103 protein-coding genes, 1 pseudogene and 1 riboswitch (2 of these 105 cut by a window edge) are annotated in these 115,343 nt (G+C 66.8%); of the genes and pseudogenes, 48 read left to right on the top strand and 56 right to left on the bottom strand.

Annotation, left to right across the window (positions count from 1 at the left end; all coding sequences use genetic code 11):
• Positions 1–311, top strand: the 3' portion of a protein-coding gene (locus C0J29_RS02135) for an alpha/beta hydrolase (RefSeq protein ID WP_120791399.1). Its footprint begins 586 nt before the window's first position; the window shows 311 of its 897 coding nt (coding positions 587–897); its start codon lies beyond the left edge, outside the window; the stop codon is at positions 309–311.
• A gap of 122 nt (positions 312–433) precedes the next feature.
• Positions 434–1,873 (top strand): PE family protein, encoded by a 1,440-nt coding sequence (locus tag C0J29_RS02130; RefSeq protein WP_120791398.1) that lies wholly within the window; start codon positions 434–436, stop codon positions 1,871–1,873.
• Between the two features lie 3 nt (positions 1,874–1,876).
• Here C0J29_RS02130 and C0J29_RS02125 read toward each other — a convergent pair whose 3' ends face one another.
• The gene (locus C0J29_RS02125; protein ID WP_065136705.1) at positions 1,877–2,500 is read right to left on the bottom strand and encodes a TetR/AcrR family transcriptional regulator; all 624 of its coding nucleotides are present in this window, start codon (positions 2,498–2,500) and stop codon (positions 1,877–1,879) included.
• A gap of 173 nt (positions 2,501–2,673) precedes the next feature.
• Between C0J29_RS02125 and C0J29_RS02120 the strand changes: the two genes are divergently transcribed.
• Entirely contained in the window at positions 2,674–2,802 is a 129-nt protein-coding gene (locus C0J29_RS02120; RefSeq protein ID WP_172834767.1) for a hypothetical protein, read from the top strand.
• A gap of 7 nt (positions 2,803–2,809) precedes the next feature.
• Here C0J29_RS02120 and C0J29_RS02115 read toward each other — a convergent pair whose 3' ends face one another.
• A complete protein-coding gene (locus tag C0J29_RS02115) occupies positions 2,810–3,271 on the bottom strand; it encodes a nuclear transport factor 2 family protein (protein WP_065163458.1) in 462 nt (153 codons plus the stop codon).
• 36 nt (positions 3,272–3,307) lie between these two features.
• Here C0J29_RS02115 and C0J29_RS02110 point away from each other — a divergent pair, with 36 nt between their 5' ends.
• The 8 genes from C0J29_RS02110 (at position 3,308) to C0J29_RS02075 (ending at position 16,056) form a co-directional block, all read left to right on the top strand.
• Positions 3,308–4,528 carry an acyl-CoA dehydrogenase family protein gene (locus tag C0J29_RS02110; RefSeq protein WP_120794497.1) on the top strand — a complete coding sequence of 407 codons (1,221 nt, stop codon included), beginning with the start codon at positions 3,308–3,310 and terminating at the stop codon, positions 4,526–4,528.
• Positions 4,521–5,387 (top strand): tyrosine-protein phosphatase, encoded by an 867-nt coding sequence (locus tag C0J29_RS02105; RefSeq protein WP_120791396.1) that lies wholly within the window; start codon positions 4,521–4,523, stop codon positions 5,385–5,387. The genes C0J29_RS02110 and C0J29_RS02105 overlap by 8 nt, the downstream gene beginning before the upstream one ends.
• Before the next feature lie 69 nt (positions 5,388–5,456).
• The gene (locus C0J29_RS02100; protein WP_197748243.1) at positions 5,457–7,115 is read left to right on the top strand and encodes a PE family protein; all 1,659 of its coding nucleotides are present in this window, start codon (positions 5,457–5,459) and stop codon (positions 7,113–7,115) included.
• Between the two features lie 12 nt (positions 7,116–7,127).
• Positions 7,128–8,780, top strand: a complete 1,653-nt coding sequence (locus C0J29_RS02095) for a PE family protein (RefSeq protein ID WP_120791394.1) — start codon at positions 7,128–7,130, stop codon at positions 8,778–8,780.
• A gap of 137 nt (positions 8,781–8,917) precedes the next feature.
• Positions 8,918–10,594 (top strand): PE family protein, encoded by a 1,677-nt coding sequence (locus tag C0J29_RS02090; protein ID WP_120791393.1) that lies wholly within the window; start codon positions 8,918–8,920, stop codon positions 10,592–10,594.
• A 115-nt stretch (positions 10,595–10,709) separates the two neighbouring features.
• Positions 10,710–12,311, top strand: a complete 1,602-nt coding sequence (locus C0J29_RS02085) for a PE family protein (protein WP_120791392.1) — start codon at positions 10,710–10,712, stop codon at positions 12,309–12,311.
• A gap of 97 nt (positions 12,312–12,408) precedes the next feature.
• Positions 12,409–14,058, top strand: coding sequence for a PE family protein (locus C0J29_RS02080; RefSeq protein WP_120791391.1), 1,650 nt, complete (start codon positions 12,409–12,411; stop codon positions 14,056–14,058).
• Between the two features lie 132 nt (positions 14,059–14,190).
• Positions 14,191–16,056 (top strand): PE-PPE domain-containing protein, encoded by a 1,866-nt coding sequence (locus C0J29_RS02075; protein ID WP_120791390.1) that lies wholly within the window; start codon positions 14,191–14,193, stop codon positions 16,054–16,056.
• Between the two features lie 6 nt (positions 16,057–16,062).
• Here C0J29_RS02075 and C0J29_RS02070 read toward each other — a convergent pair whose 3' ends face one another.
• The 11 genes and pseudogenes from C0J29_RS02070 to C0J29_RS02020 all read right to left on the bottom strand — a co-directional run bounded on the left by C0J29_RS02070 (position 16,063) and on the right by C0J29_RS02020 (position 25,239).
• On the bottom strand, positions 16,063–16,356 hold the full coding sequence (locus tag C0J29_RS02070; RefSeq protein ID WP_065048276.1) for a DUF427 domain-containing protein: 294 nt from the start codon (positions 16,354–16,356) through the stop codon (positions 16,063–16,065).
• A 16-nt stretch (positions 16,357–16,372) separates the two neighbouring features.
• Positions 16,373–16,870, bottom strand: a complete 498-nt coding sequence (locus C0J29_RS02065; protein WP_308494766.1) for a PPOX class F420-dependent oxidoreductase — start codon at positions 16,868–16,870, stop codon at positions 16,373–16,375.
• A complete protein-coding gene (locus C0J29_RS02060; RefSeq protein ID WP_197748242.1) occupies positions 16,831–17,247 on the bottom strand; it encodes a (R)-mandelonitrile lyase in 417 nt (138 codons plus the stop codon). The genes C0J29_RS02065 and C0J29_RS02060 overlap by 40 nt, the downstream gene beginning before the upstream one ends.
• Before the next feature lie 53 nt (positions 17,248–17,300).
• Positions 17,301–18,269 (bottom strand): NADPH:quinone oxidoreductase family protein, encoded by a 969-nt coding sequence (locus C0J29_RS02055; RefSeq protein ID WP_065048272.1) that lies wholly within the window; start codon positions 18,267–18,269, stop codon positions 17,301–17,303.
• A gap of 5 nt (positions 18,270–18,274) precedes the next feature.
• Positions 18,275–19,135, bottom strand: a complete 861-nt coding sequence (locus C0J29_RS02050; protein ID WP_065048270.1) for an SDR family NAD(P)-dependent oxidoreductase — start codon at positions 19,133–19,135, stop codon at positions 18,275–18,277.
• Positions 19,136–19,209: 74 nt separating this feature from the next.
• Complete coding sequence (locus C0J29_RS02045) at positions 19,210–20,652, bottom strand: aldehyde dehydrogenase family protein (RefSeq protein ID WP_120791389.1); 1,443 nt, start codon at positions 20,650–20,652, stop codon at positions 19,210–19,212.
• A gap of 119 nt (positions 20,653–20,771) precedes the next feature.
• Positions 20,772–21,707, bottom strand: coding sequence for an SAM-dependent methyltransferase (locus tag C0J29_RS02040; protein ID WP_120791388.1), 936 nt, complete (start codon positions 21,705–21,707; stop codon positions 20,772–20,774).
• A pseudogene (locus tag C0J29_RS02035) lies at positions 21,707–22,640 on the bottom strand (class I SAM-dependent methyltransferase). Before C0J29_RS02035 ends, C0J29_RS02040 begins: the two are co-directional and overlap by 1 nt.
• Positions 22,641–22,645: 5 nt before the next feature.
• Positions 22,646–23,566 carry a class I SAM-dependent methyltransferase gene (locus C0J29_RS02030; RefSeq protein ID WP_120791387.1) on the bottom strand — a complete coding sequence of 307 codons (921 nt, stop codon included), beginning with the start codon at positions 23,564–23,566 and terminating at the stop codon, positions 22,646–22,648.
• A 63-nt stretch (positions 23,567–23,629) separates the two neighbouring features.
• Positions 23,630–24,265 (bottom strand): TetR/AcrR family transcriptional regulator, encoded by a 636-nt coding sequence (locus C0J29_RS02025; protein ID WP_082978281.1) that lies wholly within the window; start codon positions 24,263–24,265, stop codon positions 23,630–23,632.
• A 2-nt stretch (positions 24,266–24,267) separates the two neighbouring features.
• Positions 24,268–25,239: a pirin family protein gene (locus tag C0J29_RS02020; RefSeq protein ID WP_120791386.1), complete on the bottom strand. Its 972-nt coding sequence runs from the start codon at positions 25,237–25,239 to the stop codon at positions 24,268–24,270.
• An 84-nt stretch (positions 25,240–25,323) separates the two neighbouring features.
• Between C0J29_RS02020 and C0J29_RS02015 the strand changes: the two genes are divergently transcribed.
• A complete protein-coding gene (locus C0J29_RS02015; RefSeq protein WP_120791385.1) occupies positions 25,324–26,751 on the top strand; it encodes a chloride channel protein in 1,428 nt (475 codons plus the stop codon).
• Between the two features lie 57 nt (positions 26,752–26,808).
• Here the strand turns inward: C0J29_RS02015 and dps are convergent, their stop codons facing one another.
• The gene (dps, locus tag C0J29_RS02010) at positions 26,809–27,351 is read right to left on the bottom strand and encodes a DNA starvation/stationary phase protection protein Dps (RefSeq protein WP_065048257.1); all 543 of its coding nucleotides are present in this window, start codon (positions 27,349–27,351) and stop codon (positions 26,809–26,811) included.
• 67 nt (positions 27,352–27,418) lie between these two features.
• Positions 27,419–28,339: a DNA-3-methyladenine glycosylase family protein gene (locus C0J29_RS02005; RefSeq protein WP_371872513.1), complete on the bottom strand. Its 921-nt coding sequence runs from the start codon at positions 28,337–28,339 to the stop codon at positions 27,419–27,421.
• Between the two features lie 88 nt (positions 28,340–28,427).
• Between C0J29_RS02005 and C0J29_RS02000 the strand changes: the two genes are divergently transcribed.
• On the top strand, positions 28,428–28,811 hold the full coding sequence (locus C0J29_RS02000) for a nuclear transport factor 2 family protein (RefSeq protein WP_065048253.1): 384 nt from the start codon (positions 28,428–28,430) through the stop codon (positions 28,809–28,811).
• Between the two features lie 173 nt (positions 28,812–28,984).
• On the opposite strand, the gene C0J29_RS01995 is transcribed toward C0J29_RS02000, so the two are convergent.
• From C0J29_RS01995 to C0J29_RS33275, 4 genes are read right to left on the bottom strand one after another with little or no spacing between them, the layout of a single operon-like run.
• A complete protein-coding gene (locus C0J29_RS01995; protein ID WP_120791383.1) occupies positions 28,985–29,359 on the bottom strand; it encodes a DUF427 domain-containing protein in 375 nt (124 codons plus the stop codon).
• 38 nt (positions 29,360–29,397) lie between these two features.
• A complete protein-coding gene (locus C0J29_RS01990; protein WP_120791382.1) occupies positions 29,398–30,213 on the bottom strand; it encodes a class I SAM-dependent methyltransferase in 816 nt (271 codons plus the stop codon).
• Between the two features lie 10 nt (positions 30,214–30,223).
• Positions 30,224–31,246 (bottom strand): NAD-dependent epimerase/dehydratase family protein, encoded by a 1,023-nt coding sequence (locus C0J29_RS01985; protein ID WP_120791381.1) that lies wholly within the window; start codon positions 31,244–31,246, stop codon positions 30,224–30,226.
• On the bottom strand, positions 31,243–31,749 hold the full coding sequence (locus tag C0J29_RS33275; RefSeq protein WP_120791380.1) for a nuclear transport factor 2 family protein: 507 nt from the start codon (positions 31,747–31,749) through the stop codon (positions 31,243–31,245). Before C0J29_RS33275 ends, C0J29_RS01985 begins: the two co-directional genes overlap by 4 nt.
• A gap of 82 nt (positions 31,750–31,831) precedes the next feature.
• On the opposite strand from C0J29_RS33275, the gene msrA reads away from it, so the two are divergent.
• The gene (gene msrA / locus C0J29_RS01975) at positions 31,832–32,344 is read left to right on the top strand and encodes a peptide-methionine (S)-S-oxide reductase MsrA (protein ID WP_120791379.1); all 513 of its coding nucleotides are present in this window, start codon (positions 31,832–31,834) and stop codon (positions 32,342–32,344) included.
• Here msrA and C0J29_RS01970 read toward each other — a convergent pair.
• A complete protein-coding gene (locus C0J29_RS01970; protein WP_120791378.1) occupies positions 32,334–33,677 on the bottom strand; it encodes a cytochrome P450 in 1,344 nt (447 codons plus the stop codon). The genes msrA and C0J29_RS01970 overlap by 11 nt on opposite strands.
• A gap of 117 nt (positions 33,678–33,794) precedes the next feature.
• Here C0J29_RS01970 and C0J29_RS01965 point away from each other — a divergent pair, with 117 nt between their 5' ends.
• The 3 genes from C0J29_RS01965 to C0J29_RS01955 all read left to right on the top strand — a co-directional run bounded on the left by C0J29_RS01965 (position 33,795) and on the right by C0J29_RS01955 (position 35,778).
• Positions 33,795–34,400, top strand: coding sequence for a TetR/AcrR family transcriptional regulator (locus C0J29_RS01965; RefSeq protein ID WP_120791377.1), 606 nt, complete (start codon positions 33,795–33,797; stop codon positions 34,398–34,400).
• A 125-nt stretch (positions 34,401–34,525) separates the two neighbouring features.
• Positions 34,526–34,738: a TOBE domain-containing protein gene (locus C0J29_RS01960; protein WP_065048458.1), complete on the top strand. Its 213-nt coding sequence runs from the start codon at positions 34,526–34,528 to the stop codon at positions 34,736–34,738.
• Positions 34,735–35,778 carry a zinc-binding dehydrogenase gene (locus C0J29_RS01955; protein WP_120791376.1) on the top strand — a complete coding sequence of 348 codons (1,044 nt, stop codon included), beginning with the start codon at positions 34,735–34,737 and terminating at the stop codon, positions 35,776–35,778. The genes C0J29_RS01960 and C0J29_RS01955 overlap by 4 nt, the downstream gene beginning before the upstream one ends.
• On the opposite strand, the gene C0J29_RS01950 is transcribed toward C0J29_RS01955, so the two are convergent.
• Together C0J29_RS01950 and C0J29_RS01945 are read right to left on the bottom strand one after the other, a co-directional pair.
• Complete coding sequence (locus C0J29_RS01950; protein ID WP_065048235.1) at positions 35,768–36,655, bottom strand: alpha/beta fold hydrolase; 888 nt, start codon at positions 36,653–36,655, stop codon at positions 35,768–35,770. The genes C0J29_RS01955 and C0J29_RS01950 overlap by 11 nt on opposite strands.
• A gap of 11 nt (positions 36,656–36,666) precedes the next feature.
• Positions 36,667–37,830, bottom strand: coding sequence for a sulfotransferase family protein (locus C0J29_RS01945; protein ID WP_371872512.1), 1,164 nt, complete (start codon positions 37,828–37,830; stop codon positions 36,667–36,669).
• A gap of 100 nt (positions 37,831–37,930) precedes the next feature.
• Between C0J29_RS01945 and C0J29_RS01940 the strand changes: the two genes are divergently transcribed.
• On the top strand, positions 37,931–38,518 hold the full coding sequence (locus C0J29_RS01940; protein ID WP_120791374.1) for a TetR/AcrR family transcriptional regulator: 588 nt from the start codon (positions 37,931–37,933) through the stop codon (positions 38,516–38,518).
• A complete protein-coding gene (locus C0J29_RS01935; RefSeq protein ID WP_120791373.1) occupies positions 38,515–39,621 on the top strand; it encodes a DUF1214 domain-containing protein in 1,107 nt (368 codons plus the stop codon). The genes C0J29_RS01940 and C0J29_RS01935 overlap by 4 nt, the downstream gene beginning before the upstream one ends.
• A 66-nt stretch (positions 39,622–39,687) precedes the next feature.
• Here C0J29_RS01935 and C0J29_RS01930 read toward each other — a convergent pair whose 3' ends face one another.
• From C0J29_RS01930 to C0J29_RS01915, 4 genes are all read right to left on the bottom strand, one after another.
• The gene (locus C0J29_RS01930; protein ID WP_120791372.1) at positions 39,688–40,740 is read right to left on the bottom strand and encodes an LLM class flavin-dependent oxidoreductase; all 1,053 of its coding nucleotides are present in this window, start codon (positions 40,738–40,740) and stop codon (positions 39,688–39,690) included.
• Positions 40,740–41,255 (bottom strand): SRPBCC family protein, encoded by a 516-nt coding sequence (locus C0J29_RS01925; protein ID WP_120791371.1) that lies wholly within the window; start codon positions 41,253–41,255, stop codon positions 40,740–40,742. The genes C0J29_RS01930 and C0J29_RS01925 overlap by 1 nt, the downstream gene beginning before the upstream one ends.
• 72 nt (positions 41,256–41,327) lie before the next feature.
• The gene (locus C0J29_RS01920; protein WP_065048229.1) at positions 41,328–42,437 is read right to left on the bottom strand and encodes a fatty acid desaturase family protein; all 1,110 of its coding nucleotides are present in this window, start codon (positions 42,435–42,437) and stop codon (positions 41,328–41,330) included.
• Between the two features lie 38 nt (positions 42,438–42,475).
• Entirely contained in the window at positions 42,476–43,561 is a 1,086-nt protein-coding gene (locus C0J29_RS01915; protein WP_120791370.1) for a ferredoxin reductase, read from the bottom strand.
• 70 nt (positions 43,562–43,631) lie between these two features.
• Here C0J29_RS01915 and C0J29_RS01910 point away from each other — a divergent pair, with 70 nt between their 5' ends.
• Positions 43,632–44,318 (top strand): TetR family transcriptional regulator, encoded by a 687-nt coding sequence (locus tag C0J29_RS01910; RefSeq protein ID WP_065048227.1) that lies wholly within the window; start codon positions 43,632–43,634, stop codon positions 44,316–44,318.
• On the opposite strand, the gene C0J29_RS01905 is transcribed toward C0J29_RS01910, so the two are convergent.
• From C0J29_RS01905 to C0J29_RS01895, 3 genes are read right to left on the bottom strand one after another with little or no spacing between them, the layout of a single operon-like run.
• Positions 44,319–44,621 carry a hypothetical protein gene (locus C0J29_RS01905; protein ID WP_065048226.1) on the bottom strand — a complete coding sequence of 101 codons (303 nt, stop codon included), beginning with the start codon at positions 44,619–44,621 and terminating at the stop codon, positions 44,319–44,321.
• A 39-nt stretch (positions 44,622–44,660) separates the two neighbouring features.
• The gene (locus C0J29_RS01900; RefSeq protein ID WP_120794495.1) at positions 44,661–45,437 is read right to left on the bottom strand and encodes an SDR family NAD(P)-dependent oxidoreductase; all 777 of its coding nucleotides are present in this window, start codon (positions 45,435–45,437) and stop codon (positions 44,661–44,663) included.
• Complete coding sequence (locus tag C0J29_RS01895) at positions 45,419–46,024, bottom strand: GNAT family N-acetyltransferase (RefSeq protein WP_065048454.1); 606 nt, start codon at positions 46,022–46,024, stop codon at positions 45,419–45,421. The genes C0J29_RS01900 and C0J29_RS01895 overlap by 19 nt, the downstream gene beginning before the upstream one ends.
• Before the next feature lie 85 nt (positions 46,025–46,109).
• Here C0J29_RS01895 and C0J29_RS01890 point away from each other — a divergent pair, with 85 nt between their 5' ends.
• Both C0J29_RS01890 and C0J29_RS01885 read left to right on the top strand, forming a co-directional pair.
• The gene (locus C0J29_RS01890; RefSeq protein ID WP_120791369.1) at positions 46,110–47,183 is read left to right on the top strand and encodes a F420-dependent hydroxymycolic acid dehydrogenase; all 1,074 of its coding nucleotides are present in this window, start codon (positions 46,110–46,112) and stop codon (positions 47,181–47,183) included.
• A 66-nt stretch (positions 47,184–47,249) separates the two neighbouring features.
• A complete protein-coding gene (locus tag C0J29_RS01885) occupies positions 47,250–48,545 on the top strand; it encodes an acyl-CoA dehydrogenase family protein (RefSeq protein ID WP_197519209.1) in 1,296 nt (431 codons plus the stop codon).
• Between the two features lie 16 nt (positions 48,546–48,561).
• Here the strand turns inward: C0J29_RS01885 and C0J29_RS01880 are convergent, their stop codons facing one another.
• Positions 48,562–49,017: a MaoC family dehydratase gene (locus tag C0J29_RS01880; protein ID WP_120791368.1), complete on the bottom strand. Its 456-nt coding sequence runs from the start codon at positions 49,015–49,017 to the stop codon at positions 48,562–48,564.
• A 34-nt stretch (positions 49,018–49,051) separates the two neighbouring features.
• Here C0J29_RS01880 and C0J29_RS01875 point away from each other — a divergent pair, with 34 nt between their 5' ends.
• The gene (locus C0J29_RS01875) at positions 49,052–49,552 is read left to right on the top strand and encodes a metallophosphoesterase family protein (protein WP_120791367.1); all 501 of its coding nucleotides are present in this window, start codon (positions 49,052–49,054) and stop codon (positions 49,550–49,552) included.
• Here the strand turns inward: C0J29_RS01875 and C0J29_RS01870 are convergent.
• Positions 49,543–50,652 (bottom strand): lipocalin-like domain-containing protein, encoded by a 1,110-nt coding sequence (locus C0J29_RS01870; protein WP_120791366.1) that lies wholly within the window; start codon positions 50,650–50,652, stop codon positions 49,543–49,545. The genes C0J29_RS01875 and C0J29_RS01870 overlap by 10 nt on opposite strands.
• Before the next feature lie 60 nt (positions 50,653–50,712).
• On the opposite strand from C0J29_RS01870, the gene C0J29_RS01865 reads away from it, so the two are divergent.
• The 5 genes from C0J29_RS01865 to ag85C all read left to right on the top strand — a co-directional run bounded on the left by C0J29_RS01865 (position 50,713) and on the right by ag85C (position 55,013).
• Positions 50,713–51,651: a GlxA family transcriptional regulator gene (locus C0J29_RS01865; protein ID WP_120791365.1), complete on the top strand. Its 939-nt coding sequence runs from the start codon at positions 50,713–50,715 to the stop codon at positions 51,649–51,651.
• A gap of 32 nt (positions 51,652–51,683) precedes the next feature.
• The gene (locus tag C0J29_RS01860; protein ID WP_120791364.1) at positions 51,684–52,136 is read left to right on the top strand and encodes a MarR family winged helix-turn-helix transcriptional regulator; all 453 of its coding nucleotides are present in this window, start codon (positions 51,684–51,686) and stop codon (positions 52,134–52,136) included.
• On the top strand, positions 52,133–52,933 hold the full coding sequence (locus C0J29_RS01855) for an ATP-binding cassette domain-containing protein (RefSeq protein ID WP_065048216.1): 801 nt from the start codon (positions 52,133–52,135) through the stop codon (positions 52,931–52,933). The genes C0J29_RS01860 and C0J29_RS01855 overlap by 4 nt, the downstream gene beginning before the upstream one ends.
• Positions 52,923–53,747, top strand: a complete 825-nt coding sequence (locus tag C0J29_RS01850) for an ABC transporter permease (RefSeq protein WP_120791363.1) — start codon at positions 52,923–52,925, stop codon at positions 53,745–53,747. Before C0J29_RS01855 ends, C0J29_RS01850 begins: the two co-directional genes overlap by 11 nt.
• A gap of 225 nt (positions 53,748–53,972) precedes the next feature.
• Positions 53,973–55,013: a diacylglycerol acyltransferase/mycolyltransferase Ag85C gene (gene ag85C / locus C0J29_RS01845; RefSeq protein ID WP_120791362.1), complete on the top strand. Its 1,041-nt coding sequence runs from the start codon at positions 53,973–53,975 to the stop codon at positions 55,011–55,013.
• 138 nt (positions 55,014–55,151) lie between these two features.
• Here the strand turns inward: ag85C and C0J29_RS01840 are convergent, their stop codons facing one another.
• The 4 genes from C0J29_RS01840 to C0J29_RS01825 all read right to left on the bottom strand — a co-directional run bounded on the left by C0J29_RS01840 (position 55,152) and on the right by C0J29_RS01825 (position 60,207).
• Positions 55,152–55,832 carry a YoaK family protein gene (locus C0J29_RS01840; RefSeq protein ID WP_120791361.1) on the bottom strand — a complete coding sequence of 227 codons (681 nt, stop codon included), beginning with the start codon at positions 55,830–55,832 and terminating at the stop codon, positions 55,152–55,154.
• A 48-nt stretch (positions 55,833–55,880) separates the two neighbouring features.
• On the bottom strand, positions 55,881–57,242 hold the full coding sequence (locus C0J29_RS01835; protein WP_065048208.1) for a maltokinase N-terminal cap-like domain-containing protein: 1,362 nt from the start codon (positions 57,240–57,242) through the stop codon (positions 55,881–55,883).
• The gene (treS, locus tag C0J29_RS01830) at positions 57,239–59,032 is read right to left on the bottom strand and encodes a maltose alpha-D-glucosyltransferase (protein WP_065048207.1); all 1,794 of its coding nucleotides are present in this window, start codon (positions 59,030–59,032) and stop codon (positions 57,239–57,241) included. The genes C0J29_RS01835 and treS overlap by 4 nt, the downstream gene beginning before the upstream one ends.
• A 110-nt stretch (positions 59,033–59,142) precedes the next feature.
• Positions 59,143–60,207 (bottom strand): S1C family serine protease, encoded by a 1,065-nt coding sequence (locus tag C0J29_RS01825; RefSeq protein ID WP_065048449.1) that lies wholly within the window; start codon positions 60,205–60,207, stop codon positions 59,143–59,145.
• Positions 60,208–60,491: 284 nt separating this feature from the next.
• Between C0J29_RS01825 and C0J29_RS01820 the strand changes: the two genes are divergently transcribed.
• On the top strand, positions 60,492–60,890 hold the full coding sequence (locus C0J29_RS01820; protein ID WP_120791360.1) for a TIGR03668 family PPOX class F420-dependent oxidoreductase: 399 nt from the start codon (positions 60,492–60,494) through the stop codon (positions 60,888–60,890).
• 124 nt (positions 60,891–61,014) lie between these two features.
• Positions 61,015–63,165, top strand: coding sequence for an elongation factor G-like protein EF-G2 (locus tag C0J29_RS01815; protein WP_120791359.1), 2,151 nt, complete (start codon positions 61,015–61,017; stop codon positions 63,163–63,165).
• A gap of 13 nt (positions 63,166–63,178) precedes the next feature.
• Here the strand turns inward: C0J29_RS01815 and C0J29_RS01810 are convergent, their stop codons facing one another.
• Entirely contained in the window at positions 63,179–64,708 is a 1,530-nt protein-coding gene (locus C0J29_RS01810) for a FadD7 family fatty acid--CoA ligase (RefSeq protein WP_120791358.1), read from the bottom strand.
• Positions 64,709–64,890: 182 nt separating this feature from the next.
• Between C0J29_RS01810 and oxc the strand changes: the two genes are divergently transcribed.
• Complete coding sequence (gene oxc / locus C0J29_RS01805) at positions 64,891–66,576, top strand: oxalyl-CoA decarboxylase (protein WP_120791357.1); 1,686 nt, start codon at positions 64,891–64,893, stop codon at positions 66,574–66,576.
• Here oxc and C0J29_RS01800 read toward each other — a convergent pair.
• The gene (locus C0J29_RS01800) at positions 66,573–67,502 is read right to left on the bottom strand and encodes a LysR family transcriptional regulator (protein ID WP_120794494.1); all 930 of its coding nucleotides are present in this window, start codon (positions 67,500–67,502) and stop codon (positions 66,573–66,575) included. The two genes, oxc and C0J29_RS01800, sit on opposite strands and share 4 nt — an antisense overlap.
• A 192-nt stretch (positions 67,503–67,694) precedes the next feature.
• Here C0J29_RS01800 and C0J29_RS01795 point away from each other — a divergent pair, with 192 nt between their 5' ends.
• Together C0J29_RS01795 and car are read left to right on the top strand one after the other, a co-directional pair.
• The gene (locus C0J29_RS01795; protein WP_120794493.1) at positions 67,695–68,540 is read left to right on the top strand and encodes a L,D-transpeptidase; all 846 of its coding nucleotides are present in this window, start codon (positions 67,695–67,697) and stop codon (positions 68,538–68,540) included.
• A gap of 130 nt (positions 68,541–68,670) precedes the next feature.
• Positions 68,671–72,201 (top strand): carboxylic acid reductase, encoded by a 3,531-nt coding sequence (gene car, locus C0J29_RS01790; RefSeq protein ID WP_162951372.1) that lies wholly within the window; start codon positions 68,671–68,673, stop codon positions 72,199–72,201.
• Here the strand turns inward: car and C0J29_RS01785 are convergent.
• Entirely contained in the window at positions 72,173–73,813 is a 1,641-nt protein-coding gene (locus C0J29_RS01785; protein WP_120791356.1) for an NRAMP family divalent metal transporter, read from the bottom strand. The genes car and C0J29_RS01785 overlap by 29 nt on opposite strands.
• The gene (locus C0J29_RS34305) at positions 73,810–73,932 is read right to left on the bottom strand and encodes a hypothetical protein (RefSeq protein ID WP_277950733.1); all 123 of its coding nucleotides are present in this window, start codon (positions 73,930–73,932) and stop codon (positions 73,810–73,812) included. Before C0J29_RS34305 ends, C0J29_RS01785 begins: the two co-directional genes overlap by 4 nt.
• A gap of 235 nt (positions 73,933–74,167) precedes the next feature.
• A riboswitch (M-box (ykoK) riboswitch) is annotated at positions 74,168–74,341 on the bottom strand.
• Between the two features lie 72 nt (positions 74,342–74,413).
• Between C0J29_RS34305 and C0J29_RS01780 the strand changes: the two genes are divergently transcribed.
• Complete coding sequence (locus C0J29_RS01780) at positions 74,414–75,070, top strand: O-methyltransferase (RefSeq protein WP_120791355.1); 657 nt, start codon at positions 74,414–74,416, stop codon at positions 75,068–75,070.
• Here the strand turns inward: C0J29_RS01780 and C0J29_RS01775 are convergent.
• The 7 genes from C0J29_RS01775 to C0J29_RS01745 form a co-directional block, all read right to left on the bottom strand.
• Complete coding sequence (locus tag C0J29_RS01775; protein WP_120791354.1) at positions 75,067–77,142, bottom strand: acyltransferase family protein; 2,076 nt, start codon at positions 77,140–77,142, stop codon at positions 75,067–75,069. The two genes, C0J29_RS01780 and C0J29_RS01775, sit on opposite strands and share 4 nt — an antisense overlap.
• 196 nt (positions 77,143–77,338) lie before the next feature.
• Positions 77,339–78,529 (bottom strand): CaiB/BaiF CoA transferase family protein, encoded by a 1,191-nt coding sequence (locus C0J29_RS01770; protein WP_120794491.1) that lies wholly within the window; start codon positions 78,527–78,529, stop codon positions 77,339–77,341.
• Positions 78,522–79,457, bottom strand: coding sequence for an SDR family NAD(P)-dependent oxidoreductase (locus tag C0J29_RS01765; protein WP_120791353.1), 936 nt, complete (start codon positions 79,455–79,457; stop codon positions 78,522–78,524). The genes C0J29_RS01770 and C0J29_RS01765 overlap by 8 nt, the downstream gene beginning before the upstream one ends.
• The gene (locus C0J29_RS01760) at positions 79,454–81,292 is read right to left on the bottom strand and encodes a flavin-containing monooxygenase (RefSeq protein ID WP_065048190.1); all 1,839 of its coding nucleotides are present in this window, start codon (positions 81,290–81,292) and stop codon (positions 79,454–79,456) included. The genes C0J29_RS01765 and C0J29_RS01760 overlap by 4 nt, the downstream gene beginning before the upstream one ends.
• Complete coding sequence (locus C0J29_RS01755) at positions 81,289–82,467, bottom strand: LLM class flavin-dependent oxidoreductase (protein ID WP_120791352.1); 1,179 nt, start codon at positions 82,465–82,467, stop codon at positions 81,289–81,291. Before C0J29_RS01755 ends, C0J29_RS01760 begins: the two co-directional genes overlap by 4 nt.
• Complete coding sequence (locus C0J29_RS01750; RefSeq protein WP_120791351.1) at positions 82,464–83,837, bottom strand: aromatic ring-hydroxylating oxygenase subunit alpha; 1,374 nt, start codon at positions 83,835–83,837, stop codon at positions 82,464–82,466. Before C0J29_RS01750 ends, C0J29_RS01755 begins: the two co-directional genes overlap by 4 nt.
• A gap of 12 nt (positions 83,838–83,849) precedes the next feature.
• The gene (locus tag C0J29_RS01745) at positions 83,850–84,713 is read right to left on the bottom strand and encodes an SDR family NAD(P)-dependent oxidoreductase (RefSeq protein ID WP_242460603.1); all 864 of its coding nucleotides are present in this window, start codon (positions 84,711–84,713) and stop codon (positions 83,850–83,852) included.
• Between the two features lie 118 nt (positions 84,714–84,831).
• On the opposite strand from C0J29_RS01745, the gene C0J29_RS01740 reads away from it, so the two are divergent.
• From C0J29_RS01740 to C0J29_RS01725, 4 genes are read left to right on the top strand one after another with little or no spacing between them, the layout of a single operon-like run.
• Positions 84,832–86,445: a Vgb family protein gene (locus C0J29_RS01740; protein ID WP_120794490.1), complete on the top strand. Its 1,614-nt coding sequence runs from the start codon at positions 84,832–84,834 to the stop codon at positions 86,443–86,445.
• On the top strand, positions 86,442–87,182 hold the full coding sequence (locus C0J29_RS01735; RefSeq protein ID WP_065048184.1) for a GntR family transcriptional regulator: 741 nt from the start codon (positions 86,442–86,444) through the stop codon (positions 87,180–87,182). Before C0J29_RS01740 ends, C0J29_RS01735 begins: the two co-directional genes overlap by 4 nt.
• Positions 87,183–87,194: 12 nt before the next feature.
• A complete protein-coding gene (locus C0J29_RS01730; protein WP_120791349.1) occupies positions 87,195–88,778 on the top strand; it encodes an AMP-binding protein in 1,584 nt (527 codons plus the stop codon).
• 1 nt (position 88,779) lies between these two features.
• A complete protein-coding gene (locus C0J29_RS01725; RefSeq protein ID WP_120791348.1) occupies positions 88,780–89,550 on the top strand; it encodes an SDR family NAD(P)-dependent oxidoreductase in 771 nt (256 codons plus the stop codon).
• A gap of 6 nt (positions 89,551–89,556) precedes the next feature.
• Here the strand turns inward: C0J29_RS01725 and C0J29_RS01720 are convergent, their stop codons facing one another.
• On the bottom strand, positions 89,557–90,018 hold the full coding sequence (locus tag C0J29_RS01720) for an SRPBCC family protein (RefSeq protein WP_120791347.1): 462 nt from the start codon (positions 90,016–90,018) through the stop codon (positions 89,557–89,559).
• A gap of 41 nt (positions 90,019–90,059) precedes the next feature.
• Positions 90,060–90,923, bottom strand: coding sequence for a rhomboid family intramembrane serine protease (locus C0J29_RS01715; protein ID WP_162951371.1), 864 nt, complete (start codon positions 90,921–90,923; stop codon positions 90,060–90,062).
• A gap of 64 nt (positions 90,924–90,987) precedes the next feature.
• Here C0J29_RS01715 and C0J29_RS01710 point away from each other — a divergent pair, with 64 nt between their 5' ends.
• A complete protein-coding gene (locus tag C0J29_RS01710; RefSeq protein WP_120791345.1) occupies positions 90,988–91,380 on the top strand; it encodes a nuclear transport factor 2 family protein in 393 nt (130 codons plus the stop codon).
• A 72-nt stretch (positions 91,381–91,452) separates the two neighbouring features.
• Complete coding sequence (locus C0J29_RS01705) at positions 91,453–91,677, top strand: hypothetical protein (RefSeq protein ID WP_055576021.1); 225 nt, start codon at positions 91,453–91,455, stop codon at positions 91,675–91,677.
• A gap of 72 nt (positions 91,678–91,749) precedes the next feature.
• Here C0J29_RS01705 and C0J29_RS01700 read toward each other — a convergent pair whose 3' ends face one another.
• Positions 91,750–92,484 carry a DUF899 domain-containing protein gene (locus tag C0J29_RS01700; protein ID WP_120794488.1) on the bottom strand — a complete coding sequence of 245 codons (735 nt, stop codon included), beginning with the start codon at positions 92,482–92,484 and terminating at the stop codon, positions 91,750–91,752.
• A 26-nt stretch (positions 92,485–92,510) separates the two neighbouring features.
• The gene (locus C0J29_RS01695) at positions 92,511–93,254 is read right to left on the bottom strand and encodes an SDR family oxidoreductase (protein ID WP_120791344.1); all 744 of its coding nucleotides are present in this window, start codon (positions 93,252–93,254) and stop codon (positions 92,511–92,513) included.
• Positions 93,255–93,379: 125 nt separating this feature from the next.
• Between C0J29_RS01695 and C0J29_RS01690 the strand changes: the two genes are divergently transcribed.
• The 3 genes from C0J29_RS01690 (at position 93,380) to C0J29_RS01680 (ending at position 100,639) form a co-directional block, all read left to right on the top strand.
• Positions 93,380–94,309, top strand: a complete 930-nt coding sequence (locus C0J29_RS01690; protein WP_120794487.1) for a sigma-70 family RNA polymerase sigma factor — start codon at positions 93,380–93,382, stop codon at positions 94,307–94,309.
• 85 nt (positions 94,310–94,394) lie between these two features.
• Positions 94,395–99,221 (top strand): cation-translocating P-type ATPase, encoded by a 4,827-nt coding sequence (locus C0J29_RS01685; RefSeq protein ID WP_120791343.1) that lies wholly within the window; start codon positions 94,395–94,397, stop codon positions 99,219–99,221.
• Positions 99,222–99,262: 41 nt separating this feature from the next.
• Positions 99,263–100,639: an HNH endonuclease signature motif containing protein gene (locus C0J29_RS01680; protein WP_120791342.1), complete on the top strand. Its 1,377-nt coding sequence runs from the start codon at positions 99,263–99,265 to the stop codon at positions 100,637–100,639.
• A 14-nt stretch (positions 100,640–100,653) separates the two neighbouring features.
• Here C0J29_RS01680 and C0J29_RS01675 read toward each other — a convergent pair whose 3' ends face one another.
• From C0J29_RS01675 to C0J29_RS01665, 3 genes are all read right to left on the bottom strand, one after another.
• On the bottom strand, positions 100,654–102,216 hold the full coding sequence (locus C0J29_RS01675; RefSeq protein ID WP_242460602.1) for an AMP-binding protein: 1,563 nt from the start codon (positions 102,214–102,216) through the stop codon (positions 100,654–100,656).
• Positions 102,213–103,115 (bottom strand): SDR family NAD(P)-dependent oxidoreductase, encoded by a 903-nt coding sequence (locus C0J29_RS01670; RefSeq protein WP_120791341.1) that lies wholly within the window; start codon positions 103,113–103,115, stop codon positions 102,213–102,215. The genes C0J29_RS01675 and C0J29_RS01670 overlap by 4 nt, the downstream gene beginning before the upstream one ends.
• 105 nt (positions 103,116–103,220) lie before the next feature.
• The gene (locus C0J29_RS01665) at positions 103,221–104,129 is read right to left on the bottom strand and encodes an oxygenase MpaB family protein (RefSeq protein ID WP_065048435.1); all 909 of its coding nucleotides are present in this window, start codon (positions 104,127–104,129) and stop codon (positions 103,221–103,223) included.
• A 126-nt stretch (positions 104,130–104,255) separates the two neighbouring features.
• Here C0J29_RS01665 and C0J29_RS01660 point away from each other — a divergent pair, with 126 nt between their 5' ends.
• The 4 genes from C0J29_RS01660 (at position 104,256) to C0J29_RS01645 (ending at position 108,871) form a co-directional block, all read left to right on the top strand.
• Positions 104,256–104,840: a TetR/AcrR family transcriptional regulator gene (locus C0J29_RS01660; RefSeq protein WP_065048433.1), complete on the top strand. Its 585-nt coding sequence runs from the start codon at positions 104,256–104,258 to the stop codon at positions 104,838–104,840.
• A 65-nt stretch (positions 104,841–104,905) separates the two neighbouring features.
• Complete coding sequence (locus C0J29_RS01655) at positions 104,906–106,282, top strand: adenylate/guanylate cyclase domain-containing protein (protein ID WP_120791340.1); 1,377 nt, start codon at positions 104,906–104,908, stop codon at positions 106,280–106,282.
• 43 nt (positions 106,283–106,325) lie between these two features.
• Positions 106,326–108,572 carry a heavy metal translocating P-type ATPase gene (locus tag C0J29_RS01650; protein ID WP_120791339.1) on the top strand — a complete coding sequence of 749 codons (2,247 nt, stop codon included), beginning with the start codon at positions 106,326–106,328 and terminating at the stop codon, positions 108,570–108,572.
• An 80-nt stretch (positions 108,573–108,652) separates the two neighbouring features.
• On the top strand, positions 108,653–108,871 hold the full coding sequence (locus C0J29_RS01645) for a heavy-metal-associated domain-containing protein (RefSeq protein ID WP_120794485.1): 219 nt from the start codon (positions 108,653–108,655) through the stop codon (positions 108,869–108,871).
• 42 nt (positions 108,872–108,913) lie between these two features.
• Here the strand turns inward: C0J29_RS01645 and C0J29_RS01640 are convergent, their stop codons facing one another.
• Both C0J29_RS01640 and C0J29_RS01635 read right to left on the bottom strand, forming a co-directional pair.
• Positions 108,914–110,764, bottom strand: coding sequence for a PE family protein (locus C0J29_RS01640; protein WP_120791338.1), 1,851 nt, complete (start codon positions 110,762–110,764; stop codon positions 108,914–108,916).
• Between the two features lie 197 nt (positions 110,765–110,961).
• Positions 110,962–112,911, bottom strand: a complete 1,950-nt coding sequence (locus C0J29_RS01635; protein WP_197748241.1) for a cytochrome c oxidase assembly protein — start codon at positions 112,909–112,911, stop codon at positions 110,962–110,964.
• 92 nt (positions 112,912–113,003) lie between these two features.
• On the opposite strand from C0J29_RS01635, the gene C0J29_RS01630 reads away from it, so the two are divergent.
• Entirely contained in the window at positions 113,004–113,636 is a 633-nt protein-coding gene (locus C0J29_RS01630) for a DUF5134 domain-containing protein (RefSeq protein ID WP_120791337.1), read from the top strand.
• Between the two features lie 5 nt (positions 113,637–113,641).
• Here C0J29_RS01630 and C0J29_RS01625 read toward each other — a convergent pair whose 3' ends face one another.
• Positions 113,642–115,343 carry the final stretch of an AMP-binding protein gene (locus C0J29_RS01625; RefSeq protein WP_120791336.1) on the bottom strand. Its footprint extends 2,456 nt past the window's final position, so 1,702 of the gene's 4,158 nt are visible here — the last part of the coding sequence; the start codon falls outside the window, past its right edge; it ends in the stop codon at positions 113,642–113,644.

Raw genomic sequence — 115,343 nt, 5'->3', positions numbered from 1 at the left:
ATTTGAGATTGGTGCCCGAGGGTGTGGATTTGCGCAACGAGGTGGCCGCCCGCATCGGGTTGAAGGTGCTTATCTACCGGCCGGGCCGTAGCGCCGCGAAAATCTCGTGCCCGATTCTGTTCTGTGTGTGCGAAACCGATTCGGTGGCACCGGCGGGACCGACGCTGCGGTATGCCGGCAAGGCGCCCCGCGGCGAAATCAAAACGTACCCCGAAGGCCATTTCGCCATCTATGTCGACGACGCGTTCGAGCGCGTGGTCACCGACCAGATCGCCTTTCTGGACAAGCACCTGCGGCCCGCCGGCAATTAACTGCCGAAACGCCGGAATTCCCGCCCGCACAGTTCTACTCTCTGGTTCATACCTAATACCCGCGGTTGCGGGTAGTTCGTGCCGGACCGGGATGGGGACCGGTCAACGGGAAGGACGGGGAGATGTCGTACCTGCTCACTGCCCCTGAGACGCTCGCGGCGGCGGCGACCGACGTGAACGGAATCGCCGCGGCGATCCATGCCGCCAATGCGGCCGCGGCGGGCCGGACGTCAGGATTGCTCGCCGCCGCCGGCGACGAAGTCTCCGCTGCGGTCGCGAACCTGTTCAGCGCGTACGGCGACGAATACCAGGCCGTCGTCAAGCAGGCGTCGCTGTTCCAGAGCCAATTCACCGGGACTCTGTCGAATGCCGCGAGCGCCTATACCCAGGCGGAAGCCCTCAACGGCGCACTGCTCAACGGGGTTCAATCGCTGCTGACACAGCCACCGACCGCCGCGGGCCCCGCTGCGACGCTGGCGAACCCGATCACTGCGTTGATCATGGGCGGCACCAACAATCCGCTGCCGGTCGCTGAGTACGTGACCGATATCAACAAGAACTACATTCAGAAGATCTTCCCGGGCGCCGGCCCGCTGGGGCTGTTCACCCCGGAACAGTTCTGGCCGGTGACTCCCGTCCTCGGCAACATGACGTATGCCCAGTCGGTCGCCAAGGGCGTGTCACTGCTCAATACGGCGATCAACACCCAACTGGCCGATGCCACCAAGCACGTTGCCGTCTTCGGTTACTCGGAGAGCGCCTCGATCATCAACAACGAGATCCTCAACTTGATGGCTGCCGGCTCGCCAAATACCGATCGTCTGGCGTTCATCCTGGCCGCGGCGGGCAACAACCCGAACGGCGGTCTGCTGTCCCGCTTCCCCGGCTTCTATATCCCGATTCTCGATGCGCCGTTCAACGGCGCGCTGCCTGCCAACAACCCCTACGAGACCTACGTCTACACCGCACAGTACGACGGCATCGCGCACGTACCGCAGTACCCGCTCAACGTGCTCGCCGACGTCAACGCGCTGATGGGCTATTTCTATGTGCACCACGACTACCCGATCTGGTCGGCCAGCAACGCCGTGCAGTTGCCGACCTCCCCGGGATACGCCGGCCACACCCAGTACTTCATGTTCCCGACCCAGAACCTGCCGTTGTTGCAGCCGATCCGGGACATCCCCTACGCCGGTCCGGTGATCGCCGATCTACTGCAGCCGCCGCTGCGGGTGATGGTCGACCTCGGCTACAACTACGGCTACGCCGACCTGCCCACCCCGGCCGGGCTGATCAACATTCCCAACCCGTTCAACGTCGCGTACTACCTGGGACAGGGACTTCTGCAGGCGCCCTACGGCGCCGCGGTCGAGATCGGGGTGCAGGCCGGCCTGTGGGGGCCGGAATACTTCCCGAACGCCTATCCGTGGGTGCCCTCGACCAACCCCGGTCTGAACTTCTACTTCGGCCCGCAACTCAGCCAGCCGCCGGTGACCGCGCTGTCCATGCTCAGCGGCGTGCTGGGCGATGTGCTGGACATCATCCCGCCGATCTTCAACTGACCGTCAGGGCCCCAGCGGAGCGGTGGTGCGGATCGCCTCGTCGCGGATCAGTCCACGCAGCAGCGCGGTGCTGAACTCCGCGGCGATCTCCTTGGCCGAGCGCCGGCCGCTGGGCCGCAGCCACCGGTAACTGCCCAGGGTCATGCCGATGTAGCCCAGCGCCACCACGTGCGAGTCGCACTCATAGAACTCGCCGCTGGCGATGCCGCGGTCGATCAGGCCGTGCACGTGCTCGTAGACCTGAGCTTCCTTCTCCCGCACCTCGGCCACCTGCTCGGAAGTGAACCACTCGGTGATGTAGGGCTGCTCCTGGAAGTAGACGGCCGCGCGCTCGGGATTGCCGGCGATGCCGGTCAACAGCCGGACGGTGTACTGGTACAGCGCTTCTCGCGCCGTCCAAGAGGGGTCGTCATGCACGGCGGCCAGCGTTCCCTCGGCGGCCTGCCGGTAGATGTCGAACAGGATCAGCGCTTTGCTCGCGTAGTAGTGGTAGACCGTGGCCTTGTTCAGCCCGATCACGTCGGCGACGTCGTCCATCCGGGTGCCGTGATAACCGCGCGCGGCGAACAGCTTGGTGGCGACGGCCAGCAACTCCTCACGCCGGGTCAGGCCACTTCCGGATGCCATCTCTACTCACCCTCATCACTGCCGGTGGGGGCACGGACGACCCCCCACCCGACTGATTATCAATCAACTAGTTGGACAGTTTAGGCAGCACCGCGCCTGTCGCGGCGACGCGGATAGGACTAGACTCGCGAAACAGACCCAGTGGGGGAGTCGATCAGCAGTCGAGAGGTGGAGTGATGGACCCGAGTCCGGACTACGACGGCAGCGACGAGATCGAGTATTTCTTCAGCTATCTCACGTGGGGCCTGCGCGGCGTCGAGTCCGGAAACGGATATCCGCCGCCCGGTTACCCGCCGGTCTAAGCGCCGGTCACCACAGCGGAAAGTCCACGCCGTGCTCCGACGCGGGGCGTGGCCCGAACAGCCGGCGATCGGATTCCTCGATCGCGACATCATTGATGCTCGCTTCGCGACGCGCCATCAGCCCGTCCGCGGTGAACTCCCACAACTCGTTGCCGTAGCTGCGGAACCATTGGCCGCTCGGGTCGTGGCACTCGTATTGAAAGCGCACGGCGATGCGGTTGTCGTGAAAGCTCCACAGACCTTTACGTAGGGAATAGTCGAGTTCGCGTTGCCACTTGCGCGTGAGGAAGGCAACGATCTCCGACCGTCCGGCGACGTGCTCGTCGCGGTTGCGCCATTGTGAGTCGACCGTGTAGGCCAGGCTCACCCGCTCGGGATCGCAGGTGTTCCAGGCGTCTTCGGCGGCCTGAACTTTCCGCATCGCTGTTTCGAGCGTGAAGGGCGGAAACGGGGGGCGGGCTTGCGTCATTCCGGGTGTCCTATCGTGGCGGTCATGGACTTCGCAATGTCGGCTAAAGCCAGTGACTATCACAAACGACTGTCCGACTTCATGACCGAGCACGTCTTTCCGGCCGAGGCCGACTACGACAAGTATCGCCACGAGGCCGGGCCGGACAACTTCACGGTGCCGCCGGTGATCGAGGACCTGAAGGTCAAGGCCAAAGAGCGCGGCCTGTGGAACCTGTTCCTGCCGGCCGAGTCGGGGCTGACCAACCTGGAATATTCGCCGTTGGCCGAACTGACCGGCTGGAGTCTCGAGATCGCGCCGGAGGCGCTCAACTGCGCGGCGCCGGACACCGGCAACATGGAGACCCTGCACCTGTTCGCGACCGAACCGCAGCGCAAGCAGTGGCTGGAACCCCTGCTGAACGGAGAGATCCGCAGCGCGTTCTCGATGACCGAGCCCGCGGTCGCCAGCAGCGACGCGCGCAACATCCAGACCTCGATCGTGCGCGACGGCGCCGACTACGTGATCAACGGCCGCAAGTGGTGGACGTCGGGCGCGGCGGATCCGCGCTGCAAGATCCTCATCGTGATGGGTCGCACCAATCCCGACGCGGCCAGCCACCAGCAGCAGTCCATGATCCTGGTGCCGATGGACACCCCGGGCGTGACGGTCGTGCGTTCCACGCCGGTGTTCGGTTGGCAGGACCAGCACGGCCACTGCGAAATCGTCTACGACAACGTGCGGGTGCCGGCCACCAACCTGCTCGGCGAGGAGGGGGCCGGCTTCGCCATCGCGCAGGCGCGGCTCGGCCCGGGGCGCATCCACCACTGCATGCGCGCACTCGGCGGAGCCGAACGCGCGCTCGCGCTGATGGTCGCCCGTGCCAACAACCGGATCGCGTTCGGCCGCCCACTGGCCGATCAAGGACTGGTGCAGCATGCGGTTGCCAAGTCCCGCAACGAGATTGACCAGGCCAGGTTGCTGTGCGAGAAGGCGGCGTGGACCATCGACAAGCACGGCAACAAGGCCGCGCATCTGCTCGTCTCGCAGATCAAGGCGGTGGCGCCGCAGGTGGCGTGTGACGTCATCGACCGCGCCATGCAGGTGCACGGCGCCGCCGGCGTCAGCGACGACACGGTGCTGGCCCGCCTCTACGGCTGGCACCGCGCGATGCGCATCTTCGACGGCCCCGACGAGGTGCACATGCGCACCATCGCGCGCACCGAGCTGGGCCGCGAGCAGTCCGCTCTCGCCGCGGCGGTCACCACTCATGGCTGAGGTATCCCGGGAACTGTCCGGGGCGTGGAACTTTCGTGATGTCGCCGATCAGACGGCGGACCTTCGGCCCGGGCGACTGTTCCGGTCCAGCGAGCTGAGCGGCCTGGACGACGAGGGCCGGGCGGTGCTGCGCCAGTTGGGGATCACCGACGTCGCCGACCTGCGCTCGACCCGCGAGGTCAGCCGGCGCGGCCCGGGACGAGTGCCCGACGGCGTCGACGTCCACCTGTTGCCGTTCCCCGACCTCGCCGACGACGACCAATCCGGGACCGACGGGGCCGATGACTCAGAAGACAATTCAGAGGATAAGGAAGCCCCGCACGAAAGCGCGTTCCGGCGGTTGATGACCGAAGGCAACGCCGACGAGTCTGACGAAGCGATCGAAGCCAACGCCGTCCGCTACATGACCGAGGAATACCGCGAATTCCCTACGCGCAACGGGGCCCAACGCGCGGTGCGGCAGGTGTTCACGTTGCTGGCCGCCGGACGCCCGGTGCTCACCCACTGTTTCGCCGGCAAGGACCGCACCGGCTTCGTGGTCGCGACGGTGCTGGAAGCGGCCGGGCTGGACCGCGACGTCATCGTCGCCGACTACCTGCGCAGTAACGAAGCCGTACCGCAGCTGCGCCACCAGATCACCGAGATGATCGCGCAGCGCTCCGACGTCGAGCTGACCCCCGAGGTGGTCACCTTCACCAAGGCGCGGCTGTCCGACGGCGTGCTCGGCGTCCGTGCCGAATACCTGTGGGCGGCATGGCAAACGATCGAGGAGTCGTTCGGGTCACTGGACGCCTACCTGCGCGACGCGGGCATCAGCGGGACCGATGTGACACGACTGCGAGCGGCTCTGTTGGGCTGATTCAGCCAAGGTTCTATGAGTCGGGCCAAAGGCCGGACACCGTGGCGCAATCGCTCTACCCTTTCGGGGGTGTCTTACGTATTCGCGCAGCCGCCGGCGTTGGCAGCCGCAGCGACGGAGTTGGCCGGGCTCGGTACGGCGATCGGTGAGGCCGCCGCGGTCGCCGCCGCTCCCACGACCGCATTGATGACCGCCGCCGCCGACGAGGTGTCGACGGCGATCGCCGCGTTCTTCGGTGGGTTCGGCCAGGAATTCCAGACGGTCAGCGCGCAGCTCGGGACGCTGTACCAGGGTCTGGTCCAGAACCTGAACTCCACGATCGACTACTACGTCAACGCCGAGGCGATCAACACGGCTCAGCTCCGGCAGAGCGTGCTGCGCGCGATACCGCTGCCGGACGTTCCGCCGGTGTTCCCGCCGTTCACCGGAGACACTTTCTCAATTGCCATGGGCGGCACCGGAACTCCGATTCCCGGTCCTACCTACCTGGACAATGTCAACAAACTCTTCATCATTCCCAACTCGCCGGCCGGCACCGTTCTGACGTCGCTGTTCACCCCCGAGCAGCTGTACCCGATCACCGGCGTGCGGTCCTTGATCTTCGCCTCCTCAGTGCAGCAGGGGCTGCAGATTCTCAACACCGCGGTCATGAATGAGGTCACGGCCGGAAACCATGCCGTCGTCTTCGGCTACTCGCAGAGCGCCGTCATCTCATCACTGTTGATGCAGTACTACAGCGGTCTCGCACCAGGGTATGCGCCTCCTTTCGACTCGCTCAGCTTCGTGCTGATCGGCAACGAGATGAACCCCAACGGGGGCATCCTGGCCCGCATCCCCGGCCTGGATATCTCCACCGTCGGACTGCCGTTCTACGGCGCGATGCCGAATACCCTCTACCCCACAACGACTTACACGCTCCAATACGACGGCTTCGCCGACTTCCCCCGGTACCCGCTCAACATCGTGTCGGACATCAACGCCATCTTCGGCATTATCACGGTCCACACGACTTACGCCGACCTCACGCCCGCTCAAGTCCAGTCGGCCACGCTGTTGCCGACCACGGGCGCCACCACCAACAGGTGGTTCATGATCGACCACCCGAACCTGCCGCTGCTGGACCCGGTGCGGGCCATCCCCGTCATCGGCGAACCCATTGCGGCACTGGTACAACCGAATCTGAAGGTCATCGTCAATCTCGGCTACGGCGACCCGAACTTCGGCTACTCCACCAGCTACGCCGATGTGCCCACACCGTTCGGCCTTTTCCCGGAGGTCCCGCCGGGTGTCATCGCGGACGCTCTGGTCAAGGGTACCCAGCAGGGCATCAACGATTTCATGGCCGTCACCCCGCACGCGTTGACCACGGCGCCGGTGATCCAGCCGCCCGCGTTCCCGCCGCTGATTCAGGCCTACATGACACCCCCACCGCAGGTGCTGCCACCGACACCGGTGAACATCGCCAACACGGTGGCCTCGGTGGTTTCCACCGGCTACTCGGTGCTGCTACCGACGGCAGACCTGCTCACCGCCTTCGCGACCACCATGCCCGCCTACGACCTGACGCTGTTCCTGAGCCAGCTCGCCCAGGGCAACCTCAGGGCCGCAATCGAACTGCCACTCGCGGCCACGGCCGGCCTGGCGGCGCTGGGCGGCATGATCGAGTTCATCGCTGTGGTGGAGGCCGCCGCGGACATCGCTCAGGACCTGCAGAGCATCGGTTTATAGCCGGACAGTCCTATGACACATGTGAGCGCGCAGCCGCAATTCATCGCAGCCGCCGCGGCCGAGCTCGCGGAAATCGGTTCGGCGATCAACACGGCCGGCGGGGCCGCGGCGGCACCGACATCGAACCTGTTGGCGGCCGCCTCCGACGAGGTGTCCGCTGCCGTCGCGCGGTTCTTCAGCGCCTACGGCGCGCAGGGCCAGACCGCCGTCGCACAACTCGCGGCACTCAACGAAGAGTTCAGCCGGGTATTGGCCGCTGCCGGATTCGCTTACACCGGAGCCGAAGTCGCGAACGTCGCCACTATCGCCGCGACGCCCCTGACCGGTCCCACCGTGAGCCTGGTGATGGGTGGCAGTGGAACACCGCTACCCCCAGCCAAATTCGTCGACGGCATACTGAATTACATCAGCCCCCAGTTCGGCGCCACGGCCCCACAGGTCCTATTCACACCCGAACAGCTGTATCCATTGACCGGCGCGAAGAGCCTGCCGCTGAACACCTCGGTGAGCCAGGGCGTCGCGATGCTGCACCAAGCGATCATGGACGAAATCGGTCGGGGTAACAGCGTTGTCGCCCTGGGCTATTCGCAAAGCGCCATCATCTCCTCCATCGAGATGCGCTACCTCGCCACCATGTCCGGCGCACCCACTGCCGATCAACTCGGCTTCGTGTTGCTGGCCAATCCGATGAACCCCAACGGCGGCCTGCTGTCCCGCTTTGCCGGATTGACCCTCCCGAGCATCGGGCTGAACTTCTTCGGCGCAACACCGTCCGACACGATCTATCCCACCAGCATCTACACCTACGAATACGACGGCTTCGCCGACTTCCCGCGCTATCCGCTCAACGTCGTCTCCGACCTGAACGCCATTGCGGGCATCGCCCTGGTGCACACCAAGACCCCCTACATCAACATCGACTCGCTGCCGCCCGGAGACCTGGTACAGCTGCCGACATCCCCGGGCTACACCGGCAACACGACGTATTACATGATCCGGAACCACAATCTGCCGCTGTTGACCCCGGTGCGGGCGATACCCGTCATAGGCAACCCGCTGGCGGATCTGGTCGAGCCCAACCTGCGAACGATCGTCAACCTCGGCTACGGCGACCCCAACTACGGTTACTCGACCACCGCCGCGGATGTGCCCACACCGTTCGGGCTGTTCCCGCCAGTGGATCCGGTCCGCCTCTCCGGGACCCTGACCGTCGGTACCCAACACGGCTTAACCACTGCTGCAAACACTCTCATGACGCCGCCACCGCCGGCCGAACTCGACGTCTCGGCGCTGGGCCTGTTTCGCACGTACAGCGCAGTGCCGGCGCCGCCGGCTGAACTCTTCACCGTCCCGACCTCGGCACCCGGATTCATCGGCAACCTTCAAGCGGCGAACAGCTACATCACCGACACCTTGGCCACGGTCACCTCGCAGACGTACGCGGTCCTGCTTCCCACCGCCGACCTGCTCAACGCGGGAGCCACCTCGTTGCCGTCATACAGTCTCAACCTGTTCTTCGATGGCATCGAGCAGGCCGTCAATGGCGACCCGATGGGATTGGTCAACGCCGTCGGAAAACCCATCGCGGCAAGTACGGCATTGCTGAGCGCCGGACTCGGTTTAGAGGCACTGGTCGTCATGGGAGCATTGGTCAAAGACTTCTAATAATTCTCAAATGTATTGCCGCGAGCGCTATTAGGCGATTGTCAAAGAGTCAGAATTCGTGACAGGCGTCGCTTCGGCGTCATACCCTTACTTCGGGAACTGACCGTTTTTCGGTCACAGGGGGATGGTGTGGGCAAATGACGTCTTTATTGGCGCAACCAGAAATCATCACGTCGGTCGTTGCGGACATCTCGGGCATTGGTTCGACCGTGAGCGCCGCGGGCGCGGCCGCAGCCGCCCCGACCTCCGGATTGTTGGCCGCTGCGGCCGACGAGGTATCCGAGGCCGTCGCGAATTTCTTCGGCTCGTACGGACAGGAGTTCCAGGCTGTCATCGGCCAGGTAGAGGCTTATCACGCTCAATTCCAGCAGAGCCTGGCGGCGGCGGCGAACGCCTACGTGCACACCGAGACCGGGGCCGCTGCCGCATTGCAAGGCGTCCTGGGCCTGCCCGCCGCCGCTGCGGCGTTCACGCCACCGCCGCCCGCATTCCCGGTTACCAATCCGCCCTTCAGCACATTTCCGACCGCGGTGTTCATCGGCCCCACCGGCGTGCCGATACCCCCGCCGGAATACGCCACTTTGGCGAATCTCCTTTATGTGCATGCCAACAACCCGAACCAAGCCCTGCCGATCCTGTACACGCCCGAAGAGTTGTACCCGATCACCGGCGTCAAGAGCTTGACGCTGAACCAGTCGGTGTCCGAAGGCCTGACCATCCTCGGAAACTATGTTCAGAATCAGATAACAAACGGTCCCGTTACCGTTTTCGGCTACTCGCAGAGCGCGATCATCTCCTCGCTGTATATGCAACAGCTCGCGGCTCAAGGCTTCCCGATCTCGCCCGCGGATCTGAACTTCGTGCTGGTCGGCAATGAGATGAACCCCAACGGCGGCATGCTGGCCCGCTTCCCGAACCTGACCCTGCCGACTCTGGGTCTCGACTTCTACGGCGCGACACCGTCGAACACTCCCTACGATGTGGCGATCTACACGCAGGAGTACGACGGCTTCGCCGACTTCCCCCGGTATCCACTGAATTTCATCTCTGATCTCAATGCGGTGGTAGGCATCGCCACCGTGCACACGAAATACCTGAGTCTTACTGCCGCTCAAGTGAATAGCGCCGTTCAACTGCCCACTTCTCCCGGCTATTACGAGAACGGCGGCAAGTCGTACTACTACATGATTCCCACCGAGGAACTACCGCTGCTCATGCCGCTACGTGCGCTACCGGTCATCGGGAATCCGCTCGCCGCCCTGATCGAACCCAACCTGGAAGTGATCGTCAACCTGGGTTACGGCGACCCCAACTACGGCTATTCGACGAGCTACGCCGACGTGCAGACCCCGTTCGGCCTCTTCCCGGACGTCAGTCCGAGCACCCTCATCGACGCTTTCGCCAACGGAACCCGCCAGGGGATCCAGGACTTCCACACCGAACTGCAAGCCCTGGCCGCGCAGCCGATCGAGTTCCCGACATTCACTCCCCCGCAACCGGCCGATCTGATTGCGACGTTGGCGAACCTGCCCTCACCCGAGAAAGTGGTGAACACCGCCGCCACCGTCATCTCGACCGACTACGCCGTGCTGCTTCCGGCCGCCGATACGGCGCTCGCCTTCGCGACTTCGCTGCCCCTGTACGACTCCCAACTCTTCCTGGAACAACTGGTGCAGGGCAACATCGTCAACGCGATCGGATATCCCATCGCCGCCGATGTCGGTCTCGTGACAATTGCCGGCATCGTCCAGTTCCTGGTCATCTCGAAGGCGATCTCGCAGAACATCAGCGATATTCGGGCCCTCATTCCCTGACGGCGTTTCCGGCGCTTGCCGATGGCGTGAAAACCCGGACAGATTCAGCGGCCTCGTCATACGCTGACGGCCAATCTGACCGAGACCACCGCGTTTGCCGGGGGAAGAGACGCCAATGACGAATCTGCTTGTCGCGCCGGAAATCATCACGACGGCGGCCGCGGACATCGGGAACATCGGTTCGACGATCACTGCGGCAAGCGCAGCCGCGGCGGCGCCGACCACCGGCTTACTCGCCGCCGCCGCCGACGAGGTGTCGGCCGCCATCGCGAATTTGTTCGGCGCGCACGGGCAGGAATTTCAGGCACTCGCCGGGCAGGTTGAGGCTTTTCAGACCACGTTCCAGCAGACCCTGGCGGCGGCCGCGAACGCCTATGTGCAGACCGAGACCGCAAGCGCGGCTGCCATTCCGCCCTTCGCCGCCAACCTGACCACGTTGTTCCTGGGACCTACCGGCGTCCCCTTCCCGTCGCAGGGTTATGTGGATGCGGCGAACAAGTTGTACGTCCGCTCCTTTCCCTCGCCACCGCAAATCCTGCAGACTCTCTACACCCCCGAAAATCTCTATCCGATCACCGGCGTGAAGACCATGACGCTGAACCAATCGGTGGCCGAGGGCCTGATGGCTATGGACAGCGCGATTCAAGCGCAACTGGCCATTCCCGGAAACACCCTGACTATCTTCGGCTACTCGCAGAGCGCGATCATCTCCTCGCTGGAGATGCAGAAGTTGGCATTAAATGGTTCGCCCTATCAGGGCAAGCTCAACTTCGTGCTCGTCGGCAACGAGATGAACCCCAACGGCGGGATGCTCGCGCGTTTCCCGGGATTGACGTTGCCGACTATGGGTCTGACGTTCTACGGCGGCACACCGTCGGACACCCTCTACCCCACCGCCATCTACACCCAGGTGTACGACGGGTTCGCCGACTTTCCGCGGTATCCGATCAACTTCATCTCCGACCTCAATGCGGTGATGGGGATCGCGACCGTGCACGTCAAGTATCTGGATCTCACGGTGCCGCAGGTGGATGGCGCCATCAAGCTGGCGACCTCGCCGGGCTACGCCGGCGTCACCGACTACTACATGATCCCCACCGAGCACCTGCCCCTGCTGGCGCCGCTGCGCCTGACTTCCGTCATCGGCAACCCGCTGGCCGCTCTGATCGAGCCCGACCTGAAAGTGATCGTCAATCTGGGCTACGGCGACCCGTACCACGGCTACTCGACAAGCCCGGCGGACATCCGCACCCCGTTCGGGCTGTTCCCGGACGTCAGCCCGGGCACCGTCGTCGACGCCCTGGCCGCCGGCACGCAACAGGGCATCCACGACTTCACCGTCGAACTGCAGAAGCTGGCCGCACAGCCGATCACGCTCCCGTCGTTTACGCCGCCGCAGCCCGCCGACCTGATGGCGACGCTGGCCGCGCTGCCGTCGCCGGAGAAGATCGTGAACACGGCTGCCACGGTCATCTCGACCGATTATGCGGTCCTGCTCCCCACCGCCGACACCTTGCTTTCTTTCGCCACCACGATGCCGTTGTACGACTCTCAGCTCTTCCTGAGCGAGCTGCTGCAGGGCAACCTGATCAACGCCATCGGGTATCCGCTCGCCGCCGACGTCGGCCTGGCCACCATCGCGGGCATCGTCGAATTCCTGGTGATCGCCAAGGCCATCTCCGAGAACATCAAGGACATCAGCGCGCTCATTCCCTGACTTTTCAGCCGAATGGCGTAAACGCCAGACAGTTTCGGAACGCCCCTCTACGCTTGCGCGAAAGCGTTGCGGGGTTGTGGGGAGAGGAACTGCGCTGATGTCGTTCTTGCTGGCGGAGCCACAGGCGATGGTGGCTGCTGCCACCGACATCGAAGGGATCGGGGCGACACTGAGCGCGGCCAGCGCGGCCGCCGCGGTGCCGACGTCGAACGTGCTGGCCGCGGCCGGCGACGAGGTGTCGGCGGCCATCGCCAACCTGTTCGGCACCTTCGGGCTCGAATACCAGGACGTCGTAACGCAATTCGAGGCATTCCACAACGAATTCCAGCGCACCCTGGCCGCCGCGGGTTCGGCCTACGTACAAGCCGAGGCAGCCGCCGCTACAGCCCTCGGCGCAGCGTTCGCGCCGCCCGCCCAGGCGGCGACCGCGGCGGCCATCCCCTGGGTGCCCAACGACATCTCACTGGTCATGAGCGGCACCGGCGTTCCGATCGTCACGAATGATTTCCTGCAAAAGGCGAACAACTACATCGGCTCAACCCTTGCGCAACTGAAAGGGCTGAACACCCCCGAAGAGCTCTACCCGCTGACCGGCGTCCGCAGCATGTACTTCAACCGGTCGGTCCAAATCGGGCTCAGCACCCTGGACACGGCGGTCTACCAACAGATCACGGCGGGGAACTCGGTCACCGTGTTCGGCGTCTCGCAGAGCGCCGTCATCTCCTCGCTGTACATGCGCAATCTCGCGGCGGGTCTGTCGAGTTTCGGCGCCACCGCACCCCCGGCGAACATGCTGAACTTCGTCCTGACCGGTAACGAGATGAACCCCAACGGCGGCCTGCTGTCGCGGTTCCCGGGTCTGGTCATGTCGAGCCTGGGTCTGGAGTTCTACGGATCCACGCCCTCGGACACCATCTATCCGGTCCGCAACTACACACTGGAATACGACGGTTTCGCCGACTTCCCCAAGTACCCGCTCAACCTCATCTCCGACCTGAACGCGGTAGCCGGCATCGTCTTCGTCCACCCGCAGTATCTGAGCCTGACCCAGGCTCAGATCAATGCCGCCATTCCGCTGCAGACATCCCCGGGCTACGCGGGCAACACCAGCTACTACATCCTGCCGACCGAGCATCTGCCGCTGCTGCAACCGCTGCGCGCAGTTCCCGTCATCGGAAACCCGCTCGCCAACCTGATCGAGCCGGACATGCGAGTGCTGGTCAACCTCGGCTACGGCGATCCGAACTACGGGTACTCCACCAGTCCCGCGGACCTTCCCACTCCGTTCGGCCTGTTCCCCGACGTCGCACCAGGCACCGTGTTCAACGCCCTGAGCGCCGGAACCCAGCAGGGCATCACCCAATTCAGCGCCGACCTGCAGGCCATGGCCAGCCAGCCGGTCACCGCCCCGACATTCGCGCTACCCTCGCCGACCGAGATCGGCGCCAAAATAGCCGCGCTGCCGACACCGCAACAGGTCGCGAACACGGTGGGATCGATCGCTTCGACCAACTACGCCGTCCTGTTGCCCACCGCGGATATCGCCACGTCGATGGTGACCTCGCTGCCCGCGTACAACGCGGCGCTTTTCACCCAGCAACTGGCGCAGGGCAACCTGGTCAACGCGATCGGACTACCCATCGCCGCCGACGTAGGTTTGGCCACGGTGGCCGGGGCGGTGGAATTCCTGGTGCTCACCGAAGCGGTCGTGAACACCCTGAAAGATATCCAGTCGCTGATCCCCTGAGACTGACCGTCTGAAAAATATTTAGCTCAGAAAAGCACTATGCGGTCGGCCGGACCGGCCTACTCTGACACCAGCCGTGTCTCGCGATTACCGGCTGTGCTGGAAAACCCTGGCCGTGAAGGGAATTAGCTGATGTCGTATTTGACGACGCAACCGCAACTGATGAGCGCCGCTGCCGAGAACCTCGCCGGCATCCGTACCGCCCTCGCCGAGGCCAGCGCGGCCGCCGCGGGTCCGACCACCGGCCTGGCCGCCGCTGCGGCCGATGAGATCTCGGCGGCCGCCGCGCAGTTGTTCGGCACGTTCGGTCAGGAATATCAGCAGGTCATCGGCCAGGCGGCGGCGTTCCACGCCGAGTTCAACCGCGCCCTGACGGCAGCCGGCCTCACCTATGCCGAAGCAGAGATCGCGAATGCGGCCCAGGTCCTCGGCGGGGGCGGCGCGCTCAGTGCGGCCGCTTCGCCGATCGAGGCACTGCTCGCTCCGGTGCTCGCTCCCCTGCAGCCGTTGCTCGCGCCGGTCCAGCCCCTGCTGGCGCCGCTCCAGTCGCTGTTCGGGGTGTCCGGCACCGGCGCACCGCTGGTCAACGCAACGATCACACCGCAGGGCGCCTACAACTCAGCGCTCATCATGAGCGGCAGCGGTACGGCGATACCGACGCAGGCGTACATGAACGCCGTCCGTCCCTGGATCAACGCGGGCTTCAATGTCGGTGCGTTGAACATTCCGCTGAACACCCCCGAGGGCCTGTACCCGCTCACCCAGATCAAGGATCTGCCGCTCAACCAGTCCGTGGCGACCGGCGTTCAGATCCTGGACAACGCACTCTTCGGTCCGGGGACCGGATTGATCACCCCGCTGGGGCAGAAGGTCTCCGTCCTCGGCCTCTCGCAGAGCGCCATCATCTCCTCGCTCGAACTGCGCAACCTCATCGCCCTGGGCAGCCCGCACACCGCCGACCTCAGCTTCACCCTGCTGGGTAGCCAGATGGTGCCCAATGGTGGTCTGCTGGCCCGATTCCCGGGCCTGTCCCTGCCGGCTCTGGGACTGGACTTCTATGGGGCCACTCCGGCGAACTCGGGCTACCCGGTCAACACGTTCACCCTGCAGTACGACGGATACGCCGACTTCCCCAGGTATCCACTGAACATCCTCTCGGACCTCAACGCGTTCCTGGGCATTCAGTCGGTGCACGGCAACTACGACAATTTGAACATCAACGCGCTGCCGCCGGGCTACAACCTCGTCGAACTGTCGGTTTCCCCCACCACGGCCGCCAACGGCCTCGACCACTACTACATGATCACCCACCCGGATCTGCCGCTGCTGTCGCCGATCAAGTCGATCCCGGTGATCGGAGCGCCATTGGCTGCCCTGCTCAAGCCCAACCTGACCTACCTGGTCAACTGGGGCTACGGCGACCCGCACTTCGGGTACAGCACCGGATACGCCGATGTGCCCACCCCGTTCGAAGTGCTCCCGCCGATCCCGCCCAACTTCATCGGCGACCAAATCGCGCTCGCCGGACAGGGATTCAACGACTTCAGGGCGGCGATCGGGACCCCGGCACTGCCGTCGGCCGCCAGCCTCACCGACCTGCTGCCGGTCGGCGGCGGTACTGGTGGCTTGTCGCTGCCGTTCGGTCTGCCCGGTGCGACCACTTCGCCGGTCAACAGCTTCTTCGACGCTCTGAAGGCCGCGAACACCAACTTCACCACCGCCATCACCAGCGCGGCGGCCGACACCTATGCCGTCGCACTGCCCACGGCGGACATCTTCAACACGTTGGTGACCACCGTCCCGTCCTACGACGTGAACCTATTCCTCGACGGAATCCAGCAGACCCTCAACGGTGATCCGACTGGTGGGTTGATCAACGCGTTCGGCAAGCCGCTCGCCGCCAACGTCGCAATCGGTTCGCTCGCAGGCGGTTTCGAGTTGATCCTGGTCGCCGGCGCGATCAGCGACGTGATCGGCGACTTCACCGGCGCGGCGTAGCCCCGCCTATTCCTGCTCACCTTCAATCGTGACGCCGCGCCAGAACGCGACATGATTCTTGATCTTGCGCGCCAGGGGACTGGGCTTCGGGTAGTACCAACCCGCGTCGGCGTTGACCTGTCCGTCGACGCTCACGTCGTAGTAGTGCGCCACTCCCTTCCAGGGGCACAGGGACGAGGTCTTGCTCTCGGTGAAGTACTCGCGCCGCAACGACTCCGGCGGGAAGTAATGGTTGCCCTCCACCCGGACGGTACGGGGCGCCTCGGCCAGTACCGCGCCATTCCACACGGCCCGAATCATGTTGTCAGCGAGCCGATCACATGTTGCGGGCTTGCAGCTTCGGAGACTCCGGATCGAGGCCCCACGTCAACACCCGCCGCGGATGGATGCGGATCATCGCACCGCCGTCGGTAGACAACGCTTCGCCCTCTCCACGAATCTCGAGGCCGCGCGGCCGCCACGGATCGATGCTGGCGAGGTCGTCGAGAACCAACGACACCCGGGGATTGTTCTCCACGTTGCGGAGTTTGCGGCTTCCCGCCATCGCCTTCCCGCCGATATCGACGGTGCCCAGATCGGCGTTGTAGGTGAACCGAACCGGGCGGACTTGGGGGGATCCTTTGGGGTCACCGTCCCAAGCCTGCCGAGCCGCTGACTGGACAGATACTCGAGTTCGACGTCGGTGAATGCCGCCATTGCCTTGCTCCTTTTGGCTAAAGAACGAAGCGGAGTGGCGACAGTGTAGGAGCGAACAGCGTTGCCCGTCAATGATGCTCAGCCCAGGTACTGCTCGTCGCTCACCTGCTCCAGCCAATCGACGAAACGCCCGTCGACTTCGTCCTGAATGGCGATATGGGTCATCGCCGTGGTCGCCGTGGCGCCGTGCCAGTGCTTGATGCCGGCCGGGGTCCAGATCACGTCACCGGGATTGATCTGCTGCCGGTCGCCACCCCATTGCTGCACCCAGCCGGTGCCGTCGACGACGATCAGCCGCTGTCCCGCCGGGTGCGTGTGCCAGACACTGCGGGCCCCGGCAGCGAAAGTCAGTTGTCCCGCATGGGCTTTGGAGGAACCGGCCGCTTCGAAGAGCTGCTTCATGGTCACGTCGCCGGTGAAGAACTGCGCCGGCCCGTGCATGGCGGGGCGATCCCCCTCGTGAGTGATCTGCATTTCCGGCTGCTGTTCTGACATGACCTGTCCTCCTCCGGCGAGAGATACCGGTACAGAGGATAGGGACGCTTGGCCTAAGGCTCCAGCACTACTTTGCCGAGCACCCCGCCGTCGTCCAGGCATTGCAGCGCGGCGCGGGCCTCCGACAGCGGATAACGCTGCGGCGGAGGCGGTTTGAGCCCAAGCGAAACCAGCTGGTTGAGGCCCGAGGAGAACAGCACGGCCGAACCGGGGACCTTGTTCAGGTATTCCCCCCACGCGACGCCCAGGACGCCGATGTTGCGCAGCAACAGACGGTTGACCGTCAGGGTGGGGACGCTGCCCGCCGCGAAGCCGATCACCAGCAACTTGCCGTCGATCGCCAGCGCCCGGATCGCGTCGTCGAAGGTGCGGCCGCCGATGGGATCCACCACGATGTCGACCCCTTGGCCGTTGGTGTACTCGTGCACCTGCTCCACCCAGCCCTCGGCCAGGTGCAGCACCCGGTCGGCGCCGAGCGCGGCCACGTAGTCCATCGCGGTTTCGCGGTGCACCACCCCGATCACCTGGCTGGCCCCCATCGCCTTGGCGATCTGGACCGCGGCCGTGCCCACCCCGCCGGCGGCGCCGAGCACCAGCACCGTCTGGCCCGGGCGCATCACCGCGCGCCGGGACAGCGCGAAATACATCGTGTTGTAGTTGACCAGCAGCGACACCGCTTCGGCGTCGTCGAGTTCGGTGGGACTGCGGATCACGTGAGAAGCCGGGACGGCCACCTGTTCGGCGTAGCAACCGAGTACGCCGAAGGCCGAAACACGTTCGCCCACACGGAAACCCGAGTCGGCGGGCGCCGACCGGACCACCCCGGCACACTCCATGCCGGGGACGAACGGCGGCGGCAGCTTCAGTTGGTACTTGCCCTTGGTCAACAGCAGGTCCGGGAAGCACACGCCGGCGGCGCGTACCTCGATGACGATGTTGCCACCGCCATCGGATACGTCGTCGATGTCCGTATAGACTAAGCCGGCTGGCCCGGAAAGCTCTTGAACAACAGCGGCTTTCATTAAAGTTAGAGTTTGAATCCAGCTTTGGTGGCGGCCGACAGATCGGTGATCTCGCCCCAGTGGTCGGCCACGTCCTGAACCGTCGGCGGCTTGTCGAAGTTGGCGCCCTCGTTACCGAACAGAGCCACGCGCTGCACCTTGCCGCCGCCGACCACGAACACCGAACCGTTGTCGGCGTTCTCCTCGGTGCACAGGTAGGCCACCACCGGCGCGACGAACTCCGGCGTCAGCTTCTCCAGCACCTCCTTGGGCATGATGTCCTCGGTCATCCGGGTGGCCGCGATCGGGGCGACGGCGTTGGCGTGGATGTTGTACTTGGCCCCCTCCAGCGCCAGCGTGTTGATCATCCCCACCAGACCGAGTTTGGCTGCGCCGTAGTTGGTTTGGCCGAAGTTGCCGAACAGCCCGCTGGTGGAGGTGGCGACCACGACCCGGCCGTAGCTCTGCTCGCGGAAGTGCGGCCAGGCAGCGCGGACGACGTTGTACCCGCCGTAGAGGTGCACCTTGAGGACAGCGTCCCAGTTCTCGGACGTCATCTTGTGGAAGGTGCCGTCGCGCAGAATCCCGGCGTTGCTCACCACACCGTGTACCGCGCCGAATTCGTCGAGCGCGGTCTTGATGATGTTGGCGGCACCGTCGGCCTCTGCGACGCTGTCGTAGTTGGCGACCGCGCGACCTCCGCCGTCCCGGATCTCGGCGACCACCTGGTCGGCCATCGCCGATCCGGCGCCGGTGCCGTCACGGGCACCGCCGAGGTCGTTGACGACGACGCTGGCGCCCTCCCGGGCGAGGGTGAGGGCGTACTCACGGCCCAATCCCCCACCGGCTCCGGTCACTACGACGACGCGATCCTGCACTCCGGGCATCAGGTTCCTCTCTGCTGGCTATCAGGGTTGTGCGCCGGCACCAGGGACCTGGTGCCGGCACGGGGAAAGTCGGGCTAGAAGAGCTTGCGCGCCAACTTGAAGGCCCGCTCGGTGTAGGGCGGGTAGATCATGGCGGAGAAGTCGGGGCGGGTCGGCTTGGTCAGCACCGACTTGCGGTGGCTGAACTCGTCGAAGCCCCACTTCCCGTGGTAGGCGCCCATGCCGGAGGACCCGACACCGCCGAAGGGCAGCTTGGCCGTCGACACCTGGAAGGCGAGGTGGTTGATCAGCATGCCACCCGCGGGCACCTCTCTGATGAATCGCTCGCGGGTCGCCTTCGACTTGGTGAACAGGTAGGCCGACAACGGCTTGGGCCGGGCGTTGATGAAGGAGATCGCCTCGTCCAGGTCCTTCACGGTGAGCACCGGCAGGATCGGTCCGAAGATCTCGTTCTGCATCAGCGGCCCGTCCTGAGCGGGGTCGACGACCACGGTTGGCTGGATCCGCAGGCTGGACTCATCGCATTTGCCGCCGACGGCCACCTTCGACGTCCCGTCGGCCTGAGCCTCCGAGATGTAGCCTTTCAACCTGTTGAACTGGCGCTCGTTGACGATGCGCATGCCGTCCTGGTTGTCCTGGGAACGGAACTTGGTGATGGAAGCGGCGATCTTGTCGACGAGTTCGTCCCGGATCGAGGCGTCGGCCAGCACGTAGTCGGGCGCGACGCAGGTCTGTCCGGCGTTGAGGATCTTCAACCAGGCGATGCGCTTGGCCGCGACGTCCACGTCACCGTCGGCCGCCACCACCACCGGGCTCTTGCCGCCGAGTTCCAGCGTCACCGGAGTCAGATGCGGTGCCGCACCCTCGTACACCTTGCGTCCGATCTCGGTGCCGCCGGTGAACATCACCCGGTCCAGGCCCTGCGCGATCAACTCCTGGCTGACCATGCCGTCGCCCTCGATCACCGCAACCGCATCCTTGTCCAGGTACTTGGGCACCAGTTCGGCCATCAGGTGCGACGACGCCGGGGCCAGCTCCGACGGCTTCAAAATGACGGCGTTGCCCGCGGCCAGCGCGCCCACGGCGGGACCTAGCGTCAGATAGAACGGGTAGTTCCAGGCGCCGATGATCAGCACGGTGCCGTACGGCTCGTACTCCACCCAGCCGCGGCCGGGCAACTGGGGAGCTTCCAGCAGCAGGTACTTACGCCGCATCCACTTCTTGAGCTTCTTGGCCGCAAACTTCGCCTCGCCAGCCGTGGTGGCGATGTCGGCGATGAACGCCTCGACATGGTTGCGGTCCAGGTCCTCGGCCAGCGCTGCGGCGATCGCGGGTTCGTTCTCCTCCACCAGCTTCGTCAACTGCTCCAGTTGACGCTTGCGCCACTCGTAACTGCGGGTGCGCCCGGTGGCGAAGGTCTTGCGGAGCCGGGCAACGGTATCGGCGACGCTCGGTTGAGCGGCCGCTTGCCCGTTGACGGGCCCGGTTGCAGCCTTCGGCAGGGAATCGGTGGTCATCGTTGTCCTTCCTTCCCCGAGGTGCCCGCAGCCTGTCGCGCGCGGTCGCTCATCGGTGATAACCGCGATCCTAGTCATCCGGCCCGGACAGCAATAGGACGGCGACCGGAAAGATCCGGTCAGGACTTGACGGCGACCACGAATCCGTTCTGGAAAGGCCCGGACTCGCCGTGTGGCGGCCGGCCCAGCCGGACCGCTTCCTCGCGGGCACTGACCGACTCGGTCACCCCGTCGTGTGCGGCGAACCAGTCACCCGGGTCGGGCCGTCCCTCGTCGTCGAACCACAGGTCGAACGGGTCGAAAGAGGTGTCTTCACCGCGCGCTGCACGCCTGGCGCGCAACTGCTCCCACCGCTCCTGTGCCTCAGCGCGGCGCTGCGGGTCGACTCCGAAGATCTCCACCGCGATCCGGCTGCCCGGGCCGCTCAGCGCGTCGATCGAGGCGAACATGGACTCCTGCGCCTCGGCCGGCAGGAACGGCAACAGCCCCTCGGCCAGCCAGGCCGTCGGGCGGGCGGCGTCGAACCCGGCATCGCGCAACGCTTGCGGCCAGTCGTGACGCAGATCGATGGCCACCGCCCGGCGGTCGGCGCGCGGGGCGGCGCCGAGGGAGGCCAGCGTCTCGGCCTTGTAGTCCAGCACCTTGGGCAGGTCGATCTCGTACACCGCGGTACCGGCCGGCCAGTCCAGCCGGTAAGCCCGGGAGTCCAGACCGGCTGCCAGGATCACCACCTGTCGGATACCGGACGCGGCGGCCTCGGCGAAGTATGCGTCGAAGAAGTGGGTGCGGACGGCCTGGTAGTTGATCATCTGCTGGGAGTCCACGCTGTACGCGCCGTCCCCGTCCGGTCCGTCCTCCGGCTCGGGCGTCCACCAGGCGGATACCTGCTCCCGAACGCCCGACAGCTCCGGTGTCGAGACCAGGAGCTCAGCGAACTCGTCCCGGATCAGCGGGGCGTCGCTCGCGGTTTCCGCGGCCCGGGCCAGGGCGACCATCACCGCGGTGGCGCCGACGCTGGTTGCGATGTCCCAGGAGTCGTCCGCGGTGCGCGGCATTACCGGCGCTCCGCCGTCACGAACTCAGAGAATGCGTCTTTGTCGTCGGCCATCGGCACTTCGGCGACCCAGCGGCCCAGTCGTTGCATCTCGTCACCGGAGCTGACGGCCGCCGCCAGCCAACCGTGGTCGTTGAGCCAGTCCGCGACGGGTGCCCGGTGCTCGTCGCGGTACATCAGCTCACCGACGTCGATGGTCTCCTCCAGACCGATCTGCTCGGCGATCTTCTTGAACCGCGCCCGCATCTGCTCGCGCCGTTCGTCGGCGTGCGACGCCGCGGTTTCGGCGGCAATCCGGCTGCCCGCCGGGCTCAACTCCCCGATCAGGGTGAACAACCTGTCCTGCGCCTCCGCGGGCAGGTACATCAGCAGCCCCTCGGCCAGCCACGCGGTGCGGGCGTTCGGGTCGAAGCCCGCTTCGCGCAATGCGGCGGGCCAGTCCTGCCGAAGGTCGATGGCCACCGCGCGACGGTCCGCCGACGGTGTCACAACCGTTGTCGGCAAGCGTCGTGGACTTGTATTCGAGCACCTGCGGCTGGTCGATTTCGTAGACGGTGGTACCCGCTGGCCAGTCCAGTCGGTAGCCGCGCGAGTCCAGACCCGACGCCAGGATCACCACCTGGCGGATACCCGCGGCGACCGCGTCGGCGAAGAAGGTGTCGAAGAAGTTGGTGCGCACCGCCTGATAGCCGCGCATGTGCCGGACCATGGCGGCGGCTTCGGCGTCCAGCGTCTCCACCTTGGCCGCGACGGCCGGATCCAGCATGGCTTCCCACAGCACACCAGCGTTGGCGTTGGTGACCAGGAGCTTGGCGTACGGGTCGCGGATCAGCGCGTCGGGCTGTTCGGTCTCGACGGCGCGGGCGGCGGCCACCATCACCGCCGTGGTTCCGACGCTGGTCCTGATGTCCCAGGTGTCGTCGTGGCTGCGCAGCGTGCTCATTCGCGTACTCCTCGCATCAATCTGCTGGTGATGGCTTCGTCGATCAGGTCCTGCGGTACCGGCCGGCCCCGCCGGGCCATCTCCTGGTGGTTGTCGACGCTCTGTACCTGCCAGCCGTGCTCGGCCAGCCATTGGGCGGGGTCGGAGCGGTCTGGCTCGTGATAGGTGAGCGCCTCGACGTCGACGTCCAGACCCAGCCGGTCGCGCATCCGGTTCCAGCGCTGCTTGTTGCCGGTCAACTTCATGTTGAACGCCTCGACGGCGAGCTGACTGCCCGGCGCGCTCAGCGCGGTGCACATCTCGAAGAGGCGGTCCTGCGCGTCGCTGGGCAGATACGACAACAGACCCTCGGCCAGCCACGCGGTGGGACAGCCCGGGTCGAAGCCCGCGTCGATGAGCGCGGCGGGCCAGTCATCGCGCAGGTCGACCGCGACAGCGTGCCGGGCGGCCGCCGGGCGCGCGCCGTGCGAACCCAGGATCTGGGCCTTGTACTCCAGCACCTTGGGCTGATCGATCTCGTAAACCGCGGTGCCGGAAGGCCACTGCAGTCGGTAGGCCCGCGAGTCCAGTCCCGCGGCGAGAATCACCGCTTGCCGGATGCCTGCGCCGGCGGCGGAGCCGAAGTATTCGTCGAAGTACTGGGTGCGGACCGCCTGGTAGTCGCAACCGACGCGATGTATCCGCCGGCCGTGCTCATCGCCGTCCAGCCAGGCCATGTCGGCGTCGGCCAACCGGGCCCACGCCGGGCCGGCCGCGGACACCAGCACGGCGGCGAACTCGTCGCGAATCAGAGGGTCGGATCCAGCGGTTTCCACCGCACGGGAAGCGGCGACCGCCAACGCGGTGGCGCCGACACTTTCGGTGATGTGCCAGCTGTCGCCGGCCGTCCGCAACGAGGGCGAGTCGAGATCAGTCATGTCCCGAACATGCTACCTAATAAGTTAGGCAACCTATACGCTTTGTGCCTCAGGTCACCGGGGTCAGACCTGAGCCCGCCACAGGCTGCCCGCGATCAGCTGCTGCAGCGTGCCCAGGATGTTCTCCACTTCCGAGTAGCTGCCCACGAAGCCGGCATAGAACCCAACCCCGCACAACATCATCACCAAAGCCTCGGCCAGCACGGCGGCGTCGGTGTCGGACGCGATCTCGCCGCCCGCGATGGCGTCGTTGACCGCCGAGACCAGGAACTCCCGGGTTGTCGATATCGCGTCGTTGTCGTCCCGCTTCAATTCCGGGTGCCGTTGCGACTCCAGCACCGCGGTGCTCAAAAATGCTGCGGTGCAAGGGTTTTGAGCGTCAGCCTCTAGTGCGACGGTAATGAAGGCGGCGAGCCGGCCGGCCAGCGTCGACTCACAGCGGGCCCGTTCGATACCCGCGGTGACGACGAGTTCGTTGGTCCGGTCGGCCACTTCGGTGTACAGCATCCGCTTGCTGGGGAAGTAGTGGTTGATCGCCGGCCGGGTCAGGTCGGCCCGAACGGCGATCGCCTGGAACGTCGCTCCGTCATACCCACGTTCGCTGAACACTTGACGTGCAGCCCTGACGATGCGCTTTCGTGTGTCATCAGCTTTTGCGGCGGGGGGACGCCCGGGTCCCCGACTTGCCAGTTGAGGCATTACTAGAGTGTGCCACCGCCACCGTGCGGCATCAGAGCGTTCGGCGGGATGCTACGGAACTTGCCAGCTTGATAGTCCTCCAGTGCCTCGATCACCTCGGCGCGGGTGTTCATCACGAACGGCCCGTAGTGGAAGACCGGCTCCCGGATCGGCCGCCCGCCCAGCAGCAACACGTCCAGTGGCTGTGCCCGGTTCGGTTCTGCGCTGACTGTGATCCGGTCACCCGGTCCGAGAACGGCCAGCTGACCTTGCTTGACGGGGTGGCCGGCCGGTCCCACGGACCCTTGCCCGGACAACACGTAGACGAGGGCGTTGAAGTCGCGGCTCCACGGAATGTTAAGTTGCGCAGCGCTTTCGATCGTCGCGTGCGCCATGGTGATCGGCGTGTGGGTGACTCCCGGTCCACCGTGCCCGTCGATGTCACCGGCGATCAGACGGATCAGCGCCCCGCCGTCGCCGGACGACAACAGCGTCGCGTCGGTCCCCTCGATGGCCTGGTACCGGGGTGCGGCGAATTTGTCGCGCTTGGGCAGATTCACCCACAGCTGGATGCCGTGGAAAAGGCCGCCGCTGGTGACCATCTCCGCGGGCGGCGTCTCGATGTGCAGGATCCCCGATCCGGCCGTCATCCACTGCGTCGCGCCGTCGCCGATCAAGCCGCCGCCGCCGTGCGAGTCCTGATGGGCGAATTTCCCGTCGATCATGTACGTGACGGTCTCGAAGCCGCGGTGCGGATGCCAGTCGGTGCCGCGCGGTTCGCCAGGTTCGTAATCCACCTCGCCCATCTGGTCCATGTGGATGAACGGGTCCAGCTCGGCGGTGCTGACCCCGGCGAACGCGCGGACCACGGGGAATCCCAATCCCTCGTAGCCGCGGGGCCCGGTGGTGATCGATCGGACCTGCCGCTCGCTGTCTGCGGGTCCGGCCGGAGTCACCCTGGGCAGGGTGAGCGTGTCTGCGGTGATAGCGGGCATTTGAGCCTCCTCCGATTGAGTTACCCCTATTAACCGGACTGCGGTCCGTTTATTCCGCCCCGCCAAGCTGCTAACCTCCGGAACATGCCGGAGGAGCCGCACGAGGCACCCCCCGAGTCCGCCGGCGGTCGGTTCGGCGCCTCCATCCGCAATGCGGACTACCTGCCGAAGTGGTTTCTGCTGGGCACCACGATCGGCGTCATCTCCGGTCTCGGGGCCGTCGTCTTCTACCTGGCCCTGAAGTACACCGGCGAGTTCCTGCTCGGCTATCTCGCGGACTATCACGTCCCCACCCCGCTGGGCGAAGGGGGCAGCCGCGGTTCCACCGGATTCACCCGGGCGTGGGCCATCCCACTGGTGACGACGGCCGGTGCGCTGCTCTCAGCCATCGTCGTGACCAAGTTCGCCCCCGAGGCCACCGGCCACGGCACCGATGAGGCCATCGAGGCGGTTCACACCGATCCGCGGGCGATCCGCGCCCGGGTTGTCCTGGTGAAGCTGGTGGCCAGCGCGTTGACGATCGGCTCCGGTGGCTCGGCGGGACGGGAAGGCCCGACGGCGCAGATCTCCGCGGGCTTCTCCTCGCTGCTCACCCGGCGACTCGGGCTGTCCGACGAGGACGGCCGGGTCGCCGTCGCACTCGGTATCGGGGCGGGCATCGGGGCCATCTTCGCCGCGCCGTTGGGCGGGGCGGTGCTGGCCGCGTCAATCGCCTATCGCGACGACTTCGACTACCGCTGCCTGCTGCCGGGCTTCATCACCTCGGGTACGGCCTACGCGGTATTGGGAGCGTTCCTCGGGTTCGACCCGCTGTTCGGCTACATCGACGCCGAGTACCGCTTCGAGCGGGCCTGGCCGCTGTTGTGGTTTGTGGTGATCGGCGTGGTGGCGGCGGCAGTCGGTTACCTCTACGCGCGCTTCTTCCACTCGACGGTCGCGCTCGTGCGCCGGTTGCCCGGTGGCCCGATCCTCAAGCCCGCGGCCGGCGGGCTGCTGGTGGGGCTGTTGGGCTTGGCGATCCCGCAGATCTTGAGCAGCGGCTACGGCTGGGCCCAACTGGCCGCCGACCGAGACTCTCTGATGTCCATCCCGCTGTGGATCATCCTGCTGCTGCCGGTCGCCAAGATCGTCGCGACCTGCCTGTCGATCGGCTCGGGCGGATCGGGCGGCCTGTTCGGACCGGGCATCGTGATCGGCGCCTTCGTCGGGGCCGCCATCTGGCGCCTCGGCGACCTGGCCGGGCTGCCCGGGGTGCCGGAACGGCCGGGCGTCTTCGTCGTCGTCGGCATGATGACCTGCTTCGGCAGTGTGGCGCGCGCGCCGCTGGCGATCATGATCATGGTCGCGGAAATGACCGGATCATTCTCAGTCGTGCCGGGCGCGATCCTGGCGGTCGGCATCGCGTCGCTGTTGATGTCGCGGACCAACGTCACCATCTACGAGGCGCAACGACTGGACCGAGCGGCCGCAGAGGCCGAGCGCACCCGGGGTGATTCGCCGAACGTGAACTGACAGCGCAATTTTCGCGGCGATCTCAGCGCCGTGAGTTCACGCTCGGCGCAGAGACAATCAGCCCCGCGCCGCGTCCGCGGCACTCTTCTCGCTGCTGGCACCTTCGTGCGCGAGGGTGCCGCCCGCGCTCTCCAGGTGCGCCCGCACGAACCACTGGAACTTCTCCAGCTGCCCGGCCTGCCCGATCAGCAGATCCTGCGTGACCTGGTCGAGTTCGTCGGTCTCGTCGATGGCCTTGCGAATGTCCTCGATCACACCGGTGTAGACCAGGTCCAGCGCGGCCAGGTGGGCCTGGACCGTGTCGCGGCCTACCGAGTAGTCGTCCCAGTCCCGGTCGTTGATGATCGCGTTGGGCGTGCCCTTGGGCGAGGCGCCCAGTGCCGCGATGCGCTCGGCGACGTCGTCCGCATAACCGCGCACCGCCTCGACCTGTGGATCGATCATCTCGTGCACGCCAATGAAGTTGGGGCCCACAACATTCCAGTGAATGTGCTTCAACGTCAGGTGCAGGTCGTTGTAGGTGCTGAGCTGCCGCTGCAGGATTTCGGCGAGCCGCGCGCCCTGCTTGTCGCTGAGCCCCGGAATTGTGAACTGCGTCATCGATTTCCCCTCAAAAATTCGCTTGATGTCCTGCCGATCGTGTACCCGATGAGGCAGGCACTAACCCTTAGAGCGGGTGGATCTGCTGCACCGGAAGGCGGGGACCGCGCCGCGGTTCGTAGGCCAGCCCGCTGGCTTCGAGCACCCTGACCACGCGGTGCCGGTGCGGGCGCATCGGTTCGAGCAATTCGAGCATGCCGGCGTCGTCGACCGGACGCCCGATCAATGTCCAGCCGATCATCTTGCAGACGTGGTAGTCGCCCACCGACAGCGCGTCGGCGTCTCCGAACGCGCGCTGCGCGGTCTCGGCCGCGGTCCACACCCCGACCCCGGGCAGCGACATCAGCGCCTCTCGCGCCTGGGCCGGCGGCAGCGTCACCAGCCGTTCCAGCGACGACGCCCGTCGCGCACACCCCACCACCGTCTGCGCGCGTCCGGGGTCGACGTTGGCGCGGTGGAACTCCCACGACGGGATGTACCGCCACGCCTCCGCTGACGGCAACACCCGCATGCCGTCCGGCGCCGGTCCCGGCGCCGGCGTGCCGTACTTTCTCACCAGCACCCGCCACGATCGGAACGCGTCGGCGCCTGGCACCCGCTGCTCGATCACGGCCGGGATCAGCGCCTCCAGCACCTGCCCGGTGCGGCCCAGCCGCAGGTGGGGCACCTTGCGATGGGCCGCGGCCACGGTGGGCTCCTGCGGCTGGAAACCCGAGGCGTCGTCATCGGAGCCGAGCATCGCCGGGAACATCTCGGCGAATTCCGCAGCCCCGGCTCCCCAGGCCTGGCAGCGGGCCGTGTCCCGGTCGACGCGGCTGATGCGTGCCGTGACCGGGCCGCTGGGCAGCAGGCTGGTCCGCCAGATGGTGCCGTCGCCGCCGGCCCGGAAACACGGGTCACCGCGCCCCCGCCGCAACGGCGCCAGCGTATGCCCGAAGCCGCCGGCTCCGGAGAACGTGACGTCTCGTGCGGTCTCCACCTCGATGATTCTTCCTACCGCAGCGCACCGACCGGCGGCCGTGTCAATTGACCGTCAACTGTCGCGCGGGACAGGATGGCCTTGTGATGACGCCGTGATGACGCCTTTCGACGACCCGCAGGCCGAACTGGCGTGGATGTTCCTGCAGAGCATGTGCGAGGGCGGAGACCTCGACGAAGGTTTCCAACTGCTCAGCGATGACTTCACCTACTGGACCATCATCACGCGCGAAGAGTGGAACAAAGAGACCATGCGGCGCGTCGTCGAGCGGCGCAAACAAGTCTTCGAGATCAACATCGATCTGCGGCGCTGCGTCAACGAGGGCGAAACCGTGGTGGTGGAAGGCCAGGTCTACGGCGCGACCGCCGATGGCACCGAGTACGACAGCCCGTTCGTCTGCATCTTCGACACCCGTGACGGGATGATCGTGTCGCTTCGCGAGTACACCGACACCCAGGCCTTCGCGCGCGTGTTTCCCTGAGCGGACGATCGCAAGCGCGGCGCGCCCGGGCGCTGCGGGTCGCCGCCATCAGAGCCAGCGGCGATCGCAAGCGCGGCGCAGTCGGGCGCTGCGGGTCGCCGCCATCAGAGCCAGCGGCGATCGCAAGCGCGGCGCAGCCGGGCGCTGCGGGTCGCCGCCATAAGAACCAGCCGCTAGCTGACGGTTATCTCAGCTTTGTTCGGATAGAACGCCACGTGCCCGGCGATCGCGGCGACCGCGGGGTACGGCTGCTCGTAAGTCCAGATGACGTCCTTGACAATCTCACCGGCCGAGGTCGTCACGCTGTAGTAGCTGGCCTCACCCTTGAACGGACAGTAGCTGCTGGTGTCCGTCCGCGCGAGTCGCTCCTGCACCACATCTGTCATTGGAATGTATTGCACCAGAGGCAAAGTGGCCTCTTGTAACCCCAGTGCCGCGGTGGTGTCGGCGACCAGTTCTCCGTTGACACGGACCTGGACCCGCCCCTGCGTCGGCTCGATCGTGATCGGGTGACCCGCATTGGGTTCCTTGATTTCCGGATGGCTCATGAAATCTTCAACGCAATCGAGGCCGGGGCATTCCCGTTTCAGAACGCGTAACGGTGGTACTGCGCCATGGTCCGCAGCGCCGGCACCCGCGCCATCATCCGGCCCATCCACCGGAAAACGGGCGGCACCAGTTCGAACGTCTCGCTGTCGAACACCGACTCCCACGCCACCAACCGGACTCCCGGCACCGCGTCGAGAATGTCGGACGGCCCGTCGATGCCCCAGTGCAGCGTCGAACCGGAGCGGCGGACCACCGAGTTGATCACCTGGGTGCGAATTCCGAACGTGTTGAAGGCGTCGAATTGCAGTTCGCCGGAAGGGAATCGGTCGACCACCCGGCGCAGCAGGGCCAGGCCGGCGTCTTTGGTCAGGTACATGGTCAGCCCCTCACCGAGGAACAGGGTGGGGCGGTCGGCCGGGATGTCCGACAGCCAGTGCGGGTCGGTCACCGAGGCCGCGACGGTCCGGCAGTGCTCGCGAGGCGGATAGAGCCGCTCGCAGAGCGAGATCACCGCCGGGTAGTCGATGTCGTACCACCGCACACCCGGACCGGGATCGAGTCGGTGGACCCTGGCATCCAGGCCACAACCGACGTGCAGCACCGTCGCCTCGGGGTTGGCGGTCAGGAACTCGCGGGCCCAGTTGTCGAAATGCGCGCTGCGCACCGCCACCGACGGGGCCCGTCGCGCGGTGATAGTCGTTGCGGCCCAGTCGTAATCGATGCGCGCCACCGCGGCCTTGGCGAACTCGTCGTGCAGGATCGACTTGGGCGCGTCGGCGTCGAGCGCCTTGGCGTACAGCGTCGCGAGCATGGTCTGGGGTGGCCCGTGGAGGTCAACGTGAACACGTTCCATTGCCGCGAGCTTATTCCGGCGCGGCCGTCTTGCTACTCGTGCCGGCCTGGCGCATCGCTGCCCAGAAGCGGGCCGCCTCGCGGATCGATTCCTCCACCGGCCGCGGTTTCCAGCCCAGCTCGCGGACCGCCTTGCTGTGGTCGACCGGGGCTTCGGCGCGCATCATCCGCACCGAGTCGAGGCTGAGTTCGGCGTCCTTGCCGGTGAGCCGGGCCCGCAGGCTGCCGAAGGCACCCAAGGCGTAGAGCACCGGCACCGGGATCGACCGCTGCGGCGGCCGGACCCCGGCCTCGTCGGCCGCGATGCGCACCACGTCGTTAAGCGGGATCATGCGTTCGGAGATCAGGTACTTCTCGCCGTTGCGACCGCGCTCGGCAGCCAGGATCATGGCGCGGGCGGCGTCGTCGACACCCACCACCTCGAGCTGGATACCGCTCATCAGGAACGGCAGCTTGCCGAAGACCGCTCCCGCGATGAACGCGCCGTGCGGGGTGCGGCCCCAGTCGCCGGCGCCGTAGGTGGTGGACACGCACATCGCGACCGCCGGCAACCCGTAGTCGGCGACGTAGCGCATGACCAGGTCCTCGGCCTGCACCCGGGACTGCACGTAGGGAGTGACCTTACGCGAGCCGATCCGGTCGGCCTCCGTCGCGACGTGTCCGTGCCGGCGGTCCACCGAGGCGTAGGTGCTGGTGAACACAAACCGGTGCAGTTCAAGATCTTTCGCCACGTCCAGAACGTTGCGCAGGCCCTCGACGTTGGTGCGGAACAGGGGCGCCGGGTCGCGCAGCCAGGCGCGGGTGTCCACGACGCAGTAGTAGATGTCGTCGCAGCCGTCCATGGCTTCGCGCACGGTGGCGGTGTCGAAGATGTCGCCGTGAAAACGGGTCACCTGCAGGTCATCGATCGAGCGGGTGTTGGCCGTGGAGCGCACCATCACCCGCACGTCGTGGCCGTCCTCGACCAGTAACCGGGTGACGTGCGAACCGAGAAAACCGTTGGCGCCGATGACCAGTTTCGGCCGGCCGCTCACTGCGCGCCCCCGTACTGCTTCAGGAAGGCGGCGGCCTCGTCGTCCAGGTTGCCGAATTTCTGCGCCTTGCGACACCACTTCAACGCGGACTGCACGAAGCGCAGCGGGTTGTAGATGTCTTCCTGGCGGCGCCATAGGCCGTCGCCGGCATAGGTGATGATCGAGATGTTCGTCGCGGTGATGACGCTGCCGTCTCCCGGGTCGCGCATCGGGTTGTCGAGTTCCATGATGACGCGGCCGGTGGGCTCGTCGATGACCGACCACAGCGACGGGAACTCCACCATATGGCTGCCCGGGAAGCTGGTCATCGTGCGCCGGATCCAGGTGCGCACTTCGTCGCGGCCGTGCATGGTGCCCGCCGCGTGCTCGATGTATTCGACGTCGGGTGTGTAGTGCTGCACCCACGCGTCCCAGTCGTGCGTTTCGGCCGCTCTGGCAACAGTTTGTTCGAACTGCGCGAAGGCCGCCGCCAGTTCACTTTTGGGGAATTCCGGGCCGCTCACGAGCCGTTACACCTCACGGGCGGAGTGTAGCCTGGGTGCCTGAGCTTGAGCTGCCGGCCCCGGGCCGGTTAGGAGGACAGCAATGAGCACGCAAAAAGCCATTCTCGCGGGTGGCTGCTTCTGGGGCATGCAGGACCTGATCCGCAAGCAGCCCGGAGTCATCAGCACGCGGGTCGGCTACAGCGGCGGCGACGTGCCCAACGCCACCTACCGCAATCACGGCACACACGCCGAGGCGGTGGAGATCGTCTTCGACCCGTCGGCCACCGACTACCGCACCCTGCTGGAGTTCTTCTTCCAGATTCACGACCCCACCACGAAGAACCGGCAGGGCAACGACCGCGGCATGAGTTACCGGTCAGCCATCTTCTATCTCGACGACGAGCAGAAGCGGGTGGCGCTGGACACCATCGCCGACGTCGAGGCCTCCGGCCTGTGGCCGGGCAAGGTGGTGACCGAGGTCAGCCCGGCGGGCGACTTCTGGGAGGCCGAGCCCGAACACCAGGACTACCTGCTGCGCTACCCCAACGGGTACACCTGCCACTTCGTGCGGCCGGGCTGGAAGCTGCCGCGACGGGCCGGCGCTACCCAGTAGGAGCTTCGGCAGGACGGCGCCTCACCACAATTCGGCCGCCGTCCTTGGGCACGAACGCCACGCCCCGGCCGTGCCACCGCTCGTCCGGGGCTGTGGTGGTCTCAACGGTGAACTGGCGCAACACCGTTCGCAGCACCACGTCCATCTCCATGTTGGCGAACGCGGCTCCGACGCAGCGACGGGTCCCGCCGCCGAATGGTATCCAGGCAAACGCAGACGGCTTGCCGCCGATATAGCGCTGCGGGTCGAAGCGCTCGGGGTGCGGGAAGACGTCGGCGTTTTCGTGTATCCGACCGATGTTGACGATGATCGAGTACCCGCGGGGTATCACCCACTCACCGAGGCGGTACGTCTCCGGATAGACGTGCCGGCCCGCGAGGTCGATCACGGTCCGCGCCCGCTGCACTTCCAGAATCGTGGCCTGCCGCAACTCGCTACCGCCGTTATCAGCCTCTTCGACCAGCTCGGCAAGCAGCGCGGGGTGGCGGGTGATCCGCTCGAAGGCCCAGGCCAACGTGGAGGCGGTGGTTTCGTGTCCGGCGGCCAGCAGCGCGAGCAGTTCGTCGCCAATGTCCTTGCGCGACATGACCGAACCGTCGTCGTACGTGCTGCGCAACATCAACGCGAGGACGTCGTTGCGGTCGGCGAAGTTAGGGTCCGACCGCTCCCGGTCGATGAGCTTGTCGATGACCAGGTCGTACTGGCGCCGGAATTCGGACAGCCTGCCCCACGGGCTGAACCGGCCGTAATCACGCTTGGGTTTGGGCACCGCCGCCAGCCGGGAGCCCAGCGTGACCCACGGCGGAATGATCCGGCGCAGCTCGTCGAGTTCGGCCCCCTCGGCGCCGAAGACCGCGCGCAGGATGGCATTCAGGGTGATGTGCATCATCGAGGGCAACGTCGCGAACGACTGGCCCTCGGGCCACGTGGCGGCCTCGCGCAGCGTCTCCTCTTCGATGATCGTCTCGTAGTTCTTCATGCTCTTGCCGTGAAACGGCGGCGCCAGCAGCCGGCGCCGGCGGCGATGGTCGTCGCCTTCCAGCCCGAAGACCGATCCGGATCCGAACATCCGGCTCAGATTGGGCTGGATGTTGCCGAGTTCGTCCGGGCTGGTGGTGAAGACCTGCTTGGCCAGCTGCGGATCCGACACCATCACCATGTGGCCGTACATGGGGATGTGCATGGTGACGGCGGAGCCGTAGCGACCGGTCAGGCGTCGCATCATCCCCTTGCGCGAGAACGCGAAGATGAGGCCTTGGAACAGCTTTGGGATGTGCGTGGCCGGCGGCAGCTTGATTTCGGGCACGGCGGGCGCGTCGATTGCTTGGCTCACGGAGGTGTGACTCCCTACGTTCTGCCCCCATCGCTCAGGGGTGGTACTGCGGTGTACCAAAGGCTTTCCCTGTACGGTACTCTGTGGTACCAGACCTGACAAGCGAAGGGCCCGATTGTGACGGCAGTGGCTGATGACACGGTTGCGGCGCAACCCGATCCGTTTCGGCTGCGACTTCTCGACGGCCTGGCCGCGTCGATCGGCGTGCGCGGATACCGGGCCACGACGGTCGCTGACATCGTCCGCCACGCTCGCACCTCCAAGCGCACGTTCTACGACCACTTCGCCAGCAAGGAACAGTGTTTCCTGGACCTGTTGCGCGCTGAGATCGAGATCATGGCCGAAGACATCCGGGTGGCCGTCGACCCCGAGGCCGACTGGCACCAGCAGATCCGGCAAGCCGTCGAGGGCTACGTCGGCAACATCGAATCCCGGCCGGCCATCACGCTGAGCTGGATCCGCGAGCTGCCCTCGCTGGGCGACTACGCCCGCCCCGTTCAGCGCCAGGGCCTGGAGTTACTCACCGGCCTGCTGGTGAATCTCAGTGGCAGCCCGGGTTTCCGGCGCGCCGATCTGCCGCCGCTGACCGTGCCGTTGGCGGTGATCCTGGTGGGCGGCCTGCGGGAACTCGTGGCGCTGGCGGTCGAGGACGGCCGGCCGGTGCGCAGCATCGTCGAACCGGCCGTCGATGCCTCGGTCGCGCTGCTCGGGCCGCGGCACTGAAACGCTTGACTGCCAATGTATTTGAGTGCGCGCTCACAAAGCCGGAACCGCCGAGATCCCGCGGTGGCCGCACGCTCGAAGCCGTGCCCGCACACTCGATCGCCAGCCGGGTCTAGGCTCCGATGATGCGCCTATCAACCCGCAACCAACTCAAGGGCACCATCACCGAGGTCGACATCGGCAGTGTGATGGCGATCGTGAAGATCCGGCTCGACGGCGGCGATCAGGTCGTCACGTCGTCGATCACGAAAGACGCCGCGCTCGACCTCGGCCTCGAAGAGGGGCAGCCGGCGACGGTGTTCATCAAGTCCACCGAAGTGACGATCGGCGTCGAGTGACAGCCACCATGCTCGCGGAGCGCTTCTATGCGGACGCCAGAACGGTTGCGCTGGAAGAGGTTCCGATTCCCGAGCCCGGCCCCGGCGAGGTCCTGGTCAAGGTGGCGTTCTGCGGGATCTGCCACTCGGACCTGAGTCTGATCAACGGCACCTTCCCGGCCCAGGCGCCGGTGGTGACCCAGGGCCACGAAGCGTCGGGCACCATCGCCAAGCTCGGGCCCGGAGTGACTGGCTGGGCCGAAGGGGACCGGGTGGTGGTCGCCGCCGGACGGCCCTGTCAGACGTGCCCCAACTGCCGGCGCGGTGACCTGTCGAACTGCCTGCGAATCCAGTTGATGGCGTTCGCCTACGACGGCGCGTGGGCCGAGTACACGGTGGCGCAGGCGGTGGGCCTGACCCGGGTACCCGACAACGTTCCACTCGAGCAGGCCGCGATCCTGGCCGACGCGGTTTCCACGCCGTTCGGCGCCGTGGTGCGCACCGGGAAGGTCGCCATCGGAGAATCGGTCGGGGTGTGGGGTGTCGGCGGGGTCGGCACCCACATCGTCCAACTGGCCAAACTGGTCGGCGCGGTGCCGGTGATCGCCCTCGACATCAACCCGGCGGTGCTGGACCGCGCGCTGGAAATCGGCGCCGATTACGCCTTCGACACCCGCGACGACCAGTTGCAGGACAAGATCGCCGAGGTCACCGGCGGCCGGAAGCTTGACGTCGCGTTCGACGCCGTCGGACTCAAGGTGACGTTCGAGCAGGCGCTGGAATCGTTGACCGCCGGTGGCCGGATGGTGGGCGTGGGCATGAGCGCTGAGTCACCGACCGTCGGGCCCACCGCGATGTTCGGCCTGAGCCGCAAGCAGGCGCTGGGACATCTCGGCTATCAGAACGTCGACATCGAAACCCTGGCCAAGTTGGTTTCCTATGGGCGCCTTGACCTTTCACGGTCCATCAGCCAGGTCATCCCGCTGCGGGACATCCACGCCGGCATCGACATGCTGGAGCGCCAGGAGGGCAACCCGATCCGGATCGTCGTCAAACCCTGAGAAACGCGCGCAGCCTGTCGAGCACCAGATCGGGACGCTGACTGACGATCCAGTGACCTACCCCCTCGACCAGTTCGACCTCGAAATCGGTGATGTGGTCGCCGTATCCGTCGATCAGGTCGGGCGTGATCACCGGGTCTTCGACACCGGAGAGCCAGCGCACCGGTACCTCCACCCGGGCGTCGTTGAATTCGCCCCGCATCCAGCGCAGCATCTCGCCCGTCTGGAATGAGCGGTACCAACGGGATCCGGCCTCGGCATGCCCGGGCTGGCGCATGCAGTCGATGTAGAGGCGGACGTCGTCGTCGGGGATGTTGAACCCGCCGCCCACCCACTTTCCCAGAGCACGGGCGAAGCGGGCCTTGGGGTCGCTGAGCAACCGCGGCCCGATGACCGGCAGCGAGATCGGAATCTGGTACCAGAGTCGCCAGATATTGCGGACCGAGGACAGATCGCGCTTCACCCAGGGCGCGACGGTGTTCATCCCGAAGAAGCCGGTCACCCGGTCCGGGTGGCGCAACATCAGGATGAAGGCGACCGGGCCGCCCCAGTCGTGCGCGGCGAGCTTGACCGTGGCGATGCCCAGCTTGTCCAGCACCGTCAACAGGTCGCCGGCCATCTCGTCCTTGGTGTACGTCGACGGCGGTGCCGAACTCCAGCCCGCCCCGCGCAGGTCGGGGCACAGCACCCGGTAGCCGTCAGCGGCCAGCGGTCCGATCAGCGCGTGCCATTCCCACCAGTTCTCCGGGAAGCCGTGCACCAGCATGATCGCCGGTCCGTCGGCCGGGCCGGCGTCGGCGACGTGAATCGTGACTCCCCCGCCCACATCGATGAACCGGTGTTCGACGCCTTCGAGAACGGGCAAGGAGATGGTCATGGTGAAAGAACCTACTTCAGGAAGCGGTCGACGTAGGGCGCGAACCGGGCCCGCAGATCTTCCTCGGCGAGTCCGAACATCTCGAATGACGTGGCCACAGTCCCCAGCCGGCCGCGTTGATGGCCGCCCAGGTAACCGGTGATCGCCGCACGCGCCGCGTCGGTGAACGGTTCGCCGGCCAGCGCGTAGAGCCGCTCGGCCACGCCGAGTTCGTCGGCCATGAAGTCGTCGAAACGGACGTCGACGGAACGGTCCGGGCCGATCACATCGCGGTCGCGGACCAGGGCGTTGAGCATCTGCTCGAGGCGGTCGATCCAGTAACCGGCGATCTGCTCGACCGGCACCGGTGAGCGGTGCATCCGCGCGGAGTAGGTGATCATCGCGACCATCGACAGCGCCACCGGCACCGGGTCGCGGTGCGTGAAGACGACGATGCTGTCCGGAAACACTCCGTTCAGCACCGGCACCTGCTCGAGATGCTGAGGAGACTTGAGCAGCCAGCGCTCGCCACCGCGCAGAAACTGCATCGCCTTGAGCTGCGTGGCGAGGTATCGGTAGTGCGGCGACTGATCGTGGGCCTGGTAGTAGTCGCGCCAGGCGGGCACGTGGGCGAGCGTCTCGAACAGCATCGTCGAAAAGTCGTTGGCCAGCAGTTGAATCTCTTCGTGGACGTGGTCGGTGGTCATCTCGTGCATGAGAGGGAAATGCGGCATCACCAGGTTGATCACACTGACTGCGACGTCCATGCGCGCGCGCCGCGGATCCGGCTCGATGCCGGCTTCCGACGCCAGCGGAAACGGCTCGTTGCTCTCCCAGTACGGCATGGTGCGGAAGGTGGGCGCTGAGGCCAGCAGATTGTGCAGGTGGGTGGTGCCGGTGCGGGGCAGCCCGGCGATCACCACCGGGGAGCGCAGTTCGATGTCGTTGATCTCGGGGTGGCGACGCAGCAGATCGGCCAACAACAGTCTGTTCTTCAGCAACTGCAACAACTGTCCATAGAAGTTGACCACCCCGGCCGGGTGCAGGCCGTCGATGTCGCGCAGCGCCGACAGGTAAACTTCGAGCCGTTCCCGGTAGTCCGCGGGACCGAAATCCTGCAGGCCGGTATCGGCACTTGCCCTGGCGCACAATGCATCTGCATCCAGTCGGCACTCCGGGGCCATGGTGGCCATCATGTCCAGGATCGGCTGCGCCTCGGCGCTGAAACGGGGTTCGGCCAGATCATCGAGCACTACGGATTCGGTCACGGCGAATTATGTTACTCTGAGTTTCGTAATGGTAGAAGAGCTCGGTCGGCCTCGTGATCCGCGCATCGACGCGGCGGTGCTGGACGCCACGGTCGAGCTGCTGGCCGAAACGGGTTACCCAGGCCTGCTGGTGTCCGCCATTGCCAGGCGCGCCGGCACCAGCAAGCCCGCGATCTACCGGCGCTGGCCGAGCAAGGCGCACCTCGTGCACGAGGCGGTGTTTCCCATCAGCGCCGCGACCGACATCCCCGACACCGGCTCGCTGCGCCGCGATCTGCGCGAAATGATCTGTCGTACAAAGGATGTCCTGAGCACCCCGGCAGCCAAGGCGGCACTGCCCGGCCTGATCGGCGAGATGGCGGCGGACCCCAGCCTGCATTCGGCGCTACTGGAGCGCTTCGGCGGCCTCATCGGCGGCGGACTGAACGACCTACTCGCGAAAGCGTCGGCGCGGGGCGAAATCCGGCCGGATGTGTCCGCTCCCGAACTCGCCGAAGCGGTGGCGGGGGTGACGCTGCTGGGCCTGCTGACCCGTCCCGCCGCACTCGATGACACCTGGATCGACCGCACTACGACGTTGCTCCTGACCGGGATCGTGAAAGGAACCACAGCATGACGACGCACGAATCGACGGCAGCCTGGCGTCAATTGCTCAGTGCCCTGGGCGAACTCGACCGTTCATTTCTCGAAGGCGATCGCGCGGTGACCGACGACCGGCACGTCGGCGATGGCTACCGCATGCTCGGCGCCACCCTCGGCGTGGCACTCGACAGCTACCTGTTCACCGAGCCCGGTCGTCCCCAGTTCGTCGCGGTGAACACGCCGTTCCGGCGCGATCGCCGGTGGGGCGGCGACAACACCGACGCCTACTACTACATGTGCCCGGTTGACCCGAGTCGCCGCTACCGCATCAGCGGCAATAAGGGTGACAGCGTGTACTTTTCGGTGACGGCGTACAACGAACCCTCACCAGGAGCCTGGTCGGACCGGGTGGTCGCGATCGTCCGCGACACCGACCTCGAGATCGACGCCGACGGCAACTTCTCCTTCGAGTTCCCGCCGACGCCGGACGCTGCCGCACTGATGACGCGCGACTACCAGGCGGACCCGCTGACCGGCCGCCCCGTCGTCTGGAATATCGAGGCACTCGATGAGCCGGACCCGATCCGGCACGGCGACTCCGAGACCGCGGCCAGGCTGCGCGCGGCGACCGCCTGGTTGCGCACCATGTTCGCCATCGTGCCGCTGCCGGTCGGGACCCGCGCCGACGACGCTCATGCACTCGGGCACGAAGTCGCCCATGCCGCAAACGAATTCGCGGAGCCCTACCAGGTCCCCGACGCCAACTTCGGCTGGTCGGCCCGCGACGCATGCTACGCCTACGGCAGCTTCGTGCTGGACGAAGACGAGGCGCTGGTCATCACGCACCGACCGCCGTCGTGCCGGTTCTGGAACATGGTGGTGTGGAACCAGTTCATGGCCACCTACGGACCGGTCGATGCACGTTGTTCGGTCAACGGGCACAGCGCGGTTCCGAACAGTGACGGGTCGGTGACGATCGTGTTGTCCGCTGCCGCGACGCCGCACCCGAATTCGCTGACGACACTGGGCTACCCGCGTGGGAATCTCGCGTTCCGCTGGTTCCTCGCCGACTCGGTGCCCGCGCGTCCGGAGGTTCAGTTGGTCAAGGTGGCGGAGGCGCCGACCGCGCCCGCTTAACCCTCGCCGAGCGTGACATGGTGGCGGGAAAATCGCGAAAACCGCGCCCTCAGTTCACGTTCGACGCTACGTGGCGCGTACCAACTCGATCGCCCGGCCCAGCGTCTCGAGCTTTTCGCCCAGCGTCTCGCCGGCCGGGTACAGCCGCACGGTGTTCACACCGGCATTGCGCCACACCGCAAGCCGGTCGCGCACCATCTCCTCGGTGCCGATCAGCGTGGTGGCCAACACCATCTCGTCGGTGATCAGCGCCGCAGCCCCCGGCCGGTCGCCGGTCTGCCAGCGTTCCCGCACCGCGGCGGCCACCTCGCTCCAGCCCTGCCGGGCATAAGCCCGGTTGTAGAAGTTGGTGCTGGCCGAACCCATGCCGCCGAGGCTGAACGCCAGTTCCGTTTTGCGTCCGGCCACCATCTCGCGCAACGCGTCTTCGTCCGGGGCGAACGCGACCTCGGCGCCCTGACAGATGTCGAGGTCGGCACGGGCGCGACCGGATGCGGCCAGGCCCTCGTCCAGGTGGGCGAAGTAGGCCTGGTCCGCGCCCTCGGGGACGAAGCTGGTGCCCAACCAGCCGTCGGCGAGTTGACCGGTGAGTCGCAGCATGGCCGGCGACAGGGTGGCCAGGTAGATCGGGATCGGATGCTCGGGCCGGGTCGACAACCGCATCGGTCTCGACTCGCCGCCCGGTCGCGGGATCTGGAATTCCCTGCCGGAATAGGAGATTTTGCCGCCCTCGAAGACCTGCCGCACGATCTCGACGGTCTCGCGGATGCGGGACAACGGACGGTCGAATGCGATGCCGTGCAGGCCCTCCATGACCTGGGGTCCCGAGGCGCCCAGGCCGAGCAGGAAGCGGCCCCCGGACAGGTTGGACAAGGTGATCGCCGTCTGCGCGACCAACACCGGCGACCGGGTACCGACCTGGATGATGCCGGAACCGAGGAGCATCTCGTCGGTGCGTGCGGCGAGATAGCCCAGCGCCGACGGGGCGTCGGCTCCCCACGCCTCGGCGACCCAGCACATGTCCAGGCCGAGCCGCTCGGCCTCGACCACGAACTCGACGGTTTCGGCCGCGTGCGCGGTTTGGGAAGCGGACAATTCGACCGTGGTCGCGGTGCGCATCACCGCACCCCGTGCTCGGCCAGCCTCTTGATCGCGGCCAGGGTCTTGTCGATCGCGGCCTCGAACTCCCGCATCCGGACGAAGACGATCTTCTGTTCCTTGTCCGGCATCGCATCGATGGCGTTGGACAGTCCGGAGCGGCCCGGGCCCATCTGCGTCCAGAACGAGAGCACGGTGCCGCCGTCGCGCGGTGTCAGCCGAAACCGCCAGGTCGCCGCGGGATATTCGGGTTCACCGACGGCCCAGGCGAATTCGCGGGGGCGGTCAAAAGCAACGATGTGCGAAGTGGTGGTCCAGCGTCCGAAAGCATCATGTTCGTTGTGCCCGACGAACCGGGCGCCGACCCGGGGCTCGCTGACTCCGTCCAGCCACGCCACGGATTGCAGTTCGTTGCTCAGCGTCGGCATCAACTCGATGTCGGAGACCAAACTCCACACTCGCTGGGGTTCGGCGTCGACCCAGGTCCACGATTCCACCGTCGGTTTGTCCGAATATCGCGCACCGGTCCACTCCATTCGGCCCATTCTCCACCCGAAAGCTCGGAGCATCGATTCCTCGAGCCCCGGGCTTCGGTTGAGCGGATCAGGTTAGGCGGCGATCAGCTCCTTTTCAGCAGCCTTCGGCTCGGCCTTGGCCTTGCGCCCCCACGAATCCGGGACGCTGAGCCGGATGATCTTGCGAACCACGGTGCCGAACTGCTTGAGCAACGGCCCCTTGTTGTACGGAATGCCGTAGCGCTCGCAGATTTCCTGGACCTCGGGCGCGATCTTCGGGTACCGACGCGCCGGCATGTCCGGGAACAGGTGGTGCTCGATCTGGTGCGACAGGTTGCCGGACAGCACATGGAAGATGTTGCCCCCGGTCAGGTTGGCCGATCCGAGCACCTGGCGGAAGTACCACTGGCCGCGCGTCTCGTCCTTCGTCTCCTCGATGGTGAATTCCTGGGTGCCGTCCGGGAAGTGGCCGCAGAAGATGATCATGTACGACCACACGTTGCGCATCAGGTTGGCGGTGAGGTTGCCGGTGAAGACGAACGGCGCGAACGGGCCGGCCAGCAACGGGAAGGCGACGTAATCCTTGAGCGACTGGCGGCGCGTCTTCTTCCAGATCTCCTTCAGGGTGTCGCGCTTGTCGCGCAGGCTGATCTCACCGGAGCGGATCCGTTCGGTTTCCAGCTCGTGCAGCGCCACACCGTACTGGAACAGCACCATCAGCAGGAACGCGTAGACCGGGTTGCCCAGGAAGTACGGCGTCCAGCGCTGGTCCTCGCTCATCCGCAGGATGCCGTAGCCGATGTCACGGTCCATCCCGACGATGTTGGTGTGGGTGTGGTGCATGTAGTTGTGCGAGTGTCGCCACTGGTCGGCCGGGCAGGCGGTGTCCCACTCGAAGTCGCGGCCGGAGATGGTCGGGTCACGCATCCAGTCGTACTGGCCGTGCATGATGTTGTGGCCGATCTCCATGTTGTCCATGATCTTCGCGATGCCGAGCATCCCGGTACCCAGCAACCAGGCCGGCGGCAGGAACAGCAGGGCACGCCCACCGACTTCCAGCCCACGCTGGATCTTGATCATGCGGCGGATGTATTCGGCGTCCTCCTCGCCGAGATCGGCCATCTCGCGTTCCCTGATGGCGTCGAGCTCGCGGCCGAAGGCGTCGGCCTGCTCCTTGGTCAGCGTGATCTTGTTCTGTGACATGGCTTTCCTCCTTGAAGTGTGTGGTGGTTAAAGGGCTGCTAGAGGGCGATATCGACGTCGCCGACCGGAACGCTGACGCAGATCTGCACGTCCTCGTCGGGGGTGGTGGAGACGGCGCCGGTGACCAGATTGCGCACGGTGCCGGAAGTCTTGCGGCGCGTGCAGGTGTGGCAGATGCCCATCCGGCATCCGTTCTGCGGCTTGAGCCCGGCCGCCTCGGCCTGCTCCAACAGCGAGCGACCGTCGTCGGTGACCTCGACCTTGCTGTCCGCGAAGGCGACCCGGCCACCCGTGGGATTGGCCGGCGGCGCGAACACCGGTGGGACGAAACTTTCGGTGAACACATTTTCACAGAGGCCCGCGACAGCCTCGACCAAAGCGTCGGGCCCGCAGACGAACACCGCGTCGGGAGCCTCCATCGCGGCGGCCAGATGCTCGGCGCCGAAACGGCCTTGAAGGTCACCCGAACCCGAACGGGTGAACCCGTGCAATACCCGAACTCCGCGCATCGCCGCCAGTTCCTCGCGGTAGCACGCTTCCTCGGGGGTGCGGGCGTAGTGCACGAACGCGATTTCGCGTCCCTTGTCGCCTACGTGTCCCCGCGCGACCAGGGTGCGCAGCATCGACATCACGGGAGTGATTCCGCTGCCACCGGAAATGAATAGGATGCGCCGGGGCAGCCGCTCCGGCAGGACGAAGTCCCCACCGACCCCGTCCAGGCCGACCACCATGCCGCGGCGTGCCCGCTCGTACAGGTAGCTCGACACCAGACCGCCGTCGTGGACACCGATGGTCAGCTCGATCTCGGCGCTGCCTTCCACGTTGGCCGGGGAGTAGCACCGCGAGTGCATTCGGCCGTCGATCTCGACGGTCACGTTGACGAACTGGCCGGCCCGGGCGCGGTAACGCTCGGTGAACGCGTCGTTCGGTGCAAGCGTCAGGGTGACGCTGCGCGGCGTGGTCCGCCGCACGTCGACCACCTTGGCGCGGGCCTCGCCGGAGGTCCACGTCGGCGTTACCAGCTCGGTGTACCGGTCGACGCCGTGCGGCCCGGTGAGCAGATCAACGAGGTCGGAACTCAGGACTCGCTTGGCGATCGTCCGAGTGAAAGTTTGAGTGAACATGTGTACACCGTGACATCGATCGGCGCAGGTGGTCAAGGGTTTTCACCCATTCTGTGTTACGGTTCACATAGTGAACAGTCGTACTCCTAGCTCACACCCGCGGCGGTCGAGCCGGGAACGGGCCCGCGAAAGCACCCGTGACACGCCCTCGCGTGAGGAACGCAAGGAAGCGACCCGGCGGGCGATCATCGCCGCGGCGCTGAAGGCGCTCAATGACCGTAGTTTCAGCAATCTGAGCCTGCGCGAGGTGACCCGCGAAGCAGGGATCGTGCCCGCGGCCTTCTACCGGCACTTCGAGTCGATGGAGGCTCTCGGCCTGGTGCTGATCGACGAATCCTTCCGCAGCCTGCGCGACACCCTGCGGGGTGCCCGTGCCGGCAAGCTCGACCCGAGTCGGGTCATCGAGTCGTCGGTGGAAATCCTGATCGGCAGCGTCGCCGACCAGCGCGAGCACTGGCGCTTCATCTCCCGCGAACGCTCCACCGGGGTGTCCGTGCTGCGCTACGCCATCCGCACCGAGATCCGGCTGATCGTCTCGGAACTGGCCACCGACCTGGCGCGCTTCCCCCGGTTGAACGAGTGGAGCACCGAGGACCTCAACGTGCTGGCGAGTCTTTTCGTCAACGCGATGATCGTCACCGCCGAGGCCATTGAAGACGCCCAGAGCGCGGAGGCGCTCGAGGAGATTCACCGGATCGCGGTTAAACAGCTCCGCATGATCACAATCGGCGTCGCGTCGTGGAAGAGCGAACCCTGATCACTCGTCGACGACTTCGAACAGGGACTCACCGTCTTCCGGCGTGCCGTCGATCTGGCCGCGGTGCGCGCGTCCCGGGGTCACGTCGGGCGGCTCGACATCCGGGATGACATCCGGTTCTTCTTCGGCCAGCCGCTGATCCAGCGACTCCCCCTCGCGCTCTTCCCGCGCGGTCATGCCGAACTTGTCGGCCTCACTCCAGCCCTCGGGCGGGTCGACGACGATGTCGCCGTCGTCATTGCGAACTTCGTCGGAGTCGGTGGACTCGCTGGGGTCCAGAGTGTCGCCGGGGCCGGTTTCCATATCGGGGTGATTTCCCAGCGGCCTGGGTGCTAAACCCGCTCACACCGAAAGCGGATACCCACCGCTGACTTTCAGGGTTTCACCGGTGATAAACGACGCCTGGTCCGAACACAGGTAGAGCATCGCAGCCACCACGTCGTCCATCGTGCAGATCCGGTGCACCAGCTGGAGATCGTGCACGTAATCCTCGACCAGGGACCGCGGCACATCGGCGAGTGCGCTCTCGGTGTTGGTCATTCCCGGCGCAATCGCGTTGACGCGGATCAGGTCCGGCGAGAGTTCGGAGGCGAACGCGACCGTGAGGCCGCGCACCGCGAGCTTGGAGACGCCGTACGGGGTGCTGCTGGAGTAACCGGCCGTCGACGACATGTTCAGCACCACCCCGCCACCGCGGTCGCGCATCGAATCGCGGCATGCCAGAGTGCAATTGATCACGCCCATGACGTTGACGTCGAACATCCCGCGCAGGTCGTCCCGGGACAGCGCGCCGAACGGTTGGTTGTACTTCATCAGGTGCCGACCGGCGTTGTTGATGAGAATGTCTATGCCGCCGAATGTTTGGAGCGAAATCGCCACCGCGGCCTCAACCTGGTGTTCGTCGGCGACATCGCAGGGGACCGCGATCGCCTTGGCCCCGTCGGCATTCAACTCGGCGGCCGTCCGTCTTGCGCCCTCGACGTCGATCTCGGCGATCACGGCATTGGCGCCGCGGGCGGTGAGCGCCCGCGCGAAGGCCCGCCCGAGCCCCACGGCCGCGCCGGTGATGAACGCGGTTTTGCCGTCGAACGGCTGCGCGGTCACTGCGGGTCGCGCCACATCGGCCACAACGTCGGACCACCGTCGGGAATCGTGATCTCTCCGGTCACCCGGAAGCCGAAACGTTCGTAGTAGGGCACGTTTTCGGGTTTCGACGACTCCAGGTAGGCGGGACAGTACTCGGCGTCGCAACGTTGCAGCCGGGACCGCATCAGGACCTGGCCGAAACCTTGGCCACGGACGCTCGGGTCACTGCCGAGGACGGCGAGGTACCAGTGCGGTTCTTCGGGATGCGCGCGTTTCATGATCTCCTGCAGCGTCCGCCCGCGCTGGGATCGGGTGCCGAACGCCCACAGGAAGGTGGGCAGCTGCGCCAGTTCCGCCCAGCGCGATTCCTTCCACTGATTGGGCGGATCCCACAACGCGGCCGCACCGATGCCCGGTCCGTCACAGGCCACCTCCACGCCGCCGCGCGGCAGATGGTGGTGGCGGGTCATGGTGGCAAAGACCCGGCCCATGTGCTTTCGCCGCGCGTCGTCGTCGGGCAGGATCCACATCGTGACCGGATCGTCGAAGAACGCGCGGCCCAGCGTGCGGCTCAATTCACGGACATCAGCCTTACGCGCCGGACGCGCCTGTGCAGTCACGCCACTCACGGTAGGTGGGTCGCGCTGGGCGCGCCAGCCTGTCCAGTGAAGGTGTGATGACGAGGGGCGAGGGTATCCCGACGCGATGACCGGCATCTCGAGACGGGCGATGGCGCAACTGGCCGCCGGGGCCGGCATGGCCGCCGTCACCGGGCTGTCCGGTTGCCAATCGCGGGACGCGCCCGCACCGGCGCAGCCGCGCAATGTCGGATTCGTCCTGTCGCACGAGCAGTTCCGCACCGATCAACTCGTCGCGCAGGCGCAGGCCGCCGAAAAGGCCGGTTTCCAATACGTCTGGGCCAGCGATCATCTCCAGCCGTGGCAGGACAACCAGGGCCACTCCATGTTTCCGTGGCTGACGCTGGCGCTGGTGGGCAACAGCACCAGCCGCATCTCGTTCGGCACCGGGGTGACCTGCCCGACCTATCGCTACCATCCGGCGACGGTGGCACAGGCGTTCGCGTCGCTGGCCATCCTGAGTCCGGGCCGGGTGTTCCTCGGCCTGGGAACCGGCGAACGGCTCAACGAGCAGGCCGCCACCAACACCTACGGCAACTATGACGAACGCCACGACCGGCTGGTCGAGGCGATCAGCCTGATCCGCCAGCTGTGGAGTGGTCAACGAATCTCGTTTGCGGGCAAGTATTTTCAAACGAATGCGCTGAAGCTGTACGACGTACCCGCCGAGCCGCCACCGATCTTCGTCGCCGCCGGCGGCCCCAAGAGCGCCACGTTGGCCGGTCGGTACGGCGACGGGTGGATCGCCCAGGCCGCTGACATCAAGAACACCAAACTGCTCGCCGCTTTCGATGCCGGCGCCCAACAGGCCGGGCGCAACCCCGCCACCATGGGCAAACGTGCCGAGTTGTTCGCCGTCGTCGGGGATGGCGCGACGGCTGCGCGCGCCGCGGCCCTGTGGCGATTCACCGCCGGCGCCGTCGATCAACCCAACCCCGTCGAGATCCAGCGCGCCGCCGACACGAACCCCACGGACAGGGTGCTGGCGAATTGGGCGGTCGGCACCGACCCGGTGGCGCACATCAACGCGGTGCAAGCGGTTCTCGACGCGGGTGCGGTGCCGTTTCTGCACTTCCCGCAGGAAGATCCCACGACCGCGATCGATTTCTACCGCACCAGCGTGCTGCCGAAACTGCGCTGATCCTACGATGGTGTGACTCCATCAACGATGCCGGCGCGACGCTGCGCCGGGGAACGGTGGCCAACCGTGTGGGACTTCGAAACAGACCCGGAATACCAGGCCAAGCTCGACTGGGTCGAGAAATTCATGGTCGAGGAACTCGAACCGCTCGATCTCGTCGCGCTGGATCCATACGACAAGCAGAACGCCGAGATGATGGCGATCCTGCGGCCGTTGCAGCAGCGGGTGAAGGAGCAAGGGCTGTGGGCCGCCCACCTGACGCCCGAACTCGGCGGCCAGGGCTTCGGCCAGGTCAAACTGGCTTTGCTCAATGAGATCCTCGGACGTTCCCGCTGGGCGCCGTCGGTGTTCGGTTGCCAGGCACCGGATTCCGGCAACGCCGAGATCCTGGCGCTGTTCGGCACCGAGCAGCAGAAGGCGCGCTACCTGCAGCCACTGCTGGACGGCGAGATCACCTCCTGCTACTCGATGACCGAACCACAGGGGGGCTCGGACCCGGGGTTGTTCGTCACGTCGGCGACCCGCGACGGTGACGACTGGATCATCAACGGCGAGAAGTGGTTCTCCACCAACGCCAAACACGCTTCGTTCTTCATCGTCATGGCCGTCACCAATCCGGTGGGCCGCACGTACGAGAAGATGTCGCTGTTCATCGTGCCAGCGGAGACGCCCGGCATCGAGATCATCCGCAATGTCGGTGTGGGCGCCGAATCCGCCAAGCGCGCCACCCACGGCTACGTTCGCTACCGCGACGTGCGGGTGCCCGCCGATCACGTCCTGGGCGGCGAGGGGCAGGCGTTCATGATCGCGCAGACCCGACTCGGCGGCGGCCGCATTCATCACGCGATGCGCACAATCGCATTGGCGCGCCGGGCTTTTGACATGATGTGCGAGCGCGCGGTGTCCCGTCAGACCCGGCACGGGCGGCTGTCCGACTTCCAGATGACTCAGGAGAAGATCGCCGACAGCTGGATCCAGATCGAACAGTTCCGGTTGCTGGTGCTGCGCACCGCGTGGCTGATCGACAAGCACCACGACTACCAGAAGGTGCGCCGCGACATCGCGGCGGTGAAGGTCGCGATGCCCCAGGTGTTGCACGATGTGGCACAGCGGGCCCTGCACTTGCACGGCGCGCTCGGTGTCTCCGACGAGATGCCGTTCGTCAAGATGATGGTGGCCGCCGAGTCGCTGGGCATCGCCGACGGCGCGACCGAACTGCACAAGATGACCGTCGCCCGCCGCACGCTGCGCGAATATCAGCCTGTGACAACGCCTTTCCCGTCGCAGCACATCCCCACCCGCAAGGCCGAGGCGGAGGCGCGGCTGGCCGCGCGCCTGGAGCACTCCATCGCCGAGTTCTGACGCCCCGTGCGGCCCCCTAGGTGATGTAGCGGACGATGCTTTCGGCCACGCAGGCCGGCTTGGGTGAGTTTTCGATCTCGACGGTCGTGGAAACCACTGCCTGCACGGCGCCGTTGCCGACGTCGTCGACGCTGACCAGCGAACTGTTCGCGCGCACCCGCGACCCCACCGGCACCGGAGCCGGGAAGCGAACCTTGTTCAGGCCGTAGTTGATTGCCAGTTTGATGCCCTTGACGGTGTACATGTCGTGCTGCAGCCGCGGCAGCAGCGACAGGGTCATGAACCCGTGGGCGATGGTGGTCCCGAACGGCCCGTTGGCCGCTCTCTCGGGGTCGACGTGGATCCACTGGTGGTCACCGGTCGCGTCGGCGAACAGGTTGACCTCTTCCTGGCTGATCGTCACCCAGTCGCTCTGCCCGATGGTCTCCCCCGCGGCGGCGGCGAGGTCGGCGACTGACTCGAAGGTGCGCATGGTCTCTCCTCTGGTCCGGGTATGCATAGAACTTATGCGGCTCCTGCTGATCACCGACACCCACATCCCGAAACGCGCCCGCGACCTGCCCGCGCAGGTATGGGACGAGGTCGCCGCCGCCGACGTCGTCATCCACGCCGGGGACTGGGTGACGCCTGACCTGCTGGACCGGCTGGAAGCACGGTCGGCCCGGCTGATCGCGTGCTGGGGTAACAACGACGGCGACGAGCTGCGGTCCCGGCTGCCCGAGCGCGCGGACGTGGAGCTGGCTGGTCTGCGCTTCACGGTCATGCACGAGACGGGCGGCGCCGCGGGCCGTGACGCACGGATGTCCCGGCTCTATCCCGAGACCGACGTGCTGGTCTTCGGCCACAGCCACATCCCGTGGGATACCACGACGCCGACCGGACTGCGACTGCTCAATCCGGGGTCACCGACGGATCGTCGCCGTCAACCCTTCTGTACCTACATGACCGCATCGATCGAGCACGCGGCCATTGACGTGACCCTGCACCGGCTGCAGCGTCAGGCCTGATGACCGATGAGCATCTTCGGGCCTGCGGTGAGCCCGCCACTCGGCGTCGCCGCTCGCTGTTCGAAATACAACAGCTCCCACAGCGCCGTGTCGCTCGCGGTGTCGACGAGGCCGTCGTGACTGTGCTCGACGTTCACCTCACCCCTGAATCGGAGGTACGCCCCCGCCGACCCGAAGTCGAGTGTGGACACCTCCTGGTGCTGGCGGAATGTCACCCGGAAGGCGTGGGCGCCGACCGCGACGGAGTACTCCAGGCGATGGGCGACAGGGATGCCGGTCCCGGCATGGGTCGCGACGTCGGCCGCGGTGAACCCGATCGCTTCGGCACCGACCGCCGAGGCGACAATCTCGTCACCTCGTGCCACCATCACGGCCGGTAGTGGCGCGTTGTCGTAGTCACGGTGGCTGACGAACATCAGTGACACGACGGTGTATTCACCGACCCGGGCCCGTCCCCAATACCAGTGATCGAGCACTTTGCGCGGCGCCACGTTGCCCCAGTTGTGATCGTGGTACCCGGTGCCGGTGAGTTCGCGCACCTGCCCGGCCACGCTGATCGTGGCCCGCACCTGGCCCCGGGCCACCATCGGCAACCAGGCGATGTGATGCTGCTCCTCGACGCCGAAGAATACGTGGCCGCTGGCCGGTCGCCACGGCGGCACCTCCGGCATCAGGGTGAAATCGGCTCGGAGGTCGTCGATTTCAACGTGGATCTGGTACCCGTCTGCGCTGCGGCGAAAGGTGTTCGCGCCGATCCGGACATCGCAGTCGGCCACAGACGCCGCGAACGAATCGGCGTCGGTGGTCATGGTGTGGTCCGTCCGTTCCCCGTCGGCCGTTGTGACAGTCAACAGAACGAACGGCGTCAGAGGCGCTGCGGGAGAGACGAAGGGCGGTTTGGTGTGCATCTCCACCGTCACCGTCGACCCGTCATCCAGGTGGGCATCGAAATACCACCACTCGAAGGTGCCGCGGGTCCCGGCCGCGTCGCCGGTCCGCCAGCCGTCCTCCCAGAGCTCAATCTCATTGGGGCGCAGTCCGAGTCGGTCGTAGTGCCGCGGTTCGCAACCGATCAGAGCGTGGTTCTCCGGATACGTCATGCACCAGACGCTAGGCGGCGCGATAGTCGCGATTGCGACACCTCACATAGCATTTGCGACATGTTTATCGGCGTGATGGCGTTACCCGGATGCTGGGCCAGCGGGCTGGTCACGATCACCGACGTGATCCGCGGCGCCAACACGGCGCGGCAACAGGTAGCAACCGATATCGCCGAGATCGAGCTCGCGACCGTCGGAATCGATTACACGCCAGTGCCTGCCGCTGGCGGCCTGATGGTGCCGATAGACCTGACCGTCGACGACGCCGCCATGAGCCGGCTGGATCTGCTGGTGGTGCCCGCCCTCACAATGAACACGCCGGCGGGGGTCGTCGATGCCCTGATGCGAGACGAGGTCCAGGCAGCGCGCGCGGCGGTCCGCGACTGGGTACGGTCCGACCGTCCGGTGGCCGCGGCATGTACGGGAACGTTCGTGCTCGCGGACGCCGGTGTGCTCGACGAACACCAGGCGACGACGAGTTGGTGGCTCGCGGACGAGTTCGCGCGGCGCTTCCCGCGGGTCAGGCTGGACATGTCGCGCATGGTGATCGCCGACGGTTCGGTGACGACAGCGGGCGCCGCGTTTGCGCACATCGATCTCGCCATGCACATCGTCGCAGGCATCAGCCCCCAACTGGCCGACGCGACCGCCGCCATCCTGCTCTTCGACCGGCGCCCGGCGTCAAGCACCGCAGCCGCACAGACCTATCTGGCGACCACCGACCGCCTGGTCGTCGACTTCGAAGCGTGGATCCGCAAGAACCTCGATGGCAACGTCGATATCGCCTCCGCCGCCCTCGACCTCGGGACCACCCGGCGCACGCTGGAACGACGGGTTCGGCAGAGCCTGGGCGTAACGCCGTATGCGCTGCTGCAACGGGTCCGGGTCGAACATGCCCGGCACCTGCGCCAGACGACCTCCTTGAGGCTCGAGCAGATTGCCCTGATGGTCGGTTACAACTCCGCGTCGGCTTTGCGGCAGGCCATGCGCCGGGAATAAATAGCTCGCCTACAGAGCTATTATGGTCCGCGGTGACCACGCAGACCGATCTCGCCGCGGACGTGCCCCGGATCCTGGGCAGGTTCCGCCGTCAGCTGCGGCGGGCCGCCGGCACCGGGTATCCGTCCGGCCGGGTCTCCGAGTCGCAGGCCGAGCTGTTGCGCCTGGTCTCGCGGCGTCCGGGGGTGTCGGTCAGCGTCGCGGCCGCCGAGTTGGGCCTGGTGGCCAACACCGCCTCCACCCTGGTGTCCAAGCTGTCCAGCGCCGGCTTGCTGGAACGGACGGCGGACCCGGCGGACCGGCGGGTGAGCCGGCTGCGGCTCACGGATTCGGCGCAGCACGTGATGGACGCCACCGCGGCGACACGGCGGGCGGTGCTCACCGACCTGCTCAATGAGCTTGACGACCAGCAGATCGGGGTATTGGCCAAGGGGTTGGAGGTGCTCGAGGAGATGACCAAAAAGCTGCAGGAGCGATACACATGACCGAAGCAATTGACTGCCGGCACCTCACCTATCGCTACGGCGAGCACACGGCCGTCGACGACGTGACGTTCACGGTACGGCCCGGCGAGACGATGGGTCTGCTCGGTCCCAACGGCGCCGGTAAGACGACAGTGGTGCGGGTGCTGACCACGCTGGCGCCGGTGCAGCACGGCGAACTGCGGATCTTCGGGCTGGACGCGCAGAGCCAGACGATCGATATCCGCAGCAACATCGGGTATGTGCCGCAACAACTCTCGATCGAAACGGCGTTGACCGGCCGGCAGAACGTGACGTGGTTCGCCCGGTTGTACGGCGTCCCGCGCGCCGAGCGCACCCAGCGCGTCGAGCAGGCGCTGGCCGCCATGGATCTGCTCGATGTTGCCGACAAGCTGGCATCGAGCTACTCCGGGGGGATGGTGCGCCGCCTCGAGGTGGCCCAGGCCCTGGTCAACCGGCCCTCGCTGCTGGTGCTGGACGAACCGACCGTCGGCCTGGACCCGATCGCCCGCGACGGAGTGTGGACGCAGGTCCGCAAGATGCAGGAGCAGTTCGGTATGACCGTGCTGCTGACCACCCACTACATGGAAGAGGCGGACGCGCTGTGCGATCGGGTCGCCCTGATGCACCACGGCGCATTGCAGGCGGTGGGAACCCCTGCGGAGTTGAAGGCCGCCCTGTCGCCGGAGGCCACCCTCGAAGACGTGTTCCGCCACTATTCGGCAACCGGTCTGACCGAAGACTCCGCCGATATCAGTGAAATCCGTTCCACCAGAAGGGTTGCTCGCCGTGTCGGTTGATCACACCCACCCGTTTACCGTCGGCCTGGTCCGCGCTCCGCACGGATTGGACAGAGCCAGAGCAACATTGAGCCGCATCGGCGCATTCGCGATCGTGGAACTGCAGAAGCTGCGGCACGACCGGACCGAGCTGGTGATGCGCATGGTGCAGCCCGCGCTGTGGCTGCTGATCTTCGGCACCACGTTCAGCCATCTGCATGTCATCGACACCGGCAACGTGTCGTATCAGGCGTTTCTGGCACCGGGAATCATCGCTCAGTCGGCGCTGTTCATCTCGATTTTCTATGGCATCCAGATCATTTGGGATCGCGACGCCGGTGTTCTGGCGAAACTGATGGTGACCCCGGCGCCCGCGTCGGCCCTCATCACCGGCAAGTCGTTCGCGGCCGGTGTCCGGTCGGTCGCGCAGGTGGTCGGCGTGCTGGCCCTGGCCTATGTGATGGGCATCGGGCTGACCGTCAACCCACTGCGGATTCTGGGGGCGATGGTCGCCGTCATGCTCGGCGCCGCGTTCTTCGCCTGCCTGTCAATGACTTTGGCCGGTCTGGTGCGCAACCGCGACCGATTGATGGGGATCGGCCAGGCCATCACCATGCCGCTGTTCTTCGCGTCCAACGCTTTGTATCCGGTTGACGTGATGCCGAGCTGGTTGCACGCGCTGAGCAAGGTCAACCCGCTCAGTTACGAGGTCGACGTGCTGCGCGCGCTGCTGATCGGCACCCCGTTCCACCTCGCGGATGTCATCGTCCTCATTGTCGCGCCGATCGTCGGAATCATCACGGCGTCAACGTTTTTACGCCGACTCGTCGCATAGCGCATCCGCCGCCGGACGGGAAGACGGCGATACCCCTCCGGTGGCCATTCGTTACCCGAAAGTGACCACCTCAACGCGTCTCGGCGCCGACTCCTAATCGTTAGCCAACCGCGACAAAGTTCTACGGCCGCGACGGGCCGGCCGGCTCTGCCGCCTGTGTTTCACTCGCCCAAGAACAGATTCCACCGCACGAGCGGCAGATGAAAGTTGGGATGGGTAGAAACGATGAAGTTCGTTGAAAAGCTGCGTGGTGCAGCGACAACCATGCCTCGCAGGTTGGCATTCGCGGCTATAGGCGCTGCGCTGCTGACCGGTCTCGTCAGTGCGGTCGGCGGGTCGGCCACCGCGGGTGCGTTCTCCCGGCCGGGGCTGCCGGTCGAGTATCTGCAGATTCCGTCACAGGCGATGGGTCGCAACATCCGAGTCCAATTCCAGGGTGGCGGAGCGCATTCGGTCTACCTGCTGGACGGCCTGCGCGCCCAGGACGACTACAGCGGCTGGGACATCAACACCCCGGCATTCGAGGAGTTCTACAACTCCGGCCTCTCGGTGGTCATGCCGGTCGGCGGACAGTCCAGCTTCTACAGCGACTGGTACCAGCCGTCACAGGGCAACGGCCAGAGCTACACCTACAAGTGGGAGACCTTCCTGACCCGGGAGATGCCTACCTGGCTGCAGGCCAACAAGGGCACGTCCCCGGTAGGCAACTCCGTTGTCGGCCTTTCGATGTCGGGCGGCTCGGCGCTGGTGATGGCCGCGTACTACCCGCAGATGTTCCCCTACGCGGCCTCGCTGTCGGGCTTCCTCAACCCGTCCGACGGGTGGTGGCCGACGCTGATCGGGCTGGCGATGAACGACGCGGGCGGCTACAACGCCAACAGCATGTGGGGCCCGTCCAGCGACCCGGCCTGGAAGCGCAACGACCCGATGATGCAGATCCCGCGGCTGGTGGCCAACAACACCCGGATCTGGGTCTACTGCGGCAACGGCACACCCAGCGACCTCGGCGGCGACAACATGCCCGCGAAGTTCCTCGAAGGCCTGACGCTGCGCACCAACCAGCAGTTCCAGCAGACCTACGCGGCCAACGGCGGGCGCAACGGGGTGTTCCAGTTCCCGGGCAACGGCACCCACTCCTGGAACTACTGGAACCAGCAGTTGATGGCCATGAAGCCTGACATGCTGCAGGTGATCAACGCGGTCAACGCCGCGCCGGCGCCCGCTCCGGCACCGGCACCGGCCGCTCCGCCGGTCGCCGGCACCTGACCACTCCTCCACCAGACCCATCGGCAGCAGCGCAACGGCCAGCGCTGCTGCCGATGTTCTTTTTCCTAGGTAGCAGCGCACCCGGCCAGCGCTGCTGCCGATGTTCTTTTTGCAGCTAGCAGCGCACCCGGCAACTAATCAGTCCAGCAACCCCCGCCGGTCGGCGTGCAGGTAGGTGTAGCAGGTCGTCACCGCGCACACGAACGCGGCGACGCCGAGCATCTGAGTGCCGCTGACCACCAGACTGATCGCGCCCCCGATCGCGGCGCCCAACATGAACGTCGCGAGCATCATGAAATAGCCGAACCAGTCCTCGATTTTCCCGCCGGCGATGTGGCGCTCGATGCCCTGGCCCATCTTGACCAGGGTGCCGGTCACGTAACTCAGCGGCACCGACACTTCGCCGTCTTTGACGAAGGAAGTGTTCAGCGCCCCGATTCCGAAGACCACAAACATGATCGGCACGAAATCCAGCAGGGTTTGCTCCCAGCCGCCCAGCACGATGTCGAGGCCGGTGGCGAACACCAGGCAGAAAGTGGTCAGCACGGTCGGGCCGTGCGGGTGTTCCGCCCAGAAGCGGCGCCGGCACACCGAGGAGACGATCACGCCGGCCACAAAACACAACAGCAGGGTGCCCGCGCTCAGCGACAGCGTCATATCGTCGCGGAACACGCCCAGCACGGCACGCTGGGCGTTCCCGGTCATGAACGTTACGAAATACCCCTCGGAGTGGGTGAAGGCCGTGGCCCCCAATACCCCGGCCAACGCAGCCAGCACCCAGGCCAGTCTGGCTTCGCTGTCGTACATCTCTTTCTGCACATGAGCATGCTCCCAGAGACCCGCACCGACAGCGCGACCGCGCTTGAGTCAGGCCGTCGTCAGACGGGCAATCGACCGCAGCGGAATCGGCAGCCAGGTGGGACGGTGACGTGCCTCGTATCCGGTCTCGTAAACCGCTTTGTCCAGCTCGTAAGCGGCCAGCAGGAGCGCCGAATCACGCGGATCGATTCCGGAAGCGGCCGCATACCCGTCACAGAACGCGGTGCGATTGCGTTCGACCCACTCCCGGGCCCGCGCCGCCTTCTGCTTGTCGGCGGTGTTCTCCACCAGCGGGCCGTAGGCGGCGTACTCGAACGACCGCAACACCCCGGCGACGTCACGCAACGGCGAATCCGGTGCCCGCCGTTCCTGCAGCGGCTGGCCCGGCTCCCCCTCGAAATCAATCAGCACCCAGCTCTCCGGGGTCCGTAGCACCTGCCCCAGGTGCAGGTCGCCGTGCACCCGCTGCACGGTGATCGACTCGTCGGCCAGCTTGCGGAACCGCTCTTCGATCGTCGTCGCGTACTGCTCGAGGTCCGGCACCGTGGCAACGGCCGCGCTGAGCCGCGACAGGACATGGTCCAGCGGGAAGACCGTCTGTGACGTCCCGAGGGTCTCGGCGAGGGTGGCGTGCACCGAAGCCACCGCCTCCCCGAGGCGGTAGGACTCACCGGCGAAGTCGCCGCCGACCTCGTGGGCATAGAGGTCGCCCTCGGCGAACAGGTCCCGCACGCTGGCGGTCGCCATCGCCCAGCCCTCGGCGGCGTTGGCCGCGAATGCGGTCACCATGCCCAGCGGCGAGGAGGCGTCCGGATCGCCCTGCGAACCCACCTCGTAGGCGCCGAGCAATTTGGCCACGTGGGTGTTGCCGGCCCGTCCCAGCACCCGGTTGAGTTCGATGTCCGGATTGATACCGGGGCTGACCCGGCGGAACACCTTGAAGATGGCGCACGGCGCCCGGTCGAAGATCACGCTGGTGTTGCTCTGCTCGGCATCTGACACTCGCGGGTAGGCGTCCAGCGGCAATTCCACGTCGGGTTCTTTGGAGAACCTGACCTGGCTGTCGGATTCGCCGCGTACCTCCGCGGAGTCGATCAGCGACAGCAGGAACTGGGCGGCCGACGGGTCGTACAACGCGTCGAATGCGGTGTGGTCTTCGGCCGAGCCGATGGTGGCCAGGGTGCTGTACTCGGTGACCGGCTCGGTGTCCCACCCCACGATCACCTGGTAGCGCTCGGTGAAACCGTCGGCATAACCGACGTCGACCAGCACCAGGTCCAGATTCTCGCGCAGCGGCACCACAACCGACACGTCGGCGGTGGACAGTTGCCTGTTGCGTCCGGCATACCAGCGTTGCTGCGGAAGCCACTCCGCCCAGGGCAGGTTTGCGGGCATCGTCGGGCGGGTCATCGGTCCTCCTCGGAAGCGGACAGCTGGAACCAGTAGAACCCGTGTCCCGGGAGCGTCAGCAGATAAGGCAGATGCCCGATCCGCGGGAATTCCACCTGTCCGGTGAGTTCGATTGGGGTGTAGTTGTTCCACTGCTGCAGGTTCAATTCGATCGGCTGAGGGAACCGAGAAAGATTGTTGACGCACAACACGACGTCGTCTTCGGCGTCCTCACGCGGCACTTCCCGCACATAGGCCAGCACTGACGGATTGGACCCACCGAGTTCGTGAAATGACCCGACGGCGAACGCGTCGTGCCGGCGGCGCACCGCCAGCATCGTGCGGGTCCAGTTGAGCAGTGACGTCGAGGTGTCGCGTTGCGCCTCGACGTTGACGGCCTGATAGCCGTAAACCGAGTCCTGGTTGGTCGGCAGGAAGAGCCGGCCCGGGTTGGCGGTCGAGAATCCGGCGTTGCGGTCCGGCGTCCATTGCATCGGCGTCCGCACGCCGTCGCGGTCACCCAGCCAGATCACATCGCCCATGCCGATCTCGTCGCCGTAATACAGCACCGGCGAACCCGGCAACGACAACAACAGTGCGGTGAACAGCTGCATCTGGTTGCGGTCGTTGTCCAGCAGCGGCGCCAGTCGGCGCCGGATACCGACATTCGCCTTCATCCGCGGATCTTTGGCGTACTCCGCGTACATGTAGTCGCGTTCCTCGTCGCTGACCATCTCGAGCGTCAGCTCGTCGTGGTTGCGCAGGAAAATCCCCCACTGAGCCAGGTCCGGGATGTCGGGCGTCTGGGCCAGGATTTCCGAGATCGGAAAGCGGGACTCGCGGCGCACCGCCATGAAGATGCGCGGCATCAGCGGGAAGTGGAACGCCATATGGCATTCGTCGCCGCCGGTGGTGGGATCGCCGAAGTACTCCACGACGTCGGCCGGCCACTGATTGGCCTCGGCAAGCAGTACCCGGCCGGGATATTCGTCGTCCACCACCTTGCGCACCCGCTTGAGGAAGGCGTGTGTCTCGGGCAGGTTCTCGCAGTTGGTGCCCTCCCGCTCGAACAGGTACGGCACCGCGTCCAGCCGGAACCCGTCGATGCCCAGCCCGAGCCAGAACCGCAGGACGTCGATCATCGCTTCCTGCACGGCCGGGTTGTCGTAGTTGAGGTCCGGTTGGTGCGAGAAGAACCGGTGCCAGTAGAACTGCTTACGCACCGGGTCGAAGGTCCAGTTCGACTCTTCGGTGTCGATGAAGATGATCCGGGCGTCGGTGTATTTCTCGCTGGTGTCGCTCCAGACGTAGAAGTCGCCGTACGGGCCCTCAGGGTCGTGCCGGGACTCCTGAAACCACGGGTGCGAATCCGAGGTGTGATTCATCACTAAGTCGGTGATGACCCGGATACCGCGGGCGTGGGCCTCGTCGATCAACGCGACGAAGTCCTCGACGGTGCCGAAGTCGGGCAGCACCTTGTAGAAGTCGCGGATGTCGTAACCACCGTCGCGCAGCGGTGAATCGTAGAACGGCGGCAGCCACAGGCAGTCCACCCCGAGCCACTGCAGATAGTCCAGGCGGTCGATGAGTCCACGCAGGTCACCGGAGCCGTCGGCGTTCGAGTCGAAGAACGCCCGGACCAGCACCTCGTAGAACACGGCGTGCTTGAACCAGGTCGGATCCGCGGGCAGGGCAGCGGCGTTGTCGAAGTCCTCGGCGGTCGGGTGCTCGACCACACCTCCTTCGACGTGGCTGCCCTCCGCTGGATGGTGTGCGGGATCTTGCCTAGAGGCGCTTATCGCGTCATTCATCAAATCCACGATGCCACGGGTACCCGACGCACCTCGTTAAGAATCACCCGAAGCACCCTGACTCTCAGCCCGACGGTGAATCACGGCCTACCCCAAACGAATTGGTTTGATCAGGCCGGGGGGCCCTCCGCCAGGGTGACGTTCTCGGTGCGCGCAACACCGGTTTTGGAGGTGAAGCTGATCGAGACCATGTCACCCGGGTGGTGTCCGTTGAGCGCATCGGACATCGCGGTGGCCGAGTTGATCGGCACGCCGTCGAGTGCGGTGATGATGTCGCCGTTGGAGATCCCGGCGGCCGCCGCGGGAGCGTTGCCGACGACCCGCTGGACCCGCGCGCCGCTGCCGTTGTTGTCGACGACGCCGAGGCCGAGGAAGGCCGTGGGGCCGACGTGCACGGTGGGCGACCCGCCGCCGGACCGGATGTTGTTGGCGATGCCCATCGCCGTTCCGATCGGAATCGCGAAGCCCTGTCCGCCCTGTGACATCTGGAAGTTCTCGGTCGCCGCGGTGTTCATGCCGACCACCTGGCCGGCGCCGTTGACCACCGGTCCGCCGGAATCGCCGGGCTGGATCGCGCCGTCGAACTGGATCAGTCCGTTCAGGGTCTCGGCCGCCCCGGTCAGGGAGTCCGAGGCCTGGACGGTCTGGTTGACGGCGAGGACCTTGCCGGCCACGGCGCGCGGGGTTCCCCCCTGGCCGCCGGTGTTACCCATGGCGACCACCGGTTCGCCGACGCTGACGCCGCCGCCGATGGCAGCGGTAGGCAGGCCGCCCGCGCCGCGCAGCTGCAGCACCGCGACGTCCTGGGTGCGGTCATAACCGACCACGTCCACGCCGTAGGTGCGTCCGTCGCCGACGCTGAAGGCGCTGATGTCGGTGGCGCCCGAAATGACGTGGTTGTTGGTCAGCACGACGCCGTTGGGGTCGATGACGATGCCGGTGCCGGCTCCCACCGCGTTGTTGTAGCCCAGCTTCGTGTTGATGTTGACCACCTGCGGCCCCACCTGTCCGACGAGCGCCGACGGGTCGAGCGGGACCGACGGGAATTGCTTGTACGGCGCGGCCTGCGCGGGCGCCGGCGGAGTCGCCAGACCCAGGCCGGAGACCATTCCCACGACGGCCATGACGGCAACCAGCCATGACCACCTGAATGAACGGTGGCGCGATTTGCTCATCCGGTATACCTCCTGCGTCGGGTAAATAGTCTTCAGTGAAAAATCAAGTCCCAGCCGTAAGGTCCGGGCGGCGGCTCCGTTGTCCTTACCACCGTAATCCAGATACCCATTTAATCGGTGGTCAGGCACCAATTCGGCGAAATGCTGGATCACATCCGGCTCAAATGGGCACCGAGTTAAATGAAGCCTAAGCCGACGGACCCGCCGACGGCCTAATCGGAAAGGCCGGTGGTGACTTACATCACCGGCAGCACCGGCGAAGGCGCCGGTTCTAGGCTGGTTGCGTGGACATCCGGGCCCTGTTCGCCGCATCGCCCGTAGCGCGACTGGCCACCGTCACGCCCGACGGCACCCCGCACCTGGTGCCGGTGGTATTCGCGGTCGACGGAGACATGATCTACACCGCGGTCGATGCCAAGCCCAAGACCACCAAACGGCTGCGCCGGCTCGCCAACATCGAACGCAACCCGGCCGTCAGCCTGCTGGCCGATCACTATGCGCCGGATTGGGCGCAGTTGTGGTGGGTTCGGGTGGACGGCACCGCGACCATCGCGGCCGAGGGCGACGCGCTACGCACCGGCTATGAGTTGCTGCGCGCGAAATACCCGCAATACCAATCAGTTCCACTGGACGGTCCGGTGATCGCCGTCAACGCGACCCGTTGGTCGGGCTGGCACGCCTGATATCGGCCGTCGGCCCACCCTTGTGCTGGGCCGCGGTTGGGGGAAAGGTTGCTGGTGCGTCCTGTGGGCTGGATCACGCCGCGTACGGGAGTCGGCGGCACCCCGGGAGAACTGGAGGATTGTCATGGCCGACAGAGTGAGTGGATCCCCGGGCGCGGGTACGGCCCCCACCGCAACCGGTCCCGACGGTATCCGCAACGTCGTCCTGGTCGGGCCGTCCGGTGGCGGCAAGACCACCCTGGTCGAGGCCCTGCTGGTCGCGGGCGGGGTGCTGTCCCGCCCCGGGTCGGTCACCGACGGCAGCACGGTCTGCGACTTCGACGACGCCGAGATCCGCCAGCAACGATCGGTCGGTGTGGCGGTGGCATCCCTGTCGCACGCCGACATCAAGGTGAACCTGGTCGACACACCCGGGTACGCCGACTTCGTCGGCGAGCTGCGCGCCGGACTGCGCGCCGCCGACTGCGCCCTGTTCGTCATCGCCGCCAATGAAGGTGTGGACGAGCCCACCAAGTCGCTGTGGCAGGAGTGCAACCAGGTCGGAATGCCCCGCGCGGTGGTCATCACCAAGCTCGACCACGCCCGCGCCAACTATGCCGAGGCGCTCGATGCCGCCCAGAATGCGTTCGGCGACAAGGTTTTACCGTTGTACCTGCCGGCCGGTGACGGGTTGATCGGGCTGCTGTCGCAAACCCAGTACAACTACTCCGACGGCAAACGCACCGAGTCGGCGCCCGACGCGTCCGAAGCCGACCGGATCGAGGAGGCCCGTGGCAGCCTGATCGAAGGCATCATCGAGGAGTCCGAGGACGAGTCGCTGATGGAGCGCTATCTCGGCGGTGAGGCGATCGACGAATCGATCCTGATCCAGGATCTCGAGAAGGCGGTGGCCCGCGGGTCGTTCTTCCCGGTGATCCCGGTGTGCAGCAGCACCGGCGTGGGCACCTATGAACTCTTGGAGGTCGCCACCCGGGGCTTCCCGTCCCCGCGCGAACACCCGCTTCCCGAGGTCTTCACGCCGCAGGGCGCCACGCACGAGGAACTGGCGTGTGACGTCGACGCGCCACTGCTGGCCGAGGTGGTCAAGACGACGTCGGACCCGTACGTCGGGCGGGTCAGCCTGGTCCGGGTGTTCTCCGGAACCATCAAGCCGGACGCCACTGTCCATGTGTCGGGGCACTTTTCGTCGTTCTTCGGTAACGGCAATAACGGGCACGGCAGCACGCACCCCGACCACGACGAAGACGAGCGCATCGGGGTGCTGTCGTTCCCGCTCGGCAAGCAGCAGCGGCCCGCGTCCACCGTGGTGGCCGGCGACATCTGCGCGATCGGCAAGCTGAGCCGGGCCGAGACCGGCGACACGCTGTCGGACAAGGCCGAACCGCTGGTGCTCAAGCCGTGGACGATGCCCGAACCGCTGTTACCGGTCGCCATCCAGGCGCACGCCAAGACCGACGAGGACAAGCTGTCGGTCGGGTTGGGCCGGTTGGCCGCCGAGGACCCCACCCTGCGGATCGAACAAAACCCGGAGACACACCAGGTGGTGCTCTGGTGCATGGGCGAGGCCCATGTCGGCGTGGTGCTCGAAGCGCTGTCCAACCGCTACGGCGTCACCGTGGACACCGTCGAATTGCGGGTGCCGTTGCGAGAGACATTGGGCGGCAAGGCGAAAGGGCACGGGCGCCACGTCAAGCAGTCCGGCGGCCATGGCCAGTACGCGGTGTGCGACATCGAGGCGGAGCCGCTACCGGAGGGCGCCGGCTTCGAATTCGTGGACAAGGTGGTCGGCGGCGCGGTCCCGCGCCAATTCATCCCCAGCGTGGAGAAGGGCGTCCGGGCGCAGATGGAGAAGGGTGTGCACGCCGGCTATCCGATGGTCGACATCCGCGTCACCCTGCTCGACGGGAAGGCACACAGCGTCGACTCTTCGGACTTCGCGTTCCAGATGGCCGGCTCGCTGGCGCTGCGCGAAGCCGCGGCGGCGACGAAAGTGATCCTGCTGGAACCGATTGACGAGATCTCGGTGCTGGTGCCCGACGATTACGTCGGCGCCGTAATGGGTGACCTGTCCGGCCGCCGGGGCCGGGTGCTCGGAACCGACACCGCCGGCCACGAGCGCACGCTGGTGAAGGCCGAAGTGCCGCAGGTCGAATTGACCCGCTACGCCATCGATCTCCGCTCCCTGGCGCACGGTGCCGCGTCGTTCACCCGGTCGTTCGCCCGCTACGAATCGATTCCCGAATCCGTTGCCGCCCGGGTGACGACGACGGTTTGATCTGCCGGCACCGTCATTCCTGGCCGGCCCGGCCGAACCGGGCCGACACCGCACGGCGGTCCAGTGAGCCCTTGGCGGTGTGCGGCAACTCCTCAGCCGTCACGAACGTCGCGGGAATCTCAAAGGGCGCCAACCGTTCCCGGCAGAACTCGGTGAGCTCGTCGGCACCCGGGGCCGCACCCCGCGGCACGATGACAGCGGCGACGGCTTCGCCGTACATCGGGTGCGGCACCCCGAAAACGGCCACTTCCAACACCTTCGGGTGAGTCGCCAGCACTCCTTCCACGCGTTCGGGCGAAATCTTCTCCCCGCCCCGGTTGATGAGCTCCTTGATCCGCCCGCGGATGCTGAGGTCGCCGTCCTCCGACAGCGTCCCCAGATCACCGGTGCGCAACCAGCCGTCGGTGAAGTTCGCCTCGGTGATCTTCGGGTCACCGAGATAGCCCCGAACCACGGTGGGGCCTCTCAGCCACACTTCGCCGACGGCACCCGTCTCGACCGGCGCCCCGTCGTTGCCGGCAATGCGGATCTGCGGCCCGGTGGAGCGGCCCACCAGACCGGTCGAGACCGCAGGGTTGACCTCCTGGTCGATACCGGTGCTGGCCACCTGGTGAGTGGCCTCGGTCATCCCGAACGCGCACAGCACCGGCGCGGAGAACTCACTCTGCAGCGCCCGGGCCACCTCGGGCGTCAGCGGCGCACTGCAACTGCGGATGAAACGCATTGTCGCTCGGTGGCTTTGAGCCGTCGCCGCGGCGGCGCGCTCCAGCAGAATCTGATGGATCGTCGGCACGGCCGTGTACCAGGTCGCGCCGACCGCGTCGATGTCGTCCCAGAAGGTGTGCGCGGAGAACCGTCCCCGGGAGGGCAACAACACCGTGCCGCCGGATGCCAGGGTCGACAACAGGGCGGCGATCAGCCCGTGGCCGTGGTAAAGCGGCATCACCGCGACCGTGGCGTCCCGCGGGCCCAGCTGATAACCGGCGATGATGGCCCGCACCGAGCGTGCGATGTTGTCGTGCGTCCAAGGCACCATCTTGGGCAGTCCGGTCGTGCCGCCGGTGAACATGATCATCGCGTCGTCATCGCGCAGACCCTGCGGCGAGTCGGTCGCCGGTCCTGGCTCGGTGGAGGCATTGAGATGTGCCGTCCAGCCGCCGTTCTCGACGGTCACGGCAATCGGCCACCATTCGGATCCCTCGCCGTCGACCAGCACGGCCCGGGCCCCCGCCGCCTCGCTGCGCGCGCGTTGATCCCCGGCCGGCAACGCCGGGTCCAACGGGACCACGATCAGGCCTGCCCGCAACGCCGCAAGCAGCGCGACGACGAACTCGGCGTTGCTGCCCGCGCGCAAGGCGACCCGGTCTCCCGGCCGCAGGCCCGCCCGGGTCAGTTGGGCGGCCAGATCGTCGGCCAGACCGAGCAGTTCGCCATAGGTGACCGGGACGCGGTCTGCAGTGACGATGAGCGCCCGCGCATCCGGCGCGTGGGTGGCTGCCGCCTCGATCAGATCGGTGACACGTGAATCCTGCACGGAAGTCATCAGACGCTCCTTTGTCCGGGCTTACCCAGAACCCTGCCGGTGCCGATAACCGCTGTCCAATACCGATCCGCTAAGAGTCGATAAGCAGCGTGAATCACCGGATAGCGACGCGGTCTTGGACACGGCAGCCGAAGCGGACAACAGTGAGTGCCGGGACACGAGCCAAGAGAGGGGCAGCGACCATGACCGAACCGCTGACCGACGGCTTTCACCTGGTGGTGGATGCGCTGAAGGCCAACGATGTGGACACCATCTACGGGGTCGTGGGCATCCCGATCACCGATTTGGCACGCACCGCGCAGGACGCGGGGATCAGGTACATCGGCTTCCGCCACGAGGGCTCGGCCGGCAACGCCGCGGCTGCCGCCGGATTCCTGACCCGGCGCCCCGGCGTGTGCCTGACGACCTCGGGTCCGGGATTCCTCAACGGCCTGCCCGCGCTGGCGAACGCCACCACGAATTGCTTTCCGATGATCCAGATCTCCGGGTCCAGCGGTCGGGCGGTGGTCGACCTGCAACGCGGTGACTACCAGGACATCGACCAGCTCAACGCGGCGCGGCCGTTCGTCAAGGCGGCCTACCGGATCGCGCGGGTCGAGGACATCGGGCGTGGGGTCGCCAGGGCGATTCGCACGGCAATCTCGGGCCGGCCGGGCGGTGTCTACCTCGACATCCCGGGCGAGGTGCTGGGACAGGCCATGGAAACGTCCGCGGCGGCCGCTTCGGTGTGGCGCGTGGTGGATCCTGCCCCCCGCCAGCTGCCGGCGCCCGACGCGGTCGAGCGGGCACTCGATCTGCTGGCCGGCGCGGAACGACCGCTGATCGTGTTGGGCAAGGGCGCCGCTTACGCGCAGGCCGACAACGTGATTCGGCAATTCGTCGAACGCACCGGATTGCCCTACCTGCCGATGTCGATGGCTAAAGGCCTGCTACCGGACTCGCATCCGCAATCGGCCGCGTCCGCCCGGTCGCTGGCGATCTCCCGCGCCGATGTGGTGCTGCTGGTCGGCGCCCGACTCAATTGGCTACTCGGACATGGTGAATCGCCGCAATGGTCGTCAGGCACCAAGTTCATCCAGATCGACATCGCGCCCGCGGAATTCGACAGCAACCAGCCGATCGAGGCACCGCTCGCGGGCGACATCGAATCGGTGCTGTCGGCGCTGCGGGACGGTCTGGATGCCCACCCGATCAGCGCGCCACCGGCGTGGACCGCCGAACTCGCCGAACGCAAGGCCCGCAATGACGCCAAGATGGCCGAGCGGCTGGCCGAAAATCCGCACCCCATGCGGTTTTACAACGCGCTCGGCGCCATTCGCACGCTACTGCAACGGAATCCGGACGTCTACGTGGTCAACGAGGGAGCCAACGCACTGGACCTGGCCCGCAACGTCATCGGCATGGAGTTGCCGCGCCACCGCCTGGACACCGGAACGTGGGGCGTGATGGGCATTGGCATGGGTTACGCCATCGCCGCGGCGGTCGAGACCGGCCGGCCCGTGGTCGCCATTGAAGGCGACAGCGCATTCGGCTTCAGCGGCATGGAGATCGAAACGATCTGCCGCTACCGGCTGCCGGTCACCGTCGTCATCCTCAACAACGGCGGCGTCTACCGGGGCGACGAATCGGTGCCGGGGACGGACCCGGCGCCCACGGTGCTCAACGCGGGCGCACGTCACGAACTACTCGCGGAAGCGTTCGGCGGCAAGGGATATCACGTCACGACACCGGCCGAACTGGAGGCGTCGCTGTCCGAGGCACTCGCGTCCGGCGCACCCGCGCTCATCGACTGCCAACTCGACCCGGCCGCCGGAGTGGAGAGCGGGCATCTTGCCAGTCTCAATCCCCGGAGCGCCGCAAAGTCCTAATGGGTAAGACTGCGTAGCTGCGCGGCGAAGAATTCGTCGAGACCGAGGTTTTGCGCCGAGGCGACCAGTGCCCGCGCCACCGGCGACCCCGGGCCAGATGCGTTGGTGGCCAACCCGATCAACGCCTTGGGCGCGGGATCGACGAGTTCGACGGCCCGGATCTCACCCCGCGTCGGCGTCATCCACAGCCAGGTGTGCGGCACGATGGTGGCCCAGTTGCCGTTCGCCACCTGCGCGAACAGTGAAGCGACGGAATCGGTTTCGACCTGCGGGTGGACGGTGATGTCATGGTCGGCGAAGGCCGCGTCGATGACCTGGCGGTCGCGCATATCCGGCGTGAGCAGTGCCAGCGGCAGCTGTGCCGCGTCCGGCCAGCGCAGGGTGGCCGCGCCGGGCGGCAGCATGTCCGACCGCGACAGCAGCACGTACTGCTCCTCGTACAGCGGCACGAGTGCTACATCCTGGCTGTCCTTTGCATCCGCCGGGTGTGCGATGACGGCGTCGAGTTCGAATTCGTGCAGCCGCCGGTACAGCTCGGTCGCGGCCAGCCGGGAGCTGATCTGCACCTTTGCCAAGGGGTGTGCCGAGCAAAAGGCCGACAGCACCAGGGACGCGGTCGTCGAGGCCGTCGGCACGGTGCCCAGGCGTAGCGTCCCGGTGATGCCGGACTGCACCGCATGCACTTCCGCCTTGAAGGCGTCGTGTTCGGCAAGAATTCGCTTGGCCCAGACCACCAACCGCTCTCCCTCGGGCGTCAGGCCTTCGAAGCTGTGCCCGCGGTTGATCAGCGTGACGTTGAGTTCTCGTTCCAGCTTGGCGATGGCCGCCGACAGCGCAGGTTGCGAGACATAACACTTTTCGGCGGCGCGGGCGAAATGGCGCTCCTGGGCGACCGCGACGAAGTACTCGAGCTGGCGGAAGAGCACCCGCACCTCCTGGGGCCGTGGGCACGACCCGCTGAGGCTAACGCGTCCACCCCGGGCAGACCAGTCTGATGTGTTCGCGGCACCCCGGCTATGCCGGAATTGGGCTGGAATTGTTTGCTATGGCCCCCGTCCGCCGGATAACCACTAGGATGAGGAGTCGTGTTTATCGCACCGTCCCGGAGGGTGAAGGCCATGCGTCGAGCGGTTCGTAATCTGTTTGTTGTGGTGGCGAGCGCGCTGATGGCCGTGACCGGGTCAGCCGCTACCAGCACTGCCGCTATCTCGGCACCCGGGCCCGTTCCCGGACTGGCTTCCATCCTGCCGGCTAATGGCGCCGTGGTCGGTATCGCGCACCCCGTGGTGGTGACCTTCACCGCGCCTGTCAGCAATCGCCGCGCCGCCGAGCGGGCCATCCACGTCACCTCGCCGAGCCATACCCCCGGACACTATGAGTGGACGAACAGCAACGTCGTGCAATGGGTTCCGGACGGGTACTGGCCACCCAATACGCATGTCTCGGTCGGAGTCCAGGCGCTGGACGACCCGGAAGGCCCTGTTGACCCCGCCCCCGCGCCTGTCCCTGCCGAGCCTGGCACCCTCACACCGGCCCCCGTCCAGCCGGGCGGGACGCGCGAATTTGAAACCGGCCCTGGGACAAGGGGTGTTGCCAGCATCTCCGCTCACACGTTCACCGTCAGCCGCAACGGCGAGGTGCTGCGCACCATGCCGGCCTCGATGGGCAAGCCGAGCCGCCCCACGCCGATCGGCAACTTCAACGCCATGTCGAAGGAGCGCACCGTCGTGATGGACTCGCGGACCATCGGTATCCCGCTGAACTCCTCGGACGGATACCTGATCACCGCGCAGTACGCGGTGCGCGTCACATCGAGTGGCGTGTACGTACATTCGGCGCCGTGGTCGGTGAATTCGCAGGGCTACGCCAATGTCAGCCATGGCTGCATCAACCTGAGCCCGGACAACGCCGCCTGGTACTTCAACCAGGTGAACATCGGCGATCCGATCGACGTCGTAGCTTGATCCTCGTCGCCTGATCCGGGCCTGGTTCTGGTTCCCGCCCTTAGTGTGGCGACGGTCACACTCGCGGGACGGAAGATGGTCAGCAGTCCGCCGGTTGCCCCTTGGGAGTGTCCGGAACGAAAGGCTGACCATGAGCAGTCCGCACGAGGAACGCCTCGCCCAGTTGTTCGCCGAGGACGACCAGTTCCGGCAGGCCCGACCCGATGCCGCCGTCCGGGCCGCCGCGCGGCAACCCGGGCTGCGGCTGCCGCAGGTGATCGAGACGCTGGTGCGGGGTTACGCCGACCGTCCCGCGATGGGCTGGCGGGCACGCGGACTGACGAACGATCCCGAAACCGGCCGCACCGTCGGCACCTTGCTGCCCCGGTTTGACACCATCACCTACCGCGAACTGTGGTCCAACGTTGCGGCCATCGCCGCCGCCTGGCGAGGCGACCCCGAGAACCCGGCCGCAGCGGGCGACTTCGTGGCCACAGTCGGTTTCGCGAGCGTGGACTACCTGACCATCGACCTGGTCAGTGGATACCTCGGACTGGTCGCGGTGCCGCTGCAGCACAACACCACAGCCTCGCGGTTGCAGCCCATTCTCGCCGAGGTACAACCGCAGATCCTCGCCGCCGGCGCCGACTACCTCGACCTGGCGGTGGACGCCGCGATAGGCGCCGATTCGGTGTGCCGGCTCGTGGTTTTCGACTACCGACCCGAGATCGACGACCAGCGCGAAAGTCTGGCCCGGGCGCAACAGAAGCTGGCCGCCGCCGGGATGACGGTGCACATCGAGACCCTGGACGACGTCATCGCCCGCGGTCGAACCCTGCCGCCCGAACCGACGTACACCGGCGGTGACGACCAGCGGTTGGCCATGATCATGTACACCTCCGGCAGCACCGGATTACCCAAGGGCGCAATGTATTCCGAGCGCATGGTGGCGAAGATATGGACCAACGAGTTGATGCCGGACCGCGAGGACGTGCCGGTGTTCAACGTGAACTTCATGCCGCTGAACCACCTCGGGGGCCGGATCCCGCTGTCCACCGCATTCCAGGCCGGCGGCACCAGCTATTTCGTGCCGGAGAGTGATCTGTCCACCCTGTTCGAGGACTGGAATCTGGTGCGGCCCACCGAGATGGGCCTGGTGCCCCGAGTGGCGGAGATGCTGTACCAGCGCTACCAGAGCGCGGTCGACCGTCGCGTCTTCGACGGCATGTCCGTCGCCGAGGCTGAGGCGCAGGCACACGTCGAACTGCGCGAGCAGGTGCTCGGTGGACGCGTCCTCACCAGCTTCACCGGCACCGCGCCGCTGGCCGCCGAGATGAAAACATTCGTCGAAACCTGTTTGGGCGTACATCTTCTGGACGGCTACGGCCTGACCGAGGTCGGCATGGTCACCAAGGACGGCCTCGTGACGAAACCGCCGGTGATCGACTACAAGCTCGTCGACGTTCCGGAACTCGGCTACTTCCGCACCGACAGGCCTTATCCGCGTGGTGAATTGCTGGTGAAGTCGGCGACCGCCATGTCGGGCTACTACCAGCGTCCCGATGTCACAGCCGCCGCCTTCGACTCCGAGGGCTACTACCGCACCGGTGACGTGATGGCACAGATCGGGCCCGACCGACTCACCTATGTCGACCGGCGCAACAACGTGCTGAAGCTGGCGCAGGGCGAGTTCGTCGCAGTGGCCCGCCTGGAGGCGATCTTCGCCACCGCCCCCCTGATCCGGCAGATCTTCGTCTACGGCAACAGCGAACGTCCCTATCTTCTCGCCGTTGTCGTGCCGACCGACGAGGCACTCGGCCGGTTTCCGGACGACGACGCCGCCATCAGAGCGGCGCTGAGCGAATCCCTGCGCCAGACAGCCAAACTCGCCGAGCTGCAGTCATACGAGGTGCCCGCGGAGTTCCTGATCGAGCGTGAGCCGTTCAGCACCGACAACGGGCTGCTGTCCGGCGTGGGAAAGCTGTTGCGGCCGAAGCTCAAAGAGCGCTACGGCGACGAGCTGGAGCAGCTCTACGCACAGCTGGCCGACACCCGGGACGCGCAACTGCGTTCGCTACGGCACGGCGCGGCGGATCGGCCCGTCATCGACACGGTGGCGCACGCCGCCGAAGCACTGCTAGGTCTGGTCGGTGGAGCTCCGGATCCGGCTGAACACTTCATGGATCTCGGCGGAGATTCCCTGTCCGCGCTGACTTTCGCCAACCTGCTGCAGGACATCTTCGACGTCGAGGTACCCGTGGCGCTGATCATCGGGCCCACCAGCTCGCTGCGACTCATCGCGGACCACATCGAGGCGGGCCGCGAATCCGGTTCCCAACGTCCGTCGTTTACCACCGTGCACGGCCGCGGCGCGTCCCAGGTCCGCGCGGCCGACCTGACACTGGACAAGTTCATCGATGCCGCCACCCTGTCCGCCGCGGCGTCGCTACCCCGGACGACGGGGACACCGCGGACGGTGCTATTGACCGGCGCCAACGGCTATCTCGGCCGCTTCCTCGCACTCGAATGGCTGGAGCGGCTCAATGAAACCGGCGGACGTCTGCTGTGCCTGGTGCGCGGCACGGACCCGGAGGCCGCCTACCGGCGCCTCGAAGACGTCTTCCACTCCGGCGACCCGCAGCTGCTGCAGCGGTTCCAGACCTTGGCCGCTGACCACCTCGAGGTCATCGTCGGCGACATCGGTGAGCCGAATCTCGGTCTCAGCGAGGAGATTTGGCATCAGCTGGCGCAGCGCGTCGATCTGATCGTGCATCCGGCGGCGCTGGTCAACCACGTCCTGCCCTATGACCAGTTGTTCGGGCCGAACGTGGTGGGTACCGCCGAGCTGATCCGGCTCGCCATCAGCGGACGCGTCAAACCGATCACTTACCTGTCGACCGTGGCGGTCGCCATGTCCGTCGACGCGTTCACCGAAGACGGCGATATCCGTGCCGTCAGCCCCACCCGCCCCGTCGACGACAGCTACGCCAACGGGTATGCGAACAGCAAGTGGGCGGGTGAGGTGCTGTTGCGTTACGCACACGACCTGTGCGGCCTGCCGGTTGCCGTGTTCCGTTCCGACATGATTCTCGCCCACAGCTACTTCGCCGGTCAGCTCAATGTCCCAGATGCGTTCACACGATTGATCTTCAGCCTGCTCGTCGCCGGTATCGCGCCCGACAGCTTCTACCGGGCGGACGGCAGCCGCCCCCGAGCCCACTACGACGGGCTGCCCGCCGATTTCGTCGCCGAAGCCGTCGCCACGCTGGGTGAGCTGACGGCGACCGAAACCGCCCCGGTGTTCCGTTCCTTCGATGTGATGAACCCGCACGACGACGGCATCTCCCTGGACGTGTTCGTGGACTGGCTGATCGACGCCGGCAACGACATACATCGGATTGCGGACTACGACGAGTGGCTGGGGCGTTTCGAGACCGCGCTGCGTGCCTTGCCGGACAAGCAACGTCAATACTCGTTGCTGCCGCTCCTGGACGCCTACCGCATACCGCAGGATGCGCTACCCGGTGCGCCGGCGCCCACGGAGGTGTTCCGTGGCGCCGTGCGCAACGCGAAAATCGGTGTCGACAACGACATTCCGCACCTGTCGGCGACGCTGATCGACAAGTACGTCGCCGACCTGCAATTGCTCGACGTCATCCCAGGCCGGTCTGCACGATCTTGACCACCACCAGCACAACCGCCACCACCAGATAGGCCCGCAGGGTGAACAGGCCGGCGCGCCGCGTCGGCGACATCACCGGACGTTCGAGCGCGGCAAGATTCGTTGTGTGCCAATCATTCAGGTGCCGTACACGCTCGGCGCGAGTCAGCCGTGGAGCGCGGTCCCGCCGGTTCGTCAGGACCCCGACGGCACCGACTACGACGCCGAGCAACAGCCCGGCCCCCAAGCCGATGCCGATGGTTGTCGTCGACAAGCGCGGAAACAGGGTCGCCGCCGTCAACGCGAGCGACAACAGCACCAGGCTCCACACGATCGTCCACGCAACGATGTTCTGGCGCAACGTGTTCGACCACGGCCCGAGCAGCGCGCGGTCATTGCACAGCAGCACCAGGAAGACCGTTGCCGAAGGCAGCACCACGCCCGCCAGCGCCTGCACACCTTGCGTGATCAACCCCAACACGTGGTCGGGACTGAACGCGACGGCAGCCGAAACCGCGAGCAGCAGCGCGTAGCCGCCGTAAAACCAGGGAGCCTCGGTGATTTTCCAATGCAACGAATGCCGCTTGCCCAGGGCGTCACCGACGGCGTACGTGGTGGCCAGACCGATGGCGTTGGCGCCGATCAGCGATGCGTCCAGCAGCACGATCGCGAACAGGATCCCGACGGTCCGGCCTCTGTGGGTTGCCAAACCGGCGGCCACGGCACCCGCGTCGGTGAAGTTGCCGGCATCGGCGGTTCCCGCCAAGCCGAACGCGGTCACGGCCATCAGCGCCGTCGCACCTACCACGACAATGACGATGCCCAGCGCCAAATCGGCACGCGCATAAGGGATCCAGCGCGTGGTGATGCGCTTATCCACCACATTGGACTGCTGGAAGTACAGCTGCCAGGGCGCCACGGTGGTGCCCACGATGGCGACGACCAGCAGCAGCACCGTGGAGTTGAGCCCGCCCGGAAACTGCGGCACCAGCCCGTCGACCGTGGCGGTCCAGGTCGGATGGACGAGCAGCGCCATCGGGATGATCACCACGTTCACCGCGATCAGGAGGAACATCAGCGCCTCCCAGCGCCGGAACGAGCCGCCGGCCACCACCGCGAACAGCAGCACGGCGGCCGCCGGGATCGCGACGGCCCTCGGGCAACCCAGAAACCCGAGCGCCAGGGACACCCCGATGAACTCGGTGACGATCGTCAGTGCATTGAGCAGCAGCAGATCACCGACGCTGAACGCGCCCCAGAACTTGCCGAATCGCTCAAAGATCAACCGGGCGTGCCCAACTCGGGTCACCACACCCAGCCGCAGCGCCATCTCCTGGTTGACGTACAACACGGGGACCATCAGTGCCAGCGTCCACAGCAGGGCCATCCCGTAGTTCTGCCCGGCCTGCGCGTAGGTCGCGACGCCGCCGGCGTCGTTGTCGCCGACCATCGCGATCAGGCCGGGACCACTGATGACGAGCAGGGTACGCAACCGGCGCCATCGTCCGCCCACGTCGCCGTCACGGCCGATGCGGCCGAAGGCACCGACGATGTCCCCGACGTGCGCACCATCCAGCACCACCGGCTCGGGTGCCGCCGGCAGCGCTGACGGGTGGGTGGAGATCGAGGTCATGCCAGCACCGCGATGGGGCTGCGTCCCACGTAGGCGTCGGCTCGCTCTTGCGCGGTCATGTGCAGCGAGGTCTTGAACATGTGCGCGCAGCGCCGGAAAACAGAGGTGATCCTGGTCATTGCACTACTCCTGACTTCAGAGCCCGACCGGCTCGCGTCAAGCAGCGCAGCGCGGCGTCAGCCGGCGGACATGCCGGAGCCGGATCGGGACAGGATGGATTTCAGATACGGACTATCGCCTGGACTAGTACTCATCACGCCCTCACCTCCTCACAGCCGGGACACGCGCGGGTGTCACCACTCCACCACAGAGAGAAGCACCAACGAGAGAAGCGAATGCCCGACATGGTCGTCGGGCGCACCCCTCTCGTCGGAGCTTTGGCACTGCACGGCGTATCCGGCCGGGAGACCGGAAGCCACTTGGGCTCAACCCTTAAGCCGGGAAGAGCTGTCCTGACCCGGGGCGTCTTTCGACGTTCGGGGTCAGTGGCCTGTATCCGTGCAGACGCCTCACCTACCGAGGTGCTTGCAGCCTCCCATGTTGGCACTGGGATCGCAGCACGTCAAACGCGGTCGTCCGGGAGCGCCTAATGTCGGCGGTATGGCAAACACTCTCCAGGACTCCCGGGTCGCTTCGACGCTCGAGCGGATGTACACCGCCTCCCAGGACCAGATGTCGCTATTGCAAGAAAGGCGTGCAGATTTCGACCGGCCGATGACGGCAGTCGAGCGCACCGCGGCGATGAGCGAGTTCTTCATCCCGGTGACGCCGGAGGCCGGCCAACTGCTGTATGCGCTGGTGCGGGCGACCCGCCCGGAAACGGTGGTGGAATTCGGTATGTCATTCGGCATTTCAGCGATACACCTGGCGGCGGCGGTGCGGGACAACGGCATCGGACACGTGGTGACCACCGAGCTCAGCGACACCAAAATCGCTGCGGCGAAACAAACCTTCGCCGAGGTCGGCCTGGACGACGTGATCACCGTGTTGGCCGGAGACGCGCTGTCCACTCTGGCCGGGCTGGATCGTCCGGTGAATTTCGTCCTGCTCGACGGATGGAAAGACCTGTACCTGCCGGTGATCGAACTCCTGCAGCCGGCATTGTCGTCCGGCGCGGTGGTGGTCGCCGATAACACCGAATCGCCGGATCTGCGGCCGTATCTGGACTACGTGCGAGACCCGGGCAACGGTTTCGTGAGCTTCAATTTCCCGGTGCGGGCAACCGACAGCATGGAACTCAGCTGCTGGACCGGCTAGCGGACCGACTCCTCCAGCCACGGCAACAGCCACTTGACCCCTTCCGGGGTGAGGTGCACGCCGTCGCTGCGCACCTTGATGCCGTCCACCTTGGCGGTGTAAACGCCGTCCGGGCAGAGCTTTTTGTTGAGGTCGACGATGCCGACGTTCGGACGCTGACCAATTGCGTTGCGCATCATGGTGTTCCACTGGTTCACCCGATCGGGCTGATCCTCGGGGTACAACCGTCCGTCGGGCTTCTCGCCGCCGCGACTGTAGGGCACGGTGGCGACCAGCACCCGCACTCCGGTCGATCCCACGATGTCCAGTGCCCGGTTCAATTCGAAGTTCAGGTAGCCGTCGAACGTCGGGTCGCCGATGTGGGTCCACTTGCCCTCGTTCACCCGGTCGACCGTCTCCCAGCGGCCGATGACCAGTAGCGCGACATCTGGGCGGTCGGCAGCGATCTGGGTGGCCCAGCGTCCGGGCCAGCTGTCGCATTCGGGGCGCTGCTCCAAGGTCTGACCGATGTAGCGGTATGGCGTGCCGCGCACCAGGCTGCATCCGATAACGGTGTGATCGAGGAACCGGAATCCGGGCGTGGCCGGTAGGTAGTGCATCATCGTCCAGCCGATCGAATCGCCGAATACCGAAACCGTGAACGGCGCGTTGGGATCTCGCGGACCTGGCGCGGGGAGGTTTGCCGCGGGGGGCGACGGGGAAACCGCCGCGACCGCAGAGACGCCGGGCGGTAGACCCACCTCGTGGAGCCCGGTTCCGACCGGCACCACCATGATCGTCGCCGCCGCGGCGCTGGCGACGGTCGCTGCGGCCAGCGGCAACAGCGGCACGCGTTGCGGCCGCCACCGCCGGATGGGTTGTTCGATCGCCCAGTAGGACACCCCGGCCACCGCCACCGTCAACGCGCAGCGGGCCGCGAACAGGCCGAGCCCCGACCATCCGGTGCGTTCGCCGTTGAACACCAGGAAGATCGGCCAGTGCCAGAGGTAGACGCCGTAGGAGATTGCGCCGAGCCACACCAGCGGGCGCCAGGCCAACGCGCGCGCCACTATTCCGCGCTGCTCGAGTGCCACCGGGGCAACCACCAGGACTGCGGCAACGGCCACGACGATGAGCAGACCGTGCCGGAACTCGCCCGCGCTGCCGGTGGCGTAATGAGTCAACGCCGCCAGCGCGGCCAGCCCGGCGACCGGCAGGACACGCGCGACGCGGCGTCCCCAGCGGGTCCGGATCAGACACCATCCCCGGTTCAGCGCCGACCAGTCCCTGACCAACAGAGCCGATGCCGCGGCACCTACCAGCAGGGCCTGGGCGCGGGTATCGGTGCCGAAGTAGATCCGGTCGCGGGTGCTGTCGGAGGTGAAGACGATGGCGGCAGCGGCCGAAGCCATCGCACCGAACGTGGCAATGACGAAGGCGGCCAATCGAACATGGCCGACGGTGATCTTGGCGAAGTAGCGCCGGGCCCGCGCGGCCAGCAACAGCGTGACCGCGATCAGCAACACCGGCCAGACGATGTAGTACTGCTCCTCAACCCCGAGGGACCAGGTGTGTTGCAGCGGCGACGGCGCACCCTGGGTGAAGTAGTCGGTCTTCTGAGCCACGAATCGCCAGTTGGCCACCCAGGCGAAGGCGGCGATCGCGTCGCCGCGCAGGCCGTCGAGAGACTGGTAGGGCAGAAATTCGCGGGCCACGCCCACGGTGAGCACCATCAGCACCAGCGCCGGCAGCAGGCGGCGAGCGCGCCGGATCCAGAAGCCGGTGAGATCGATGCGACCGGCGCGCCCCAATTCATCGAGCAACAGCGAGGTGATCAGGAATCCGCTGAGGACGAAGAAGATGTCGACGCCGATGAACCCACCGCTGACGCCGGGAACACCGCCGTGCCCGACCAGAACCAGAGCTACGGCTATGGCACGCAGGCCGTCCAGCGCGGGAATGCCGCTAGGCCGGTCCCCCCGGTCCCATGCCGCCAGCCGACCGGCGCGCCGTAACGGAGCAACCCAGCGCGATTTGGGTGCAGAACGTGCCGGTGCGGGATTCTTTCCGCCCGGCTCGGTTTTCGCTGTCAGCGCGCCCTGACCACGTCCTCGTCCGGCGCCGAATTTGATGCCGATACGTCGCTGCCCCTCCTCTTGATCCGAGAAAGTTTAGGGGCGACGCGCTCAGAATCGGGGTGCGACACGCGGAATTACCGAAGAACCGCAACGGATTTGCCGAGCGGTCCGCTCGGCCGCGGTGCAGGTGGCAGACCGGAGCGGGTGGCGCTCACACCGGTTCGGTGGCTACCCCGTCGACGCCGGACTCGATCCAGCTCAGGCCCAATTCGCCGAGCACCTCGGACGTGTGTGCGCCCAGGTCCGGAGCCGGCCCCGCGACCCCGCCGGGAGTACGGGAGAACCAGGTCGGAACACCCGGGAAGCGCACCGGTCCATGGGGGCTGTCCACGGTCTCGAAGAAACCCACGGCGTCCAGTTGCGGATCGTCGAACAACGCCGCCGGAGACGACAGCGCCGATGCCGGTATCTCCAGCTCGCGGAGCAGGTCCAGCCATTCCCGGGTGGTGCGCTGGGCGAACGTCTCGGCGAGCAGTGCATACACGGTGTCGATCTGCCGCGCCCGGCCCTCCAGCGTCGCGTACCGCTCGCTGTTCCATTCCGGTCGCACCGCATCGGTGAAGGCGGCCCAATGTTTGTCGTTGTAGATCAGGGCCGAGACGTAACCGTCGCTGGTGCGGTACGGCCGCCGGTTGGGCGCCACCGTGCGCGGGTAGACAGCGGGGCCCAGGGGCGGGTCGAACATCGCGCCGTTGGCGTGCTCGACCAGCATGAACGAGGCCATGGCCTCGAACATGCCGATCTCCACCTCCTGCCCTTCACCGGTGCGTTCCCGATGGAAAAGGGCCATCATCGTGGCGTAGAGCGCGGTCAGGCCGGCGACCTTGTCGGCCACGATCGTCCCTACATAGTTGGCTTCGCCGGTCAGCTGCTGCTGCACGGACGGCAACCCGCAGGCGGCTTGAATGGTGTCGTCGTAGGCGGGCAGGTCCCGCTTGGGACCGCGCCGGCTGTACCCGTAGCAGTTGGTGTACACGATGTCCGGTTTGATGGCGGCGACCTCGGCGTAGCTCAGTCCGAGCCGGCCGATCGCCGCGGCGCGCATCGAGTGGATGAAGACATCGGCACGTTCGATGAGGGCCTGCAGGGCGGTTCGGCCGGCTTCGGACTTCAGGTCCAGAGTGACGCCGCGCTTGCCGCGATTGACGTTCACGAAGACGCCGCTCATCCCCGGCGCCGGGCCGACCGAGACGTAGCGGGTGTCATCGCCCTGTGGGGGCTCGATCTTGATGACGTCGGCGCCCATGTCGGCCATGATCTGGGTGCAGTAGGGGCCCATAACCATGGCGGTGAGGTCGACGACGCGCACGCCCGCCAGCGGACCGGGCTTTGACTCAGACATGGTGGGCATTCTCCTCGATCGCCCACGCCGCTGACTCGAAGCTGTACCGGATGTGATCGGCATGCCCGTGCGGGAGCACCGGGAAGACCAGCGGTGCGTTGAGGTCTCGCACCGCGTAGAGCTGTTCGGCGACATCCTCGATGGTCCACGCCAGCCGCTGCACGCCGGGACTCTCTGCGATCACCGCGCGGGCCACGCGGCCCGCGATCGCGACCAGCATTTCACCGCTGACCGAGCAGGATTCGTGCGCGAGAAAACCCACCACGGGCGCCACCAGTTCGGGACCCATCGGGGGGTAGGCCGAAATATCCAGGCCCTCGGCCATTCTCGTCACCGCGGACGGGACGATCACGTTGCACAGCACACCCTCTGCCGCGCCTTCGAGTGCGACGACGTTGGACAGACCGATCAGACCGGCTTTGGCGGCAGCGTAATTGGCGACGCCCTGATTGCCGTACATACCGCCGATCGAGGAGGTCAGCACGATGCGGCCGTAACCGGCGGCGCACATCAACGGAAAGGCCGGACGCAGCACATGGAACGCACCGCGGAGGTGTACGTCCAGGACGGCGTCGAAATCCTCGTAGCTCAGCTCTTTCAGCGAACCACGCCGCACCGTGCCGGCATTGTGGATCAGGATGTCGACCCGCCCGAAGTGATCGAGCGCCGTCTGGATGATCGCCTGCCCGCCCGCGGCGGTGGTCACCGACTCACAACTGGCCACCGCGTCGCCGCCGGCGGCCGTGATCTCGGCCGCAACCTCTTGTGCCGGGGCGGTATTCGTGCCGTCACCGGTCAGCGTGCCGCCGGTGTCGTTCACCACGATCCGGGCGCCCCGGGCCGCCAGCATCAGGGCATACGCGCGGCCGAGGCCCCGGCCTGCGCCGGTGATCACCGCGACCCGGTTGTCGTATCTGAGTTCGGTCATCTCAGCTCGAGGCCGTCCAGATCACCGTTGGCCCGCCACTGCGCGAGCAGGTCACCGAAGGCGTAGAAGCCCGGCCCGTACGGTTCGCCGAGGTGCGACCGGATTCCCTCGGTCCCGCCGCCTTCGTTGTTGTAATAGCCTGGCGTGCACTCCAAGTCGAACTGGCTGTTGTCGATCGCGGTCTCGCGGATGGTCCGGCACCACCCGTCCTGTGCCTCCTGGCTGGGCTCCACCGTCGTCGCGCCGCGCTCGAGGGCCCGGGCGATGATGTAAGCGATGTGCTCGCCCTGCAATTCGTAGTTCGCCGCGATGTTCGCCGAGATCCCGACCTGGGTGAAGCCGGTGAAGAACTGATTGGGGAAACCGCGGCTCGTCATTCCGTGCAACGTCCGGTATCCGTCGTGCCAGTAGTCGAAGAGCGACAACCCGTCGCGACCTTCGATCGTCTCCATGGAGTAGCGGCGGCGCAGTTCGGTGGTGATCTCGAACCCGCTGGCGTAGATGATGCAGTCCACTTCGTATTCGATCCCGTTGGCCACCAACCCCTTTGCCGTCGCCCGCTCCACCCCTTTGGTGCCGGAGACGTCGACCAGTGTCACGTTCGGTCGGTTAAACGTCGGGAGGTAGTCGTCGTTGGTGCACGGGCGTTTGCACAGGAACCGGTAGTAGGGCTTGAGGGCGTCGGCGGTCTCGGGGTCGTCGACGATCTGCTCGATCCGGCGCCGCAGGCGCTCCATCAGTTTGTAGTCTTCCTCCTCACGGATAGCCATGAATTGCTCGGGGGTCATCGCCGCGGGATCGGGCAGTGCCAGCACCCGGGCGGCCGTGTTGCGGCCCAGTTCCGTCCAGAAGTCGCAAACGAGATCCGGCTGGCCCGGCGCCATTCCCTCGAATGTCCAGGCGTGGAAGTTGCGCTGGCGTTCCTTCTGCCAGCCCGGCTGCAGCGACTTGACCCATTCCGGGTCGGTCGGCGTATTGTTCCGCACCCCAACCGAGGACGGGGTGCGCTGAAACACGTACAGCTGCTTGGCATAACGGCCCAGGAAGGGCACGATCTGCACGGCGGTCGCCCCGGTTCCCACGACGGCGACCCGTTTGTCACTCAGCCCGTCCATCCCGCCGGTGGCGTCCCCGCCGGTGTAGCCGTAGTCCCAGCGCGACGAGTGGAAGCTGTGCCCCTGAAAGTCCTTGATGCCTGGGATACCGGGCAGTTTCGGCCGGTGGAACGGACCGGAGGCGATCACCACGAACCGCGCCCGGATGTCGTCGTCGCGATTGGTGCCGACCCGCCAGCGTTTGATCTCGTCGTCCCAATGCAGCGCCCGTACCTGCGTGGAGAACAGCGCGGAATCGTAGAGTCCGTAGTGTTTCCCGATACGCCGGCAGTGTTCGTAGATTTCGGTGCCGTCAGCGAACTTCTTACTGGGGATGAAGTTGAGCTCTTCCAATAGCGGTATGTAGCAGTAGGATTCGTTGTCGCACTGCAAGCCGGGATAGCGGTTCCAATACCACACACCGCCGAAGTCGCCGCCCAGTTCGATGATGCGGACGTCTTGCACACCGGCCTTCTTCAGGTGCGCGGCGCACAGCAGACCGCCGAACCCTCCGCCGAGGACGGCCACGTCGATGTCGGCGGAGATCGGGTCACGAACCAGATCGGGCGAGTACGGATCGATCTCGTAGAAGCCGGCGAACTCGTCTACCAGTTCGATGTACTGCTGAGAACCCTCCGGCCGCAGGCGCTTTTCGCGTTCCTGCCGATACTTCTCGCGCATTGCGGGCAGGTCGACATCGTCCGGCGTCGTGGTGGGCGGGCAGTCGGAAATGCCGGTCATGCCAATGCGTTCTCCGGCAACGCCGCGGGATGCAGCGGTGCGGCCATCTCGTGCACGGCGGGCAACACCTCCTCGGCGAACAGGCGCGTGCTGTCCATCGCCTCGTCGTAGGGCATGGTGCCGAATTGCGGAACGATCGTCAGCTCCGAGAACGAGCAGGCCTCCTGGGCCGCGACGATCCGATGGTAGATCTCCTCCGGCGTGCCGATCAACAGGTTGGAGGCGTGATACCCGGGAGTCTTCGGGGCGCCCTTGGCATCGGCCGTCACGGAGGAGGCCAGCACGGCGGTGGCTGTGGCTTCGCGAGCCGCATACGCTTCGTATCCTTTGACGCCCTTGAAGTTCGATGCGTCGGCGAAGCCGTAGTGGACGGTGACGTCGCGGTTCGCGGTCCAGATCCACTCCTCGGATTTTGCCGCGTCCCGAGCGTCCGGCGTGCAGTACATGAACATCACGTTCTTGGGCTGGCACGGCCGCAGGCCCTCTTCTTTGCGGAAGATGTTCACCTGCTGCACTTCCCGCCCGGCATCCTCGATCGGCTTGTTGCCCACGAACAGCGGCACCATGCCGCGCCGCGACAGGATTTCCAGGGACTCTGCCGTCGAGGACGAGCTGTAGATACGCGAGAACAGGTCACCGCTTCGCGGTTCGGGCCGAAGCGACATCTCCGGCACCGTGAAGATCTCGCCCTCATAGGCGAACCGCTCACCCGACAGCGCCAGTTGCAGGATGTCCAACGTCTCGTTGAACCGCTGACGGCTTTCCTCCCGCGGCACCCCGACTGCGTCGAACTCACCCTTGGACACTCCGCGCCCGATCCCGATCGTGTTGTAGCGCCCGTTGGAGATGATGTCGAGGTAGGCGATCTGATGTGCCAGGCGGACCGGATGCCACCAGGGCGCCACCACGACGAAGGTGCCCAGGCTGATGCGTTCGGTGCGTCCGGCAAAATAGCTCAACGCCTGAATCGGGTTGGGCGTCATGCCATACGGTGTGCCGCAGTGCTCCGGCATCCAGATGCCGTCGAATCCCAGCGGCTCGGCCAGGTCGGCGATCGCCAGGGTGCCCTGGACGCACTCCCAGTCCGGGGTGGCCGGTGGCCGGCTGAAGTCTCCGTCCAGCACCCGCTCCCAGTCCTGCGAATTGTGTGCTCCGAAGCCGAGATTGACCTTCATCGTTGCATCTCCGTCTCTGTTGCCAAATGTTGCGGGGCGCCGGTCCCCATGTACTTCGCGAGATTGTGGTGCAGGTTTGCGGTACTGCGTTCCATGTACGGGTTGGGTTTGGGTCCGCGGAATCCCAACGACTTCATGCCCTGCTGCACCGCGGCCATATTTGAGAAGTCCTGCGGCAGAACGCTGCGCCAGTTCGGGTCATCCGGTGGTGCGTACACCCATTCGGTCTGCGGCTCTTCGCCTTTCGGGTAAAGCTCGTAGCAGGAAGCTTCGAATATGCACTGGTCGGGATCGTAGCCGTGCGGGCGCGCGCTGTAACACAGGGCGGTGGTCATGCCCTGACCGATCTGGAAGTTCGGGAAGATCTGCCAGGCGGTTCCGCTGTTGGCCAGGTGCTCGGGATCAATGGTCGGCCAGGTCACGCCGCGCGCTTCGTCGTCTTTGCGTGCCGACGCCAGCCAGTGACTGAGCACCTGATCGGCCGGTGCGTCCTCAGGTAGTTCGTCGACCAGTCGCACCGCCGCGTCGACCAGCGTCCTGGTGGTGGTCGCGTTCGTCTCCTCGAGGGTGTAAAGCTGCATCTCGGCGGTCGAGACGCGCGGGTCGGCCCCAGTACCGAGCCGGATCTTGGATTTGGTCTCGGCCAGGTCCGTCGGCGCGTCGTAGCCGATGTTGCTGTGCTTGCCGTGCGCGGCCGCCCAACCCCGGAAGTTGCCGAACTTGTTGAACTGCGGATGCGTGGTCGCGACATGGTAGGTCTCGTTGAAGGCCTCCATCGCGACCTTCCAATTGCACTGGAAATGCAGCCACTTTCGCCATTTGCAGCGCATGTCCTGCAGGTTGAACGGATCCAGCATGGTCGCGGCCGGTTCCAGGTAGTCGCGCAGCGGCTCGGCGGCGGGGTCCATGTTGATCCAGATCCAGCCGCCCCAGGTGTCGACGTTCACCGTGCTCAGGTGCGTGTTTTCCGGGGTCAGCGCGCCCTGCCAGTCGGCCTGCTCGGGGATGTGAATGCAGGTGCCGTCCTGGTCGTAGGTCCAGCCGTGGAAGCCGCAGACGAACGACTTCTTCTGTCCGCAAGCATTTTTGGCGCCGAGGGGGGTGTCAACGAGGCGGCGCCCGCGGTGCACGCATACGTTGTGATGGGCCTTGAAGGTGTCGGGACCGGTGCGCACCACCAGGATCGAGTCGTCAAGGATGTCGTAGGTCAGGTAGCTGCCGACCCTGGGGAGATCCTCCACCCGGCCCACCTGCTGCCACACCCTGCGCCACAACTTGTCTCGTTCGGCGCGGGCATAGTCCTGCGAGAGGTAGGCCTCGACGGCGATGGTCATGGGTTCGCTCAGGTCTGCGTCCCTATCTCGGTCCATATCTCGTTCCTTCTAGTCCCACTGCTTGATCGCCGCGCGGAACGATTCGTCCTTGAGGAACAGCGAGGTGTTGTCAGCACCCAGATGCCCCCACTTGAGGTTCAGGCCCCCGTCGACCAGCAACGTCTGCCCGGTGATGTACGACGACAGGTCCGACAGCAGGAACAACACCGCGCCGGCCACCTCGTCGGGTCGGCCGCGCCGCCCCATGGCGATGGCTTGACGGTCGCGGGCCGGATCGTGGTCGGTGTAGGTCTGTGACGCCGGTGTCGCGGTGACACCGGGGGCCACGGCGTTGACCCGGATGGCGTGCCCGGCATCCGCACAGGCCAATTCGGCTGCCATGGACCGGGTTACCGCGACGATGGCGGCCTTGGCGGTGCCGTAGGCAATGTGGAACGGGGCGGTATTCATCCCGCTGATCGACGAGATCGACACGATCGAGCCGGGGAGTCGGCGGCGCCTGAGTTCGGCGGCCACGGCCTGGCTCATGAAGAACATCGTCTCGAGGTTCTGCGTGAACAGATCCCGCCAGTCGCTCCGGGTCACCCGGGTGGCCGGCATCCACGTCGACGGGTCGGCGCCGCCGGCGACATTCACCAGTCCGTAGAGCTCGTCGCCGGCGCCGGTCGCTGCCTCCATCACGGAGGCCACGCCGTCATCGGTGGACACGTCGGCGACCACCGGAACGACCGGCAGTCCTTCGTCCATCAGCGGCCCGATGTGCTGGTCGAGATTTGCACGGCCACGACTGACCGCGACCACGGTCGCGCCGGCCTCCGCGACGACGCGTGCCACGGTGGTGCCGATCCCGCCGCCGGCGGCGCCGGCTACCACCACGGCTCTCCCGGCGAGGCTCAGCTGGGCGGTGTTCATCCAATTGTCCGGACATGATAATGACGTGCACTCATTAGAGAGCATGATTCTCTTTAGGCAGCCCGCACGTCAAGGGCGCTAGCGTACTTGGTGCTCGCTATTGTCTGGACCACGGCGCATTGCTATCGTCCGAGCGGTGAAGGCTGCTCGCTACAGCGCCGCGCGGCCACCGCGCGTCGCGGAGGGCTGGGCCCTGACGCGAGTCACCGAGCCCAGCCGCCTATTCGGGGCCAACGGTCTGCGCACCGGCCCCGACGGCCGCGTCTACATCGCGCAGGTGACCGGCAGTCAGATCAGCGCGCTCGACCCGCAGACCGGACAAATCGACACGGTGAGCGCCAAGGGCGGCGACATCGTCGCGCCGGATGACGTGGCCTTCGATTTGGAGGGCAACCTGTACGCCACCGAGGTGATGGACGGCCGGGTGAGCATGCGCGACACCCGCGGCCACATCCGTGTGTTGCGGGACGACCTGCCGTCCGCCAACGGCATCACCGTTCACCGGGGCCGGTTGTTCATCGGCGAATGCCGCGCGGGGGGACGTCTGGTGGAACTCGATTGTGCCGGCGGCCCGCCCAGGGTGCTGCTGGAGAACGTGCCGTCGCCGAACGCGATGGAAGTCGGTCCCGACGGGCTCCTGTATTTCCCGGTGATGGGCGCCAACGAAATCTGGCGCATCGACCCGGACGGCGGCGATCCGCAACGGGTGGCGGGCGACCTGGGCGTGCCGGATGCGGTCAAGTTCGATGCCGAGGGCTATCTGGTTTCCACGCAAGTGCACAGCGGCCAGGTGCTGCGCATCGACCCGCGTACCGGGCAAACTAATGTCCTGGCGCAGCTGAATCCTGGTCTGGACAACCTGACCTTCGTTGACAACCGGTTGTTCGTCTCGAACTTCACCGGTGAGATCACCGAAATCCTCGGGGACGGCCAGACCCGGACGGTGCTCGGCGGCGGGCTGAACTGGCCGTTGGACCTTGCGGTAGGCGCCGACGGCAACCTCTACATAGCCGACGGAACATATTTCTACGAGCTGATCGATGGTGCGCTGCACACCGCCGGCATGCTGTTCAGTCCCGGCTATCCCGGCTTTCTGCGTGGCCTGGCACCGGCGGGACCCGGCGAGTTCATCGTCACCACTTCGAACGGAGAGGTTGCCCGCTATCGACCGGCGAGCAGCGAAAGCGAGGTGCTGGCACAGGGTTTCGATCAGCTGTATGGCGTCGCCATCGCGCCCGGAGGCGCCATAGTGGTGGCCGAGCTGGGCGCCGGCCGGGTGCTGAGCATCCGGGCGGGTGACGTGGAAGTTCTGGCATCCGGCCTGCATGAGCCCGTCGGTGTGGCCATAGCCCCCGACGGGACGTGCCTGGTGTCCGAGGCCGGCGCGGGTCGGGTGTTGCGGGTGGGCGGCGGGCCGTTGATCGAGGGGCTGCAGCAACCGCAGGGGCTACTGGTGCGGGACCGGCAGGTGTACGTCGTGGATTCCGGCGCAAAGGAACTCGTCGCCGTCGACCTGGACAGCGGGGCCCGGGTCACCGTCGCTTCAGACCTGCCGGTCGGCGCGCCGCCCGGCGTCATCCCCAAACCACTGCGTGGGATGCCGCCGTTCTCCGGGCCGCAGGGACCGTTCGCGGGGCTCGCCGCCGGACCCGACGGCACCCTGTACATCTCCGCCGACGCCGAGGGCAGCGTGCTGGCGCTGCGCCGGGAAACCGAAGGGCCACAACGTTGACCGAAGCAAAGGTCGTCGACCACCGCTACCTTCAGGTGGCCCGTACGCTGCGCAAGGAGATCGTGGACGGGGTATATCCGGTCGGTTCCCAGCTGCCGACCGAGCACGAGTTGTGCGAGCGGTTTGCGGTCAGCCGCTACACCGTCCGGGAGGCGCTGCGCAGGCTGCGCGACGACAACCTGGTGTCATCGCGGCCGCGGACCGGAACCCTCGTGGTCCCGCGACCTTCCGCGGATTCCTATGTGCAGCACGTTATGTCGATCAACGACTTGTTGGACTTCGCCTCGGGGACCCGGTTCGCAATCGAGTCCGTCGCCATGGTCGGCATCGACGACGACCTGTCCGTGCGCACAGGCCTGGCCGTGGGCGAGCAATGGCTGTCGGTTCGTGGCGCGCGCCAAGCCGTGGAGTCCGCATCGCCGCTGTGCCGCACCGAGTACTACATCAATCGCGAGTTCGCGGCGGTCGGCCGCCTGCTGCAGCGCCACGACGGCCCCATTTTCCCGTTGATCGAGGATCTGTTCGGGCTCAGTATCGTTGAGGTGCAACAGGAGATCGTCGCGGTGCTGCTGCCGGCCGAGCTTGCCGCCGCCCTCGACGTCGAGCCCGGAACCCCGGCATTGCAGGTGCAACGCACTTACCGCGCTTCTGATGATCGGGTTGCGCAGGTGACGATCAACACGCACCCGGCATCGCGATTCCGGCATTCGATGACAATGCGGCGAATACGCGGCTAGAAATGGCTGGTAATGGCTAGGAAACTGATCGGCGGGCGATGGCTTCGCTGGGATGACGAACGAGCCGCGGCTGCCTACGCCCAGGGATGGTGGGTCGACAACACCGTGGCGGACGCCCTGCGCGAGGCGGCCGAGCGAACGCCTGAGCGGGTAGCGCTGATCGACGGCAATCACCGCCTGACCTGCCGGGAACTGTACCGGCAGGCGGCGGCGCTGGCCCGCGCGATGCTGGCGCGTGTCCCGCCGGGCAGCGTGGTGTCGTTCATGCTGCCCAATTGGCATGAGGCCGCGGTGATTTACCTGGCCGGCACGCTGGCTGGCATGGTGGCCAATCCGATCCTGCCCTCACTGCGGGACCGGGAACTGCGCTTCATCCTCGAGGACGCCGACAGCCGGATGGTGTTCATTCCGTCGGTGTTCGGACATCACGACTTCGCGGCGATGCTGGGCAGGGTCACCGAGCAGCTGAAGTCGCCGCCGGATGTGGTTGTGCTGCGCGGAGATTGTGGGCCCGGCCAGATCCCGTTCGGCTCGCTGGCCAATGTCGCCGGGACGCTCCCCGCACTCGACCCCGATGCCGTGCGCATGATCCTGTACACCTCTGGTACCACGGGACGTCCGAAAGGAGTTCTGCACAGCCACAACTCGATCCATGCGCTGCTGCGACAAATCGGCCGGCACTGGCTGGTCGAGCCGGGGGACGTGTTCCTGGTGGCGTCGCCGATCGCGCATATCGGCGGGTCGATCTACGCCTTCGAGGCGCCACTGCTGTTGGGTGTCACCGCGATTCTGCTGGAACGCTGGGATGCCGACACCGCGGCGCGGCTAATGGTGACCGAAGGCTGCACGCACATGGCGGGCGCCACACCGTTCCTGGATCAACTGCTGGCGGCCGCCCAACGGGCGGGCACCCGGTTGCCCGACCTGAAGGTCTTCATCTGCGGTGGCGCCTCCGTGTCTCCGACCTTGATCAGAAGGGCCGCAGCATATTTCGCATCCACTCTGGTCACCCGGGTGTACGGGTCCACGGAAGTTCCGGTGACGACGGTCGGTTCGCCCGACGATCGCGATCACGCGGCCGACACCGACGGGCGGCCCGGAGTGGCCGACGTGAAACTCGTGGACGGTGAAATGCGCGTGCGGGGCCCGCAGATGCTCGTCGGCTACCTTCATCCGGAAGACGAAGACGAATCCTTCGACGCCGACGGCTATTTCCGCACCGGAGATCTGGCGCGCTGGGTCGACGACGAGTACCTCGTGGTCACCGGCCGGGCCAAGGACATCATCATCCGGAACGGCGAGAACATCTCACCGAAAGAAGTCGAGGACGTGCTGGCCAACCATCCCGGCATCGCCGAGGTCGCCATCGTCGGGTTGCCGGACGAACGCACCGGCGAACGAGCCTGCGCCGTCGTCGTTCCCACCGCCACACCGGGGCCGGACGTGAAGAACCTGCTGGACTTTCTCGGGGCGTCCGGCGTTGCGCGCTTCAAAGCTCCCGAGCAGGTCGTCATCTGGGGCGACTTGCCGAAGAACGACGCGGGAAAGGTCCTCAAACACCAGATCAAGGCGGCGCTGTTGGAGGCGGAGCACTGACATGCAGGTAGCGATCGTGACAGGCGCGACCGGCGGCATCGGGTCCGGTTGTGCGGCAAAGCTTGCCGACGCCGGAATGGCGGTGTTGGCAACCGGACGGGATGAAGGCAGGCTGACCCGGTTTGCAGCCGCGGTCGGCGATCCCGAGCGGGTCGGGACCGTGGCCGTCGATCTCGTCGCCGACGACGCCCCGCGCCGGATCGTCGACGCAGCGCTGTCCCGCTGGGGCCGGATCGATTTCCTGGTCAACGCCGCCGGCATCGGCAGCCCGCAGCCCCTGCACGAGACCGACGACGAATCCCTGGACCTTTTCCTGGGTTTGATGTTGCGCGCCCCGTTCCGGTTGGTGCGCGAGGTACTGCCGCACCTGCAGCCCGGCTCGGGGATCGTGAACATCACGTCGACGTTCGCGGTGGTGGGCGGCATGCGCGGTGGCGCCTACTCGGCGGCCAAAGGCGGTCTGACGGCGATGACCACACACATCGCCTGCCAGTACGGGTCGCAGGGAATACGTTGCAACGCAGTGGCTCCCGGTGTCATCCAGACCGCCATGACCGAGCATCGGCTGGCCGATGAGCGGTTCCGGCGGATCAACGTCGAGATGACGCCACATCAGCGATTGGGGACGGTGGACGACGTCGCGGCAACGGTTGCTTTCCTCTGCTCGCCCGGCGGCGCCTTCATCAACGGCCAGACCATCGTCGTCGACGGCGGCTGGAGCGCCACCAAGTACCTTTCCGAGCGCGCGCTGAACTCCGAGTGGACAATCTGAGCAGCGTCAACGCAATTCGAAGTGACGCCGGATGCCGTAGAGCATCTTGGCGTGTGCCTTGACTGCCTCGCGGACGGTGAAAGCGGCCAGCGGCCGGGGGGCGGCGAACCGTATCCGCTCGGTGACCCGGGTGCCGCCTTCGATCGGATCGAAGCTCACCGTTGCGCGCAGTCGCACACCGGGTGACTGGTCGGCTTCGGTATGCACGTCACCGTCGACCGGGACCTGCAGACGCGCCCGGTAGGTGACCTTCATGGCGATGGGCCCGAGCGGAATCCGGTCCACCACTTGATAGCTCACCCGGTAGCCGTCGGCGGTCTCGGTACGGGACAGCAGCTGCACCGACACGATCAGCGGGTGCACCAGTCTGATGTTGTCCAGGTCGACGTAGTAGTCGCGAACCTCGCCCGGCGGCGCGGGCACCTCTTCGGTCAACGTCCGCTCGGCGTGAGCGGTCCACCAGCTCATGGCAGCCAACCTACTGCGCCAGCAACCCCACCAGCTACCGGTCAAGCGAACTGGGCGAGCAACGACGCCGTCCGCCACCAGATCAACACAGCGAACAGGACCAGCAGGGCGACCGTCGCCGACGCCTGGATCAGATCTCGTCGCTGGCGCGGCGCGTACACGTAAGCCGCCGAGAGCAATCCACCCGCGACCAATCCGCCCACGTGTCCTTGCCAGCTGATCTGCTGCGAGCTGAACAGCGGCACCACGAAGGTGAAGACCAGGTTGAACACGATCACCGCGACCACCCAGCGGACGTCGAGGGTTAGCCGCCGGGCCACCACGAACGTCGCGGCGAACAGACCGAACACCGCCCCCGACGCGCCCGCCGTGGCCGTATTGAGCGGGGACAACAGATACACCAGCACCGAGCCGCCCAGACCGCTCACAGCGTACAGCGCGCTGAATCGCAAACGGCCCAGCCACATTTCGAGCGGTTGACCCACCACGTACAGCGCCCACATGTTCAGCAGCAGGTGCGTCGGGCCGTAATGCAGGAACGCCGAAGTCACCAGTCGGTAGAGCTGCCCGTCAGCGACGGCGGGCGGCCACAGCGCGAACTGCCGTTGCACGTCCGGGATCGCCATCTCGGCGACGAACGCCAGCACGTTGACGACAATCAGCGCAATGGTGACGACCGGTGCTCCCGAGCGTTCCCGACCGCCGAAGCGGGTTCGCTCCGGCCGGATGGTGCGGGCGCCGGCCTGCACGCACTCCACACACTGGTGCCCGACGGCGGCGCTGCGCATGCAGTCGCCGCAGATCGGCCGCTCGCACCGGGTGCAGTGGACGTACGTCTGACGGCCGGGATGCCGGTAGCAGGCGGGCGCATCGGCCGGCAGCTGGGCTGGGCTCGGACTGGTCACGCACCCATTCTTGCGGTCGCGCGCGATCGGGGGGTGAACTGGTCGCTATGACGGTGAATTGTTTATGACACGGGCCACCACTGGCGTGATCGAGCGCTACCTGTCCTGTCTGGCCGCCCACGACTGGGATGGCGTCGCCGCCACCCTGGCCGATGAAGGCCTGGTACGGGAAGGTCCGTGGTGTGAGGTCGTCGAAGGCAAAGACGAGTACGTCGCCTACCTGCGCAACGTCATCACCCGCCTGAAGGGGCATCGCCTGCAGATCCACCGGGTCTCGCACGTGGAGAGCCGGTCGTTCGTCGAACTGACGGAGTCCTTCGAGTTCGACGGCGTTCCGACCGAGTGGCCGGAGTGCCTGCTTTTCGAGCGAGGTGACGATGCCTCGCAGAGCGGCTTGATCTCGCGCGTCAGCGTCTACTTCAAGCAACCGGGGGCGGCACCTGAAATGCCCGAATAGCTTTCCAACGGCGATGGCGACGCGCGGGCCAGACTATTTCCTCGCCTGCCGAGTTGACCTACTGTGACAAAGGTGGAGTCACACGGAACCCCCGAATTGGTGCCCGTCGAGAATTTGCATTCGGGTGACCCGATCACCGACGGCGGCCAGCGGTACATCGTTCTCGAATCAAAGGCCGTCGGCGACGGCTGCGTAGTCCTTGAGCTGGAATCCAGGGTGGACCACCACCTCCAGGTCATCGAGAAGTCGTTTCCGGCCGGGTACCACGTCGGCCGGGCAAACCACCGATATTTGTAGGGCGGTCTTCCAAAAGCCCTATTTCCACGCGTGGCCGTTCAAGGCCACCGCGCAATTCGGGTATTCCACAAATCAACTGCGGGGCGGCCGTTGATCATTGGGGTCATCGGGATCGGGTTCCCCGAACCAGCGTGACGGGACGTGCTCGGTGTACGAGTCGTGCCAGGCCCACCACTCGTAAGGCTTGGTCTGCGGGTAGCCCTCCGGAGAGTCCTCCCAGTCCTCCTGGCGACCCAGCGCCGTCATGTCGAGGATGCTCCACGTGTTGCCCAGCACCTCGTCGCCGCGGTTGTTGACGAAGTAGGTGCGATACACGCGCGACCCGTCATGGATGAACGCGTTGGTGCCGTGCCATTCGTGCACGCCGAAGTCAGCATCGAAGCCGTCGGTCAGCGTGTACCAGGGCATCCGCCACCCCATCCGCTGCCGCAACCGCTGAATGTCGGCCTGCGGCGCCCGCGAGACGAACGCCAGGGTGGTGTCGCGGGCGTTCACGTGCGCCAGATGACCGATGTGGTCGGCGATCATCGAGCAGCCCGGGCAGCCGTGATCGGGCCAGCCGTGCACCCCGGGTTCGAAAAACGCGCGGTACAGAACCAGCTGGCGCCGTCCCTGGAAAAGCCCCAAGAGGTCGACGGATCCGTCCGGGCCGTCGAACACGTAGTCCTTGTCCACGGGCAGCCAGGGCATCCGGCGGCGCTCGGCGGCCAGCGCGTCGCGCGCCCGGGTCAGCTCTTTCTCCTTCGCCAACAGGCGCTGGTGCGCGTCGGCCCACTCCGCGGCGGAGACGATCGGCGGTGTCTTCATGGAGATCTCCCTTCTCGCTTGCATTTTCAAGCCGCCGGCGACAAACCGGCAGACGTCAGTAGATACGGGCCGGTGTCCCCGCGTTCGACGATGCCCCGCACCGCAAGCGCGACCTGCTCGGGGGTCAGCACGGGCCCCGCGGACTCGATGAACGCCTCGATATCGACTCCTTGCCGGGCGGCGTAGGCGGCGACGGCCTTGGCGCCGAGGTCGGTCGCTGGAGTCAGCCGCGGCAATACCGACGCGAAGCCGATGCCCAGCCCCGCCCGCCGTGACTCCTCGGCGGCGTAGCCGGTGATGAACCGGACGGCGGCTTTGGCGCCCGCGTAACCACCGCTGAGCGGAGACCCGTTGACCGCCGCGCCGCTCGAGAAAGCGACCACCGCGCTGCCCGGTGCCAGCGGCCGGCGCAACGCGTACCGGATCCAGTGAAACGTCTGCGCGACGTCGACGTTCCAGTTCTCGCTGAAGCTCGCCCACGTCTGGTCCATCAACGGCATCATCCGGGGTGCCAGTCCGGCGGCCAGCACGACCGTGTGCGGGCGGTATTCGTCGATCAGCCGGGCAGCCGTCTGCGGGTCGGCGGCGTCGGCCGCAACGGCGGTGAAGGTGTCACCCAGTTCGTCGCGCACCAACTGCTGATGGGCATCGGTTCGCGCGACACCGACCACATGCGCGCCCGCCTCGGTGAAAGCGGCCGCGATCGCGCGGCCGAATCCGCGGCTGGCCCCGGTGACGATTGCCGTCGTACCGGCGATTGATTGATTCACGGTGGTGGTCCCTTTCCTTTGACTCTTTCGACACAACGTCGCCAATGCAGATACGCGGCCGCCGCGGGATTCATCGCTGCCCAGGTCGGCGATGATTTTCCGGCGGCGGAGGTATCTATATGGACATGTCGGAGCAGTCGGAGTTCATCGAGCGTGCGGCCCCGTTCCGGGCCGAGTTGATCGCGCACTGCTACCGGATGCTCGGATCGGTGCACGATGCCGAGGATCTGGTCCAGGAGACCTACCTGCGCGGCTGGCGAGGATATCCGGCGTTCGAGGAACGCGCCGCGCTGCGCACCTGGCTGTACCGGATCGCGACGACGGCGTGCCTGCGGGCGCTGGAAAACCGCTCTCGCCGGGCGCTCCCGGGCGACAACCCGATAGGCGACAGCGAGTGGCTGGAACCCATCCCCGACGCGTATCTCTTCCAGACCCCGGAGGACGCCCTGGCCGTGCGACAGAGCGTCCGGCTGGCGGTGATGACGGCCCTGCAGGAGCTGCCGGCCCGCCAGCGGGCCGTGCTGATCCTGCGCGACGTCGTGCAGTTCAGCGCCGCCGAAGTCGCCGAGTTGCTGGAGACGACGCCGGCGGCCGTCAACAGTTCCCTGCAACGCGCCCGCGGCCGGCTCGCCGAGATCACACCGGATGAAGACGACGTCGCCGAGCCCGATGACAGCGCGCGCCGCGATCTCGTCGACCGCTACTGCGCCGCGTTCGAGAACGCCGACATGGCCGCACTCACCGAGTTGCTGCAGGACGACATCAAGCTCGAGATGCCGCCGATGCCGGAATGGTTCTTCGGCCGCGACGATGTGCTTCGTTTCCTGGCCGAGCGGGCCATGGCCGCCCCCGGCGACCTGCTGATGATCCCGACCTCAGCAAACGCACAGCCTGCGGTCGCAGAATATCGGCGCAACGCCGATAACATCATGGCAGCGCATTCCATCCAGGTGCTGACCTGCGTTTCCCGGGCTGGGACACCCGGGATCGCGGTCATGACCGTCTTCCTCGATCCGACGCTGTTCTCGGCCTTCGGGTTGCCGCTCACGCGGTGACCCGGCCGCGTTCGCGCGGGCCGTGTGGACAGGTCATCGAGGCGCCGGGAGGATTGGCGCGGTAGACGTAATCGAAGGGTGATGGATGAAGATCCCGGGTGTGGCCGACCTTGTCGGCACTCTCACCGGTGGTGCGGTTCAGGCGATACAGGCAGGGGTCAACGGAGCGGCGGGGGCTGTCGGGGCGGTACAGACACTGACCAGCCCGATGACGGAACTGGTCGGTCCCGTCGTGCAGAGCGTGGCGCACACCACCGGCCGGGCGATCGGCCTGGGCAGCTCGTTCGACGGAGCGCCGGAAACCGTCACACCTCCGGTGCGCTGGCACAGCGGCCGGCGGTTCCACCTGGACCTCGATCCGCTACTGCCGTTCCCCCGCTGGCACGAGTACGCCCCGGTGATCGAGGAACCGGTCCGCCGCATCGCCGGCGTGGACCAAGCCCACGTCGAGGGCGCGCTGGGCCGGTTGGTCATCGAGATCGCGGCGGACGCCGATGCCGACGACGTTCTGGACGAGGTGCGCGACACGGCAGCGGCGGTGGCCGCCGACCTGGTCGCCGCCGAATCAGGTCCCACACCCCACTCCGCGCCGTTCGCCGACCCCGGTAATCCGTTGGCGATTCTGGTGCCGCTGACCGCCGCGGCGATGGACGCCGTCGCGGTCGGTGCCGCCGTCACAGGCTGGTTCACCCGGCTGCCCATGGCGCCGCGCAGCGCGCGGGCCGCCGCGGCGCTGATGAACTACCAGCCCCGGGTGGTGGCGGTGCTGGAGTCGCGGCTCGGACGTGTCGGAACCGACATCGCGCTCAGTGGTTCGACGGCGCTGGCGTACGGGCTGAGCCAGTCGGTCGGCACGCCGCTGTTGAACCTCACGCAACGCGGGTTGCAGCTGTCCGAGGCCGCGGCGCACCGGCAGCGGTGGCGGGAACGGGAACCCGAACTCGCCTCCCCCACCCGGCCCCAGGCTCCGGTGGTCCCGATCCTCTCGTCCGCGGCGGACGAGCACACGCCGCGGCACAACTGGGCCGCGGCCGCCGCGGGCGAAGCCTCGCACGTCGTGGTGGACGGCGCCATCGACGCCGCGATCGACACCGGCAAGGGCTCCATGAAGGGCCCGATCGAGCACTATGTGGACCAGGCCGCGAGCGGCTCGGTTATTGCCGCGGCCGGCGCGTTGTTCGCCGGCGGTGGCGCCGCCGAGGCCGCCGAGGCGATCCTGGCCGGGGTGCCCAAAGCCGCGCACGTGGGCCGTGAGGCATTCGCGACGACACTCGGCCGCGGCCTGGCCAACGCCGGGCTGCTGCTGCTCGACCCGGGGGCGTTGCGCCGCCTGGACCGGGTGCAGGTGGTCGTCATCGACGGGGCCGCCCTGCGCGGTGACCACCGCGCGGTTTTGCGCGCACAAGGCGACGAACCCGGCTGGGACGACGACCGGGTCTACGAGGTTGCCGACGCGCTGTTGCACGGCGAAGAGGCACCCGAGCCCGACCCCGACGAACTGCCGGCCATCGGTGCGCGGCTCAAATGGATTCGCTCGCAAGGGTCCTCGGCGACACCGGCGCAAGGTCTCGAACGCGCCGAGTTGATCAACGACGGCGACCGGGTGGGCAGCGTGGACGTCGGCTGGGAAGTCGACCCGTTCGCGATCCCCCTGATGCAGACCGCGCACCGCACCGGCGCCCGGGTCGTGCTGCGTCACGTAGCGGGCACGGAGGACTTGTCCGCCAGTGTCGGTTCGACTCATCCCCCAGGTACGCCGCTGCTGAAGTTGGTCCGCGAACTGCGGGCCGACCGCGGGCCGGTGCTGCTGATCACCGCCCTGCACCGGGACTTCGCGTCGACCGACACGCTGGCCGCGCTGGCCATCGCGGACGTCGGCGTCGCCTTGGACGATCCGCGCGCGGCCACGCCGTGGACCGCCGACATCATCACCGGGACCGACCTGGCCGCCGCGGTCCGGATCCTGTCCGCGCTCCCGGTGGCGCGCGCCGCCAGCGAATCCGCCGTGCACCTGGCCCAGGGCGGCACCACGCTGGCCGGGCTGTTGCTCGTCACCGGCGAGGACGGCCGAACCAGCAATCCGGCTTCCTTCCGCCGCTGGCTCAACCCGGTCAACGCCGCCGCGGTGACCGCCCTGCTGGGTGGGTCGCTGTCGGCAGCGCGGGTGCTGCGGTTGCCCGACCCCACGCCGCAGCCGCTGACCGCCTGGCACGCGCTGGACCCCGAGATCGTCTACTCGCGCCTGGCCGGCGGGTCCCGACCGCTGGCGGTGGAATCGGACGCCCCGACCTGGCGGCGACGGCTCGACGACCTGTCCTACGAGCCGGTCGTCGCACCGCTGCGCGGTCCGGCCCAGACGCTGGGCCGGTTGGCGGCCGCCACCCGTGTCGAGTTGCGCGATCCGCTGACTCCGATCCTGGCGGTGGGTGCCGCGGCGTCGGCGATCGTGGGCAGCAATGTCGACGCGCTGCTGGTCGCGGGCGTCATGGCGGTCAACGCGGTGACCGGTGGGGTGCAGCGGCTGCGGGCCGAGGCGGCGGCCGCGGAACTGTTCGCCGAGCAGGATCAGCTGGTGCGCCGCGTGGTGGTGCCGGCCGTGGCGACGACGCGGCGCCGGCTGGAGGCCGCTCAGCACGCCACCCGTACCGCCACGGTGTCCGCCAAGAAGCTGCGGCCCGGCGACGTCATCGACCTCGCGGCCCCCGAAGTGGTGCCCGCGGACGCCCGGATCCTGGTCGCCGACGACCTCGAGGTCGACGAGTCCTTCCTCACCGGCGAGTCGCTGCCGGTGGACAAGCAGGTTGATCCCGTCGCGGTCAACGACCCGGAACGCGCCAGCATGCTGTTCGAGGGCAGCACGATCGTTGCGGGACGCGCGCGGGCGATCGTCGTCGCCACCGGGGTCGGCACCGCCGCGCAACGGGCGATCTCGGCCGTGGCCAACGTCGAGACCTCGGCCGGCGTGCAGGCGCGGCTGCGGGAGCTGACCAGTAAGGTGCTGCCGCTGACTCTGGCCGGCGGCGCCACGGTGACCGGCCTGTCGCTGCTGCGCCGCACGTCGCTGCGGCAGGCGGTGGCCGACGGCGTCGCCATCGCGGTCGCGGCGGTTCCAGAGGGGCTGCCGCTGGTCGCGACGCTGTCTCAGCTCGCTGCGGCGCAGCGCCTGACTACCCGCGGGGTCCTGGTCCGGTCACCGCGCGCCATCGAGGCACTCGGCCGGGTGGACACGGTCTGTTTCGACAAGACCGGCACGCTCACCGAGAACAAGCTGCGCGTGGTGCGCGCCGTGCCGAAGGGCATCGGCCCCGACGGGCCGTTCCCCGGGTCGGACGACCCGGCGGCCATCGCGGTGTTGCGGGCCGCCGCACGCGCCTCGACACAGCCGCACGACGGCGAGGGGCACGCGCACGCGACCGACGAGGCGATCATCACGGCCGCCAGTTCGCTTGACGGCGAAGGTGATTCGCCTTGGACCGTGCTCGCGGAGGTGCCGTTCGAATCCAGCCGCGGCTACGCCGCCTCCATCGGCGCGGAGCTCAACGATGCAACGCCGGTGCTCATGCTCAAGGGTGCGCCGGAGACGATCCTGCCGCGCTGCCGATCTGTCGACGCCGAGGCCGAGTCGCTGGTGGACAGCCTTGCCGCACAAGGGCTTCGGGTACTCGCCGTCGCGCAGCGACCCTGGGAACACGCCACCAACGACGGCGACACCGATTCCGATGCCGTCGAGGCCGCGGCGCACGACCTGGAGTTGATCGGCTATGTCGGATTGGCTGACACCGCCCGGGCGTCGGCGCGGCCGCTGATCGAGGCGTTGGTGGAAGCCGAGCGCAACGTGGTGCTGATCACCGGTGACCACCCCATCACCGCGCGGGCAATCGCCCGGCAGCTGGGCCTGCCCGACGATGTGCGGGTGGTGACCGGCGCCGAGTTCGCCAGCATCGACGCCGAAGGACACACCAAGCTGGCGGCCGACGTCCAGGTGTTCGCCCGGGTCAGCCCGGAGCAGAAGGTGCAGATCGTCGCGGCTCTGCAGCGCGCCGGTCGGGTGACCGCCATGGTCGGCGACGGCGCCAACGACGCTGCCGCTATCCGGATGGCCGACGTGGGAATCGGGGTCAGCGGCCGTGGTTCCTCGGCGGCCCGGGGCGCGGCCGACATCGTGTTGACCGACGACGATCTCGGCGTGCTGATCGACGCGCTGGTCGAAGGTCGCAACATGTGGGCCGGCGTGCGCGACGCGGTCACCATCCTGGTCGGCGGCAACGTCGGCGAGGTGCTGTTCACCATTCTGGGGACCGCGTTCGGCCAGGGGCGGGCACCGGTGGGAACCCGGCAGCTGTTGCTGGTGAACCTGCTCACCGACATGTTCCCCGCCCTGGCGGTCGCCGTCACCTCCCAGTACGACGACCCCGAAGACGACGAGGAACTGACCGCCGAGCAGATAGAGGAGGCCCGCCGTACCCTGCAGCGCGAACTGCTGATCCAGCCGGCCCCCTCCCTCGACGAGCCGCTGATGCGTCAGATCGTCAACCGCGGCGTCATCACCGCCGCCGGTGCAACGACCGCCTGGGCCATCGGGCGCTGGACGCCGGGCACCGAACGGCGCACGGCGACAATGGGTCTGACCGCGTTGGTGACGACGCAGCTGGCGCAGACGCTGCTCACCCGCAGCCACAGCCCGCTGGTGGTGGCAACAGCACTGGGCAGCGCGGGAGTACTGGTCGGGATCATCCAAACACCGGTATTGAGCCAGTTTTTCGGCTGCACACCGTTGGGACCGGTGGCCTGGTCGGGTGTCATCGGCGCCACGGCCGGAACGACCGCGATCTCGGCGCTGGCGCCGCACTGGTTGAACCGGGCGGTGGGTGCGGTGCAGCCGGCGCCGCAATCGGAGGAGTCCGAGTCGTAAGCGAAATCGGGCTTGTCGGTGCCCCCCAATAGAATTGGGGTGTGAGATGCAGCACGCGTGAGGACTGGGTGCAGGCGCTAGGCGCGCTTGGCGAGTCGGTGTCGCGGCTGCTGGAGCTCACCGCGGACACGTTGACCAGCCCGGAATTGCTGACGACGCTCGGTGAACTGGAAGTGCAGTGCCGGCGCCTGCCGGTGGCCGGGAACGTGTTGATCAATCAGCTTGCCAGCCAAGCGACTCCGGCAGATCTGGGCGGCACACTCGGCCAGGCGCTGGCCGATCGGCTGCGGGTGGTCAAGGACGAGGCCGACCGCCGCATCGCGGACGCCGCCGACCTCGGCCCGCGCCGCGCACTGACCGGCCAACCGCTGGCGCCGCTGCTGCCGGCCACCGCCGCCGCACAACGTGAAGGCCTGGCCGGGACCGGGCACATCAAGGTGATCCGCAAATTCTTCAAAAAACTGCCCAACACCATCGCCGCGGCCGACCGCGACTATGCCGAGGCTGACCTGGCCGGCAAGGTCGCCGCCGGATGTCGGCCCGATGAAGTGGCCGACTACGCCAAGCTGCTGCAGAACTACCTGATGCCCGATGGTGACGGCCCCGACCAACCCGAGCGGGCCCGCAGACGCGGCATCACCCTGGGCGAACAACAGGCCGACGGAATGTCGGAGATCCGTGGGCTGATTACCCCCGAATTCCGCGCCTCCCTGGAACCGGTGGTCGCCAAACTCGGCGCCCCGGGCATGTGCAACCCCGACGACGAACACCCCGTCACCGCGGGCAAGGCACCTGAGGACGCGGTCGACCGTGGCACCCGCAACCACGCCCAGCGCAGCCACGATGCCATCGCGGCCGGACTGCGGATGCTGCTGGGCTCCAAAGAGCTAGGCCGCCACCACGGACTGCCGACCACCATCGTGGTCACCACCACCCTGGCCGAACTCGAAGCCGGGGCCGGGCGAGCCCTGACCGCCGGGGGCACCCTGCTGCCCATGTCGGAGGTTATCCGACTGGCCTCGTCGGCTCATCATTATTTGGCGATCTTCGACGAGGACAAAACACTGGCGCTCTACCACGGCAAGCGCCTGGCCTCCCCCGAGCAACGCCTGGCCTTGCTGGCCCGAGACGGCGGCTGCACCCGCCCGGGGTGCAGGGTGCCGGGCTACTGGACGCAGGCTCACCACCTCGAAGGCTGGTTCAACACCCGCCGCACCCACATCGACGAACTCGCCCTAGCCTGCCCACCCGACAACAGACTCGTCGAACTCCACAAATACACCACCCGCCGCAACATCCACGGCGTCGCCGAATGGATACCACCAAAACATCTAGACTTCGGGCGACCGCGGACGAACTGCATGCACCATCCCGCACGGCCCCGAAAGCCCGATGATGGTGACGCCGAACCCGATTGACAGCAGCCGAGTAGCTAGCCGGACAGCTCCCGGCGCACCACCTTGCCCGCCGGATTGCGCGGGATGCTCTCGACGATGTTGATATCCCTGGGCTGCTCGAACCGGGAAACCTTGCCCCGCAGGTATTCTCGCAGCGCGAGTTCATCGGCGGCGCTGTCCTCTCGCAGCACGACGAACGCGGCCAAGCGCTTGCCGAACTGCTCGTCGGCCACACCGACGACCGCATTCTCGGCCACCTCCGGGTGCCCGGACAGCGCGTTCTCCAGAGCGCGCGGATAGACGTTCTCGCCGCCGGAAACGATCATGTCGTCTTCGCGGCCAACGATATACAGGCGACCCTCCTCGTCGAGGTAACCCATGTCGCCGGTGCTGCTCATCCCGTCGATGACCGCCTTCCCGCCGCCACCGGTGTAACCGTCGGAAGCCAGCCCGCCACCGACGAAGATGCGACCGGTGACCCGCGGCCCGACCGGACGGCCGTTGCGGTTATAGATCCGCACCGGGCAACCGGCGACGGGCCTGCCCACCGTCTCCGGAAAGCGGCGCAGCTCCTGCGGTGTCGCCAGGGATCCGATACCGACCTCGGTGGAGCCGTACAGGTTGTAGAGGACCTCGCCGTAGGTGTCCATGAACCGGCGGGCCAGGCCCGGATCTAGCCGGTCTCCGCTGGATATGACAACCCGCAAGCAGGACAACGGGTTTCGTGCCCGTACCCGCTGCGGCAGATCCAGCATGCGGGCCAGCATGATCGGCACCGCGCTCATCGCCTCGGCGCGATGTAACGATGCCTGCGCCAATGCAGCCTCGGCGTCGAAGCGCCGGCGGGTCAGCACGGTACCCCCCAGAGCGATCGCCATCATCAGGATGCCGAATCCCAGGCCGTGAAACATGGGCGCCGCCAGCGAGATTCGCGAGCCCACCCGCAGCCGCGTGCGCGCCAGAATGGTCATGCTGACGCCCACCCCCGAACTCAGATGGGGCCGGCGCGGCACCCCCTTGGGGATCCCGGTGGTACCCGAGGTCAGCAACACCATCCGGCCGGACGGGGCGACCTTTGGCCGCGGCACATCCAGGCGCGGTTCGACAGTGGCCGGATCGATGATCCGGATGGGCTCGTTGGTCGCCCCGATCTGCTCGGTGAACTCGCTATCGCAGAACATCGTCCGGATCTGATGTGCCGCAAGGGCACCCGCGAGCGCGTCGGAGCGGAACTCGGTGTTCACCAACACCACATCGGCACCGATCAGCGCCGTCGCGAAAACCGCTGTCACGAAGTTGCGCCCGTTGCGGCACATCACGCCGACGGGCTGCCCGGCCCGCACACCGGCGTCGAGCAGTTCTACAGCCAGCGATTCCGTCATCGCCAGCAATTCGTGGTAGCTGAGTGCGCCGTCCTCGTCGATGATCGCGGTGCGTTGCGGCCAGCGCGCCGCCGATACCGCCAGGAGCGTGAAGAGATTCGTCCCACCCCGGCAGACTTCGCGGGCCAGCCGCAACGCCGCAGCCGGATCGGGTGGCCCCAGCAGACGCGACGACAGCACCGCCCGCGCCGTCGTCCCGACCACGCTGTCGGTCACGACCGGGCTTCCTTTGTGACCGGCGGCAAGCCGGATTCGGCGAAGAACCGGCTGTACCACAGCCGTGCGGCCCGTTCGGCGGGCCCGGCCAGCAGCACCGAGGCGATCTCGGCCGGCCACACCCAGGGCGGCTCGTTGGTGCGGGGCCGCTCGATGATGACCTTTGCGACCGCTTCGGCGGCCTCGTCGGGGGTCAGGCCCGGCAGCCGGCCGAGCACCGGCGTCGGTTCGATCATCCGGGTGCGGACCAGCGCGAAGTAGATCGTCGAGACGTCGATGCCGTCCACGTGCAGTTCCGGCGCGACGCTGCGCAACCAGCGGTCGAAAGCGCCTTTGGATGCCTGGTAGGCGCCCCATTGCGGCCCAGGTACCACCCTTACGCCGACGCTCGAGACGTTCACCAGGTGCCCGCGGCCGTTCTCCCGCATCGCCGGGAGCAACCCGAGCAGTAGCCAGATCGGTCCCAGGTAGTTGATGTCGATGGTGCGCTGGAAGTCGTGCGGGCGGTCGTACTGCTCGTGCAACGACCGGCGCAACGACTTGCCGGCGTTGCTCACGATGATGTCGAGCGGCCCGTGATGCTCGGTGATCTGCTTGGTCAGCTCGCTGACTGCGGCCTCATCGCTGAGGTCGGTCGGATAGACGACGGCCTGTCCTCCGCCGGTATTGATCGAGGCCGCGACGTCTTCCAGGCGATCGGCCGACCGGGCGACGATCAGCACCTTCGCTCCGGCCGCCGCCAGCTTGCGTGCCGTCGCCTCCCCGATCCCGTAGGACGCGCCGGTGACCAGCACCGTCTTGCCCGAGACCGCGTCGCGCAGCTTGTCGGGATCGGACTCGCGCGCCGGGTTCGCCAACCTGCTGGCAGCCGAATCAATCGCCTGCAAGACAAGATTCATCGGCTGTATCCCTCGATCGCTATCGACCCGTCTTCACCCATCGAAACATAGCCATGACCCATGGTCACAATGGCATTCGAAGACCCGGCCTGTCACGGGTTTGCGCTAATTGTGCAGCCGGCGCGGATCGACACCCGCACGCTTCCAGGCGTCGGCAGCCCAGGAGGCGTAGACCAGCCGTACGGGCAGCCGGTTGATCAGCGGATTCAGCGCCCGCATCGCGGCGGCGAACCGCTGAAAACGCTTTTCCTTCTTGTCATCCCAGGCCAGGTTGCACACCTCGCGCATCTGCGGAGGGCAGGTCCCGGCGATCACCAGCCGGGCGTAGGCGTTCACCGGCGCCGACAGGATCCGCCAGATCGGGCGGGGAATCCGGCGCGGACCCGGGAGTCCTTTGCGGATGTAGCCGGTGCCGTACAAAACGGTCTTGTGCGGCACGAACCGGTCAAGCATGCCGTCCCAGTATTCGACGAACTCGTCGTAGGTCTGCGGCTGGCCCCGGTCGCTGACGCCGTACAGGGAGTACCAGACCTTGCTCTCGGCGAAGATCTGCTCCTTCTCCGCGTGCGACAGGCGCCGAATGAACGTGTCGGCGTTGTAGAGAACCTGGTCGACGAAGGTGGCGTGCGCCCAGTAGAACAGCTCGGGATTTAAGGCGTGGTAGCGGGAACCGTCCGCGACGGTGCCTTTGATCGGCTTGTGGAAGTCCCGCACGGTCCGACCCCACTTGTGCGGGTCCTCGGAGTAGACCGTTTTCATCAGCGGCGGCGCCGTGCGCTTCGCCCTGCCCAACGTGTCGCTGAACACCACCGAATGGTCGAGCACACCCTGTGCGAGCTGCTCGATGCAGTTCTCCGTGCCGGCGACGCGCTGAAATCCGAACAGCTGCGTCCGGTAATCGCCGTAGAACTTCCAGATCAGCGAATCCGGGCCCAGGACGGGCGCCGCGTCGTCGATCTCGTCGACGACGACGGGCGCCGCCTCCCGAACACCGGTGTCAAAACCAGTCGTCATCACAACCCCCTCCGGCACCCCCCCGATGCCGTGAAGCAGAGACACAAAACCGTACTTTTGTTTCAACGATACCATTCGAATCGGTGAATGCCTCGGCATCACCACCGGGTGGGAAAGAAGTGGAGCATGGCGACGAGGGGTCCGGGCACCAGTACCGCGTCCGTCGAGGACACCATCCTGGACACCGCGCGCTCCGTCTTCGAGACCTACGGGGTGCGCCGCGCGAACATCGAAGACGTCGCCGCTCGGGCCGGGGTCAGCCGCAGCACCATCTACCGTCGGTTCCCGACCAAAGACGAGTTGTTCGAGGCCGTGGTGCGGCGCGAGGCGGCGCTGTTCTTCACCACACTCGACCAGGCCACTACCGGCTGCAGCCCACAAGAGGCCGTCGTCGAGGCGTTCACCCTCGGGGTGCGCCTGATCGGAGACTCGCCGCTGTATTCGCGCATCGCCGAGAGCGAGCCCGAACTGTTCGGGATGTTCTCGCGTTCGGACGTCTTTCCGATCGGTCAGTTCGCCGACGGCATCGCCCACACGCTTCGGCGCTGTGGTGTCGGCATCCCCGACGCCGACCTTGCCAACATCGCAGACATCCTGCTGCGGGTTGCCGTGGGCATCATCGTGTTTCCCACCGACCGCCTCGACACCTCGGACCAGGCTGCGGTCCGGGCGTACGCCGCGCGCTACCTGGTCCCGATCATCAGCGCGTAGATCCGCAGCAGGTGCCAGCCACTACCGCAAGTGAAACTGTCGGTCGGGATCACTAACCTGTATCTGTGGCGCAGGCTCCCCGGACTCGCTATGCCACCTGCGGCGAAGTGGACATCGCCTATCAGGTGTTCGGCGACGCCCCCCTGGACCTGCTGGTGCTTCCCGGTCCCTCCATCCCGATCGACACCGTCGACGCCGAGCCGTCGATGTACCGGTTCCATCGGCGGCTGGCGTCGTTCGCCCGGGTGATCCGCTACGACCAGCGTGGCATCGGGCTGTCGTCGCGGGTTTCGTCGCCGGACATGATCGGGCCGAAACACTGGGCCAAGGACGCGATCGCGGTGATGAACGCCGTCGGGTGCGAGCGGGCGACGATCCTGGCGCCGGGTTTCACCACCATGACCGGCCTGGTCCTGGCGGCCGACTATCCCGAGCGCGTCAGCAGCCTGGTCTGCATCAACGGCGCCGCCCGGACACTGCGCGCGGACGATTACCCGATCGGCCGCGAGCTCGTCGACTCGGACCCTTTCACCACCATCGCCATCGAGCCCGACGCCGTGGAGCAGGGCTTCGACATTCTGAGCATCATCGCGCCGTCGGTCGCCGACGACAACGCCTTCCGGGCGTGGTGGGACATGGCCGGCAATCGGGCCGCGTCACCCAGCATGGCCCGGGCGATCATCAACGCGGTCCGGCTCGCCGACGTGCGCGACACCCTGCCGCGCATCACGGCGCCGACTCTTGTCCTGCATCGGGACAACCGGGGCTTCAGCCCGATCGAACACGGCCGGTACCTCGCCGACCAGATCGCCGGAGCACGAATGATCGAGCTTCCCGGCGAGGACACCTTGTACTGGGTGGGCGATGCCGCCGGCATGCTCGATGAGATCGAGGAATTCGTCACCGGCGTGCGGGGCGGCGGCGATGCCGAACGCGTACTGACCACGATCGTGTTCACCGACATCGTGGGCTCGACGCAGCGGGCCGCCGCGCTGGGCGACTACCGGTGGCGCGACCTGCTCGACAACCACGACACCATCGTCCGCCACGAGATCCAGCGGTTCGGCGGGCGCGAGGTCAACACCGCCGGCGACGGTTTCGTTGCCACGTTCACCAGCCCCAGTGCCGCGCTGGCCTGCGGCGACGCCGTCATTGAGGCGGTGCGCGTGCTGGGTATCGAGATCCGGGTGGGCATCCACGCCGGCGAAGTCGAAGTGCGCGGCTCCGAGAAAACCGACGTGGCGGGGATGGCCGTTCACATCGCCGCACGCGTGGGCTCGCTGGCCGGGCCCAGCGAGGTGCTGGTCTCCTCGACAGTGCGCGACATCGTGACCGGGTCGCGGCACCGGTTCGTCGGCCGCGGCGAACGTGAGCTCAAAGGCGTGCCCGGGCAGTGGAGCGTGTGCGCGCTCGTCCGCGAACGCGCGACCGTCAGCTCCTGACACCCCTTGTACGCTGGGGTTATCTTTTGAACCGAGGAGGACCGTGGCGACGCCGCTGGTGGAGAACTCCGAGCGGCAGCGCGTCCGGCTCGATGTTTCCGGGATGTCCTGTGCGGCGTGCGCGAGCCGGGTCGAGACCAAGCTGAACAAGGTTCCCGGCGTGCGCGCGTCGGTGAACTTCGCTACCCGGGTGGCCACGATCGATACCGTCGACGTCCCTGTCGACGAGCTCTGCGACGTGGTTGCCCAGGCCGGTTATCAGGCGGTTCCACACACCGAGTCCTCACCGCCGGCCCGCGGCCAGGACCCCGACGCCCGCCACGCCCGCAGCCTGCTGCGCCGGTTGCTGGTCGCCGCGGTGTTGTTCGTGCCGCTGGCCGACCTGTCCAGCATGATGGCGATCGTGCCGAGCGCCCGGTTCACCGGGTGGGGCTTTGTGTTGGCCGCGCTGGCGGCGCCGATCGTGACCTGGGCGGCGTGGCCTTTCCACTCCGTCGCGCTGCGCAATGCGCGGCACCGGACGGCGTCGATGGAGACGCTGATCTCGGTCGGTATCACGGCTGCCACCGTCTGGTCGCTGGCGACGGTGTTCGTCCCCAAGCAGCCTCGTCAGACGCACGGAGTCTGGCAGGCGATCCTGCACAGCGACGCGATCTACCTCGAAGTCGCGGCCGGAGTGACGGTGTTCGTGCTGGCGGGTCGTTACTTCGAGGCGCGCGCCAAGTCGAAGGCCGCCGGCGCGCTGCGCGCCCTGGCCGCTCTCGGCGCCAGAAATGTGGCGGTGCTGCTGGAGGACGGTTCAGAGCTGGTCATCCCGGCCGGTGAGCTCAAGAAGCGCCAGCGCTTCGTGACGCGGCCGGGCGAGACGATCGCCGCCGACGGAATCGTGGTTGAGGGATCCGCGGCGATCGACACCAGTGCCATGACCGGCGAGGCCAAACCGGTGCGCGCCCATCCGGATGCCGCCGTGGTGGGCGGCACCGTGGTGCTCGACGGCCGGCTGATCATCGAAGCCACCGCCGTGGGCGCCGACACGCAGTTCGCCGCCATGGTGCGCCTGGTCGAAGAGGCTCAGGCGCAGAAGGCCCGCGCACAGCGCCTCGCCGATCGGATCTCTGCGGTGTTCGTTCCCGTGGTGTTCGCCATTGCACTGTCGGCCGGCGCGGCCTGGCTGATCAGCGGTGCGGGCGCGGAGCGCGCCTTCTCGGTGACGCTCGGCGTGCTGGTGATCGCCTGCCCGTGCGCGCTCGGGCTGGCGACCCCGACCGCGATGATGGTCGCCTCGGGCCGGGGCGCCCAGCTGGGAATCTTCATCAAGGGCTATCGCGCGCTGGAGACCGTGCACGGCATCGACACCGTCGTGTTCGACAAGACCGGCTCGCTGACCGTCGGCCAACTGAGCGTGAGCGCGGTGACGACCACGGGCGGGTATGACGACGACACGGTCTTGGGCCTCGCCGCAGCGGTGGAAGCGGCCTCCGAGCACGCGGTGGCAACAGCGATCGTGTCCGGATCGCCGGATCCGTTGCCGGTCAAAGATTTTGTCGCGGTCGCCGGCTGCGGTGTCGCGGGAGTCGTCGACGGGCGGCGGGTCGAAGTCGGCAAGCCGTCCTGGATCACCCGGGATGCGCCGAGCGACCACCTCCTCGATTCGGCCCGGCGGGACGGCGAATCCCGGGGTGAGACAGTCGTTTTCGTATCGGTTGACGGGCTGCCGTGCGCGGCGGTGGCCATCGCCGACACGGTGAAGGAGTCGGCTCCGGACGCGGTCGCCGCGCTGCACCGGCGCGGGATGCGGACGGTGCTGCTCACCGGCGACAACAAGTCCGCCGCCGAGGCCGTCGCCGCCCGGGTGGGCATCGAGACGGTGGTCGCCGAGGTGTTGCCGCAAGGCAAGGTCGACGCGATCGAGCGGTTGCGCGCCGAGGGCCGGACGGTGGCGATGGTGGGCGACGGCATCAACGACGGACCCGCATTGGCGTGCGCGGACCTGGGACTGGCGATAGGCCGGGGCACCGACGTCGCGATCGGAGCGGCCGACATCATCCTGGTGCGCGACGACCTGGACATCGTGCCGCAGTCGCTGGACCTGGCGCGCGCGACCATGCGGACCATCCGGATGAACATGGTGTGGGCGTTCGGCTACAACGTGGCGGCCATCCCCGTTGCCGCCGCCGGCCTGCTCAATCCCCTGATCGCCGGTGCCGCGATGGCCTTCTCGTCGTTCTTCGTGGTGTCAAACAGCCTGCGGCTGCGCAACTTTGGCAGCCGACCTGCTCGTCGAGAGTGAATTACCCGACAAGACACGCGGATTGACCGTCAGCAGAATCACAGTCGGCGGGATATGCCGCCCCCGGTAGGATGATCAGCATGGCCGAACAGACCTTTTCCGTGACCGGGTTGCACTGTGGCGGGTGTGTGGCGACCATCACCACCGCGTTGACCGAGTTGAAGCCGGTGACGGCGGTCAGCATCGACCTGAACACCGAAGGTGAATCCGCCGTGCACGTTTCGACGAACGTCGAGCTGACCCGCGAGCAGGTTCAGACCGCGCTGAAGGGCGAGGGAAACTTCACCGTCGTCGGTTAGCTCCGGGTTTCAGCGAATTACCCGGTGTTGCAGCCTTTTTCGTCAGCCGTGAGCGCCGGATCCGCCCGTGCCGCCCTGGGTGCCGGGGCCACCGGTCCCACCGTTGGCTGTGGATCCTTTGCCACCGGCCCCACCGGCTCCGGAGGCACCGCCGGCGCCGCCGCCTCCGCCGGCCCCACCGGCTCCGGCAACACCTGCTGCGCCCGCGTGGCCGATGAAGCCACCCGGCGCGCCCGCGCCCCCGTCCGCGCCGCCCGCGCCCCCTTGACCGCCGGTACCGCCGCCTCCGCCGTTACCCCCTTGGCCGCCGGTACCGCCGATACCCGCCCAAGGCTGCTGCGCGGTCGGAACCGCAGTGGCACCACCGCCCAAGCCGCCGGTACCACCAGCGCCACCGACGCCGCCAAGTCCGCCGACTCCGCCTATACCGCCGTTACCGCCGCTGCCGCCGTCACCGAAAAGCATTCCGCCGGCAGCGCCGTTACCGCCGGCGCCCCCGGTGCCCCCTGCGCCGCCGATGGCACCGGTGTTGCCGTCCCCGCCGCCACCCCCGTTGCCGCCGAACGCGTTACCCGACGATCGGCTTGCCGCGCCTCCGGCCCCTCCTCCATCCGCGCCGGCGCCGCCCGTAGCGCCGAGGCCACCTACTCCGCCGATGCCCCCGCTGCCACCTGAGCCTCCGTTGCCTACCAGTAGGCCGCCGCGGCCACCGTCGCCCCCGATTCCGCCGGTGCCGCCGGCGCCGCCGAGGGCGGTGCTGGCGCTTCCGGCGCCGCCGTGACCTCCGTCGCCGCCGGTGGCGAAGCCGCCGAGGGTTCCCGCGTTGCCGCCGATTCCTCCGACTCCACCAGAACCGGCGCCGCTGCCCCCGTCACCGCCGGCCCCGCCGGCACCTCCGAAGGCGCGGCCGCCGTCGGTCTGTCCCGTACCTCCGGCACCTCCGCCGCCGCCTGCGCCACCATCGGAACCGCCCGCCCCGCCGGCACCTCCTGTGCCGCCCGTAGCGGTACCCGATTTCACGGACGAGGCGCTTCCCGCCCCGCCTCCGTCGCCACCGCTGATTCCCGGGCCGCCGGGCGTACCCGGGCCACCGGCACCGCCGGTGGTGTCGCCTACAGCGTTGACGTTCGTTCCGTGGTTGCCTGGAGCGTCCTGCCCCGTTGGGGTGGGATTGACGCCGTCTGCGCCGGTCAGGCCGGTACCGCCTTGGCCGCCGTTGCCACCGGAGCCGAACCAGTTGGCGTCGCCGCCGGTACCGCCGTGTCCGGGGTTGCCGCCGTTGAACCCCGCCAGCGCGGCGCCACCCTGGCCGCCCGCACCACCGTTACCGAACAACTGCCCACCGGCCCCACCATGGCCGCCCGCCGCGCCCGCTCCTCCCAGCCCGCCGAGACCGCCGTTGCCGATCAAACCTGCGGCCCCGCCGGCACCACCGGCCTCGCCCGCCGCGCCGGATCCGCCATTGCCCCCGTTCCCGAGCAACAGGCCGCCCGCCCCGCCGGCGGCTCCGGTTCCGGCCACCCCGTCGGCACCGTTCCCGATCAGCGGACGTCCCAGCAACGCCTCGGTCGGCGCGTTGATCACGTTCAGCGCGAGTTGCAGCGGAGACGCATTGGCGGCCTCCGCGGCAGCGAATGACCCCGCGGATCTGTTGAGCGCCCCGACGAACTGGTCATGAAAGGCGGCCGCGTGGCTACTGAGTGCCTGGTACTCCTGTGCGTGATTGCCGAAGAACGCTGCGATCGCTGCGGAGACCTCGTCATCGGCGGCCGCGAGCACGCCGGTGGTGCGTGCGGCCGCGGCCGTGTGGGCCGCGCTCAGAGCCGAGCCGATATCGGCCAGATCCGACGCCGCGACCACGATAACGTCCGGCGTTGCAAACAGCGATGACATGGCGACCCCCGGGCCGTTGAGAAGCGATCGCCCAGAGTCATCGGCGCCTCGGCCAAAACGTCTGATTCACACGCAACATGGCATTTGTTGCCTAACACCGACCCGCTGCCGGCAGACCGGAATCGCTCAGCCTCTCAGCAAACTGACAGGGCAACGGCAGGTGTTGCCCAGACTATTCGGCGGGGCCGGCGGCTTCGTCAGCGGCGCATCCGGGACAACTCGCGCAGCATCGCGTTGTATGCCTCCAGGTCGTCGTCGGCATAATCACTGTCCGCGTGCCGATCTCCGCGGGACGCGTCCTTGCGATCCTGCCGCGCCCACTGGGTGACCAGAGCGACGATGACGATGATGACCGGGACCTCGGTGAGACTCCACGCAATGCCGCCGCCGAGATGCTGGTCGGCGATGATGCTGGGCAGCCACGGCAGGTTAAGGGAGCGATAGAAGGTCTGCCCGACCGGCTCGGCCATCGTCATGAGCGCGATGCCGAAGAAGGCATGGAACGGCATGACCGCGAACAGCAGACCGATGCGACCCGGATAGGGCAGCCGGCGCGGGCCCGGGTCTATTCCGATGATGGCCCAGTAGAAGAGATAACCGACGATCAGGAAATGGACCGCCATGAACTCGTGGCCCCAGTGATAGCGGATCAGGGTGTTGAACACCGGCGTGAAGTAGACGACGTAGGGCGAGCCGACGAACAGGACGAAGGCGATGATCGGGTTCGAGAAGAACGCCGTAACCCGGGAGTGCAACAGCCAGGTCAGCCATTCGCGTGGCCCGGGCGGCTGCTCCTTGCCAGCGGACGGCAAGACCCGCAGCGCCAGGGTGACCGGGCCACCCATCACCAGCAGCACCGGGATGAACATGTTCAGGATCATGTGTTCGGCCATGTGCATGCTGAACACCGCTGATCCGTAGGCACGGACACCCGAGCTGGTGGTGAACACCAACGACACACATCCGGCCAGCCAGGCCACCAATCTGCCCACCGGCCAAGCGTTTCCATTGTGCCGCAACCGGACGTAGGCCGCCAGATAGGCGAGCGCCAGCACCACCCCGGCCGTCCCCAGCAGGCTGTCGAAACGCCACAGCGTCAGCACGCTTGCGACGGTCGGTGGTCGCGGCAGTTGATAGCCGAGGAACACATCCCAGCCGGTGAAGCGATGCGCGAGGAATCGGGGTGCGATCTGGCCGGCCATCGCGGCGATCGCCGCCACGGCGGCGACCATGGCCAGCGCACCGGCCGTGCCGGCGAACGGCGGCAGTGCGCGACGCAGAGACCAGCAGTCCGACAACCACACAACGGTGACCAGAGCACCCGCGATGAGTCCCAGGCGCGCGAAATCCGATCCGAACGTCCAGTCCGGCAGCAGCAGGTACAGCAGCATCCCGCCGTAGGTAACCGCCAAGGCGCCGAAACCCACCTGCAGCACCTGCACGGCTCGGTTGGGGCTGGTTCGGGTCAGCGCGGCGACCGCCTTGAGCCCGGTCAGGCCGGCCACCGCGACCGCGAAAACGATCGCAGCGCTGGTCGCGTAATCGTGGTCGGGCCCCTCACCCGCATTGCCGGTGACGGCCGTGGCCACGACGCCGATCACGGTGGGCACCAGCAGGACCGCGTGGCCGAGCCAACGCGTGTTCAGGCGCAGTGTAATCGCGACGGGAAGGGCGAAGACGGCCACCACGATCCAGGCGCGGGCCATCTCGGAGACGCCGATCGCGTCGAACACCGCCCCGCTGCTCAGTAGCGCGCCCGCCCGCACACCTGTGTCGTGCGACGCCTGGATCACCACCATGGCTGCGGCGGCCAGCACCCAGGCGAGCGAAACCCGTTCGGCCACCAGGTGAATCCGGAATGCCGGTCCGTCGATCAGCCCGTCGGATTCCGGCCGCGCCGTCACCACGACCAGGAGTAATGCGCCCAGACACAGGGCGCCCAGCAACGACGCGATGAAATACCCGGCCGGTTCGGCCGCGCTGACGAAGGCACCCGGATAGGGGTTGCCGGCCTCGGCGTAGCGCCGCGGGCCGGAGACCAGGCCGTAGCCGGCCACTGCGACTGCGACAAAAACCAAGACCGCCACAAAACCGCCGGCCAGTGCCGCCGTCCTCACCGAGGACGTGCGGGCAACGTCGCTATCCACCCTTGCAGCTTACGACCGCGCGTCGTAGCACTGGCCGCCCGCAGCGCATAGTGTTCGGTCACTGTGGGGGCTACCGCCGAGGAACACCGGGCATGATCGACGATCTGCCGCTGCGCTGGGTGGTCACGGGCCTGTTCCTGTTCAGCGCCGTGGGCTTCGCCCTCGTCGCCGACCGCAGGTCCTGGACCTCGGTGATCAGCCATGGGCTGCACGTCACGATGGCCGTCGCGATGGCGGCGATGGCCTGGCCGGAGGCGCTCGGGCTGCCGCCTACACCCGCCGAGGCGTTCTTCCTGGCCGCGGCCCTGTGGTTCCTGGTCGCGGCTGTCCTCGCCGCCCGGGTGATCGGCGCACGTCTGGCGCTCGGCTATCACGCGCTGAAGATGGTGGCGATGGCATGGATGTACGCCGCGATGGGTGGGCATCTGACTCCCGAACACCCGCCCATGGCGTCCATGCCGGACATGCCGGACATGCCGGCCATGGCGTCCATGCCCGAAATGGAGGCAGCGCCGGCGCACACTTCGCACGGTTGGGTCACCACGGTGAACTGGATCTGGGCCGCCGTATTCGTACTGGCCGCCTTCGCCTGGAGCTACCTCTTCATCACCCTGCGGCGCCGCCGGGGGACTCGGGTGTGGCGTGCGCGACTGGGCAACGTGGTTCAGGCGACCACGGCTGGGGGCATGGCAATCATGTTCTGCATCATGGTTTTTCAGGCCTGACCCGATCAGACACCCTGGAATCCACGGGCCAGCAGGGTGTGCACCGGCTCCGGTGGGGCGGCGAGTTCGGCGACGGATTCGACGTCCACGTCGATGGTCGGGTAGTCCGCGAGGTACTCGGTGTACGAGCGCGCCCCCAATCGCATGCCCAGGCCCACCCACGCATCCACCACCGACCACCGGCGCGGGTTCATCACCGCCCACTCGCTCTCGTCGAGCCGCTGCTTCCACCGGGCGACGTCGAGTTGGTCAGGCGCGAATCCGGAGAGTAACTCCGCGTAGTCCACGGCCTCGCCGCGTGCCACCGTGATACCCCGTCCGAGCTCCCGCGCACCCGACACCTCCGGCAGCAGACGCAGGATCGCGGTCGCCGCAGCGTGGCCGGTGGTGACCTCCTCGACGAGATTCATTGCGGGGTAGGCACGCAACGCGACACAGGCATCCACAACCGATACCAGGATGTCGGCAGAGTCCCGTAGCTGACAGTCCTCGCCCAGGACCCGGGGCAAACGCACGATGGTGAAGTCGAGCCCGTCCGGCGCACCTGCCACCACCAGCTCCGCCAACGACTTCGACGCCGCGTAGGGGTAGGGCGCAGCTCGCGGATCGGTCACTTGGGCGGCGACGACATCCGCGTTGACGACGAACGTCGACAGGTGCACCAGCCTGACACCCCGGTCCCCGCACACGCCCACGATCGCCGAGACCAGATCCACGTTCGCGGTGCGAAGTTCGCGGTACGGAACAAGCACGTTGGTGTTGCCGACGCAGTTGATGACGGTTCCGGCGCCGGTGTCCCGGATCAGCGCGTCCAGTTCCGACGGCCCGAAGTCGGCGGAAAGCTGTATCACCCGAATCCCTTCCACGTCGTGGAGACCGGACCACGAACCGTGCTGGGATCTGCTCGCCAGAATGACATCGGGGCACCGAATTCCGGACCGTTTGAGGTCCGCCAGTGCCGCGGCGAACCCGGTGCCCAGAATGCCCGAGGCGCCCAGCACGATGATCGCGTCGCCGGCGGGGAGCGTGGCCTGGCGTCTGATGTCGGCGGACGCCCGCAGATCATCGAGGTCACCTTTTATCTCGGCGGCGGTGGCCCGGTCCATCCACTCGGCCGTCGTGGCATCCGCGAGGTCGGCGACGAGGTTGGCGGCGGTGTCGGCACTGATCAGGTCCAGGATCGACACCTGGCGTCCCAGGAACCTCCGGGTGTCGGGCAGGATTCTGATCAGGTCCAGCGAACCGACCCCTGCGGCGAGCAGCGAAGTGTCCTGTTGGACGGCCGTCCCGAGGTGCCGGCTCCACACCTGCGCCAAACCCATTGCGCTATCGGCGGTTTCGGGGTCGTCATGCGCCGCTTCCACGAACTCGGGCAACGCCCGCAGGTGGGCACTGTCCACCTTCCCGCTGGGCTTGCGCGGGATCGCCGACACCGCGACCACGAAGAACGCGGACACACCGTTGCTCACCAGGATGTTCCGGATGCGTCTGGCCGGATCCTCGCCGGCTTCGGGGGTCGGCGTGGCTTGAAACCACACCCCGAGGCGTCCGTCGTGGAGTTCGACGGCGACATCGGCGATCGCGGGATCGGCCGATATGCGTCCGGCGATGTCCGCGATGTCGATCCGCTTGCCGGATACTTTGACGACGTCGTCTTTGCGCCCGGCGAACAGCGGGAATCCCTGTGCGTCCATGATGATTCGGTCA

It is taken from the genome of Mycobacterium paragordonae (assembly GCF_003614435.1).
Taxonomy (GTDB): Bacteria; Actinomycetota; Actinomycetes; order Mycobacteriales; family Mycobacteriaceae; genus Mycobacterium; species Mycobacterium paragordonae.
Note: the sequence above shows the minus strand (reverse complement) of the source record. Positions and strands in the feature narration are given on the sequence as shown.

Excerpts from the sequence above, each read along its gene's own strand:
- C0J29_RS01950 (WP_065048235.1), bottom strand. The coding sequence starts at position 36,655 with ATGACCATCTCCTTGCCCGTTCTCGAAGGCGTCGAACACCGGTTCATC.
- C0J29_RS02030 (WP_120791387.1), bottom strand. The coding sequence starts at position 23,566 with ATGACTGATCTCGACTCGCCCTCGTTGCGGACGGCCGGCGACAGCTGG.
- C0J29_RS01780 (WP_120791355.1), top strand. The coding sequence starts at position 74,414 with ATGGCAAACACTCTCCAGGACTCCCGGGTCGCTTCGACGCTCGAGCGG.
- C0J29_RS34305 (WP_277950733.1), bottom strand. The coding sequence starts at position 73,932 with ATGACCAGGATCACCTCTGTTTTCCGGCGCTGCGCGCACATGTTCAAG.
- C0J29_RS01685 (WP_120791343.1), top strand. The coding sequence starts at position 94,395 with ATGAAGATCCCGGGTGTGGCCGACCTTGTCGGCACTCTCACCGGTGGT.
- C0J29_RS02045 (WP_120791389.1), bottom strand. The coding sequence starts at position 20,652 with ATGACCACCGATTCCCTGCCGAAGGCTGCAACCGGGCCCGTCAACGGG.
- oxc (WP_120791357.1), top strand. The coding sequence starts at position 64,891 with ATGACCGAACCGCTGACCGACGGCTTTCACCTGGTGGTGGATGCGCTG.
- C0J29_RS01760 (WP_065048190.1), bottom strand. The coding sequence starts at position 81,292 with ATGACCGGCATTTCCGACTGCCCGCCCACCACGACGCCGGACGATGTC.
- C0J29_RS01755 (WP_120791352.1), bottom strand. The coding sequence starts at position 82,467 with ATGAAGGTCAATCTCGGCTTCGGAGCACACAATTCGCAGGACTGGGAG.
- C0J29_RS02055 (WP_065048272.1), bottom strand. The coding sequence starts at position 18,269 with ATGAAAGCCGCTGTTGTTCAAGAGCTTTCCGGGCCAGCCGGCTTAGTC.
- C0J29_RS01855 (WP_065048216.1), top strand. The coding sequence starts at position 52,133 with ATGACCGAAGCAATTGACTGCCGGCACCTCACCTATCGCTACGGCGAG.
- C0J29_RS01665 (WP_065048435.1), bottom strand. The coding sequence starts at position 104,129 with ATGACGACTGGTTTTGACACCGGTGTTCGGGAGGCGGCGCCCGTCGTC.
- C0J29_RS02080 (WP_120791391.1), top strand. The coding sequence starts at position 12,409 with ATGTCGTTCTTGCTGGCGGAGCCACAGGCGATGGTGGCTGCTGCCACC.
- C0J29_RS01720 (WP_120791347.1), bottom strand. The coding sequence starts at position 90,018 with ATGAGCTGGTGGACCGCTCACGCCGAGCGGACGTTGACCGAAGAGGTG.
- C0J29_RS01630 (WP_120791337.1), top strand. The coding sequence starts at position 113,004 with ATGATCGACGATCTGCCGCTGCGCTGGGTGGTCACGGGCCTGTTCCTG.
- C0J29_RS01765 (WP_120791353.1), bottom strand. The coding sequence starts at position 79,457 with ATGACCGAACTCAGATACGACAACCGGGTCGCGGTGATCACCGGCGCA.
- C0J29_RS01905 (WP_065048226.1), bottom strand. The coding sequence starts at position 44,621 with ATGGAAACCGGCCCCGGCGACACTCTGGACCCCAGCGAGTCCACCGAC.
- dps (WP_065048257.1), bottom strand. The coding sequence starts at position 27,351 with ATGACGCAGTTCACAATTCCGGGGCTCAGCGACAAGCAGGGCGCGCGG.
- C0J29_RS02025 (WP_082978281.1), bottom strand. The coding sequence starts at position 24,265 with ATGCCTCAACTGGCAAGTCGGGGACCCGGGCGTCCCCCCGCCGCAAAA.
- C0J29_RS02000 (WP_065048253.1), top strand. The coding sequence starts at position 28,428 with ATGACGCCTTTCGACGACCCGCAGGCCGAACTGGCGTGGATGTTCCTG.
- C0J29_RS02125 (WP_065136705.1), bottom strand. The coding sequence starts at position 2,500 with ATGGCATCCGGAAGTGGCCTGACCCGGCGTGAGGAGTTGCTGGCCGTC.
- C0J29_RS01875 (WP_120791367.1), top strand. The coding sequence starts at position 49,052 with ATGCGGCTCCTGCTGATCACCGACACCCACATCCCGAAACGCGCCCGC.
- car (WP_162951372.1), top strand. The coding sequence starts at position 68,671 with ATGAGCAGTCCGCACGAGGAACGCCTCGCCCAGTTGTTCGCCGAGGAC.
- C0J29_RS01640 (WP_120791338.1), bottom strand. The coding sequence starts at position 110,764 with ATGTCATCGCTGTTTGCAACGCCGGACGTTATCGTGGTCGCGGCGTCG.
- C0J29_RS02095 (WP_120791394.1), top strand. The coding sequence starts at position 7,128 with ATGACACATGTGAGCGCGCAGCCGCAATTCATCGCAGCCGCCGCGGCC.
- C0J29_RS01920 (WP_065048229.1), bottom strand. The coding sequence starts at position 42,437 with ATGTCACAGAACAAGATCACGCTGACCAAGGAGCAGGCCGACGCCTTC.
- C0J29_RS01700 (WP_120794488.1), bottom strand. The coding sequence starts at position 92,484 with ATGAAGACACCGCCGATCGTCTCCGCCGCGGAGTGGGCCGACGCGCAC.
- C0J29_RS02070 (WP_065048276.1), bottom strand. The coding sequence starts at position 16,356 with ATGATTCGGGCCGTGTGGAATGGCGCGGTACTGGCCGAGGCGCCCCGT.
- C0J29_RS01890 (WP_120791369.1), top strand. The coding sequence starts at position 46,110 with ATGACCGGCATCTCGAGACGGGCGATGGCGCAACTGGCCGCCGGGGCC.
- C0J29_RS01725 (WP_120791348.1), top strand. The coding sequence starts at position 88,780 with ATGCAGGTAGCGATCGTGACAGGCGCGACCGGCGGCATCGGGTCCGGT.
- C0J29_RS01925 (WP_120791371.1), bottom strand. The coding sequence starts at position 41,255 with ATGGAGTGGACCGGTGCGCGATATTCGGACAAACCGACGGTGGAATCG.
- ag85C (WP_120791362.1), top strand. The coding sequence starts at position 53,973 with ATGAAGTTCGTTGAAAAGCTGCGTGGTGCAGCGACAACCATGCCTCGC.
- msrA (WP_120791379.1), top strand. The coding sequence starts at position 31,832 with ATGAGCACGCAAAAAGCCATTCTCGCGGGTGGCTGCTTCTGGGGCATG.
- C0J29_RS02105 (WP_120791396.1), top strand. The coding sequence starts at position 4,521 with ATGGCTGAGGTATCCCGGGAACTGTCCGGGGCGTGGAACTTTCGTGAT.
- C0J29_RS01915 (WP_120791370.1), bottom strand. The coding sequence starts at position 43,561 with ATGTTCACTCAAACTTTCACTCGGACGATCGCCAAGCGAGTCCTGAGT.
- C0J29_RS02115 (WP_065163458.1), bottom strand. The coding sequence starts at position 3,271 with ATGACGCAAGCCCGCCCCCCGTTTCCGCCCTTCACGCTCGAAACAGCG.
- C0J29_RS01865 (WP_120791365.1), top strand. The coding sequence starts at position 50,713 with ATGTTTATCGGCGTGATGGCGTTACCCGGATGCTGGGCCAGCGGGCTG.
- C0J29_RS01710 (WP_120791345.1), top strand. The coding sequence starts at position 90,988 with ATGACACGGGCCACCACTGGCGTGATCGAGCGCTACCTGTCCTGTCTG.
- C0J29_RS01870 (WP_120791366.1), bottom strand. The coding sequence starts at position 50,652 with ATGACGTATCCGGAGAACCACGCTCTGATCGGTTGCGAACCGCGGCAC.
- C0J29_RS01880 (WP_120791368.1), bottom strand. The coding sequence starts at position 49,017 with ATGCGCACCTTCGAGTCAGTCGCCGACCTCGCCGCCGCCGCGGGGGAG.
- C0J29_RS01945 (WP_371872512.1), bottom strand. The coding sequence starts at position 37,830 with ATGATGGCCACCATGGCCCCGGAGTGCCGACTGGATGCAGATGCATTG.
- C0J29_RS02015 (WP_120791385.1), top strand. The coding sequence starts at position 25,324 with ATGCCGGAGGAGCCGCACGAGGCACCCCCCGAGTCCGCCGGCGGTCGG.
- C0J29_RS01815 (WP_120791359.1), top strand. The coding sequence starts at position 61,015 with ATGGCCGACAGAGTGAGTGGATCCCCGGGCGCGGGTACGGCCCCCACC.
- C0J29_RS02085 (WP_120791392.1), top strand. The coding sequence starts at position 10,710 with ATGACGAATCTGCTTGTCGCGCCGGAAATCATCACGACGGCGGCCGCG.
- C0J29_RS02060 (WP_197748242.1), bottom strand. The coding sequence starts at position 17,247 with ATGTCAGAACAGCAGCCGGAAATGCAGATCACTCACGAGGGGGATCGC.
- C0J29_RS02020 (WP_120791386.1), bottom strand. The coding sequence starts at position 25,239 with ATGCCCGCTATCACCGCAGACACGCTCACCCTGCCCAGGGTGACTCCG.
- C0J29_RS01810 (WP_120791358.1), bottom strand. The coding sequence starts at position 64,708 with ATGACTTCCGTGCAGGATTCACGTGTCACCGATCTGATCGAGGCGGCA.
- C0J29_RS01770 (WP_120794491.1), bottom strand. The coding sequence starts at position 78,529 with ATGTCTGAGTCAAAGCCCGGTCCGCTGGCGGGCGTGCGCGTCGTCGAC.
- C0J29_RS01995 (WP_120791383.1), bottom strand. The coding sequence starts at position 29,359 with ATGAGCCATCCGGAAATCAAGGAACCCAATGCGGGTCACCCGATCACG.
- C0J29_RS01660 (WP_065048433.1), top strand. The coding sequence starts at position 104,256 with ATGGCGACGAGGGGTCCGGGCACCAGTACCGCGTCCGTCGAGGACACC.
- C0J29_RS01835 (WP_065048208.1), bottom strand. The coding sequence starts at position 57,242 with ATGACCCGCCCGACGATGCCCGCAAACCTGCCCTGGGCGGAGTGGCTT.
- C0J29_RS02050 (WP_065048270.1), bottom strand. The coding sequence starts at position 19,135 with ATGCCCGGAGTGCAGGATCGCGTCGTCGTAGTGACCGGAGCCGGTGGG.
- C0J29_RS02075 (WP_120791390.1), top strand. The coding sequence starts at position 14,191 with ATGTCGTATTTGACGACGCAACCGCAACTGATGAGCGCCGCTGCCGAG.
- C0J29_RS02110 (WP_120794497.1), top strand. The coding sequence starts at position 3,308 with ATGTCGGCTAAAGCCAGTGACTATCACAAACGACTGTCCGACTTCATG.
- C0J29_RS01670 (WP_120791341.1), bottom strand. The coding sequence starts at position 103,115 with ATGAATCTTGTCTTGCAGGCGATTGATTCGGCTGCCAGCAGGTTGGCG.
- C0J29_RS01990 (WP_120791382.1), bottom strand. The coding sequence starts at position 30,213 with ATGGAACGTGTTCACGTTGACCTCCACGGGCCACCCCAGACCATGCTC.
- C0J29_RS02090 (WP_120791393.1), top strand. The coding sequence starts at position 8,918 with ATGACGTCTTTATTGGCGCAACCAGAAATCATCACGTCGGTCGTTGCG.
- C0J29_RS01935 (WP_120791373.1), top strand. The coding sequence starts at position 38,515 with ATGACGACGCACGAATCGACGGCAGCCTGGCGTCAATTGCTCAGTGCC.
- C0J29_RS01795 (WP_120794493.1), top strand. The coding sequence starts at position 67,695 with ATGCGTCGAGCGGTTCGTAATCTGTTTGTTGTGGTGGCGAGCGCGCTG.
- C0J29_RS01645 (WP_120794485.1), top strand. The coding sequence starts at position 108,653 with ATGGCCGAACAGACCTTTTCCGTGACCGGGTTGCACTGTGGCGGGTGT.
- C0J29_RS01785 (WP_120791356.1), bottom strand. The coding sequence starts at position 73,813 with ATGACCTCGATCTCCACCCACCCGTCAGCGCTGCCGGCGGCACCCGAG.
- C0J29_RS02040 (WP_120791388.1), bottom strand. The coding sequence starts at position 21,707 with ATGCCGCGCACCGCGGACGACTCCTGGGACATCGCAACCAGCGTCGGC.
- C0J29_RS01730 (WP_120791349.1), top strand. The coding sequence starts at position 87,195 with ATGGCTAGGAAACTGATCGGCGGGCGATGGCTTCGCTGGGATGACGAA.
- treS (WP_065048207.1), bottom strand. The coding sequence starts at position 59,032 with ATGAATGACGCGATAAGCGCCTCTAGGCAAGATCCCGCACACCATCCA.
- C0J29_RS01930 (WP_120791372.1), bottom strand. The coding sequence starts at position 40,740 with ATGCGCACCGCGACCACGGTCGAATTGTCCGCTTCCCAAACCGCGCAC.
- C0J29_RS01745 (WP_242460603.1), bottom strand. The coding sequence starts at position 84,713 with ATGAACACCGCCCAGCTGAGCCTCGCCGGGAGAGCCGTGGTGGTAGCC.
- C0J29_RS02130 (WP_120791398.1), top strand. The coding sequence starts at position 434 with ATGTCGTACCTGCTCACTGCCCCTGAGACGCTCGCGGCGGCGGCGACC.
- C0J29_RS01750 (WP_120791351.1), bottom strand. The coding sequence starts at position 83,837 with ATGGACCGAGATAGGGACGCAGACCTGAGCGAACCCATGACCATCGCC.
- C0J29_RS01960 (WP_065048458.1), top strand. The coding sequence starts at position 34,526 with ATGCGCCTATCAACCCGCAACCAACTCAAGGGCACCATCACCGAGGTC.
- C0J29_RS01940 (WP_120791374.1), top strand. The coding sequence starts at position 37,931 with ATGGTAGAAGAGCTCGGTCGGCCTCGTGATCCGCGCATCGACGCGGCG.
- C0J29_RS01690 (WP_120794487.1), top strand. The coding sequence starts at position 93,380 with ATGTCGGAGCAGTCGGAGTTCATCGAGCGTGCGGCCCCGTTCCGGGCC.
- C0J29_RS01825 (WP_065048449.1), bottom strand. The coding sequence starts at position 60,207 with ATGAGCAAATCGCGCCACCGTTCATTCAGGTGGTCATGGCTGGTTGCC.